A 115,343-nucleotide genomic window follows, 5' to 3' on the forward strand; every position below is an offset into this window, starting at 1 on the left:
GTTTTTGTATTATTTAAAATAATCAAAATTCGATGAGGTGTTTTTCCATTTTAAAATGGCATATAAATAAAAAATAGGGTAAATCCCATTTGGAAATATAAATTATCGTTATTGTGAATAATAAAAATTACGACGTAGATAACAAAAAAAAGCCGAAATTATTTTTATTCTTGCCTCAATATCTCTAAAACAGGCCAAGCGAATAAAAACATATTCATAAAATACTCGGTTGGTCTATCTTTTAAATTGTTTTTATTCTTTTATGGTATAATTGTATGATAAAAACAGTATGAACTATTCGAGGGTATTTTATGAGTCAATTGCTTAATCTATTAGCACAGAAACAAACCATTATTGCTGGCGAGTGGCGCAGTGCTAATGATGGACGTCTGTCAGATATTAACAATCCAGCTACTGGTGAGATTATTGGCTCAGTTCCGTTTTGTGGCAGTGCTGAAACTGAACAAGCTGTAGAAATGGCTCACAGTACTCACTTAAAGTGGAAGAAAACCTTAGCAAAAGAGCGTAGTCAAATTTTACGCCGTTGGTATGAATTAGTTTTAAGCAATATTGATGAACTTGCGCAGATTTTAACGCTAGAGCAAGGAAAACCTTTAGCTGAGGCAAAAGGTGAAATTCAGTATGCAGCCAGTTTTATCGAATGGTACGCAGAAGAGGCAAAGCGCACTTATGGTGAAATAGTACCAAGTCATAAAAGTGATGCGCGTATTTTAGTTTCTCATCAGGCCATTGGCGTTGTTGGTGCGATCACGCCTTGGAACTTTCCAGCCGCAATGATCACTCGAAAGTGTGCGCCTGCCTTTGCTGCTGGATGTGCTGTCGTATTAAAGCCTGCACCTGATACTCCATTTACGGCGCTTGCTTTTGCTAAATTGGCGCAACAAGCGGGGATTCCTGATGGGCTTTTTAGTGTAATTACGGGTGATGCTGTGGCTATTGGTGGGGTATTAACCTCTCATAAATTGGTGAAAAAAATCTCATTCACAGGTTCGACACCAGTTGGTAAGTTATTGATGCAACAAGCGTCTAATACCGTAAAGAAAGTGTCGCTTGAGCTAGGTGGCAATGCGCCATTTATTGTTTTTGATGATGCAGACCTTGATAAAGCCATCGAAGGTTACATGATTGCCAAGTATCGCAATGCGGGGCAAACCTGCGTGTGTGCTAACCGTCTTTATATTCAGCGTGGTATTTACGAGCTGTTTTTATCTAAGCTAGAAGCAAAAGTTGAACAGCTTAAAATGGGAAATGGATTGGATGCCGGGGTTACAATTGGCCCTCTAATTAATCGTGCAGCAGCAGAGAAGGTTGAGCGCCATATTCAAGATGCTATCAGTAAAGGGGCGTCACTAGTAACGGGTTCACTTCAATCTTCGGATAACTGTTTTGTGACTCCGGCGATTATTCGTGATTTACATGATGATATGTTAGTAGCACAGGAGGAAACATTTGGTCCACTGGCTTCTGCGTTTGTCTTTGACTCAGAAGAAGAGGTGATTGCTCGTGCTAATAATACCGATTCTGGACTTGCTGCTTATGTTTATACTCAGTCGTTAAGTCGCGCTTTTACCATGAGTGAAGCGCTAGAGTATGGCATGGTTGGGGTGAATGAAGGCTTAATCTCGACTGAAGTAGCGCCATTTGGTGGGATCAAAGAATCGGGATTAGGTCGAGAAGGTGCACGCCAAGGTATTGATGAATATATGGAAGTTAAATACACCTTAATGGGCGGAATTTAATAATAAAAGCCTGAATTTCTGATATTGATAGCATTATGAGACTTGGATGCTATCTATTGTGATTTTCCTCAGTATCATATGCCCAGGTGATTTTTCAACGAGAGATTACTCTGGGTATATTGACGTTTTTATCATAAAGGCTTTGTTATTGTGCATAACATTATTGGTCAGCGGATACTTCTTCTATTCTTCATTTTAGTTAGTCTTACTTTTGGTTCTATTGGATCGGCTTGGGCCTCATCTACTACATCAGAAGTGCCAGAAGGAATTGTGGGAGCTGTATGTGTTATTCGCCATGATAATAAAGTTGTCATGATTTCTGAGGTCATTACGGAAAAATTAGCTTTACCAGGCGGATACATTGACAGTGGTTATAATGCACCACAAACGGCTATTCGAGAAGCGTTAGAAGAAACTGGGTTACATGTTCATGTTGATAAGTTTCTACAATATCGAGGTCGAGCTGCAATCTATGCATGTGTTGCCAATGATCCGATTCCTGTAACCGAATTTAAAACAAAAAGTGGTTTTACCGCTGTTGCATCTTGGTCATCAGCTCATTTTGGTAAAGAAGTTAAACAAGTCTATTTGATTAACCCATTTAAAGTCGACGGTAAAAATTATCGTTATCCCGATGATATTGTATTGCTTAAAAAATGGTTACAACAAACCCCAAATAGTGCGGTGACTTATTATCACAATTTAAGTCAAGAGGTTAATCCGCTCCATCGATGGGAATTATCCCAAATGCTCACGTTTCAACACTGGGTTGATGGGCTATCATCGTGGCAACAGACACTCTTTAGCTCTTGGATGACAGTAACAAATTTACCCGGAGAGTATGGCTTTATTTTTACGGTCTTGTTCGGATGTTTAATTGCATTTGGACCGGTAAGCTTTTTGCGTTTAAGTACCGTAATGCTCAGTGTCACTATGGTAGCGTCGATTATTAAATTAACGATTGCATCCCCTCGACCTTTTTACATTATCCCTGCCTTACAGAAAGTTGCAGCATCCGGTTATGGCTTTCCTAGTGGCCACACATTAATGGCTCTGGTTCTTTGGGGCTTTATTGGAATTCAAGCCTATCGTTATATTAAGGTTCATAATCCGTCGGCTCAATTAATGCGATGGCGGTTGGGAATTATGAGCATCGTGGTTCTATTTTCATTGAGTCAAGCGGTCGCAAGAGTGTGGTATGGCGTGCATTTTATCAGCGATACTGTGGCAAGTTTGGTTATTGGCTCCGTTATGATTGCCGGTTTTACGCTATGGATTAACTTAGATAAACATAACTTAACTCGATGTATGACCAATAAATGGTTCTGGCTTAATGTCACAGTGGCTTTTGGCTTGATAGCTGGAACAACCCAAGCTCCTGATCATATTTATCTCTTTAGTTGTGTGCTTACGATATTTTTAATCAATGATTATGTACCTCGTCAGTACCAACGTTTAAATCTACGCTATCTACTAGGCTTAATTACTTGTCTTTTAATTGGGTGTAGTGTGATTTTATATTCAGGCTATATGTTGATTAATTTATCCAATGTTTCTCTTATTGTACTTGCCATTAGAAGCATCACTATTGTGGTTCTAATTACGTGGATATTAGGTTGCAGTTCGTGGTTTTATCGTCAAACATGCCCACCATTGGCTCATGCACAGTAAGCAAATTGAGAAGAGGCAGAGTAATCAATAAACTTCAGTTCCTCTGTTTGTTTCTATCTCATTGTGAGGTAAAGTGAAATAACTTAATGACAAAAGAGGGAACCAGTTTCGCAGGATGCGAGTGTAACTGGTACAAGGAGAGCAATGTTACCTGCACTATCACAGCAAGAAGCGCTAGAGCCTACTGTTCTAGCCTATCTAACACAATTAGAAAATATGGGGTTTTCAGGTGATGTGGAAACCTCTTATGCCAGTCGATTAACGGTTTCAACCGATAACAGTATTTATCAGCAATTGCCTCAAGCGGTTGTGTTTCCTAAATCACTTCAAGATCTGTCTTTATTGGGACAAGTGGCTGCCGATCCCCATTTTCAAGCAATTCGATTTTCTCCGCGCGGTGGTGGTACGGGAACCAATGGACAGTCGCTCACCTCAGGGATCGTGGTGGATCTCTCTCGCCATCTAAATCAGATATTAGAGATCAACATTGATCAACAGTATGTCAGAGTGCAAACTGGAGTGATCAAAGATCAGCTCAATGATGCATTGCGTCCTTTGGGCTACTTTTTCTCACCGGATCTATCGACCAGTAATCGAGCAACCATAGGTGGAATGATTAATACCGATGCTTCGGGTCAAGGTTCACTAAAATACGGAAAGACATCTGATCATGTATTAGGGTTAACGGCGGTATTTGCTGATGGTTCAATACTTGAAACTGCGCCGCAATCGCCACCGCACTATCAGTCACCATTGGTTGAAGAACGTGAGGAGCCAGTAGAAACAGAGCTCTCTTTTGCTCAGCAAGGGGTACAGGTTACTGCTGAGATTTGTGCTCAGTACCGCTCTGCCATTGTGGCAAAATTTCCACCACTGAATCGTTTTTTAACTGGTTATGATTTAAAACATGTTTATAACGACGATCTGAGTCAGTTTGATTTAACCCGTTTATTGTGCGGTGCTGAAGGATCTTTGGCTTTTATTGCTGAAGCGAAATTAAATATCACACCAATACCAAAAGCACGGACGTTGGTGAATATTAAATACGACAGTTTTGATGCCGCACTACGCCATGCTCCTATGATGGTAGAAGCCAATGCACTCTCGGTTGAGACTATTGATTCCACAGTGTTAAACCTGGCAAAGCAAGATATTGTTTGGACGACCGTGAGCGATCTTTTAACGGATGTGCCAAATAAAGAGCTGCTTGGTATTAATATGGTGGAGTATGCAAGTGCTAATGAGCAAGACAATCGTCAGCAAGTTCAGTTACTATGCCAAAAGCTCGATCAACTGATGGCCGCTAACCAAGCCGGTATTATTGGTTATCAAATTTGTGATGATCTGGCTAGTATCAACCGTATTTATACGATGCGTAAAAAAGCGGTAGGTTTGCTTGGTGCCACGAAAGGAAGCCGTAAGCCAATTGCTTTTGCCGAAGATACCTGTGTGCCACCGGAGCATCTGGCCGATTTCATTGCAGAGTTTCGTCAGCTGCTCGATAGCCATCAATTGCAATATGGCATGTTTGGTCACGTTGATGCAGGGGTACTGCACGTTCGTCCAGCCTTAGATATGTGCGATCCAGCTCAAGAGCTATTAATGAAGCAGCTATCAGATCACGTTGTAGCGCTGGTGGCAAAATACGGCGGCTTAATGTGGGGAGAACATGGTAAAGGATTTCGCTCTCAATATGGCCCTGAGTTTTTTGGTGCGGAATTGTTTACTCAGTTACGCACGATTAAAGCGGCATTTGATCCTGATAATCGTATGAACCCAGGGAAGATTTGTACTCCTTTGGGGTGTGATGAGCCATTGGTTCAAGTTGATGGCCTAAAAAGGGGAACATTTGATCGCCAAATTCCAATAACCACGCGTGATAGCTTTAAACAAGCGATGGAATGTAACGGTAATGGGCTCTGTTTTAATTATGACACCAGCTCGCCAATGTGCCCTTCGATGAAAGTTAGCTCCGACCGTCGTCATTCACCTAAAGGACGGGCAGGGCTTGTTCGTGAATGGTTGCGACAATTGGCTGCAAACGGTATTTCTGCCGAGCAGTTAGAACAAGAGCTACTAAGCCAAAAGCCATCAGTAAAAGCGATCATTGAACGCTGGAAAAACAGCTTTGGCTCTCAACGTCATCAGTATGATTTCTCTCATGAAGTGATGGAAGCGATGAATGGCTGTTTGGCTTGTAAAGCGTGTGCTAGCCAATGCCCTATCAAAGTGGATGTTCCTAGCTTCCGCTCTCGCTTTATGCATATTTACTACAGTCGTTATCAGCGTCCAGCCAAAGATTATTTGGTGGCCCATATCGAAACGATGTTACCTGTTATGGCAAAAGCACCGAGCTTAGTGAATGGATTTATTAAGCCAAATTGGTCGAAAAAGCTTACTGCCAAAACATTAGGCTATATTGATACACCGCTTTTATCGGTGCCAACATTAGCTGAGCGCTTAGATGGACATCATGCAACCCACTTTGATTTAACTTGGCTCCAAGCTCTCTCTGAGACTGAGCGACAAAATTACGTGCTTATTGTGCAAGACCCGTTTACCAGTTTTTATGAAGCTGGCGTGGTGTATGACTTCGTTGAACTTATTGCGAAATTAGGTAAAAAACCTATGTTAGTGCCCTTTAAACCCAATGGTAAGGCACAACATATCAAAGGCTTTTTACGTCAATTTAGCCAAACTGCGGCTAATACGGCTGAGTTTCTTAATCAACTGGCGCAGCTAAATATTCCTATGGTTGGGGTCGATCCTGCTTTAGTTTTATGTTATCGCGATGAATATAAAGAAATTTTGGCAGAAAAGCGTGGCGATTTTGAAGTTAAATTGGCCCATGAATGGTTACTGACAATTTTAGCTGAGCGTCAAGAAAAGCCAACGCTAATCGATAATCAACCTTGGTATCTATTTGCCCATTGTACGGAAAAAACTAAGCTACCAAATGCTGAAAAAGAGTGGGGGACAATCTTTGCTCATTTTGGTTTACGATTAGAATCGGTAGCGGTTGGATGTTGTGGCATGGCAGGGACGTTTGGTCATGAACAAGATAAATTGGAGATATCAAAGCAGGTTTATCAGCTAAGTTGGCAACCTAATATCGAAAAACTGGATACTGATCGTTGTTTGGCAACAGGATATTCATGTCGAAGCCAAGTAAAACGATTTGAAAAGATTCAGTTTAAGCATCCTGTTCAGGCTATTCTTTCTCAGTTAAAGCACCGCTAAGATAACGGAATTTATAATAGATAAAATAAAACCAGTAAAAACAAAACGAGCGCTTAAGATTAAGCGCTCGTTTTTTAGTTATGGCTAAAACCTAAGAGGTTAGTCTTGGTTTGGACATAACCAGCGGTAAACAATACCCGCAAGAACTGCACCAATAAGAGGAGCAACCCAGAATAGCCATAGCTGAGAAATAGCCCAATCACCAACAACAAGAGCAGGACCTGTACTACGCGCAGGGTTTACAGATGTATTAGTTACTGGGATGCTGATTAGGTGGATAAGTGTTAGCGCTAGACCGATAGCAAGACCGGCCATTTGTGGTGACGCTAGCTTGTGTGTCACACCTAAAATCACAAATAGGAACATGAAGCTCATGATAACTTCGATAACAAAGCCAGAAGCTAAATCATAATGACCTGGTGAATGCGCACCGTAGCCATTAGCTGCAAGACCATTTACAGCAAGATCATAGCCAGGTTGACCGCTTGCGATAAAATACAGTGTATATGCTGCCGCGATAGCACCTAGTACTTGAGACAGGATATAAGGTACAACTTCAGCTGCTGGGAAACGACCGCCAGTCCATAGGCCAACAGTAACGGCTGGGTTTAAGTGACAACCAGAAATATGACCAATGGCATAAGCCATAGTTACAACAGTTAGACCAAATGCTAATGCAACACCTAATAGGCCAATACCTACATCAGGAAATGCCGCTGCAAGAACCGCACTACCACAACCGCCTAGAACTAGCCAAAATGTACCGATAAACTCGGCCGTTAGCTTCTTTAACATGATTAACTTTCCTTATTTTTGTAACCGTGAAATTTCCAAGTTATTTCGTTAAACAGGCGTTTTTTATCGCAAAACAGAACGCCATTATTCACTCTTTAGTGAGTCGGGTACAAAATGTGATGGATTGAATTTGCATACATGTTGAATTAAAAACGCTGTTCAAACTAGATCTACATCACATCTTTTATGATTTTTTACTTAGAAATGAGCCTGATTTATTTTAATAAAACAAAATTCAGAATCATTAAGTAAGCATAATCGTGTTCTTCTAGCTTAGTCTTGGTTTCTAGTTTTAGCCAAAATAATGACGGTTAGTTATTGATTTAACGATATTATTAAATTTCAAATAGGAAGTTATCTTGGAAAGGTTGTCTGGTAGAGGTGATGTTTGTTAGATAGAAATGCAATAAATGGTTAGTGTTTTAGAGAAATTGACTATTCACTTAAAATTTATTGCATTTCTTGCAGTGAAAATACGAAAAGGCTAGTCAGACACATCAAGAAGATAGTTTGCGATTTGATTTGATAACCATTGCACAACGGCTCCTCGGCGAGATTCACTTTCGACTATCTCACCATAAGACTGCCAGTTCATCGCTCGATTGTGTTTAAGCATCTTTAATGTGCCTTGGCGAAGATAATCTTTAATCAAAAGAGCAGGAACATAAGACCAACCAGCTTTATCTAAAACAGCATCTCGTAAGTGCTCATAAAAGGTTAAGCCCAAATAGTTACTAGAATGTGAGGCTGCCGCTCGTAATCCATCATCATCAATATAGGCAATAACCACTTCTTTAAAGCGTTCTAAGTCGCCGCTGGTCACTTTTTGCAATTTACATAACGGGTGATCGGCATGGGCAACCGACATCATTCGAATTTGACCAAGATCGGAATAATACAATCTTGGACTATCTTGATGAGAGGGCAATAAACCATACGCAACATCCACCAGATTTTCTTCGACCATATTTACAATTTCAGGGGTTGGTGAAATGTAAATAGAGATACTGGTTTTAGGAAAAAGCGTATTCATTTGCCGGATCAAGTCACGCCATAACTCTTCGGGTAAAGAGTCATCACGCACGATACGTAACATAGACTCTACGCCATCTCTATGTTGCTCACATTTGGCAATAATATCATTAGCGATGAGAGTAATACGCTCACAGTCATTAACAATGGCTTGCCCCATTTCTGTGGGAGTAATGCGGTTGCCACTACGGGTTAATAATTGCACGCCGAGGTCATCTTCAAGAGCACTTAGAGCTGCACTTACCGTGGTTCGGCTCTTTTCTAATTTTCTTGCCGCTTCTGCGATAGAACCTGTATTTACCGCATAGATAAACATCTCTATTTGGCTCATTTTCATATGCGCTGTATTCCATAAATGATAACGCGATTGAAGGGCTGTTTATAAACCATACAAATGTTAGCGTTATTTTACCGTTAGCGACGAGATTTACGACGCTCAGTGATTATCTTATTGTTAGAATAGGGGATAGTATGACTTGTGTTCAATAAAAACTAATAACAACGACGAAAAAATTGTCATTGAGGTGTTTTATGTCGTGTCATGTTTATCATGAGCGTCGCTTATTACAAATATCCACTGTTTCTTCATTAATTTTCGCCTTAATGGGGATCGGCCTTGGCTTGTGGATGGGATCATTAGTTATCGTATTCGATGGCGCTTATTCTTTAGTTAGCTTAACGCTTACACTTATTTCTCTTGCAGCATCTATGTATATCCGAAGCCCTAAGGTTTCAGGAAATTCATTGAAAGTTGCCATGTTAGAGCCAGCCGTTATTGCACTGAAAGGCAGTGTGATTATGGTAATGTGTTTGCTTTCATTTGTTTCTGCGATTGATGCTATTTTAGCTGGTGGTCGTCATGTAAACGAAGGTATTGCGGTTGTGTTTGGTGTGGTTAACGTGATCGGTTGTTACTTAACATACTGGCATTTAGCAAAAGCACACAAGAAAACAAAATCTGCCTTAGTTGAAGCTGAATCTAAGCAGTGGGTGATGGATACGGTAATCAGTGCGGCTGTATTGATGGGATTCGTTGTTGCACAGATCTTGTCGATGACTCAGTACGGTGATTATGCCGTTTACGCTGACCCGGCAATGGTTATTATTGCTTCTCTATACTTTGCGTTAGTTCCTGTGAAAATGGTTTGGGGCGCAATCACTAAAATGCGTCGAGTTTATCAACACCATCAAGCGGTTGAAGCAAACTAATACTGTATAAGTTTATACTTAGGTAAATGAATATAAAAATGCCGATTCACTCAGTGGATCGGCATTTTTCATGCTGTTTATACCAAATTGGCTGTTGTTTGTGAAAATTAACGGCCAAGTAGTAAGGTCTGTTCTATCTCTCGGAAGAAATCAGCACCATTAATTAAAGAGGCTGCGGTCAATCCCGGAACACCGTATATTTCAACTTTGGTTTGGTACTTGCTTTGTACTTTATCGACCAGCAGATCGAAATCACCATCACCAGACAGTAAAATGATTCTATCAACATCGGGTGCATGTTCAATCACATCAAGAGTAATTCCCACATCCCAGTCGCCTTTTGCGGAGCCATCACTGCGTTGAATAAACGGCTTTAATTTCACATCAAAACCGATGCCACGTAGAATATTCTGGAACTGACGTTGCTTCTCGTCACCTTTATGGATGGCGTATGCATATGCAGCTACAATTTCACGGTCTTGGGAGACTTCAGCCCAAAAAGCGTTATAGTCGAAGTTACAGTGATATTTTTCTCTTACTGTGTAATAAATATTTTGTACATCGACAAAGATTGCGACCTTTTCCACCCAATCACCTAATTTTTAAAACCATTGCGACATGTTGAATAAAAGAAAGCAAGAAATCAACCTGTTAGGCTAAGTTATATTATTTATTCTTTCCTCTAGGCTCTTTCACTGGTTTATGATGATCTTTGTCGTGGCCTTTGCCTGGGTTATCATCACCATGAATACTGCGATTAGAGTGATTTTTATCTTTATTGCCGGGATGATCGTAACAATCATCGGATTTGATCGAAATATTATCGGAACTTAATTTTATACAGTCTTTACTAAACTCAAAACCGTCACCAGAAATTTTAATATCAGCAGATGCCGCAAATGATGTTATCAGTACTAGTGAGCTAAATAATAACGTAGTAAATTTCATTATTACCTCTTCTTTATTGGGTTTGTTTAGTCGGTTCTATGTAAAAGCATACCAGACTCGATGGTATTTTGAGTTGAATTAAACCAGAAAAACACTGTCTAATTGCTGAATATTCATAAAATACAACAATAAGAGATAGTAATGAAAAAAGTGGTATTAGCAGGACTTCTTCTCTCTTCAAGTTCTGTATGGGCGCAAAGTTGTCCTGTTTCTGTTCCTAACGATATTCATGTAAATGACGGGAAAGTCTCAGTTTATGTGGCGGGTAAACCTAAGCTTGTCATTGATGAAAATAACAACGTATTTATTGATGGCAAAAAATTAGACTTAAATGCGATGCAGCAGCAAGCGGTTGCCGCCTACAGTAATGGGGTTCAAGAGTTTCTCCCTCAAATGGCTGGTATGGCCGATACTGGAATGGCGCTCGCATCTGATGTGATGGATCAAGTGTCTAAATCGTTAGGTTCTGAGGAATCATTTGCGAAAGTTCAGACCCTAATTAAGCAGTATGGTGAACAAGCAAAAGCCAAATTCTATAATGAGAAGGGTGAGTTTGTGATGCCTGCGAATACGTTTGAAAACATGGATACTCAGTGGCAAACCGAGTTTGAACAAGCGATGAAGCAATTGAGTGTTGAGTCTATGGCTGGGTTATTTTCAGCGCTCTCTAATGAAATGAAAAATGGTGAAATTAACTTAACTGAAATGCAAAGCAAATTTAGTGAGTTAAAAACCAATATTTCAGAGCAAGTACAAAAGCACAGTAAAGAAATGGCTGCTCAGTCAAACCAGCTTTGTACTTCAGTTGAAGGGCTTGCTAAAGAAGAGAATCAGCTACAACAACTGATCCCTCAGCTAAAAGATATTAAAATGTTTGAGCAATAATCGCTAAGTATTACCAACTTGAATAGAAATAGCGCCACGGTTTGGCGCTATTTTGCGCTATTTCTACGATTTGGCCTTATTACGGCTGTTTTACTGTGTTACTACGATGAAACTATCATCTCGAACCGTGCTCTGAATCCTGCCTCTTAACATCACTTCGGTATATACTTAGGAATATAAACAGAATTTCCAGGAGGGATGTATGTTTAAAGCCGTCGTAATCATAATGCTCATTGGTTTGGCCATTTTTGCAATTAAGTACCTTGATGCTAATGGACAGAAAAAAGTTGTTATTGGCCTTGTGAGTATTTTAACTCTTGGCGTTGTCACTCTTATGACTATGGAACTGTTACAATAAATCGGTTAAAGCCACACCTAAACCAATACGATTTTGGTTAATATTGTAGTCAATCATGCTATCGCCATAACCCGTCGTATATTGAGCGTAGCCACGTAAACGTCCCCATAGTGGGAATGTCACACCAAATTCGCCATAGCCTTTATGGGTACTAAAATTCTGTCGTCCCAAAAAGCTAAACTCATAATCATCCCATTTATAGACTGTTGTCAGTTCAAAATGACCCATGTAATCAGCAATATCTGGGTTATCATCTCCTTCAGGATCGCCTGGGTAACGTTTATCATCTTCTGGTAAGCGATACCAAGGTTGGAATGACAGTGCGAAGTTGTCTTTTTCATAAATGAAGTTGGTATAGATACGGTTCCAACTACGAGACAAAACTTGGCTTCGACCATTAGATTGATGCTCAATACCGAATGTCATCCATGTTTTACCACCTAGTGGCTGCCAAGGTGTTGGAGCAAAATAGAACAACTCAGGACGGTAGTTGGTTTCTCTAAATGGGCGGGAGATATCCCCAGCATATACCTGCCAGTAAGATTTCATTGTGAATGCGAAAAATAAACCGTCACCATCAATAAACATATCATCGTAGTTGAGCGGGACTTTAAAGCTAATCTGGAATTTAGCTTCGGTATTTTTTAGATGCCCAGCCCAATCGGTTTTATCATACGCACCTCTATTAATATGATCGGTATAAGTTACAGGAAGAATATAGTTCATCCGGTGAGGGGTGATCACAAAAGGGTTAAATGCCGTATCTCGCTCATTTTCAATACGGTTACTAACAAGATTTGTTGGTGCAGGTGCTTGCTCAATACTCTCTTGGCAACGCTTTCTTATTGTATCAACAGTCAGTTTGCCACTTTGGTTTTTTACCGCATCTAATAAGCAAGAATCAAAAGCAGATAGCTCGTCAGCGGCATAAGTTGGCATGGCCAAAGGCGCAAAAGAAAGCAGTAATAACGTACGTTTTACCATAGAGTGAGTAATCCTTTTTAATAAACCCATGGATCGATTGGCGTTATCGCTATTCTACTGAAAATTGGGTAAAAAGCTTAAAAGTTATGTAAAAAAATAGCGCTGACAAAAGAAATTGTTCAGCGCTATAAATTTATTTATGTAACGAGTTTTATACTATCGTTTATTTTTTGGCTTACCGCTAAATTTGCTGGTCGGTTTTTGTCCAGCAGGTTTATTGCGGCCTTGGCCTTGAGCTGGTTTATTACCGTTGCGATTACCCGCTGGCTTATTATTACCATTATTTGGGCGGCCATTACGGTTTTGGTTATCCCGTTGACCTGGGCGGTTATTATTGCCGTTGCCGTTGCCGTTGCCGTTGCCGTTGCCGTTGCCGTTGCCGTTGCCGTTGCCGTTGCCGTTGTTAGCACCATTACCGCCATTTCCGCGCTTACCATCTTTGCGAATATCTGGCTGATTAGGGTGTTTGGTGGCAAAACGTTTAGCTGCATGTCGACCAGAACCACGTTTTTGAGCCAAGGTTGTTACGCTATCTTCAGCACCTTCTGGTGGAACTAGACAACCAGGTCGGTTACCAATTAAGTGCTTCTTACCCATGCTCACCAAAGCCTGACGGATCAGGGCCCAGTTGGCTGGATCATGATAACGAAGCAGGGCTTTATGTAGACGACGCTGACGTTCACCTTTGGCAACAAACAGATCATCTCGGCCTTTATATTTCACTTTTTTCAGAGGGTTGGTCTCTGAGTGATACATGGTTGTAGCGTTACACATTGGCGATGGGTAGAAGTTCTGAACCTGATCGCATTCAAAGTTATTTTCTTTTAGCCACAGCGCAAGGTTTAACATATCGTCATCAGTTGAGCCGGGGTGTGCTGATATAAAGTAAGGGATCAGGTACTGCTTTTTCCCTGCTTCTTTACTGTATTTCTCAAACATCTCTTTAAAGCGATAGTAAGTACCCATGCCTGGCTTCATCATCAGATCAAGCGTACCTTTCTCGGTGTGCTCTGGGGCGATCTTTAAGTAACCGCCAACGTGATGAGTGACCAATTCGCGTACATATTCTGGAGATTCCACCGCAAGGTCATAACGAACACCAGAAGCAATTAAGATCTTCTTAATGCCTTTTAGGTTACGAGCCTGACGATAAAGATCGATAGTATGTTTATGGTCGGTATTTAGCTTCTTACAGATCTCAGGGAAGATACACGATGGGCGGCGACAGTTCGCTTCTGCCCTAGGATCAGAACAGCCTAAACGGTACATGTTCGCGGTTGGACCACCTAAGTCTGAAATGGTGCCTGTAAAGCCCGGTACTTTATCTCGGATCTCTTCTAGCTCATTTAAGATTGATTCTTTTGAGCGGTTTTGAATGATACGACCTTCGTGCTCGGTAATCGAACAGAATGAACAACCACCAAAGCAACCACGCATGATATTGACTGATGTTTTAATCATGTCATACGCAGGAATTTTTGCTTTGCCATAACGAGGATGAGGAATACGTGCGTAAGGCAGACCAAACACAAAATCCATCTCTTCAGTCGTTAATGGTGTAGGGGAGCGGTTTACCCATAGCTCACGGTCTGCGTGTTTTTGAATTAATGCACGGCCTGAATATGGGTTCGTCTCTAAATGCATTACACGGCTTGCGTGCGCATATAAAATACGGTCATTTTGTAGCTTTTCGTACGAAGGCAGACGAACCGCAGTATGCTTTGAATCGTGACGAGATGGCTGCACAGTAACAACTTGAGCTGGAGTCTCTTGTTGTTCTGCTTTGTTATTGGCACACGTCTCTTCTGTCGCATATGGGTTTGGCATCACCATAGGGCGGCCTGGTTTTTCAATGCGACTTGAATCAATTTCGCTAAAGCCTTCTGGTAGCTCTTTAAGCATTACCGCAGTGCCCGGAATATTGATCATCTCTTTGACGTTTTCGCCGTTTGCAATGCGGTGCGCTACTTCAACAAGTGCACGTTCAGCATTACCAAACAGCAGAATATCGGCCTTAGCATCCATCAGTACTGAGCGACGAACTTTGTCTGACCAATAATCGTAGTGAGCTAAACGGCGTAAACTTGCTTCGATACCACCTAATACAATAGGTGCTTCTTTGTAAGCTTCACGGCAGCGTTGAGAGTAGACCAATACAGCACGGTCAGGACGCTTACCACCTTCATTGTTAGGGGTATAAGCATCATCGTGACGTAATTTACGGTCGGCAGTATAGCGGTTGATCATGGAGTCCATGTTACCAGCCGTTACACCAAAGAATAGGTTGGGTTTACCCAGCTCCATAAAGGCGTCTTTGTTGTCCCATTTTGGCTGCGGAATAATACCGACACGGAAGCCTTGAGACTCAAGCAGACGACCAATTATAGCCATACCAAAGCTTGGGTGATCGACATAAGCATCACCAGTAACAATGATAATATCGCAGCTATCCCAGCCAAGCTCGTCCATTTCTTTACGAGTTGTTGGTAGGAAAGGTGCCGTACCATAACACTCTGCCCAGTATTTTGGGTATTCGTTAATCTTGGTTAAATTCATTTGCTTACAGTTACTTTCTTGTCGTTAGTGTGGTCGTTGCCACAAGCTCAGGTCACGTTGGCAAGCTCACATTTGCCTTTTAGTGTAGTGCAACCCTAGCTGTTGAATTTGATCTTTATAAAAAGGGGAGGGATTTTACCACGTTTGCGCTGTAAAACATCAATTTCTCTTGGGAAATGGTTTAGAGTGGGTTAGAGGGACTGTACAGGTGTGTAGCCTTTTATTAAAAAAATTCATCCAGGGACTGTAAAGAGTATGTTCGTATTATTTAATGATCTCAAAAGATAAATCATTAGGGCGAAAACGTTTATTTAAATTATCAGTCAAAGATAAAGACGGGCATTATTCAGCATGTGTCACACTAGGTAACTCATAATGAAGTGGATGATTTATATATAGAGGTATAGACATACGCTTCTAACATACTTTGGATCAATTATAAGTCAACTAACCCTCGGTAATCACAAAAATAAGTATCACAAGTTAATAAAGGAATTTAATAGTGAGAGATCTATAAAATTAATCCAACGTTCAAATAGCAGAAAATTAACAATGCGATCGTAAGCTGTAAAATAAAGCCAAATAAATAAGAATCTACATAACAATTAGTTACGGCGATTGACGGTCATTCTTCATGGAGCTATTGTACGTAACTGCATATGATCCAGAGAGAAGGAGATACTTAATGGTCGGCAGTGATGATTATGCATTGTTTTATCGAACCGCGTGTAATATTTTTGAATCTGGCTTCGAGTTTATCAACGAAGCCGATGATAACTATTACTTCATGAATGTTGCTGCTATTAAGCTTTTGAAGCATATCAATACTACTGAAATGCTGATGACTAACGAGCTAAACCTAAACCATGTAGAACAGGGGGGCACTTACTATGACACTTCAAGCGTGATAGCACTTTTACGAGTGTCATATGAAAACTTGGTAACTATTGCTTACCACTATTTTAGTGATGAACTAGATAAAGACCGCCTTGATTGGTATACGTTACTTGGTTATAAGAACAGGGCAAAAAATAAAGTTGTCGCTGGAACACCAGAATTAGAAGCAAAAATTAGGGAAGAACAACAGATTATTGATGAGCTATCCTCGCGCCTTAGACTTAATAGCTTCAAATCATCGAGAAAGAACGAATGGAAACCTTGTGGTTGGTATGAGTTAGGCAAGCAGCTAGGTATCCCAACTTTTGTATGTGACAAATATTCGTTTTGGTCTTCCCATACTCACACTGGTTTCGACTCATTAATGCAGGTAAATACTGCTCATAAAGCTCACCCAACTGAAGAGATCAAACGTAACCAAATAAACTACCTGTTTATGTGTAGCGTTCTAGTCTATTTTATCGATGGTTATGTGCGCGTTTTGTCCAAGTTAGGGTATCCATACATATCAGATTTTGAGCTTGATGACGTCAAAAGTTTTTTGCGATTTATGAATTCGTTAGACAGGACTATCTAAATACGCGGCCTACCTAAAGTGAAGAAAGAAAAGGAGCTGGTTTTTGTCTTTTGCCTAACCATTAGTCTATGTATCGTAAAAATAGGTTGCCAATGTACTTCAGCCATCGGAGCCAACATACAATGGGGCAAAGATAAGTCAACAGAGGACTAGCTGACTTAAAATGGGAAGTGCTTTTCTTCATACGCTTCCACCCAGGTCACTAGTTTTTCAAGTTCGTCGCCTTCGGGTGTACCTGGTTCAGCATCGAATATGGTTTCAATTCTCTTTAGAACCATCTTGTACTCGTTTTCTGATGGTGTTTTTGATTCAGTGAGCAGTTTAATTTTGATGAGAGTTTCCTTATCAATACTTCCATTTTTGTTAAAGCGTTCAGCCATTTTTAGCATTTTTTCCATTCTGGTGTTGTGAAAAATATTGTCTCTTTGAACAAGACAATCACTTTCTGCTTTATCCGTATTTTCAGAATAAGAGCCCCAATCTTTTTCACTTGTAGTTGCGAGTTCATCAGCATGTACTGTTTTTGGTGTAATACCATCCAGTAGTTCTTTTTCTGAAATTGGTTTACGGCTCATAGCTCGTTCCTTGATTAAAAGTAACATTAGATGATTTATAGCATAGTGAGTTACCAGCTGTAAGGCATTAGCTGTATTGAGACAAACTTTAGGGCGAAACTAGCAGTGGGGCACTATTAAAACTGTGTCCCTAACTATTAAATTTAAACTTTATAAAAAATACCAAATTTCACTACTCCTACTGATAAACACCAAATTCCTCACCAGTCCCCAGAATATATAAATTCAATCTAAGAACACGTTTTACCAGCCAAAAGAAAAAGCACTAAGACACACATATCACTCGCTCATCTTAATCCTTTGAATTATTTAAAATAAACGCATCCTGATAAATTCATTACTGTACTTTTCGGTAAAAAATTATCGAAAAACAATAAATAATTATTGCAAAGTGTTGTGCGAATGGCATACATTGAGTCCAAGCGGTACTGCTGACATACCAAGTAAACATGTATTTTTTATAAAAAGGGATTCAAAATGAAACAATATCTAGCTCTATTATTTTTATTCGCTCCAGTGATCAGTCATGCCCATACAACGGGTGTAAAAATGGAATCAATTACCCAATGTGCAAGTAAATTACCAAGTGATAGTTATCGTCTTGAGATCAACTTTGATGTGAATAAAGGACAAGTAAAGGTTGATAACTTTAGTATGACTGATGGAAGTAGTCAGGAAGTAGGGGAGATCCCACAGCATCAATTAAAGGAATTTACTAAATGTATTGCGCCGCTACTCTCGCTTAGTAAAAAAGATATTTCGTTTGAATAATAAATAGCTCGATAAATACCAGCTTAATAATACGTTAGGCTGGTATTTACATAACGTACATTAATCTTCAATAAACTTTCTCCCACATTCACTACAAATGATATGGCGAGAAAATTGATCCATCGAAGACATAAAAGCACCAAACAACATACCTTGCAGCAAGCCTGAAAGAAACTCTTTACGCTTTTGATGCTTATCATTTTTAAAGGGGCTTTCTTTGCGAACTAATACAACGATATGTGGCGTATCGTGCTTGCAGCAAGGACAGTAGTAAATTTCTGTCGATGAGATCATCGTATGCCTTCCATGGTAAAGAAATAATGTAACTAGCATACGATGATTGATAATTAAAAACGATAAATTACTCTTATTTTATCTGTTATAGGTATCATTATGTGCTTTATGATAAGAAAGATAAGAAGTGGCAGCATGAGTTCCCATATATTTAGCCAGTTGACGCTGACTCACATCTCGCAGATCTACCACTAGTAGTCCATCCAGAGCATCTTGAAAATCGTGATCCACATTAAAGGCAATCACCTTGCCGCCAATATTTAAGTATTGCCGTAATAACACTGGAATACCAGAAGCTTCATTTTCTTGTTGCGAAATAAAATGGTCGAGTTGTTTTAAATTATGGATAGAGTCATTAAACCATGTGTAATGTTGAGATTGAAACGGACTTCTTGGCTGAACACATCGACTTAAAGCGGTATCGCCAAACTCTCGACTTAACACTTCCCCCATCATTTGTTGGCTAACCTTAGAGTAACGATTACTGATGGTGACAGGGCCAAACAAATGGGTGTATTTAGGGTTTCGACTAATAAAGGTACAGATTCCCCGCCATAATAAAGCTAAAGCAGTGGGTGAGCGTTGGTATTTTTTCGCAATAATAGAGCGCCCCAACTCAATACTCGGGCCAAATTGTTTTAATAACGTATTGTCGTAGCGAAATAAACTGTATGTATAAAGTGTGGCAAGATTCCCTTGATGCAAGATTTTATCAACTAAGCCTAAACGGTAAGCACCCACTAGCTTATTGTCTTTATGATCCCAGACAAAAAGATGGAGATAGGTTTTATCGAACTGATCCGTATCAATACTTTGTCCTGTACCTTCGCCAACAGCACGGAAGACACTTTCTCGCAATCGTCCAATTTCTAAGATCAGGTTAGGTATCTGTTGTACATTAGCAATATAAGCACTCATTCCGCCCTGACTGATCAGTTTGGCTTCTTCTGGTAAATGTTCAATATCAACAAGCAGTTTACGTGAATCGATAGGCAAAGAGATAGTGTTTGAGTAAGTGTTCGCTAATGTCTCAGGTCTCGGTTTTATTGATTGTTCTAAACTGTATGTGAGCATACGTAAGTAAGCTGTTACTTGCGGTATGGTTTTATAGTGATATAGGGTTGCTGGTTTAACCAAATCACCAACAGCCACGCCTAAACAAGTACCTGACTTATTGAGCAGCTCACGGCCTAACATACAGGTACCTAATAGTGAATGAATCTTTTTTGCACGATAGAAAGCTCGGCTGTTTTGTCCTTGAATATAAACAGGACAGACGATTGCGCCCGTTTCTATTGCCAATTTGGCTGCACTGTGTCGCCATGGTAGGTCATCAATAACATTATCTGCTTGCTGTGTTGAAACAGCTCCTGCAGGAAATACTAATAATACCCCTCCATTTTTGAGATGCTCTCGACCTTCATTTAACGCATTGCTGTTGGTCACTTTTGCTTTGGTTGTTGAAAAGACATCGACAGGGATAAAGATATCGCGCAATTCAGGGATGGAATACAAAAGTTCATTGGCAAAGAGTTTAAGATCCGGTCGATGAGCCAAAATAAGAGAGGCTAGAATGACACCTTCTAATCCCCCTAGAGGATGGTTAGCAACAATAACGACAGGGCCAGTTTTAGGTAGTTGCGCAAAGTCTTTACGTAAATAGCGACTACGAACATTCAGGCTACGTAAGGTATAGCGTAAGAACTCAGCCGAAGATAATGCTTGAGGGCGTTGCTCATAAAGCGCTTGAAGTTGAGATAACCCAGTTAAATGTTCCATGGATCGTTCAAAAAGACCTAGCGGTGTTTTTTTAGGTAAAGAAAAAGGTTGAAGCTCTGTCATCTGATACCTTCCGTTACTTAATCAATGCAGGCCAGTTGTGGTTAGCTTTAGTGATAAATCCGGGTATATCAGTAAGCCAAGTTTCTTGCACGCTTTTGTCGTAGTTAAGATAGAGCTTTCCATCAACGATTTTCCAATACTTAGGATTGCCCGGAGCAAGAGAATTATCCGCGCCAACTGCCCATGCACAATAACCACCATATTGAGGTGCATATTTGGTTGGATCTTGTTTAAATAATGCTAGATTCTCTTTGGAACTAAATAACCATGTTGCTCCTTGATATTCTGTATGAAATTGCTGATCGCCTTTAGTGGGTTTTCCCTCAGTAAAATACGAAACAACATCGTAACCATCGACAGCTTTACTACTGAAAATTTTGGTATAGATTGGATCTGCCGCATAGCTAGAAAAAGAAAACAATAAGCTAAAGATAAGTAATAGTTTTTTCATGGTTATTCCTTTTAATTAATACAGTTGTTGGTAATCCTGAACTAAGGCCCTTTCTTTTTTCCATGCAATTAATAAATGTTTTAACGAGGGAAGTGGATACCCATTTCTTCTGTGTAAGTCACCAATCTGATATAAAATTTTATACTGCTGGCAAAGCATTTTTATGGCAGGGAAGAAGGTTCCATTACTATCCCAAATATGAGCAGCTTCACTACTTGCTCCATTTATTTCTAAGATGGAAAAGTTTTCACCTTTTTGCAGACTGTCTAAATCCTTAAATTTAATATCGAGCCTGCCATAATAGAAACCGTCCATATCCAATAAAATTTCATTCATTGCTAAATTTAATTGATCGGTAATAAATTGATTGCCGTCTTTGAATATGGCTCCTCGACAATGATTACCAGTAAAAACCAGTTCCAGAATCTCGCCTTTAGGTAAAATCTCCGGTAAGCGTTGTGATAAGGCAGGAAAATAAAGGTGGGTTAGATGTTGTGCTCGCGGATCTTGTTCTATCAGTTGTTGAATAGAATTGATCCCATCTCCGATAATTGTGGGTAATATTTTCAAGGTAATCGAAAGAATAAAACCTAACTCCTGGTTTGGAAAACGGACATAGAAAATACCTGCTTCATGAGGCCAATCGGCTTTCTTTTGTAGTAAAAATTGTTGATGGTTCGGATAGTTATTTATATATGCGTGTAATTGTTCCGGTGAATTAATTAACTTAACACCTGCACCTCGACAACCAATATCGGGTTTCGCGACCACAGGAAAAGATAAATTGGCACCTTCTAGTTGGGCTAAATAATGGTCCAACTTCAAATCTATTTGCTTAATGCAGACAATATAAGGTTCTACCTTGGCTTTTCCTTTTGTGCCAAGTTGCTTAAAAACGGCTGATTTTTCTTCACCAACCATACCACTAAGCGCAATACCTGGGTTTGCAATCAAAGGTAGTGCCCAATGTTTATAACGAATGGAGAGATAAAGGCAATAGACTGCAACGGGTAAATACATCACCCATGAAGGTAAAAACTCAAACCAAGAGATTGATTTGTTTTTGAATAATATTTTCATTATAAGGCCGTTTTTTCTCTAATGTTTTTTTTTAATAAATAAATTAAACTCAGGGTGATAAGTAAGAATATGCCAAGTAGAAGTGTGGCAAGGTTAGGGTGGTCAAGTACTAATTGTTTAAATATATAAGCTAATGCGAATATCGCGCTAATCCAAATTGCTCCACTAAAAATTAATCCTTTAATCATAAGATTATGTGGTAATTGAATATAACCTAATACCATATAAGTAATTGTTCGAAATCCTGGTAAACAACGTGCAATGAAAATAGTTTGATAGCTTTTAGTTGAGCATAATGATTGTATTTTCTGCCAATATGGTTTACTTGAAATATAACGATATAAACTACGATGATGCTTTGCAGTTCGTCCCAGTAAATAAACACAGTAATCCCCGCTCATTAAACCAATAAATATCGATAAATAAGCAGTTGAAAAAGATAGTTCATCTTGAAGATATAACCCAGCAGCTAAAAATAGTGCAGCATCTTCCCAAATATATGAAATAAAGATAATTGAGAAAAATAAGATTAAAGGGTTATCTAATTGTAGCCATATCCAGTCCTTTATCATGACGATATTTAATATTAGAAAGTCATAAATTAGTTGACCGTATCTTTCAAAAAAATATTTCAAATCGTGAAAGTTATTTTTTCTCTTTTAGGTCTGATACAACAATACCAAAAAAAGGACGAAAAAATGGTGTTTACTAAATTACAAGAAGATCAATTACGTTGGGTGAAAACTCTTAACTTGCTTGCTCAACAATCTGGGATTCACTCGATTTTAGTGATGCAATCACATCCCGAGACAATGGAAGTGATATTTGCCAATGATCAGCCTGTTTATAGAGTAGGAGACCGAGGTCCCAAAAGTGTACAAGCTGGCTGTCATAAGCTCTATTGCGAACAGGTCGTTAATACGCAACAAGAGTTATTGGTTATGGACGCAAGTATCGATCCCCAGTGGCAAGGTAATGAAGATTGGGTGAAGTTTGGTTTAGGAACATATCTAGGTTTTCCACTTTTTTATGGTGATCAGGTTGTTGGTACTGTTTGTGCGTTACACGATAAACCCTATGATTTTTACCAAGGCGATCCAGCTGCCTATGAGCAGTTAACTAAGCTTAAGCAGCAGCTAGAACAGTCGATGCTTGGCGATTAATTAAATTGCAGCCAATACTTCATCATCAAAGCGTCGGTTTTGATAATAAAATTCACGGTCGCGCTCATTAATTGGGCGCAATACTTTGCAAGGGTTCCCAACCGCAACAACATTAGCTGGAATATCTTTCGTCACAATACTGCCAGCACCGATGACACTGTTTTCACCAATAGTGACCCCAGGTAAGACAACACAATGAGCACCCAACCAAACATTATCTTTAATATGCACTGGAATATTAAACTGAGAAACCTGTTTACGTAGTTCTGGTGTAATAGGGTGGCCTGCAGTGGCAATAGTGACATTTGGGCCGATCATCACATGGTTACCGATATAAATATGAGTATCATCAACCAATGTCAGATTGAAATTAGCATAAACACTGTCGCCCAAATGAGTATGTTTACCCCAGTTAGCGTGTAATGGCGGTTCGATATAACAATCTTTACCGACAGAGGCAAACATCTCTTTCATTAAAGCTTGTCGTTGCTCGATGTGTGATGGACGTGAGTGATTAAAGTCGTACAGTCGTTCTAAACATATGAGTTGCTCTTTAACGAGTTCGCTATCATCACAAAAATACACTTGCTGAGAGTGCATACGCTGCTTGCTGTCCATGGTTAATCCTTTAATGAGTTGAGCTGTCGATTATATACTCAAGTAGCTTCATGGAGCGAGATTCTACTTATCAATAAAGGGAGGATTTAGATACTCAGTTACTCTAAATTAGATATTGGTATAGAAAGATAAAATGTAACGATTTGACCATAACTGTAAATTGTGACATCTCTCTATTGTGCTTTTTTGCTATTCGCTGTATATCGAAGGGGAGTGTATGACTAAGGGTTAAAAGCATGTCCCAGGTTCCAACTAAAATTACGTTCTTTGAATGGTTAGCGCCATTGATTGTTTCTGGCAATAAAACCATTACGATTCGCGATGAGTCTGAAAGTTACTATCTACCTGGTAGTCAAGTTGAGGTCTTTACCTTAGAAACCAATAAAAAGTTTTGTGAAATCGAAATTGAGTCGGTTGAACCTATTTTGTTTGAGGAAATTAATGAATTTCATGCTCAACAAGAGTTTATGGAACTGCAAAATCTAAAGGATCTGATCAAAGAGATTTATCCAGACCAAGAGCAGCTCTATGTAATTGCCTATAAATTGCTAGCGGTTACTGATAAGTAAAAGAAATATCAGCTGTTTTTGCCTTATTTTAGATCAGTTCCTCAAAACTAGAGTATTTGTTGCTCAAACGGTTGTTTTTGGGGTTTACAAGGTAAAAACAGTTCTATATTATTCGCTGCATCTGCGGAGGGATGGCTGAGTGGTTGAAAGCACCGGTCTTGAAAACCGGCATACGTTTGTAGCGTATCTAGGGTTCAAATCCCTATCCCTCCGCCATTTATTCTTTAAGTTTGGATTTTCCGAGCTTAAGTAAAAGATATGTGCCGACTTAGCTCAGTAGGTAGAGCAACTGACTTGTAATCAGTAGGTCACCAGTTCGACTCCGGTAGTCGGCACCATTAATAATTTGGGTGGGGTTCCCGAGTGGCCAAAGGGAGCAGACTGTAAATCTGCCGGCACTGCCTTCGAAGGTTCGAATCCTTCCCCCACCACCATTATTATTCCTCCTTAGTTCAGTCGGTAGAACGGCGGACTGTTAATCCGTATGTCGCTGGTTCAAGTCCAGCAGGAGGAGCCAAATTAAGCCATCCAGTTTGTTCTGGGTGGCTTTTTTTCTATCTGCCTTCATATAAAATCATTAGCATAGTACCATTCCGCTATCAAATGCTCGGTATTCTGTGAATATTCCCACCTTGTATAATGTTTTTTAGTTGTATCTTTCTTGTTGAAAGGGTTCGAAAAACAAACAGAGTTCTGGTGTTTTAGTCACTCTATTTTGCATTGTCTATTTTTGAACTAAAAAGATAATGAAGCTATCTCTGCAATTAATTAGGATAGCGTTATGACAATGGATGTTGATGTTTTAAAACCGAGTAAGCGAAGTTGGCTTGATAATATAGAGGCGATAGGTAATAAAATTCCCGATATAACAATGTTGTTTTTTATGGCAACCCTGTTGTGTATTGGACTTTCTGCTGTTTTGTCTTGGTTTACCTTTGAGTATATTCACCCCTTAACCAAACAACCGATTGAAGTGATTAATCTTTTTACTTCTTCTGAGCTGATGGCTCTTTTTACTTCAATGGTGAAAAACTTTGTTAATTTTCCTCCTCTGGGTATCGTTATTGTTGCTACGTTAGGCATAGGTATTGCTGAAGGCTCTGGCTATATCTCTACTGCACTGAAAAAGCTGCTTTCTTTTGTTCCTTTATCGGTGGTGACTCCTTCGGTTATTTTTATTGGCATTTTAGCTCACGTAGCTTCTGATTCGGCTTATGTCATTCTAATGCCAGTCTCTGCTTATATCTTTTATAAAACAGGTAAACATCCTTTAGCGGGTATTGCGGCTGGGTTTGCTGGCCTTGCTGGTGGTTTTACCGCATCTTACACTCCATCGATTATTGATCCTATCCTTGCAGGCTTTACTGAAACTGGGGCTAGGGTGCTAGATCCAACTTATTCGGTGAACGTGCTGTGTAATTTCTTTTATTCGTTTGCTTCAACTTTTGCCGTGATCGGTTGTTGTTGGTATGTGACCGATAAAATCGTAGAGCCAAGATTAAAAAAATCGATGCCGATTGATGTTGCTCAACAAGATGAAAGTAGCGAAACATTAACGGCTAAAGAGACAAAAGCATTTAAGGTAGCTAACTATTCAATGTTGGCTTTAGTGGCGGTGGTGGTTGCCTTGATGGTGCCTGAAAACTCACTATTTAGAGCACCTGATGGGTCATTAACCAGTCCTCAAGCTCCTGCTATGCAAGTGATTGTTCCTCTGCTATTGGTCTTTTTTGCTTTACCTGGCTTGGTTTATGGTTTTGTGAGTCAGCGTTTTCAAAGTGCTAAAGATGTCACTAAATCAATGGAGAATATTACTGCATCACTGATTTCTTTTATTGTTTTTGCTTTCTTTTGTGCGCAATTCTTATATTGCTTTGGTAAATCAAACATTGGCAGTTTAATTGCTCTATCAGGTGCAGAAGCATTAAAAGCCATCAACTTACCGGGTCAAGTGACGATTCTAGGTGTGATTTTGCTAACCGCTTGTCTAAACCTGATCATTACCTCTGCTTCTTCTAAATGGGCCATTTTAGCGCCAGTATTAGTGCCTATGTTGATGGCTGTGGGCTTATCACCAGAGCTAACACAAGCGGCATTTCGTATTTCAGACAGTGCCGTAAACGTTAGCACGCCAATGTTTGCGTTTTATCCTCTAATTATTTCTTATATGCAGCGTTATTCTAGTCAATCGGGGATCGGAACCTTAGTGTCGATGATGGTGCCGTATTCAATTGGTTTATTGGTTACCTTAACGGCCATGCTGTATCTATTCTGGGGGCTGGACATTCCTCTTGGCTTTAATAGCGGTTATACCTATGGATAAGTGGGTGGGACAAATGAATATTCAACAAACATTAATCAATAATTTCACTCGCTATGTGGCAGTGAGTAGCCAATCTGATGCCAGTAATTTAGCCGTTCCATCATCAGAAGGACAGCGTGAGTTAGCGACATTGCTTAAGTCTGAATTGATGGATATGGGGTATCACGATACAGAACTATTACCTAACAGCATTTTGATTGCTCGAATACCGGGAGAGGCATCGTTACCTAAGATAGGTTTTGTTGCACATTTAGATACGGTTGATGTGGGGCTAAGTGCTGAGATTAAGCCGCAAGTTTTACATTACGCAGGTGAGCCACTTTGTCTCAATGAAGCTCTAGGCATCCATATCAGTGAAGCTTCTCACCCAGAGTTGGCGAAGTACCGTCAGCAAGATATTCTTTTTTCTGATGGTACCAGTGTTTTGGGAGCGGATAATAAGTCTGCAATTGCAATTTTGATGACGCTAGCCCAAGAGCTTTCTCAACAAACAGCAGTGCATGGTGATATCTATTTTGCTTTTGTTCCCGATGAGGAAATTGGTTTACGTGGCGCGAAACAGTTAGATTTAGCCCAGTTCCCGGTTGATTTATGTTACACCATAGATTGTTGTGAACGGGGGGAGGTTATTTATGAGACCTTTAATGCTGGTAGTGCAAAACTTACTGTTGATGGGATCACCGCTCACCCGATGAGTGCGAAGAATGTTTTAGTGAACCCTAACTTAGTTGTGGCTGATTTTATTTCTCTGCTAAATGATATGGGTAAGCCTGAGCAAACCGCAGAGCGAGAAGGGTACTTTTGGGTTACAGATATTATGGGTAATCAAAATAGTGCATCTGCGATGGTTGCTATTCGTGATTTTGATTTAATGAACTATGAGCAGCGTAAATCTTACCTTATGTCGTTGGTCGATTTTTTGCAGATCAAACACCCTAAGGCAGTGATTGAGTTGGATATTCAAGATGTGTATAGCAATATTGCTCAAGCTATGGGGGTGAATACCCAAGCTTTAACGCGTTTGTATCAGGTGCTTGAGCAGTTAGAGATTCCTGCTAAAACAATTGCAATGCGAGGCGGTACCGATGGGTCGGCGTTATCTGTCAAAGGGTTGTTTACGCCAAACTTCTTTACCGGAGCACATAATTTTCACAGCGCTTTTGAGTTTTTGCCAATTTCTTCTTTTGTTGATAGCTACAAGGTGGCACGAGCTTTGGTATTAACTCAATAACCTAAATAGATAAACGCTATTTTTAGTTTCAAGCATAAAACCCTGCCAATAATAAACGCAGGGTTTTGTTTGAATCATCACCAATAGTCAGAACGCAAATTAATCAGTTTCTTATCGTGTGATAAAAATAGCTAAATTATTGGTTTAACTGGTTATATGATGCGCAGTTAAATAAAAAGATACTTTACAACAGCTCAGCTCTTCTATATTATTCATCGCACTTGCGGAGAGATGGCTGAGTGGTTGAAAGCACCGGTCTTGAAAACCGGCATACGTTTGTAGCGTATCTAGGGTTCAAATCCCTATCTCTCCGCCACTTATTTTAAAGTTGGGTTTTACCGAGCTTTAGCAAAAAATTTGGTGGGGTTCCCGAGTGGCCAAAGGGAGCAGACTGTAAATCTGCCGGCACTGCCTTCGAAGGTTCGAATCCTTCCCCCACCACCATTATTATTCCTCCTTAGTTCAGTCGGTAGAACGGCGGACTGTTAATCCGTATGTCGCTGGTTCAAGTCCAGCAGGAGGAGCCAAATTAAGCCATCCAGTTTGTTCTGGGTGGCTTTTTTTCTATCTGTCTATTATCTACTTGCCTATCCGATTACTCGATCTCTGTTTATCTATTATTCGAACGTTTTCCCAGCATTCACCTTTTCAAATTACTGGATGTATCTTTTTGTATTTTCAGATAAACAAAACCCCATGATGCGAAACACCATGGGGTTAATGATTTGCTTTGGTTTTAAACTAAAGCTTAAGCGTACATAGGTACCAGAACCATAGTACCGACGATAACAGTAATTAGACCTGCGATAACCGGAACAACAGTACGCTTAACCACATCAAATGGGCTAATTTGTGCCATACCAGATGTTGCAACGATAACACCAGATACTGGTGAAATAGTACGACCTAAGTTAGACGCTTGTAGCATAGGGATAATTAGGAAGGCAGGGCTTAGACCTAGCTTACCTGCTAGCTGTGGTGCAAGTTCTACAAACGCGTAGAATGGTGCATTACCTGAACCTGTTGCAATTGCTGCTGCAACTGTTAATGCTGTTAGAAGTAGCATTAGAGCAACACCACCAGCGCCCGCTTCGTCTGCAAGATGCAGTAGGTTATCGATAGCACCGACTGACATTAGACCTTGAGCAAACACACCTGCGGCAACTAATAGCATTACCACGCCTTTAAACGCATCGCCCATACCGGCGTAGCACGATTCAAGATTTTCTAAAGTTAGCTTACCATTTAAACGGTTTGTCGCGTAATCGACTAAAGCACCGATAGTGATAGATAAAACAACGATAGTGTAGATATCTAGTTTTAAGCCAGGGATAGTTTCACCGTTGAAAACAAAAACACCGATGATTGGTAGGAAAGGCAAGATAGCGTAGTAGCTTGGTGCCTTCACTTCCATATGAGAAATGTCTACTTTCTCCATTGGAGTGTTGTTTTTCTTATCTAGATACTTGTTCCAGAAAAATGCAGCTACTGCCATAACGATGATGGCGCAGATAGAGACAGGAAGAACGGTTTCTACCGCAAATACATGCAGAGGTAGACCCGATTTTTCTGCTGCAACGACAACGTCACCAGATGTTGGCGATAAAATGATTGCCGCTGGTGAAGCACACACAGCCGCCGCCGCTGGGCGAGAAATACCCATTGCTGTCATCATTGGGAATAGGGTCGCCATTAATAGCACACCAAGACCTGTTGCAGAACTTACCGCAAGAGACATTAGACAGGCAACAATGTATGCCGCAACTAATAAGATGTAAGGTGATTTGATAAACGACAGTGGTTTAGAAAATTGTTTTACAACGACGTTGTTGGCACCAATGTGAGTCATATAGCTTGCAAAACCACATAGCAACATGATCTGTAAGCCCAGGCCGCCCCCACGGTACTGAAGCATGTATTTCACATACTCAAGAGAATCGGTAAATAGATTACCTGTTGATGTTACCTTTGCCGGTAGGATAGTGTGACCTAATATACCTGCAATAATAAGCAGTGAAATACCGGCAGTTAATAGCACACCAGCTGCTTTGTATCCCTTCACAATGAAATAGCCTACGGCAATGGTGATTGCCAGACCAATCAATAATTCCAACATGGGAATGTCCTCATTTAAACCACTGTTACAAACAAAAAAAGCAATATTGTGAACCAATAATGCAAAAATTTTACAAATTATGTATTGGGCAATGTAGCGAAAAAAATTGCTTGTAACGATACCTATCTGCAAAAGTTATGATCTGAGACAGAAATTATTTTGCGATGTTAAATTAGTGCTACAGACATGAAAAGACTTCAAAAATGAGCTGTAAATATAAAATTAAGGTTATTATTCTCGCCAATTGTTATAAAAAACTAACAAGATAATAAAATTGTTGCTTATGGCTGCTAACGTATTGTGATGTAAATGAAATTAATTCTTATTTTTGACAATGTTGTTTAACAAAGTCCATAAAAGTTCTTTCGGCAAGTGAAAGATACCCGGTTTTACGCCAAGCCATTGCGATATCGAGATAAACTGGTGTAGCAAAAGGTACCGCAGTCACTCCAGATTCATGCTCTGTTACAAGCTCTAGTAAGGCTGATACAGCAAAATCATGACGAACGATGTTTAAGATCATCGGTAATAAATTGGTCTCAAATGAGATCTTTGGCTCAAGTTGATAGTCGCTACATACTCGATCAATAAATTCACGGTGGAAATATCCGGTCTTAAACATCACCATCTCTTGTTGAAAAAAATCATCAAAATTAACCTGATTCTGTTGAGCAAAAGGGTGCTCTGGGCTAACAACGGCCACCATTTGTGAAGTGAGTAGATGTTCAACATTCAGAGAGTCGGGCACATTTTCATTGATAATAACCCCAAGATCGAGTTCACCATCTACCAACATTTTTCGAATTGATTGAGTACCTGCCTCGACCATGGTCAACTTTAAGTTTGGATAACGGCTTTTAAACCCCATTAAGATTTGAGGGAAAAAGTAAGATCCCAGCATACTCGGTACACCTAAACGAACTTCTCCTTTTTCTAATCCTCGTAGTTCTGCCATGGCAATATTGGCATCTTTTAACTGTTGAAGAATGATCTTTGCATGTTGCAGTAACACTTCACCTTCATGAGTTAGAGTGATTTTTCGCTCATTACGATGAAATAAGTCGAGTTCAAGCTGTTGTTCTAATTTCTTAATCGCAACGCTGAGCGCGGGTTGAGCAATATGAAGCTTTTCTGCAGCTTTGGTAAAATTGCCCGCTTCGGCAAGAGCATGGAAATAGGTGAGCAGTCGAGTATCCATTTACTATAATCTTTGTTTATAGAAGTTATAGTTATTATATATTTTAACTATCGAGAGTAAATTGCTACTTTTATCGCAGATATCATTTCTTTAATAGGCTATATGCGATGATTGAGAAAAATACTCCCGCATACCGACGAGCGAGCTTTGCCTTGGCATTTGGCTCTTTTCTTGTGTTTTGTAACCTCTACCTTTTTCAGCCCATGCTTCCGGTAATGGCGCAGCATTTTGCAGTGAGCGAAACACAAATAAACTGGTTACTTGCCGGAGGAACGCTCATGTTAGCTATTACGCTTGTTCCTTGGGCGGTGGGTTCTGAAATCATTGGTCGCCGAAAAGTGATGATGATAAGTCTCTTTTTATTACCCGTTATTGGAGTTGCGATGGTGTTTGCCGACAATCTCTTTTGGCTGACAATTGCTCGGGCTTTAATGGGCGCGGCACTTGCGGGATTTGCAGCGGTTGCGGTGGCTTATATGGCAGAAGAGTTTACGCCAACGGCTTTGATGCTTGCTGTCGGAAGTTATATCAGTGCTAACTCACTAGGGGGTATTTCTGGTCGTTTATACGGCGGCTTTATGACGGAGCATTTCGGTTGGCATGCTGCCGTGATTGGTATGGCAATATTTAGCTTATTTGGCGCGTTATTAGTAAATTATTTACTGCCACAGCAACAGCATTTTGTCGCCAAAAAAGGTCAATTAAAACAACATACGCAAGCGGCTATTTTCCATCTACGCCAACCTAAATTGTGGTTCGCTATGATTCTTGGCGGAATTAACTTTGCTCTATTTGTTAACCTCTATTCTGTGATGGGGTTCCGTCTGGTTGCGCCACCTTATAATTTACCTGTAAGTTACGCTTCAATGATTTTTCTCTGTTATTTAACAGGTACGGTAACAGCACGTTTAAGTGGTCGCTGGGCTGAAAAATTTGGTTCTATTTCGGGCATGGTACTCGGTATTACTATCAGTATGCTGGGTATGTGGGTTGCACTGATTGATTCTATCTATGCGATGTTAATTGCCTTGCTATTGATCAGTTCTGGCGCATTTTTAACGCACTCATTGGCTTATGCTTGGGTTAGTCATAAGGCGACCGACGCCAAAGCAACGGCAACGGCACTGTATTTAGTTCACTATTATGTTGGTGGCAGCTTAGGTGGATTTTTCTTAATTTATTGCTGGCAGCACGGTGCATGGCTTGGTGTTGTTACTGGTGGCTCGGTTTTATATTTATTGGCTTATGTTATTTGCTGGTGGTTACATCGCTCTCATACTTCCCAAGTTAATCAATCGGTTGCTACTGCGAAATAAAAAAACGCAGCACTAATCGGGGGGAAGTGCTGCGTTAAGATCAATAATAGAGGAAGTGTTAATTATTGTTATAAGCTTAATAAATTAATCAGCTAAAGCCATCGCTAATAAAGAGATTGGATGGATGGTTTCTAGCTGTGTGTTCTCTTCAATTTGCCACTTACATGTTTCACAGTCGGTAATTGCAAAATCGGCATCCGCAGCTTTGATTTGTTCAAATAAGTCGTGACCTATCTTCATTGAAGTGTCGTAGTTTTCAGTCTTAAAGCCGTAAGTTCCGGCAAGACCACAGCATTGACTATCAAGCACTTGAAGTTCTAGCCCAGGGATCATTTTAAGCAGTTCGATGGTGTATAAGGTTCCACCCATGCGCTCAAGGTGACATGGTGTGTGGTAAACCACTTTTTTATTAATTGGCTTCATTTTTGGCATATTGCCGTTCATGAACTCTTTCAATAAAAACTTCGTCACATACTCAATTTTGTTGGCTACTTTGCTGTTATCAACCTTTAATACATGAGGATATTCTTCGCGTAATGTAAAGGCGCAAGTGGAAGAGGTTGAGACGATAGTTGAATCATACTGCTCAATGGCTTGTTCAAAGTTTTTAACATTAAGACGAGCGTTTTTCTTCGCTTTATCAAAGAATCCATTAGCAATTAGAGGTACGCCGCAGCATTTCTCTTTACCCATCAACTGGACGCCTAATCCCATTGCATTCATCACTTTGACAAAATCTTTACCTTGGTCTGGATTGTTATAATTTACATAGCAACCGTGGAAATAGTGCACATGACGAGTAAAGTTTTGCTGTTCTTGACCGTGTTTTTTATACCAGCCACGGAAAGTACCGTGAGAGTATTTCGGTAAGCTTTTATGGTCATGTACACCAATGGTTTTATGCATGATGGTTTTGACCGGCTTTGATCCTGTTACTGCATTGATAACCGGCGCAAAAGGTGTTGCAACAGTACCCATTAAATCGGTGTGACTTAAGACAAAATCACGAATTGTTTTAATGTTCAGATCCATTTTGGCATGCTGATCACGAGCTGAAGCAATCAGATCACCAATTTTCACACCCGATGGGCAGGCGGTTTCACAGCGCTTGCAGTTGGTACATAACTTTAGGGTTTCATCATAAAAATCAGGGCTTTTAATACGTAAGCGTTCGCCATCTGGTCCACACTGTTTTGGGCCCGGATATTGAGGATTGGCTTTAGCAACAGGGCAGTAGACGGTACATACTGTACATTTAATACATTGGTCGAAACTGGTGTCTTTTAGTAGGCTCATGCTGTTGCCCCTTCTACTTGTTGCTCTGTTTGCTGGTGTTGCTTGATAATTTGTTCTGCGACATAAAAACCGGTACTGATGGCTACGCCACTGCCACAGCCTTGGAATACAGGATCATAATGGGCCATAAGTGCTCCGGCACAATAGAGGTTTTCTATCGTTTGACCTTGAATACTTGGTTGTAACTGGGTATTAGATTCAATACCAATGGCCATAAATGGATGTGCTTGCTTGGCAAAAAACTGTTTTTGATACCAGTGATCGCGGTGCGAGTTTTCTGCCATATCTAAGTTGAAAATAGGCTCTTCGATATGCGTTCTATGAGCGGTCATTCCTTTACTGAAGAAACTGCCCGTTGCAATTAGGTAGTGCTCTGCTTGAAGAGGCATATCCCAATGGTTACGAGTAAAAATATGTTTTAAACGACCGTGTTCGAAGACGCCTTGCTTAACTTCATCACCCACTAAGATTAAACCACCTAATGATTTGAAATAGGCCTTCATCGCTTCTTCTATACGAATACCCAATAATGATGGCGGCATAGTGGGTAGTTCACAAATGTTGTAGCCTGTTAGCTCCTCTAGACGCTTAATTACTTTTGCGCCATCGCCATTACCAAACACAGCGGGAACGACAACAAGATCTGCGCGACCAACCCGAATTTTCATATCATCAGCAAAGACTTTTAATTTGGCTTCATCTTTGAGTACTCGGCCAATATCGATTGAACGAAATTCACAAGGATTACGCTGCATTTTGGCAAAATCGGGTAGTTCAACTGCGGCGGTTATGATCTCAACATGGTTAAATTGAGACAGTTTGCGAAGATTATCTGCCGCCAATTCTGGTTGAAAATCACGGAATCCATCCATGGTCACTAAAGCAAGGCGCTGAATACCTTTACTTAAATTATGCAGAGGGAAGGGGTGTACAGTTTGTTGTGATAACCAAGTTGCACGAAATGTTCCCATTGGCGTTAAACGTAAGTGGTTGGTGAAATCTGCTTGATGGCTAAGTTCAATACCACGTTTTGCCATGGTGTGTTGATACCACTCAAGAGCACGTTTCACAACATCTGAACCCAGTTTACTGTAGGGATGATTTGGGCTTTGTAGTGCCAGCTCAGTAAAGGCATCAAACGGTTTTTCAACTAATTGACCATCGGGTAGACGGCTAAGTAAATCAATTGATCCTGATGAAAAATGAAGGGCACTTTGGCCTGCTGCAACAACGGCGGTTTTTAAGCCAGCTTCAGCACAACGAATCGCACCACTTAAGCCAGCAACGCCACCGCCAATTACTAAAGTATCAAATTTCATAATGCGGCCTCGTCTGTGTATTGCTGTTGTTGTGGGTTTTGTTCATCGGTTTGTGGAATATCGCTAACACCAAATAAGCCTTCATAAATCCAATAGGTAAATTCGCCTTCGCGTAGGGCATCACCCCAGAAAACAGGTTTGATCCCTTTCCAGCGCTCTTCTAAGAAATGTTGTAATAATTGACTTGCTTGGGTACCAGTTGCATCGCCATATTCGGCAAAGAGACCTGCGGCACGGTAAGAGCATAACTCGCCTTGACAAGGACCCATACCAACCCGAGTTCGACGACGTAGATCAACGAGGTTATGAACATCTAGCTCTTTGATTGCGTATTCCACTTCGCCACTGGTCACCATTTCACATTCACAGATAACCGCTTGGCTTTTCTTCTCTTCTTTGAGGAATTTTGCGGCGCGTTCACCATGACGGTAATACGCTGATTGGTAGACGGGTTTAGCAAGGCTTGCGGTATGTTTAATGTTATCTGATGCCTGCTCAGAACCAGGAAGCGGTTTCTCATGGGTAATACAAGGCATCGTATTGCCCAGCTTTTTCGCAACAAGATCGGTCGTCCATTCTGCCATCATGCGATAAGTCATAAGCTTACCGCCGGTAATGGTGATAAATCCGTCCATACCATCGCGTTCATGGTGATCAAGCAGAACAATACCTCGACTGATATTTCGACCGCTGGTATCGCCATCTACGGCAACAAGTGGGCGAACACCAGCATAGGCTCGAAGGACGCGGGTATTGGCCATAATTGGCGCAAGTTTAGTGCCTTCTTCAAGTAAGATATCAATCTCTTTACTGGTGACATGAAGATCATCAATTTTGTCATAATCAATACGTTCAGAAGTGGTACCAATAAGAGAGATGGTATCACCTGGTACCAAAATATCGGCATCGGATGGTTTACGACAGCGGTTGATCACCAAATTGTTAATGCGGTAATCCAGGATCAATAGGGATCCTTTGGCTGGGAACATTTTGATATTAAGATCGGCATACTCACAAATTTGTTGGCCCCAGATCCCCGCGGCATTGACTACCTGTTTTGCACGTATCTCAAAGTGTTCGCCTGTTTTTAAATTTAGGCAATTAACCCCTTTTACCGTATGTCCATCACGAATGAGGCTAGTTACCATAGTGTGGTTAAATAATCGAGCACCATGCTCAACCGCATCAATTACGTTTGACGCTGCTAATCGGAATGGATCTAAGGTGCCATCTGGAACTTTGACTGCACCAATTAGGTTAGGGTTACAGTTTGGCTCAAGACGTAGGGCTTCTTGAGGGGTTAATTGTTCTACGTCAATATCGGCTTGCTGACACGATGTAATAAATTGTTTTTGGAAATCGAGATCATCATCAGGCAAAGAGATAAAGAGACCTTGTGTATCTTCAACACAGTGACGGGCTATTTTTTTCAGGATTCGGTTTTCGACAATACACTCACGAGCAGATTCACTGTCTGTTACCGCATAGCGAGCACCAGAGTGAAGTAGGCCGTGATTTCGACCGGTTGTACCAGAGGCGAGATCATCCTTTTCGATAAGTATGCAGTTGATGCCACGTAGTGCACAGTCACGCATAATGCCTGTACCTGTTGCGCCACCACCAATAATTACGACGTCTGTTTCAAACCAACTAGTCATGTTCGTTTTCGCTTATTGTTGTTTTTTTGCTCACACAGAACCGCATGGATTCCTTTCTTGTGGCTAAATATGCCATTTTTTATGGGGGTATTATTTGATCGGTACCTCAAAATGCGCGAACGAACATTATTTAATGAACGAAAACGCAAAAACTTTGAACTTGAGCGTATTACTTTTATCGTGAATGCTGTTTATTTTAATTTGAAACTGTATATTCTTTATTCATCATAGGCATAGATAGTTCGCTGTAAGGAGTCACTATATGAATAAGAAGTTAATTGGACTGTTTGCTCTGCTTTGTTCTGGCGTTGTATCGGCTGCGACCTACTCAACACCAGTAAAACCTGTGGTTGTGGTTAATGATGGCTTATTAGGACAGCGAGTTTGCTATTACGATGGGAAATCGTTCTCTCTTGGTTCAATTCTGCAGGTGGGTAAGCATTATATGATCTGTAAAGAAGCCTTTGATTATGAATCGAATGGCAATTTGCGTTGGTATCCACTAGATGAAGATAAGGCATCATCGAGTAAGAAATAGCGGATATACCCAAGTAATTCTCGCTAAATGATGTTGTCTGAATAGACTTGGGTATATAAGGCGCTAAGGGGAAAAGGAATTAGTACCGTTATTTTTTGAGCACCAGTTGATTGTTATCTAAAACATAAACTTGAGATTTGGCAACATCAGCAGGTAGGGCATAAGGCGTGTTTTCGCCGTGGGTTTTGTAATCGATCTGGATCGTGACAGGATCGGTTTTAAGTATATTGATCTTTTCAACTGCAATTCGATCGCCAATAAACACATTTGCAACATTATTGAGTTTGTTGGCATTTTCTTTAAATAAAGCTAAATAATAGAAAGATCCGCTACCTGAATTGGTCATGATAAAGGTTGAGGCTAAGTAATTATTGCTTTGTTTAATCTGATTGGTGTCTAGATAAATAGTGCTGTTATCTCCTTCATCTTCTCCTTGGTAATGACCAACAAGATAAGGTTGTTGCTGCAACTTCTCTATTGCATCTAAATGAATGGATGATTGAGTATCTGGCACCATGACTTGCCAATGTTGAGGATGCTTAACTAACTGAGTTAAGGGTTCTGATTCGTTGTTTTGCGCCCCAACATAAAGACTTCCTGCACCTAAAATAATTGCGGTTGTTAATAAAGCCCATTTTTTCATGACTGATCCTCGTTGTTTACGTTTTATACTCAGCTACTTGAGGTTACTTGGGTATATTAAGGATAGGACAAGATTCGGTATTTTTAGTTTCTTCTGTTATTGAGTATACTTTGTGCCATTCTCTGTTTAGATTTTTATTATTATGGCAACGGGTTACCTAACATTTCTTATTCCTGCACTGCTAGGTGCACAACTGGTGTTTTCTCTTGTTTTAACCAAAGGGGAAATTTGTCCTGGACAACGTGGACGAGTACATAAAACCCTTCCGGTATTGCTGCTCGGTTGGATTATTGCAACGATTGCTCAACCTTTTGCTGTTCTTCCTTTTTTAGCGCTAGCTTTTTTTACAGTAAAAGTAAAAACCGGTAAAACACGTGATGCGGGACCAATTAAAGCCCTTTATGGTGCCGATGTTCTTGCCGCTTTTTGTTGGCTTTTACTTCTCCCATCAATGACATTAGCGCAAACTGGGTTAAGTCTTGTTTCTATTGTGCTATTTGGTGCTTTAGTCGGTCACTTATTGTTGACACAAGCGCGTACTCGATTACAAGCTTTTCATAAGATTCTGCCTTTTGCGGGGTTTGCGAGTGGTATCTTGGCTGTTTTGTGCTTATGTGCCCATATGATGACATTGAGTGAGCAACAAGTAAGCCAATTAACGGGATCATTTATTGCTGCATTGGTATTGCTGGTAGCGAGTCTTTTAGTATGGGTTGGTCATATTCTGCTACATAAAACGGTGAATAAGTGGCAGTTGTTGGTAGCTCTTGCTCTTTTGATTCTTTCTGGTGCTATTCAGCTTAATTTATTTTATTGATTTTTAGCGTTAAAACTTAGCGCCCAAATTCTGTAAACATTGAGCCTTGTCGATTTGTGATATCGGTGAGGCTTTTTTTGGTCTCTTTATTGTTATAGCGACTATTCTTAATAAGGTGGTTACCTATTTTAGGGTTGGAGGTTATATGGAGATCAATAACTTACTAGGTATGGATGGTAACATTGTTATCGGTATTGTTAATGAAAGACTGCGTTTAGAATGTTGCAGTATGGATGAGCTTGTTAGCCGTTATGAGCTTGATCAAGATGAATTAACAGAAAAAATGGCACAAATGGGGTATCAATACGACCCTCTTACCAATCAATTTCGCTAAAAGTGTTATTCGCAATATCATCACATTGGTAAACCGCAACCTCAATATACGAGCCTAGGCTATTTGTGTATTGAGGTTGTTTTTATATCGGCTAAATGGTGCTGACACTGCTCTTTAGCGGTAGCAAAGAAGGCTTGTAAATAAGGCTTTTTCTTATCTGCTTCTCTTACTGCGGCAAATAAACGTCGCCATAGTCCTTGCTCTAACGGTTTACTGCTAATCAATCCTTGCTTGGCAAAATCATCTACAGCCCAGTTTGGTAGAGCGGCAACACCTAAGTTTGCTGAAACCATTTGAATCAACATTAAAGTATTATCTGCTTGTTTCCATTGCCGTGGCTCGATGTGGGCAGGCTGTAGAAAATGTTTAACGAGATCAAGGCGCTTTTTCTGCACTGGATAACTGATTATGGTTTGCGATTGCAGATCTTGCGGTGTTATCGACGTTAGTTTGGCAAGAGGTGAGTGATTCGCAACAATTAATCGCATTTCAAAATCAAAGAGTGGCTCGTAGTGAATATCGCTGCGAGTTTGAATATCAGATGTGATCACAAGATCTAACTCGCCTGATGCCAATGCTGGTATGGGTTCAAAACTAAAGCCAGAAGAAAAATCGAGGCCGACATTTGACCAATGGCGCTGATATTCTTTTAAAGCAGGCATGAGCCATTGAAAACATGAATGGCACTCAATAGCCATATGTAAACGACCCGAATTACTTTGCTGTAGATCTGAGATATCTGTTTCTGCTTGAAAGATTTTTGGGATGATCTCATCGGCTAAAGTTAATAAGCAGTGGCCCTCTTGCGTAAATTTCACCGGGCGAGTTTTTCGTAAAAAAAGTTGGCAACCGAGTCTTAATTCAAGATCTTTGATTTGATGAGATAGAGCCGATTGAGTGAGGCACAGTGTATTTGCAGTGGCACTCAATGAGCCAGTTTCTCGTAATGTTGTTAGGGTTTTGAGGTGTTTGAGTTCAATCATACAACAACGATCCTTGTTATTTTATGAGTCATTAGATATTCACTGTAACGTGTAACTATGGAGCTGTAAACATCTAGACGTCTATAATGTCAATGTTAGTAAGTTGAGTAAATTTCATAATCTACTTCAATTCTTTGTGATTGTTATCACTTCTTGCTTCCCGCAAGGTAAAGGCTAATCAGAACGTAATGGAATAACGTAAAGGGATTGCACGATGACAATAAACAAAACAAAAACGCATATTTTAGGATTTCCGCGTATTGGTAAAAAACGTGAGTTGAAGTTTGCGCTAGAGAAATATTGGCGCCAAGAGATATCTCAATCTGAATTGCTGGATGTTGGCAGTAAAATTCGAATTGAGAACTGGCAACTGCAACAGCAAACGGGATTAGACTTTGCGACTGTTGGTGATTTTGCTTGGTATGATCATGTACTTGGAACCAGTCTTTTGCTTGGTCACATACCAAAGCGCCACCAACACGGTTTTCCTACCTTAGATACGTTATTTGGTATTGCTCGTGGTAAAACGGCAACCGGTTGTGGCTGTGCTGCGGGTGATATGACCAAGTGGTTTAATACAAATTATCACTATATTGTGCCCGAATTTAGTGCAGATGATCGTTTTACTGTGAGTTGGCCACAACTGTTTGAAGAAGTGGCTCAAGCTCAAGCTGCGGGGCATCAAGTAAAGCCCGTTTTATTAGGACCGCTGTCTTATCTTTGGCTAGGAACAGAAAAAGATGAGGATCCTAATTTTGACCGTCTTTCATTACTGCCAAGGCTTATTGCTGCGTATCAACATATTCTGAGTAAATTAAAAGCGTTGGGGGTTGAGTGGGTTCAAATTGATGAGCCAATACTGTCGTTAGAGTTACCTACCAATTGGATTCATTCATTTAAGTTAACTTATCAGATGCTTCACGGTTACAGTAAATTGTTGCTGGCCACTTACTTTGATGATGTTACCTCGCAGTTAGATAAAATAGTCGAATTGAATATTGATGGAATTCATATCGATGCGGTCAGTTCGCCGAGTCAATTGAGTCAGGTTGCCAATGCAATTCCAAATCACTGGGTGCTTTCTGCTGGTGTGATTAATGGCAGAAATGTTTGGCGGGCAGATTTAGCATCTTGGTTGGAAGTGTTAACCCCGATTAAAGCCTTGCTAGGAGAACGCTTGTGGTTAGCCAGTTCTTGTTCTCTGCTGCATAGTCCAATTGAGTTATCACAAGAGAGTAAACTTAATCCTGAGGTAAAACAGTGGTTTGCTTTTGCTCATGAAAAATGTCATGAACTATCTTTACTGGCAAGAGCGCTGGATGGAGAAGACGAAGCTAAAGCTCAATGCCGAACATACAGCGAAGTGATTCACTCGCGCCAGAAAAATACTGAAGTCAATAATAGCGAAGTACAACAGCGAGTGAATAACACTGATTTTTCTAATAGTTCGCGAGCTGTGAGTTTTAGCCAACGAAAAGTATTGCAACAGAATAAATTACAACTGCCGCTGTATCCGACAACGACCATAGGTTCTTTTCCTCAAACTGGTGAGATCCGCACTCAACGTCGAGACTTTAAAGCGGGCCGTCTGGATAAAACAAGTTACGATGCGGCAATGAAAGCACAGATAAGAGATGCAATAGCAAGACAAGAGCGTCTCGGTTTAGATGTGCTGGTTCATGGCGAAGCAGAGCGTAATGATATGGTCGAGTATTTTGCTGAACATTTGGCTGGTTTTGTCTCTACTCAGTTTGGATGGGTTCAAAGTTATGGTTCGCGTTGTGTGAAGCCTGCGATTGTGGTGTCTGATATTTATCGTTCTCAGCCGATTACGTTAGAGTGGGCGAGTTATGCTCAGTCTCTAACTGATAAACCCGTGAAAGGCATGCTTACCGGGCCGGTAACGATTTTAGCTTGGACTTTCCCAAGAGAAGATATTTCAAAACAAGAGATTGCAAATCAAATTGCATTGGCTTTACGAGATGAAGTAGATGATTTGCAACAGCAGGGTATTGCGATTATCCAGATTGATGAGCCTGCTCTACGCGAAGGGTTACCTTTAAAAGAATCACAGTGGGAAGCGTATTTAACTTGGGCGGTGAATGCATTTAAGGTCGCTGCAGGTAGTGCTAAGCCAGAGACTCAGATTCATACACATATGTGTTACAGTGAGTTTAATCATATTATTTCTGCTGTGGCGGATCTTGATGCCGATGTGATTACGATTGAAACTTCTCGCTCTGATATGGCATTGCTGGGTGCTTTTGAAGCGTTTAATTACCCAAATGATATTGGACCGGGAGTGTATGATATTCATTCACCCAATATTCCGAGTAAACAAGCAATTATTGATCTGTTAACCAAAGCGGAGCGATGGATTGAACCACAAAAATTATGGGTAAATCCTGACTGTGGTTTAAAAACACGAAACTGGCAGGAGTGTGAGGCCGCCCTTGAAGTGTTAGTTGATGCTGCCAAAGAATTACGACTGCGATATCACCAAACAATGTTGCATACCGCATAACATTGCTTACCGTATAACAAACAAAAACCGAGTAGGTAAACCTAATCATTGATTTGGTGGCTACTCGGTTTGTTATTTTTTACTCTATTTTTCTGCTCTCTCTATGCTTACTCGCTTTTACAGCTTGCAGGTAGACGGCAAAAAATTACTCAGCGTCTTGGTTTTCCGCTTTGCGAGTAAAAGTTAATTTGTGTTTTGGTGACTGAAGAGTCAGAGTATCACCAGCAACTTTAGCTGTGCTCCAGTTGCTTAGTGCTTCTGTAATAGTGCCTTCAACAAGCATCGCTGGCTCTGGACATGCCATCATTGTCATACCCATTTTCTCAATGCGTAGTTGGCCGTCTTTTAGTTCAGCTTGACCAAAGTAACGGTTACAGCCAGAGTGACCGCTTGCACCTAGATCCTTTGATAGCTCAAGAGTTGGTGCTACATCAGGTTCTGCCATATTTAGAACTTGGTTATCAACTTCTGTTAGAACCCAAGTTTGACCCGTTAACTCTGCCGCAGTTGCAGGTTTTGCTGGTGTATTTACGTTGTTGCTCGCACATGCTGCTAACATCATAGGAAGTGCCAATACTGTAAGTAAACGCTTTTTCATTATCTAGTCCTGATATTTTATTATGTTGCGTATCGAGCGAGAATAGCGAATATCCCTATTGTTGCTCGTTGCAATCGAAAGATGAAGTGATGAGTCGATCAACAAGATCACCACATAAATACACTTCAACTTCTTCTAATTCAGTCATGCCAACTATTATACTCAAGTCATTTGAGTACCTAAAAGAATACTCGCAAATTAGGTTACTATTGTTAGCATAGTGTCGATAAATGTAATCTGAATCATCATTAATATAAAGAGCTTCGGAATATTCAGATACAATTTGTGATGTGAAGATCTAAAAAACAGACTTGCTGGTGGTTTTTTATGCGGCTAAATAAACAAAAAGGTAGACGTTTAAGCCTACCTTTTTATTGTTATGCTAATGTAGATTAAGCTTGTTTGCTGACCACATTGGTTTCATCTTTTTTCTCAACCATGTGTAAATGCACATCTTGTTGAGGGAATGGGATAGAGATACCTTCACGGTCAAAGCGCATTTTCACTTCACGGGTAATATCCCAATAAACATCCCAATAATCTTCTGTCTTCACCCAAGGGCGAACAATAAAGTCGACAGAAGAACTATTTAAAGTATGTAATTTAATGGTTGGTTCTGGAGAACGTAATACACTTTCGTGAGACTCAACAATTTCATGTAATACTTTTTCTGTTAATTCAATATCATCGCTGTAGCTAATGCCAAAAATCATATCGACACGGCGAACACGTTCATGGGTAACGTTTTTGATGATATCGCCCCAAATCTTACTGTTTGGCACAATAATGATTTGGTTATCAAAGGTTTTGATGGTGGTATTAACTAAGCTCATATGGCTTACTTTACCTGATACGCTACCAGCTTCTACAAAATCACCCACATCAAACGGACGATAGATAAGCAGCATCATACCTGAAGCAAAGTTAGATAGAGTATCCTGTAAGGCAAAACCGATGATCACACCCGCCACACCGAAACCGGTTAGGATAGGAGTTAAGTCAAGACCGATTTGTGATAATGCAATCAATAAGCCGATACAGAACACACCTTTACCTGACATTGAGATAAAGAATTCTTGCATTAGCTGTGACATCTTTAAGTTTGGTGATGTCACTGCGCGTTTAACCATTTTACGAGTTAAATTTTTCAGTACACGAGCTAAGAAAATGATTAAAACAAAAATCAGAATCTTAAACAGCATTTGAGGGGCATTGGCAAAGACCCAACTGCCAAGCTCATGAGTCCAAGATGAAACAATCGACCAAATAACTTTGGTGTTTAGGAGATCGTTAGTTACGTTACCTGTTGTTTCAAATAGCTGCTGTTTATATTCAGAAGTATCAATACCCATCTTATCGGCAACACCAGCAAGATAAGTGAGACTCTGAGTATCACTTGCCACTTTACGTTGAGCAAGGATATGCATAATTTGTACAGATGCTTTTTCGCTTTCTGCCGCTGATTTTAGCTGTTTACCCAACAGTTCTTCTTGCTGGCTGTTAAAATTAAGCGCGGCAGACATAAACTCAAGTTGATGCTCAACCTCAGACATCAAGCGTTGTTCTGATTTAGGTTGAGGCAAACCCAGAGTCTTCATCCACTGGTAGTTTTGCCATTGTTCTCCCAGTAGGCGAACTGAAAAACGACGAGCTTCATCTAGATTTTTTTGAGCCAGTAATTTTTCTTCATTACTCGCTTTATCTAGTTTCTTCTCATCATCTTTAATTTTTTTATTAAGATAGGTTGTTGCTGTTCCAATAAATTGGATTTGTTGACGAACTTGTCCAACAATCTTGTCTTTATCTTCTTCGGTATGATTTGCAACAAGCCCGCTTAATACATCACGCATTTGCTCATTTTTATTGAGCAGTTGTAAGCGAACCACATCCTGAGATGTTCCTGTCATGGTTACAGACTCTTTTTGGAGTTCTGTAATCTCTGTATTTAATTGATTTAACTTATCTAATTCTGGGTCACTGTTTTGTGCAAAGGTCAACGTTGACACAAACAGCATTAATAAAACCAGTGCGCGCATGCGTAAAATCACTCCTGAAGTCGGGTCTGGTTCGGTTCGTGGATATAGCCTTATCCATCACTGAATAAAGTGGCTGGATTATAGCTAAATTTCTACAAGATGCGGCAGTTTTTATGAATGTTTTTTGTCTTAAATAATGCTATTTGGGTATTGCTTTCAGTGTTATTTACGCTACTAAGTCTTGACGGCATAAAAAGCGATGTTGGTGGAAAATCCAGCACCAATCTGGAAGCCAATTTTCGTGGGTTAATATTATCGTCTTAGACTTATTTTGCTGGGCCAGTATTTCACAGAGGAAGGCATAGTGATTTGGATTACAAATAAGTACATCACAAGCTGAAGCTGCCAGGATGTTCACATCGTGTGGCTGTCCCTCTTTTTGATGAATAGCGATTAATGGCGTTTTATTAAAAATAGGAGACTGGACAATTAAGTTTTCATCAATTGGATGGCTGGTTAGGCAACCAATCAAACGGCTTCTACATGGGAGATAAGCAATAAAATTTAACCAGGCGATAAACTCTTGTTTTAGATCTTTATTGAATGCTTTCATGCTCGTACATTTACATTAGTGATGGCTTATCACAAGCGTATATTGCCTTTAGTTATGTAATGTCATGAGTTGGTCAGAAATTTCTATGGTTTTAGTAAAGTATTTAATATGAAATTGATGACAAACTGAATAAAATTCTCAATTGGCAATTGCTTGCTTGTTTTATACTTACGAGGGATTGGTTTTGGTCGTAATGTAAAGTTTAGTCAATAATAATTGTTTTGCATATGCTTAGAGATAGAATTATCATTCTCATAGATACTAGGGTTAATAATAAATAAAGCAATAATGACATCTAAATTTATAAAAGTGATCATTTGTATAATGATCATAAGTGTGACTACATATGTAATTAAAATTAACATGGATGTAAAAAAATCACCTATTTCTCTTATTGATGTTGTTAATAATAAAGATGAACAATCCGTATTAGACTTTAAGTTAAAGTGCGTCACTGATGAATGTGAAGTAATTAACTCATTTTTATCCTTACCTGTATCAAGTTATCCTTATGAATATCAAGAGATTGCAGAGAGTATTCGTCCTATATTACATACTCCTCAGGGCGCTAAGATTGGAGTTACTATCTTAACTCAGGTTAAAGATGCTTTGAGTGATAATAAACCTGCCCAACTTTATTTATTACGAAAGATCAGTACCCTAAGGTTTTTATCACAAGACCTATACGGAATGATCCAACCTTCTATTGAATATTTAGCTTTAGCTAAAGAAGAAGGAGACCCTTATTTAATTGCAGTAGGAACAGTTAATTTAGCAAGCATTATTAGCTATTTTGAGGGTTACTCAACGTCGAATCGGTTATTACAAAATTTATTATCGTCTCACATGGGACATAGTGATAAATGGCAGAGATTAAAAATAAGAAGTCTTTTAATTCTAGCTGAAAATAAAATAGCGAATGGCGAATATTATAAAGCATCATTAACGTTAAATGACGTAATAAAAAATAAACCTAAAATGCCTTATAATGAATGGGATGATTATTTGATTTATATATTGGCTTTAAAATCAGAAATAGCCATAAATCTTGGTTTAAAGGATGAGTCGTATAAATTAATTAAGCAAGCTAAAGGTTTACTTGAAAATGATAGTCATAATTTCTTAGTAGATAAAGATATCGCGGTAAAAAGTGTTGAGCTTCAATGGTTATTAAAAAATGATAATCATATAGAACAGCATATTGATTTACCAGAGTTATTAAATCGTTATACAGCCGCGACTAATACTCGCTATGTTAAGATGCTCTATAAAGGATTATTAAAATATTATTATAGTAAAGAAAATTATGACGATTATTATAAGTTACGTCAGACGTATGAAGCTGAAATGGAGAAGCGTGCAGGGATAAGCTATAAGTTGTTATTCTCTAATGCAACATCAAATATTAACAACAAATCATTGAAAAATAACAATGATTTGTATATTAAGCGTTTTGAATGGCTAACTTATGTCTTGCTTGGTTTGGTTTTATTATTAACATTTGTTTTGTTTAAAGTAGTACATCTTCAGCGTGAAAACGTACTAGATGGTTTAACATTAATTGGCAATCGGAAAAAGTATAATAATACGCTAAAAGAGATAGGGAATAGACCTTATTATTTAGCACTGTTTGATATTGATGACTTTAAACAGATTAATGACCATTATGGTCACGATTTTGGTGATCTTGTTTTACAGGAAATATCTCAAAAAATAGATTTTATTTTACCAAAAGTAGCTCAAATATTCAGAATCGGTGGTGAAGAATTTGCTATTGTAATTCGTCATCATGATCCTCTATTTGTTAAACGTGAGATGGATAGAGTTCGCCAATTTATACAAAATATCAAATGGCCTGATGAGAGTTTACAAGTGACGGTAAGCATGGGTGTAGAACTGTCTGTAAATGGTAGCGATATCTATAAGTTAGTCGATGAAAAGTTGTATTTGGCTAAGAAACTAGGCAAGAATAGGGTGGAAATGTAGCCTTTATTTATTGTTCAGCGACTTCGAAATGTAGAATTAGAGTGTTGATATGAATTAGATGTCTTATATGTCTAGATAAAAAAAGCCCCTCACTAGGAAGGGGCAACTATACCATCGCTTTTATTATAAGAAATTCATATTAACCAAAATCACCATTCACATAGCCACGAGTACGATCATCTTGTGGTTGATTAAAGATCACTTGCGTCTCATCATGTTCAACCAGTTCACCCATAAGAAAGAAAGCTGTTCTATCTGAGATACGACGAGCTTGTTGCATTGAGTGGGTTACGATAACGATGGTGAACTCTTTCTTTAGAGATTCCATCAAATCTTCAATTTTCTTTGTTGCAATAGGGTCGAGTGCAGATGTGGGTTCATCCATCAAAATCACTTCGGGTTTCATTGCAATGGTACGAGCGATACATAAACGTTGTTGCTGACCGCCTGATAAACCAAAGGCATGAGATTTAAGACGATCTTTAACTTCATCCCAAAGTGCGGCTCCACGTAGAGATTGCTCAACGATTTCATCTAACACTTTCTTATCTTTAATGCCTTGAGCGCGAAGACCGTAAGCTACGTTCTCGTAAATACTCATTGGAAATGGGTTAGGCTTTTGGAATACCATGCCCACTTTGATTCGCAACTGAGCAACATCAATATTGCCGTAGATATCTTGATCTTCCATCGTCAAGCTACCATTGATTTTGACCCCTTCAATTAAATCATTCATCCGGTTTAGACAGCGTAGTAAGGTTGATTTACCACAGCCTGAGGGGCCGATAAGCGCTGTAACCTGACGATTAGGAATAGGCAAATTGATATTTTTTAAGGCGTGGTTTTGACCATAAAAAAGATTCAGATTTTCAATATTAAATTTGTTCATTATTCGGTTTCCTAAAATCAGGTTAATACGTTGCAGTATTGAAGCGACGAGCAATCAGTTTGGTGATCAAATTAATGATTAAGACCACAACAATAAGAATGGTGGCTGTCGCATAAGCCTGATTCCATTCATGAACCGTATACAGTTCTTGAGTTAATTTATATAAGTGAACGGTTAAGGTACGGCCCGAATCGAAAGCACTTTCTGGAATACGAGCAACCATACCAGCGGTTAGAAATACTGGAGCTGATTCGCCAATAACACGTCCAACACTTAAAATAATTGAGGTAACAATACCAGGCATTGCACTAGGCAAAATAAGACGCCAGATAGTGTAGATTTTTGAAGCTCCTAATCCGTATGAGCCTTCTCGATACGTCTGAGGTACTGCCATCAATGCTTCTTCGGTAGTACGAATAATCACAGGTAGAATTAAAATACTCAGTGTTAGTGCGCCTGCTAGAATTGAGTATCCAAAACCCAATACTACAACGAAGAATGTCATACCAAACAGGCCGTAAATGATAGATGGAATACCGGCAAGTGACTCAGTACAAAAACGAATTACTTTGACTAAACGGCTTCCCACTTTTGCATATTCGGTAAGATAAATAGCGGTCATAATGCCAAGTGGAGCTGCAACGGCAATGGACGCAATAACCATATATATTGTGGATACGATCATTGGCCAGATCCCAGACTCTTCACCCAGCGTGGTGTAGTCACTGGTGATAAAAGACCAGTTCACATGGGATAAACCATTACTTAAGATGTACCAAACAACCCAAAGTAAAAAACCAACGGTAATAGAGGCTGATAACCAGATAACACCTTGTGCAATAATATCTTTGATTCGTTGATTTTTTTGATTAGCGAAGACTAAAGACATAATAATTACCTCGCACCTTTAGCGTTTAAATACAGTAAGCTGGCATTTAGAATCATAATGAAGACCAGAAGAACAATACCTGTCGCGTAAAGGGCGCTCGCATGAATACCTGTAGCGTAAGACATTTCAATAGCAATATTGGCGGTTAAAGTTCGTGCTGAATCTAAAACACCACGAGGCATGGCTGGTGAGTTACCCATTACCATGATGATGGCCATGGTTTCACCAAGTGCACGTGCAATACCTAAAATAACTCCCGTCATAATTCCTGAACGAGCGGCAGGGATAAGTAAACGGAAAATGGTAAACATATGAGAAGCCCCAAGAGCTAATGAGCCTTCTTTATAGGTACGAGGAACTGCGCGAATAGATGTTTCTGATACTGCAATTACCGTTGGCAAAATCATAATAGCGAGAACAATGATACCGGCCAAAATACTATTGCCAGCAGGAACATTAAACAGATCCTGAATCATTGGTACGATAATCACTAAACCAAAGAAACCGTAAACAACGGAAGGAATACCCGCTAACAGTTCAATCATTGGGCGGACAATATTAGCAACTGGCTTTGGTGCAACCTCAGCGATAAATACTGCAGTAAGTAGGGCAATAGGCACCCCAATTAAAACAGCACCAAACGTCGATGCTAATGAGGCAACAATCATTGGCGCAATGCCATACAGGGCAGGTGGAAGCCAATCTTGGCCAAATACAATGCCTGTTACACCTGAGTGGGCGAAAGCTGCAAAGCCTTCACGAAAAATAAAATAGCCGATTGTAACTAATGATAAAATGCCGATGGCAGCACTAAGTAAGAATAAATTCTTAAAAAATAATTCACGCCAATCGACACTCTTTTTGGGTTTCAGTACCGTCATAGTGGTGGCCGTGTTTTCAATATTATTTGCGATGGTCATACATAAACTCCATACACTAAACAATAGCTGCTTAGTGAGGGATGTGCTTAACCATTTTTAATTATCGTTAAGCACATAAATTTTTTATTAGTTAACTGAGATAAAGCCTTTGTCTGCAACGATTTTTTGTGCGTCTGCAGATGTCATCCATGATAAAAATTCCAGTGCTTGAGAAGATGGGCGGCCATCTTTGTAAACCACGATAAATGGACGCTGAACACTGTAATCGCCTGATTTAATGGCTGCGACTGATGGCTGGTGTCCGTCAATTGATAGGGGCTTAACCGTGTTATCCACCGAACCCAGAGAGATATAGCCGATAGCAAAAGGGTTGTTGGCAACGGTTGTTTTTAGCTGGCCGTTACCGCTAGCAACTTGAGCTCGTTGAGAGATAGCAGAAACTTTAATACCGTTTATTTTCTTTTTTAGACTCATGATGTCTTCAAATGCACCTCGTGTACCTGATGCGGTATCGCGAGTTGCTACTACGATTGGTTGATCGTTACCACCCACTTGTTTCCAGTTGGTGATATCACCTTTATAGATTTCAGATACTTGTTCTTTCGTTAAATTAGTCACGGGGTTTTCCGGGTTAACCACCACTGCGATACCATCACGAGCAATAACGACTTCTTTAATTGATGGGCCTTCTTCTTCTGTTTTTAAGCTACGAGATGACATACCAAAGTCTGCTGAGCCATCGTGAGCGACTCGAATACCTGCAGAAGAACCAGGACCTTGTACTTCTACGGTTACGTTATTTGCTTTGGAATATGTCTCACCAAAAACTTCCATGAGTGGTGACACAGAGCTTGAACCGACAACAGAGATCGTTTCGTTAGCTGCTGCAGAAGTGGATACCGCCATTGCACCAGCTAGAGCGATTGCACCGATAAGCTTTGTTTTCATCATTTCCTAATCCTTTATGTTTGGCTTTATTGCCGATAGGGGGTATTGAATGAACAAGGCAAAGATTAGGAGAGAAATATGACAATCATGTTTCAGAAGTTTGAAACCTATATGACGATTACACCTCTATTATTATTTGAATAGGAATGAGGGAGTAAAAAACATGCTATTTGATCGGAAGGTCATCGCAAGGCTAATGATATAAGGTACCGCCTATTAAAAGAGATTTATTTTTGACTTTGGTGTGATGTTATTTTGACGATCTTGATTTTATGGTATTGAAATTTAATGGTTTATAGACAATTTTGATGGGTGAAGGTATATTCCGGCATATTATTAGACCTTATATCCAATATTTATTGCACGGATGCGATTAGAGCTTTGCGGGGCGTTAATGCAACTATCACTCAAAAACTTATCAATTCGTTACCAAATTTTGTTGCCGGTTTTATTACTTGCAACGGTACTTTTTGTGTCACTCTTTATTACAAAGACAAATCTACAAGATGAACAACAAGTTATTTCATCTAATACTAATTCATTAGTTAGTTATAAAGACACCATCGCGAAGATTGATGATCAGGTGTACCCATTACGAATTAGTGCGGTATATGCGATTTATGATCCTTCTCGCCGTAATTCATTCCGTGATGAATTAAATGCTGCAGCAAAGGAGATTGCACAAGATCTTCGTGTAATCGAAAATGTGCCAGAGTTCCGCAGTGATGTTCAAAAGGTGAATACAGCGATTCGCGGTTATATTGATTTTTCAAATCGTGCAGTTTCAATTTTAGACCGTCGAGATCGTCATGAAGTGACAGAGCAAGAGTTTGCTCAATTCTTGAGTCAATATCGTGAGATTGGTAACAGCATGGTACATGATATCAATAGCCTTTCTCACCATGTAAACGAATTTGCGACCAAGCAACTGGCAGACAGTAACGCTAAAAATCAGTCGTTAATGAATACAGCAACAATTGCTATTCTTGTGGTATTTATTGCATCAATTGCGGTTGCATGGTGGCTGTCTGGTTTAATTGTGAATCCAATTACCAAGTTGCAAGAGGTGATGCGAGATGTTGCACAAGGTAACTTAGCTGTACGTGCCCATGATGATGGCGATAATGAGATCGCTCAATTGAGTTCTGATGTTAATCGTACCGTGGAACAGCTGTACTCAACTGTCGATTCAATGATTCGTATCAGTGAAGATGTAGCGTCTGCAGCAACGGAGCTGGCAGCAGTGATGAGTCAGTCTGAGGCTAATGCTCAGTTAGAACAAAATGAAATCGATCAAGTAGCTTCTGCTGTCAATGAGCTATCTAGTACAGCTGATAACGTGAGTGATAATGCAACTACAGCAGATTCAACCGCGAAGCAAACTGATGAGCTAGCAAAAGCGGGACTGGATATTTTTGAAGAAAGCAATACTGCTAGTCAGCAAATGTCGAACACATTAAATGAAGCGGCAGGGGTAGTAACACAGCTTAAAGAGCAGTCTGAGCAGATCAGTAAAGTGATTGAAGTGATTCGTGGCATTTCAGAGCAAACGAACTTACTTGCACTTAACGCTGCGATTGAAGCTGCACGCGCTGGTGAATCTGGTCGTGGTTTTGCTGTTGTAGCTGACGAAGTACGTATGCTAGCGGCTCGTACTCAAGATTCAACCCAAGAGATCCAATCTATTATTGAAGAGCTACAAACGCAATCAGGTCATGCAAATGACAGCATGCAAGCTAGCCTTGAAATGTTAGTGCGTAACCAAGTGTTAGCGCAACAGGCTAATGATGCTTTAGTCGGTATTACTGAGTCGGTTATCCATATCAGTGATATTAATACTCAGGTTGCAACCGCTGCTGAACAGCAATCTCAAGTAACACAAGATATTAATCGTAACGTGAATAATATGTCTGAGATTGTTAATCAGAATGTGACTGGAATTAGCCAAAGCGCTAGTGCAAGTCATGAGTTGTCTAAATTGGCTGAGCAACAAAAGCAGCAATTATCCTTCTTTAAGTTATAATGCTGATAATTGATTAGGTTGGTATCACAGTATACCGAAACTAAACGTTAGAATTTGAAAGACCTATCGATGATTTGATAGGTCTTTTTTTGTTTGAGAGGTTTCATGCTTAAAAAAGCTCAGCAAATGGTGGTGTTTAATGCTCTAACTAAGCAGCAGAGCTTTACTAAGGCCGCTCAGTTGCTCGATATATCTCGTACTCAAGTGAGTAAACAGATTCAGTTACTTGAAGAGAGGCTAGGGGTGCAATTGGTGCAGCGTACAACTCGCTCGTTTGCTTTAACCGAAGCTGGGAAAGCATTTGCCGCCCATTGCGCTAATATCGTTGCTGAGATTAATGAAGCTGAAAGTGAATTGTTATCAGATTGCGATACTTTACAAGGAACCCTCAAAGTAGGAGTTGCCCAATCCTTTGCCAGTAATCATTTAGCACCTTATATTGCTGAATTTCATGCTCAATATCCGCAACTTAAATTGGAAATGAGCCTATTTGATCACCGGGTTGATATTATTGCAGAGCAGCTTGATTTGTGGATTGGGATGATGGATTCACCACCAGAAGGCTTTGTTGCAAGGCATTTAGTCGATTGTCACTTTGTTCTTGCCGCGAGTCCTGAATATTTAGCGCTTCATGGTGTGCCGTATCACCCTAGAGATCTGAAAGAGCATAACTGCATTACGTATTTTAGTCGGGAACGAAAAGATAATGTCTGGAGCTTTAAAAAAGATGATGAGGCACTACAGATCAAAGTATCGGGTAACTATCGTGTGGACTCTGCTGATGCTATTCGTGATGCAACGTTAACAGGGAATGGGATAGGTTATCTCGCTACCTATTTACTGAAAGATGAACTTCGGCAAGGTAAGCTGATTCGATTATTACCTGATTGGGACTTGAATCAGTACATGCCCTTATACGCGGTATATCCCCGACATAAGTTTTTACCCATAAAAGTCCAAGCCTTTATCGATTTTGTTCGTCAGCACATCGGTAATCCACCATATTGGGATCAAGGTATTCTTTAGTACGAGGCTGACTTAAGAAGAGTAGAGTTGAGAATGAAAAAGAACCACAGCGGATTGATTGTATCCACTGTGGTTTTTTTGTCTAAATCAGACAAGGTCAGTCTTGATAAAACCTAATCTAATTTATGCTTAAGAAAACAGCATCCGTTTGCGCAAACGGTTGTTTAAACGTTTAACTATCGTTTTAATTGTCATATATAGCAACAATAGTATTCCTTATTAGAAATAATCTGGCTTTTTTCGTTTGCTTTGTACGATATGTGCTCAAAAGCCTCGCTAAATGTTAATTACATGTTGTGTTACATAACAATTTGATGCTTGTCACATTTTTTTTAGGTCGCTACAATCCTGCCGCAATCGTTTACCACACACAACAATGGAGAATGACCATGCATTATTTGGTCAGCATCTTAGGCATTATCACTATTTTTGCGGTAGGTTATTTCTTTTCAGAAAACCGCCGTGCTGTTAATTGGCGTACTGTTTTAGGCGCTTTTACTATTCAAGTTATTTTTGCTGGTTTTATTTTGTACGTCCCAATTGGTCGCGACGTGCTTAATGCAGTATCAGGTGTTGTTTCTGGCATCATTGATTATGGCAAAGTAGGTAGTGAATTCCTTTTTGGCGAATTGGCGAAGTTTAAACTTGGCTTTGTGTTCGCAGTTAACGTTTTGCCTACGATTGTTTTCTTCTCTGCGTTGATTTCAGTTCTTTATTACCTAGGTGTAATGGGTTGGATCATTCGTGGTATTGGTGGTTTACTACAAAAAATTCTAGGTACAACTCGTACAGAATCTATGTCAGCAACTGCAAATATTTTTGTTGGTTCTGTTGAAGCGCCATTAGTTGTTCGTCCATTCTTAGCAAAAATGACGCATTCAGAGCTATTTGCTGTGATGGTAGGTGGTTTAGCATCGGTTGCTGGTGGCACTATGGTGGGCTACGCTGGTCTTGGTGTACAACTTAAATATCTTATTGCTGCAAGCTTTATGTCGGCACCTGCTGGCCTGATGATGGCTAAGTTGATTGTTCCTCAAACTGATACCGTTATGACGATGGATGAGGAAGATGATGGCGAAGAAGATGCACCAGTAAACTTAGTTGATGCTGCTTCACGTGGTGCGCTAAGTGGTCTACAGATTGCGATGGCGGTAGGTGCGAGCTTATTAGCTGTGATCAGTTTGGTTGCTCTTATCAATGGTGGTCTTGGTCATTTAGGTAATCTAATTGGTATTCATGATTTTAGTCTACAGATGATCTTTGGTTACCTATTTGCTCCTGTTGCATGGTTAATTGGTGTGCCATGGTCTGAAGCAACAACAGCTGCGAGTTTAATCGGTACAAAAATTGCCGTGAATGAATTTGTTGCTTTCGCCGAGCTTATGAAGCCTGAAACAATCGCTAAGCTAAGCGAACATTCTCAAGCTATTGTTACCTTCGCTCTATGTGGTTTTGCTAACCTAACATCTATTGCTATGTTAATGGGTGGTTTAGGCGGTATCGTTCCTCAGCGTCGTCCTGATATTGCACGCTTAGGTATGAAAGCTATCTTTGCGGCAACATTGGCAAACCTAATGAGTGCAACACTGGCTGGTATCTTCCTTCCTATGTAATACCTAAGTTTTTAGGTTCTACAATGTGATAGCGATTATAAACAGAGTGCCCTAATAAAGGCGCTCTGTTTTTGTATCTGCTATTCTTGGGTCAACAGACTGAAAGTGCTAGGATTAAGACTATTTCAGCCACAAAATATGACCATGGTGCAGGCCCAACCGTATGAAATCACCAATAGACAAGTTATTAGATAAACATCATGATCTGATTCATAGCGATAATGTCGCGGTGATATCTCATACTCAGCGAGAAGATGGTGATTGGATTTTGCATACTTTGATGATTGAAAACTGCAGTGCGCCATTTCAATTTCGTCGTAAGAAAAAATATCGCAGTTTAACTGGCGGTAGAGTCAATATGACCTACTATGCAGATAGTATTAAAGTGGCGGGCTTTGACATGGAAATCATGAAAGTGGTACGAATTAAACGTTCATAAAGGATAAATAGGAAACGAATATGCAGTGGTATTTAAAGGTTTTACGTAATTATTTTGGTTTCAAAGGACGCGCTCGTCGTAAAGAGTACTGGTACTTTTTTCTGTTTAACACCATTATTGCGATTGTGCTCAGTATTGCTGATTTGGTTTTCAAAACAGAAGTGACAGCTCAAGGTACAGGTATGATCAGTTCTATTTACTCTCTGCTTATTTTGATTCCAAGTATTGCTGTTGGTGTACGCCGTTTACACGATTTAGATAAAAGTGGCTGGTGGATGCTTATTGGTATCATCCCGTTAATTGGTGCAATCGTATTGATTTACTTCTTTGTTCAAGATGGACAAGCTGGCTCAAATCGCTTTGGACCTGATCCAAAAAATAACGATAACAATAAAGACGGTATTTTGTCGGTTTAAATACTATTTGAACCAATAAAAAACGCTGGAGGTTTACTCTCTCCAGCGTTTTTTTAATGATTCTATTTTATGCTTACGAGAAGTGTTACATTTGAGCAAACTTCCAAGTTCGATAACCACCCATTAAGTTACGCGCTTTATATCCATTGTTGACCAATTGTCGATAGGCCACATTTCCACGTAATCCTACAGCACAATAAATAATGATCTCTTTCTCTTTAGGTAACTCATTCATACGATGACGTAATTGATCAAGAGGGATATTTATCGCACCTTTAATAAAGCCCATATTTTTGAGCTCTCCAGGGTTACGAACATCAAGCAGTATCTGATTATCGGTTAGTTGCTCAAGTTCATTATAGTGAATTGGAGTTGCATCGCCCTTTATTATATTACTAGCTACAAAAGCGGCTTGGTTTATAACATCTTTGGCACTGCCATACGGAGGGGCATAGGTCAGTTCTACATGTTGTAACTGTTCTACTGTCATACCAGCACGTTGAGCAACGGCAAGGATATCTATACGCTTATCAATTCCATCTTTACCAACAGCTTGAGCACCTAAAATTTTACCCGACGTGGTTTCAAACAGCAGTTTTAATGATACGGTTTCAGCTCCTGGATAGTAGCTTGCATGGCTAGCGGTATGAACATACACCTTTTGGTAAGCCATACCTTGTTGTTGTAACTGTTTTTCGTTTTTACCTGTTGAAGCAACAGCCAACTCAAATACTTTACAGATCGCTGTACCTTGAGTGCCTTGATAATGTTCCCTACGACCAAGCATATTATCCGCCGCCATTCGACCTTGACGGTTGGCAGGACCAGCTAAAGGTACTAAACATTGTTTTCCTGTGACAAAGTCTTTTTCTTCAACCGCATCGCCCACAGCAAAGATACTCGGATCACTGGTTTGCAAAGTTTCATCGACCCATATTCCGCCCAATTCCCCAATTTTCAGACCCGCTTGTTTAGCTAATTCAATATCAGGACGAACTCCAATTGCCATAATGACAATGCCCGTTTCTAAATCTTCGCCATTACTTAAAGATAAGGTAAGAGATTGGGTTTTCTCATGATATTGAATCGCACTTAATGCCGTATTTAAGCGTAAATCTATCCCTTTATCTCTAATCTCTTGGTGCACAAACCCTGCCATTTCAGGATCGACTGGGGTCATTACTTGGGGTGCCATTTCAAGAAGCGTTGTGGCTATGCCTCGTTGGTGAAATGCTTCTACCATTTCTAGACCAATAAACCCACCACCAACAACAGTGGCATGAGTCGGTTTATGATTATCTAGAGTCGCGAGGATACGATCCATGTCTGGAATATTACGCAAAGAGTGAGTCAGAGGGTTATCAATACCTTCAATAGGAGGAATGATCGGAGATGCGCCTGGGCTTAACAGTAAAAAGTCGTAGCTTTCTTGGTAACTGGTACCATCAATAAGATTTTTTACGGTAACGCATTTGGCTTGGCGATCAATTGTCGTTACTTCGTTCATTACCCGCACATCGACATTAAATCGGGCCAAGAAACTCTCTGGTGTTTGCAAAAGTAAATTTTGACGTTGTGGGATATCACCGCCAATATGATAAGGCAACCCACAGTTAGCAAAAGAGATATACTGGCCTCGTTCAAAAATAATGATTTCAGCATCTTCACTTAAACGTCTTGCTCTTGCCGCGGCTGAAGCGCCTCCTGCAACACCACCAATGATCACAATTTTAGTCATATCCACCTCATATCTGATTTGTTTTATACCCGAGTAACCTTGCACCTTGAGATTATTTGGGCATCAAGAGTCAATTATCATCGATTTACGACGATGTGACTTTGAACTGCTAGAGTGTTTTGTATGCAGTATACTCGTAAAGTGTATTTTAGCAAAAGCTAATTTAGTGTTGCCTTATTTTTTGTTTCTTAGTAATGTCTAATATAAAGTTGGCTGGGAGAGTAAGACAATGTTGATACCTTGGGATGCGTTAATGGGTGGAATTCTGCTTGGCGTTTCAGCGTTATTATTATTACTACTTAACGGCAAAATTGCAGGAATTAGCGGTATTTTGGCTGGTATTTTAAAGCCGCAACAAAAAGACACATTCTGGCGTGGGTTATTTATTGTAGGTATGGCCGTAAGCGGTTATCTCTTTTCCAATCTAGGCTTCTCACTCCCTGAATCTTACCCAATGTCTCAGTGGTGGGTTGTGATTATTGCTGGCTTTCTCGTTGGACTTGGTACTAATACAGGTAATGGTTGCACCAGTGGGCACGGTATTTGTGGAATAGGGCGGTTATCGGTTCGTTCGATAGTGGCGACAATAATTTTTATGGCTACCGCTGTGATTACCGTTTATCTAACACACTAGAAAGTAGGAAAATAAAATGACGAATCAATTAAAGAGTATCTTAGGTTATCTCGTTGCTTTAAGTTCAGGGTTACTTTTTGGTGCAGGTATGATGATTTCCCAGATGGTTGATCCTGCTAAAGTGATAGGTTTTTTAAATATTACAGGTGATTGGGACCCTAGCTTAGCTTTTGTGATGGGAGGGGCTCTGCTGGTTTTTGCTCCCGGTTATTATTTTCTGGTTAAACCCCGTCAGAAACCAGTTTTGGCAGAAAAATTTTCGCTATCACAGTTAAAGTCCATTGATCGACCTCTAGTGATTGGCGCTACGCTTTTTGGTATTGGTTGGGGATTATCTGGTGTGTGTCCAGGCCCGGCATTAACCTCGATCTCTAGCCTAAATCCAACGTTATTGTTGTTTGTGATAGCAATGATTTGTGGGATTGTTGTGAGTCAGAGAATTAAAAAGTGATGATTAACTATTGCATCGTGATGAGTATTTGATAAAAAGGAATACTCATCACCGAACTGCTTTAAGGAATGGATGCATAGATGACTATTGCGGAAAAATTATTAAGCCCAGCTATTGAAAGTCAGGCAAAAACTCATGGAGCCGTGAATGCATTAGAAGAAGTGTATGCCAAAGCGCGATATGCCCGATTTAAAAAAGTAAAGTGGGGCAGCCAGTACTTTGATGGGATTCAGTTTGGTGATGGTAGTTTGATTGCAGTTAAACCGACTGCTTTTAATAGATTAACACTCGTCTCCTTGGAGAAAGAGCCGAGTTAATAATGGAAGGCGCGAGATGTAATGAATAAGTGTTAAATAGGTGTTTAATATTTATTTATCATTACATAGATCAAAGATTCCAAAAATGATAATTGAGTTTTTATCTTAAGCTGTTAATTTTCATAAAGACCAAAATGTTCTGACCGGAACATAACGTTAGCAATATGGGGATGTTGCTAGCAACCCATAGTGGGTATATCGTTTTAGGAGTACGATTTTATGAACTGTCACTGTTCAGCAACCATAATCGATGCCATAGTTGCATCACCGGGTAGGGTTCTATCCGCTATTTCATCTCACTCTCAGCAAGTCAAGTCTCGTCCTGCCTTTTTTACCTCTTCTCGATTTATTCGTTTCTATCCTAACGCATATAAGTTTTTTCTTTATTTTTAATAACTTATTTTCAAAAAAAGAAAAAATTCACTCATATTAATTTAATTTTAGCGTTTTTTTACTCAGTAGAGATCTGTCCTTCTATTGAGCAAATTTAAGGGTAACTCCATGAATCTTAAACTTTTAGGTAGTTCGTTAATTATTGCTGGAACGGCATTAGGTGCTGGAATGCTGGCTATTCCGATGGTTTTAGCACAGTTTGGTTTAGCATGGGGATCAGTATTGATGCTCATTATCTGGTTAGGCACCACGTATGCTGCTTTATTATTATTAGAAGCAAGCATTAAAGCCGGTGGCGGACTTGGTATGAATACCATTGCGCGAAAAACATTAGGCAAAGGTGGTCAAATCATCACAAATGGCCTTTTATACGCGTTATTAGTTTGCTTGTTAATGGCTTATATTATTGGCTCTGGCGACCTTGTTAAAAAGTTAGCTGCGAGTGTAAATATCGAGCTCACTATGGTGCAAAGCCAAGTTGCATTTACAGTCATTGCTGGTTTGATTGTTGCTGCGGGTACAGCTGTTATTGATAAGTTGAATCGAGTACTGTTTGCTATCATGGTGGTCATGTTAGCGCTAACACTCTTCTCTTTGGTACCAAGTATCACCTTTGAACATTTAGTGGATGCAACCAGCAGTGATAAAGTTGCCTTAATTAAAACCAGTTCAGTGCTGTTCACCAGCTTTGGTTTTATGGTGGTGATCCCTTCTTTGGTGACTTATAACAGTGATGCATCTCATAAACAGCTACGTAATATGGTTATTGTTGGCTCTGCTATACCGCTGGTTTGTTACTTACTCTGGTTGTACGCAGTAGTTGGTAATCTCTCGGCAGAACAATTAGTTAAATTTGCTAATGTTTCTGAGTTGATTGCAGCTTTAAGTCCAAAATTCTCAGGTATTAACGCAATTCTATCCACTTTCACAGGTTTGGCTTTGTTAACTTCTTTCTTAGGAGTTGCTATGGCGCTATTTGACCAAAACCGAGATGCTTTGAAACAAAATCGTGCTGTTACGTATGTTGTGACATTTATCTTGCCTTTAATTGGTGCTCTTTTTGCTGCTAACCATTTCCTTGCTGTTCTTGGATATGCAGGACTTATCCTAGTATTTCTTGCGATTTTTGTTCCGATGGCAATGACGATAAAATTACGCAAAGTTGAAGCGTTAGAGCAGGACAATCATAAAGAACTTGCGATGTGTTATACCGCAGGTGGTGGGCAAATTGCGATGATGTTAAGTTTAGTATTTGGCTGCTTTTTGATTGGCGCCCAAATTATCTAACCTAGAATAAAATGATTAGGGGCTATAGAGTGACCGCTCTAATGGCCCCTTTTTTGTAGCATCTCAATGACCAAAAAGGATACTACAAGAGAAAGTTGACCTTTGGAGTACGAACAGGGATCGCAGTTAACTTCCTCTTACTTGAGTTGGATAATACAAATTTTACTAGAAAACAGCCATATAGTGGGTTGATTTCAATCTTGCCAAATCGACATCTATTGTAAACTTAACTTTACAATAGATCGGAGTGATAGGTGACTGCTTGAATGTTTAGATAAATATGCAATCTAAATTTTATGAACTGGCTATAGGTAATTTAGGCCAGCATGGGATGATGAAATCTTTCGTGATTAGTTAAATAAGGTTTGAGATAAATGTTTTGGGAACAGGCTGAGCAAGTGATTGAGCAGGCTAAAGCAAATGGGAGCTTGTATCCTATAGCAACAGAAGCCGTGGCAATTGAACAAAATGGCATTACCTATTTAGGTCATATTGTTGCTAAAAATAGCGCTCAGCGAAAATTCACACCTAAGCCAACAGCCGATTTCAACCCTTTCTTTCCTTATGAACAAGATATGTTTGTTGCTGAGGCTGGTGAAGAGCATGTTTGCTTATTAAATAAATTTCCAGTGATCACACCTCATCTACTGATCTGTTCAAAGCAATTTATTTCGCAAGAATCACCGTTAGAATTAGAAGACTTTGCCGCTTGGTTAAGAGGTTTTGAATCTGACAATGTATTGGGTTTCTATAATGGCGGCCCTGTAGCTGGCGCAAGTCAAGCTCATAGACACATGCAGTTAGTTCAGTCAGAAGTGCCATTAGAGGCGTTGATTTTATCCGAAAGATTACCTTTTGAGCACCGTCTATATCGTTATCATCGCCCAAGTAGCGAAAAGCTTTATATCTCTTATTTAGCTGCAATGCGTGAAATGAAGCTGTTTGGATCGGAAGAAAATAATAATAAATGTAAGCCTTACAATATCTTATTAACTCGTCATTGGATGCTAGTCATTCCGCGAAGTCGTAATTGTATTGAAGATATTTTTGCGAATGGGATGAACTATAGTGGGCGTTTTTTAGTTAAAAATGCTGAGCAACTCGAGTGGTTGAAAACTCATGGTTTATTAAATTTATTGCAAGCGTGTGCGATTGCGAAAGACTTAGGGGACGAGTGTTAGATTCTATTAATGAATGATATAGCCCCAATAGATATCATCATCATATCGATTGGGGCCAAATAGATTACATACGTACCACGGTTAGGTAACGTTTTGGATATCCACTTTTATAGTAATTCGTTTCGGTTACGCCAAAATGCTTACGAGATGATGAGCTATGGACAAATTTTAGTTTTCCTTTCCCAACTTCAGTAATAATTCCCGCATGACCTGGTTTACGAATCTTTGGATTGGTTCCTGTAAATACGATCAGATCACCCACTTGCGCTTTACTTAAGGGAACTTTCTTCGCATACAGTTCCGGGTAAGCGGCTGTAGTTCTTGGAATTTTAATACCAAAATGTTTATAGACATATTGGATATATCCAGAACAATCGAACCCTTTTGGTGTCGTACCTCCCCAAACATACTTAGTACCAATGTAACGACGTGCAAACTTCACCATATCTTGTTCTTTCTTTTGGTGTGCAGAGATCGTTGTATGCCCAGATTGAGCCGTTTTTGCTGTTGTCGCTTGAGTTGATGTGCAAGCTGTTGTTAAAAGCAATGCAATAATTGCTATGGGTAGTTTTGTATAAGAGATTTTTAACATTAGAAACTTTATTTAGTAATAAGTAGATGCGTAAACTGTTGTAATTAAGATGTAAGTAAAGAACAAAAGTTTCACTCATGATTGAACAGCATTCATTTATCTCTGATTTGCTTTACGGTATTATATCTAATTGCAGTTTATTTTAGGAGAGTATCTTTGGTTGTGTTTCGTTGCTTAATTTTGCTATTAATGCTGATTCCATGCATAGCAAATGCAAGAATTACGCTGTGGCACTCTCATCAATCAACTGCTTATATTGATGGTCTAGTTTCTCGTTTTGAAAAAGAAACGGGAATTCAAGTTTCTGTTGTTCAGTTTGATCCGCAAAAAATTAAAGCAGAACTGCTATTAGGTGCTCAATATGGTGGTTTACCCGATCTGATATTAGTTCCATCTGACTTTCTAGGTTTATATAAGCAGATGAAGTTATCTCCGGTGCCAAAAGGCTGGATTCATACTGATTTTGAACCCGCGGTTGGTGAAACGGCGAGAGTCAATGGTAAATATCGAGGCGTACCGATCATTCAAGGTAACCATTTATTACTCTATTATAATAAGAGTATGGTTAAAACACCGATCACATCTTGGTCAGAACTGCTCCAGCAGAAAAAAGATTTTGTATCTAAGCAAATTATGCCAATAGGCTGGAATTACAATGATATGTATTTCTTTATGCCATTTCTTCTCGCATCTGATGGCTGGCCAATAAAGAACGATAAAATCAGTTTGGACTCGTTAGGTATGGTGAATGCTCTTAAGTATTATCATTTATTAGCAGCAGACGGCATTATCGATGGTCATTGTGGTTATCATTGTGCCCAGCTTGGATTTATTCAGGGAAAGTCGGCCTATGCTATTAATGGTGATTGGGCATATGATGATATTAAAAAAGAAATGGGTGATAACGTGGGTTTGGCTATGTTACCAAGCCTTAATGGTCACAAAATGTATGGTTTAAAAAGTACTTTTGTCCTTGCTATGCCTGAATTTGATCAACGCTCAGTGCTTGTACAAAATCAATTGAAGCGCTTTATTGAGTTTGTACAAAGAAAAGCAAACCAGAAGTGGGTCTATGATAAGTACCATTTATTGCCTGTTTCAAATTCGCTATTTTTGCAACTAAAGAAGACCGCAATAGGCGATAATAAAATCATATTAGAGCAACTTTCTTTGGCTAAAGTAATGCCATCGAATGTATTGATGGCTATTGTTTGGCAAGCAATGGGAAAGGGTTTTTATCGATTTGCAGATGGTGAATCAGCAGAAAATACAGCTGACTATATGCAAAGGGTTGCTAGTGGGCAATTACAACGCTTAGAAAAACAACAATGAAGTTAAGATTAAGATATTCGTTAGGTCTGTTAATGCTGGTTATTGCTGTTGTTCCGGCGGCAATGATTGGTGGCTTGTTGTTGAAGCAGCAAATTGATGTAGAAAAAAATTATCAGACCGAGCAGCTAAAACGTCTCTCTAATACGATTGGCCAAGAGATAAATTATCGTTTTTATGTATTGTCAACTAGCCTCGATGTATTGTCTCGAGATCGATTGCTAGTTCAAGGTATTGATAACTTTTTTCTCTCAAGCCATGTATTTGCAACATTAGAATCCTTAGTTGATAACGCACCACTTGTAAAGTCGGCTTATCTTTTGGATAAAGATTGGGATGAAGTCGAAAACTATAATGGTATTAGTGGTATCGAGTCGCTTAAAAATATTCAAACGCACTTACTAAAACAGACGCGACTCTCTAAAAATTTAAAAGGGGATCAATGGATTTTCAATTATTACGATGAAAAGCTGATGCCTAATAAACTTAACCCATCTGAGCGTGGAATTGTCGTCGTTGTTCCTGTCTATCAATCAACCTTAACCGAGGGCCTTAAGAAAGATCCTTTAGGTTATTTGGTTGTTGTGATTCCAATGGAAAGTTTAGGCAAAATGATAAAGCCTTACCTTTCTAATGGGGAGTGGGTTGAGTTAAATCGAAATACCATAGATTCCATTTTATTTACTGCTGGCGAAAGTGAACATAATGCACCATCGATGTCACTACAGCGAAAAATAGAACTTAATAATGAGTATGTTGCAGAAGCTTTAAACTATGAATTGATTGTGTATATGGATCGTGAGTACAAAGGCGATCAATTCACTCAATCATTAAAGATATTCACTATTTTAAGCTTAATCGCAATCGCATTAGGGTTGTTTGGCGCTGGTATGACTTACCGTTGGGTCTCTCAACCATTAGCGGCTTTAATGCGTATTGTTCGAGAGTATTCCCGTGGCAACTACAGTGTTCCTAAACGAAATCTACGCTTTATGGAGTTCTACTCGGTTGATAACTTAATTCAAGAGATGTCTTCAACTATTCAGGCCCAAGTTAAAAATTTAGCAGTAACGAACCAAGCATTAACCAATGCGATGAAAGCGCAAGAAGTGGCGAATGTGCAGCTAAGCAATTTTAACGGTAAGCTAGAGAAAAAAGTTCAAGAAAAAACAGAGGCATTATCGACTTCGCTAAAACGAGAAGAGCGACGTCGTGAAATGATGCAGTCTCTTATTGCCTTTTTTAGTAAGGTGCAGACAGATGACTTTCGTGATGTCGTGATACAGCAATTAAAAGAGTTATATCCAGACGCAGAGTGGGCTTTAAAGTTTCAATATGATCATAAAGATTGGAGCTATGAGGATCTACCGCTTCACAAACTTGAACAATTGGAATTGTTGCAAACGGATCAAGATTATTTTAATTACCGAAGTAATCAGCTCTATCATGGTTTCAATTTACTCGATAGCGATAATAAAAGCTTAGGTCTTTTGATCATGCAGGCATCAGATTTACAAATTGATGACTTTGAAGTGATTTCAATTTTTGCTAATCAATTAGCATCGACTCTTGAAGGTAAAATTCTAAATCAAGAATTAAAGCGAATAGCGATTACGGATTCTTTAACTGAACTGGCTAACCGTAAAGCGTTTGACATTGATTTTGAAGCGTATACAAAACGGTTAAAGCGGTATCCTGAGCGTCATTTTGGTTTGTGCATTATCGATGTTAACGGTCTTAAACAGGCGAATGATCTCCATGGGCATAAGATGGGCGATGCACTGTTGATTTCGGTGGGCAATATATTGGTTTCTGCTTGTAGAAATACTGATAAAGTATACCGACTCGGTGGGGATGAATATGCAATCTTACTTGAAGAAGGTAGTGTTGCTGCTTGTGAGAGGTTAACTGAGCGACTTCGTTGTGAACGTAATAAGCATGTGATCACAACGGAAAATAACCAGATAATTAAAGTGAGTTTTGCTGTTGGCGATAGTTGCTCGGTTTCTACTTGCGTTAGTACGATGTTTCACGTCGCCGATGAAGCAATGTATCAAGATAAAATGGCCTGTTATGCAAAAAATAAAGATTAGAGCTTAATCTGTTAGATTATCTGTGCAATGTTGATATTTTTCGGTGAAATAAGAGAGTGAAATGGTTGGTTATCATTTCACTTTTTTTATATCTTTTTGTCAGAATAAGCCTCGAAGTCTGTGTGGGATTTGTACATTCTCTAGTTAATGTTGAATAAATTGTTGGTTAAATGTTCGATATAACAGGTCGGAGTTCAATTTATTCAATAACAGGTTTCTAATATAGTGAAATAAAATGCTACAAAAACACCACAAATCATGGGTTTTTGTGGTGTGAATAACGGTATAGACTATCAATTCGATAGGTATTATCAAATATAAGTTATAGTGAGAAATGCTATTATTCTCACCATATAAAACACTTAGCATTGTACTAAGTTGATGTTTTAAAGAACCTAAATAGCATTACACTGATTGTGATTATTACAATTGATGGCTATCCCAGATCTTAATGATCTGATGTAAGTGGGAACATTACATGGCTAAACCAGAAAACAACACAATCGTCATTTTTGGCGCATCAGGAGACTTAACTCATCGCAAGTTAATTCCTGCGTTTTATCACTTGTACGCAAATGGTCTTCTTCCTGAAGATTTCGCTATTCTTGGTGTTAGTCGTACAGCCTACAGTGATGACGAATTCCGTACCAAACTCAAGAAATCTCTAATCGAAAATGAAAAAACCGAACAAGCAACATTAGAGAAGTTCTGTCAGCACCTTTATTACCAGGCAGTAAATACGTCCGATAAAGAGAATTATTCACTGCTAAAGGATCGTCTGTCTGTATTAGAAGATGCTCATCATACTGGTGGTAATACGGTCTACTATCTAGCAACACCACCTAGCCTTTATGGTGTTATTCCTGAGTGTTTAGCCGCTCACGGACTAAATGACGAATCTAATGGCTGGAAGAATTTGATTGTAGAAAAACCATTTGGCTACGATCTTGCTTCAGCCAATGCGCTAGATGAACAAATTCACGCCTGTTTTAAAGAGCATCAAATTTACCGTATCGACCATTATCTAGGTAAAGAAACGGTTCAAAATCTACTGGTATTCCGTTTTGCCAATGGCATGTTCGAGCCGCTTTGGAATCGCAACTTTATCGATTTTGTTGAGATTACAGCCGCAGAATCGTTAGGGGTTGAAGATCGTGGCGGATACTACGATGGATCTGGTGCTGTTCGTGATATGTTCCAGAACCATTTGCTTCAAGTGCTAGCAATGGCCACGATGGAATCACCAGCAGCAATTAACGCAGACTCTATTCGTGACGAAGTGGTTAAAGTAATGCAAAGCTTTAAACCATTGAGTGACGCTGATCTGAATAACAATTTGGTGTTAGGACAATATACCGAGTCACAAGTACGTGGTAAGCATCTGCCAGGTTACCGTGATGAACATGGCGTAGCAGACGATTCTCGTACCGAAACCTATGTTGGTTTGAAGATGTTTATCGATAACTGGCGCTGGAATGGCGTTCCATTCTATGTTCGTACCGGTAAACGACTACCAACTCGTGTAACTGAAGTTGTGATTCATTTTAAGAAGACACCACATCCAGTCTTTGGCACAACCGCTCCTGAAAACAAGTTAATCATTCGAATTCAACCTGATGAAGGTATTCTAATGAGTTTTGGTTTGAAAAAGCCAGGTGCAGGTTTTGAAGCTAAAGAAGTATCGATGGATTTCCATTACCAAGATATGCAAGAGAGTAATATGTTAACGGCCTATGAGCGCCTATTACTTGATTGTATGAAAGGGGATGCAACGTTATTTGCCCGCACTGATGCCGTTCGTGCTTGTTGGCAGTTTGTTCAGCCAATTCTTGATTATAAAGAACATCCAGAACACTTATTTGGTTACGCGGCGGGTACATGGGGACCTAAAGAAGCTGATGAGCTACTGAGTAATGATGGTCGAGAGTGGCGCTTCCCATGTAAAAACCTAACTAATACTGATTACTGCGAGCTATGATCATGATGAACTATCGCGTATTTGAAACTCCCGATCAGGTAGTGAACTCACTGGCTGAAACGATGAGAGAAATGAGTCAACAAGGACGTCCTATTCATATTTCTCTATCTGGAGGCTCAACACCTAAGCTACTTTTTAAAACGTTAGCTCAAGCACCATTTGCAACCAGTATTAATTGGCAAAATCTGCATTTTTGGTGGGGTGATGAACGTTGTGTTGAACCGACAGATCCTGAAAGTAATTTCGGTGAAGCAAATGAGCTATTGTTTAAGCATGTTGCGTTACCGAGTGAGAATATTCATCGAATTTTAGGCGAAGCTGACCCAGAACAAGAAGTGGTTCGTTTTGCAAATGAAATGGATAAAGTAATTCCTCATAAGCACGGGTTACCTGCTTTTGATTGGATATTATTGGGAATGGGAGCCGATGGTCATACTGCATCGCTGTTTCCACACCAAACAGATTTTAATGATCAACATTTAGCTGTTATTGCAACGCATCCTGAATCAGGACAAAAGCGTATCTCAAAGACAGCACGTTTGCTGGAAAATGCCGATCGAATTACTTACCTTGTATTAGGTGAAGGTAAGGCTAAGATTCTAAAAGAAATTAGTGAGCATTCTGCGGATGAACTTCCGTATCCAGCAGCAAAAATTCAGACTCAATTTGGTCAAACAGAATGGTTTTTAGATTCAGCAGCCGCACAGCTGTTGGCGTAAGGAGAAAAATATGAAAGGTGATATCGGTGTAATTGGCTTAGCAGTAATGGGCCAAAACCTTATCCTAAACATGAATGATCATGGTTTTAAAGTTGTTGCTTATAACCGTACTGTATCAAAAGTAGAAGAGTTCCTAGAAGGTCCTGCGAAAGGTACAAATATTATCGGTGCGACATCTTTAGAAGATCTTGTATCAAAACTAGAATCTCCGCGCAAAATCATGCTTATGGTTCGTGCAGGTAGTGTTGTCGATGCTTTTATTGAGCAACTTGTACCGCTATTAGATAAGGGCGATATTATCATTGATGGTGGTAACTCTAACTACCCAGATACGAACCGTCGAGTTGCTGAGCTAAAAGAAAAAGGCATTTTGTATGTAGGCTCTGGCGTTTCTGGTGGTGAAGAAGGGGCTCGTTTTGGACCTTCGATTATGCCAGGTGGTTCAGAAGCTGCATGGCCAGCAATCAAACCAATTTTCCAGGCAATTTCTGCGAAAACAGAAGCGGGTGAAGCGTGTTGTGATTGGGTTGGTAAAGACGGCGCTGGCCACTTTGTTAAAATGGTTCACAACGGCATCGAATATGGTGATATGCAGCTTATTAGCGAAGCGTATCACTTTATGAAGTCTGGTCTTGGTTTATCTCATGATGAAATGCAAGCGATTTTCCAAGAGTGGAATAAGACCGAGCTTGATAGTTACCTAGTTGAAATTACAGCTGAAATTCTAGGTTATAAAGATACTGATGGTCAGCCATTAGTTGAGAAAATCTTAGATACAGCTGGACAAAAAGGTACCGGTAAGTGGACGGGTATTAATGCTCTTGATTTGGGTATTCCTCTAACACTGATCACTGAATCTGTTTTTGCTCGTTGTGTGTCATCAATGAAAGACCAACGTGTTGAAGCACAAGCGCTATTTGGTAAAACAATCACACCGATTGAAGGTGATAAGAAAGAGTGGGTTGACGCGTTACGTCAGGCTCTGCTTGCATCTAAGATCATCTCTTATGCGCAAGGCTTTATGCTAATTCGTGAAGCGTCTGAAGAGTTTAACTGGGATCTAAATTACGGTAACGTGGCATTAATGTGGCGTGGTGGCTGTATTATCCGCAGTGCGTTCTTAGGTAATATCCGTGATGCTTATGATGCAAACCCAGAGATCAAATTCCTAGGCTCAGATCCTTACTTTAAAGATATTCTACAAAGCAGCATGGCAGCATGGCGTAAAGTTGCAGCGAAATCGCTAGAAGTTGGTCTACCAATGCCAACGATGACTTCAGGTCTAACTTTCCTTGATAGTTATACAACCGCCGATCTGCCAGCGAACATGATTCAGGCTCAACGCGACTACTTCGGTGCGCACACTTATGAGCGTATTGATCAGCCTCGTGGTCAGTTCTTCCATACCAACTGGACGGGTACTGGCGGTAACACTGCATCAACAACGTATGATGTATAAATGATAAGTTAAAACAAGTGCTATTTAAGCTTATTTGTTTTAATTAAAGAGAGCCCGCACTTCTACTGGAGTGCGGGCTTTTTCTAAGGATTCTATTGACACTGTCCTGATACCTGATACCTGATACCTGATACCTGATACGAGAGAATCTCTAAATCTTATTGTATGGGATATACTAAAACTTCCTAATTATGCTTTTGTAGCATAATTAAAAGGTATTTTTTCTAAAAAGTAAACTCTAGAGTGTCTTTTATGGTAAGGTTTATCCTTTAAATTAATGTGTTTTTAATAGCAGAGAGTTAAGATCACGTTTTATACTATGAAAACACGAACTTACTGTATTTCTAGAAGGTTGCTATGGAAAAGTTAACATTAGCGGTGGCACTGAGCTTACTTCTTAGTGCATGTGGTGATAAAGCGCCCGCGCCAGAACAAACCAAATCTGCTCCTCAGCCCATTACTCATGCATCTGGTGTGTTGACAGCAGCTTCTGCAGGTGAATATACGTTAACTCTAGACGGAAAAACCTATAATACCGAGCAAGCAAATGTTGACTATGAAGGTCAAGATTTCAATCTCGATTCAGTGCATAAAGGCATGAATGTAACACTGACAATCCAAGGCAAGAATGTTACTGACATTGAACTTGATCCGGCATTTTCTGGCCTAGCTGTATTGAATAATGATAATCAATTAGTCATGAATGGCACCAAAGTTACTATTACTGATCCTGAAGTGTTTAGCTTAGATTATAAAAATGGTGGCGGTGATTTAGGGTGGGTTCTTGTCTCAGCACATTTAGATAATAATAAATGGGTTGTGACTAACGTATCTCCTGTAAATAATATGCCTAATTCCGAGGTGGAAGGGAAAGTCTCAGACTTAACTGATAGCAGCTTTATGTTAGGAACAACGAAAGTGATGTATCAAGCTAATACTATAACCGACAGTAAAAAATTAGCGAATGGTATGTATGTTCAGGCGATTGGTGTCTTTAATAATGATACACTGACTGTTAATCGTATTGATGTGAAATAATTCCTTACCATATTCATATTATTTGCAGCTACAACTACTTAGATAGGCAGAAAATGATACTATTCTCTGCCTATGTACAAGTGGTTTTTAAAGTATGAATTTCAGCCTTGGTGCGGTGGTTTGAGATAGAACTGCTGCTGTAAAAAACACTCAATGGACTGTCGACTGGCGTCAAATTGAGGCTCGGGTATTTGCTCTGGTTTAATCCATTGCCACCCTTCACATTTATCAGGCTCTCGTAATGAGAGTTCACCTGAAAAATCGGTTGCTAACATGGCAATGCTAATAAAATGTTTGCCTGATTCATGAAATGTTTCAAGATTATTGGTTACCGCAATTACCGTTGGGTTTTCTATCTTCAGTCCCGTTTCTTCAAGTACCTCACGACAAGCACATGCTTCAAATGTTTCTCCAATCTCTAAATGTCCGCCAGGAATAGAGAAGTAGGGCGCATGACTATTTTTTCGTTTTCCAATAAGAATTTTCCCTTCACTATTTTGGATTATCACCCCTATTCCAACCATGGGTGTGCGTGATGACATGTTATCTTCTCTCTTTGATTTTTAGCGTTATTATACTCATACCCAACTCTATTTGGAGTACGTACTAGATCACAATCACAATATTGGTTACTCTGCTAAAATGCATTAAATAGAGAGAAGACAGGGATTCATGGAAAGCCTTACATTACAACCAATCAACCTTATTAATGGTGAAGTCAATTTACCGGGTTCGAAAAGTGTATCAAATCGAGCTTTATTACTCGCAGCTTTAGCGCAGGGAACGACGCGCTTAACCAATCTATTAGACAGTGATGATATTCGTCATATGTTAAATGCATTACAGCAACTTGGGGTTCAATATCAACTATCGGCTGATAAAACCGAATGTACAGTTGAAGGTCTTGGCCAGCCATTTTCAGTCAAAGATTTTACCTGTTTATATTTGGGCAATGCTGGTACAGCGATGAGACCATTAGCCGCTGCACTCTGCTTAGGGCAGGGGGAGTTTGAGCTTACGGGTGAACCTCGTATGAAAGAGCGCCCAATTGGTCATCTAGTTGATGCTTTGCGCAGTGCTGGGGCTGATATTACTTATCTTGAAAATGAACATTACCCGCCTCTGAAGATTAAAGGAACGGGGTTAGATGGCGGTGAAGTTTCTATTGATGGCTCAATTTCCAGCCAATTTTTGACCGCATTTTTGATGGCTGCTCCGCTGGCAAAAAGTGATACCACAATTTTAATCAAAGGCGATTTAGTCTCTAAGCCTTATATTGATATTACATTGAATATCATGGCTCAGTTTGGGGTTCAGGTTGAAAACCAAAACTATCAAAAATTTATCGTTCCAGCCGGTCAAGTCTATCAATCACCAGGTGAATTTCTAGTAGAAGGTGACGCTTCGTCTGCCTCATATTTTCTGGCCGCAGGTGCAATAAAAGGCGGTGAGGTGAAAGTTACTGGAATCGGCAAAAACAGTATTCAGGGTGATATTCAATTTGCTGATGCGCTTGAAGCTATGGGAGCTGAAATTGAATGGGGAGAGGATTATATTATTGCTCGCCACCGTCAGCTAAATGCAATTGATATGGACTTTAATCATATTCCTGATGCTGCGATGACTATAGCGACTGCCGCTTTATTTGCTCCTGGCACAACATCGATTAGAAATGTCTATAACTGGCGAGTAAAAGAAACCGATCGATTGCATGCCATGGCAACTGAATTGCGTAAGTTGGGGGCAGACGTTGAGGAAGGGGATGATTATATTACTATTACACCACCTACTCAGTTGAAGCATGCGGCGATTGATACTTACGATGATCACCGAATGGCGATGTGTTTTTCGCTAGTAGCATTAAGCGATACTGCAGTCACGATTAACGATCCGAAATGTACATCGAAAACATTTCCTGATTACTTTATAAAATTAGAGCAATTAAGCCAATAGAAGAGATATTGCACCATCCAGTATTGGTCATACTAAACACGGTATAATCTACCGGCACTGCTTCAATTATTCTCTGATAGTAATGAGCAGTGTTGGCTTTTTAGAGTCTAAACATCCCACCTGTAAAACTATCGCTCCATTAATGAACAATCTAAGTGAAATCTTTTTTGCAATCGCATATAAATCTTGAATTTTTTTCCGTATAATACGCCTCCGATTAAAGGTGGTTGTGTTCTATCTCACTTCTGCCCATTTAATTGTAAAGAATTTCGGAGAAAACCTATGTCTACTCACGCTCCAGTCATTACTGTTGATGGTCCTAGCGGTGCTGGTAAAGGTACGCTATGTATGCTTTTGGCAGAAAAACTGGGCTGGAATTTACTTGATTCTGGTGCAATTTATCGTGTGCTTGCGCTTGCTGCAATTCATCATGATGTCGACCTTGAATCTGAAGATGCTTTAGTACCGTTGGCTGCAAACTTGGATGTTCAATTTGTAGCAGAAGGCGAGTTAGTTAAAGTTATTCTTGAAGGTGAAGATGTTTCTAATACCCTTCGTACAGAAAAAGTCGGCAATACCGCATCAAAAGTCGCCGCGCTACCACGTGTTCGAGAGGCTCTATTACGCCGCCAACGCGCATTTAGCGAAGCACCAGGTCTTGTTGCTGATGGTCGTGACATGGGAACTGTGGTTTTCCCTTCTGCTGAAGTTAAAATCTTTTTAGATGCAAGTGCTGAAGAACGTGCAAATCGCCGTATGAATCAGTTGCAAAAGAAAGGATTAGATGTTAACTTTGACAGTCTTTTGAGCGAGATCCAAGAACGTGATTACCGTGACCGCAATCGAGCTGTTGCGCCATTACGTCCTGCTGAAGACGCTTTGACTATCGATTCAACTGAATTGACGATCGAAGAAGTGCTTGCTCAAGTCGTAGCTTTTGCTGAATCTAAGCTACAATAAATGAATTTATGTCCGTTAGCATTTCGCTAGCGTACGGTGCTGGTTTCATGGATGAAAACTGGCTTTATGATCAACCCCATGCGGTAGGATACCCATGGTTGTTTTTAATTGAAGATTAAATTAAATGACTGAATCTTTTGCTTCATTGTTTGAAGAGTCTCTAAAAGAGCTTGAAACTCGCCCAGGTCAAATCGTTAAAGGTACTGTAGTAGCTATCGAAAACGGTTACGTTCTAGTTGACGCAGGTCTTAAGTCTGAGTCTTCTATCCCTGCTGAGCAATTCAAGAACGCTGCTGGCGAACTTGAAATCGAAGTTGGTTCTGAAGTAGACGTAGCTATCGACGCGATCGAAGACGGTTTCGGTGAGACTCAGCTTTCTCGTGAAAAAGCTAAGCGTCACGAAGCATGGATCCAGCTTGAAAAAGCTTACGAAGATGCTGAAACTGTTGTTGGTATCATCAACGGTAAAGTTAAGGGTGGTTTCACTGTAGAACTTAACGGCATCCGCGCATTCCTACCAGGTTCTCTAGTTGACGTTCGTCCAGTACGTGACACTGCTCACCTAGAAAACAAAGAGCTAGAATTCAAAGTAATCAAGCTAGATCAGAAGCGTAACAACGTAGTTGTATCTCGTCGCGCAGTTATCGAATCAGAAAACAGCGTTGAGCGTGATGAGCTTCTTGCTTCTCTACAAGAAGGCATGGAAGTTAAAGGTATCGTTAAGAACCTTACTGACTACGGTGCATTCGTTGACCTTGGTGGTGTTGACGGTCTACTACACATCACTGACATGGCTTGGAAGCGTGTTAAGCATCCTTCTGAAATCGTTAATGTTGGCGACGAAATCAACGTTAAAGTTCTTAAGTTCGATCGTGACCGTACTCGCGTATCACTAGGTCTTAAGCAGCTAGGCGAAGATCCATGGGTTGCTATCGCTAAGCGTTACCCAGAAGGCACTAAGCTAACTGGTCGCGTAACTAACCTAACTGATTACGGCTGCTTCGTAGAAATCGAAGAAGGCGTTGAAGGTCTAGTTCACGTTTCTGAAATGGATTGGACTAACAAGAACATCCACCCATCTAAAGTTGTTAACGTGGGTGACGAAGTTGAAGTTATGGTTCTTGATATCGACGAAGAGCGTCGTCGTATCAGCCTAGGTCTTAAGCAGTGTAAAGCTAACCCATGGCAGTCATTTGCAGAAATGCAAGCTAAGGGCGACAAAGTAACTGGTAAGATCAAGTCTATCACTGACTTCGGTATCTTCATCGGTCTAGAAGGCGGCATCGACGGTCTAGTTCACCTATCTGACATTTCTTGGAATGTTGCAGGTGAAGAAGCGGTTCGTGACTTCAAGAAAGGCGACGAAATCTCTGCAGTAGTTCTAGCAGTAGACGCTGAGCGTGAGCGTATCTCTCTAGGTATCAAACAAATCGAAGAAGACCCATTCAACGGTTTTGTTGCTGCTACTAAGAAAGGTGCTCTAGTTAACGGTACTGTTACAGCTGTTGACGCTAAAGGCGCAACTGTTGAGCTAGCTGAAGGCGTTGAAGGTTACCTACGCGCTTCTGAAGCATCTGTAGATCGCGTTGAAGACGCTACTCTAGTTCTTTCTGTTGGCGATTCAGTTGAAGCTAAATTCACTGGCGTTGACCGTAAGAACCGCGTAATCAACCTATCTGTACGCGCTAAAGACGTTGCTGAAGAGCAAGAAGCAATGGCTGCACTGAACAAGCAAGATGATGCTGCATTCGGTAACGCTATGGCTGACGCTTTCAAAGCTGCTAAAGGCGAATAATTGAGCATTAGAGGGAGAGGTTGATTTAATTAGCTTTTTCCCTCTAAGCGGTTATACTATTGAGAAACATACTAAAAACGGAGTGTTTATGACAAAGTCTGAACTTATTGAAAGACTATGCAGTCAACAAACACATCTTTCTGCTAAACAAGTAGAAGATGCGATCAAGGAAATCCTTGAGCAAATGGCGACTACTCTGGAACAGGGCGAGCGTATTGAGATCCGTGGCTTTGGTAGCTTCTCACTGCATTTCCGTGCTCCTCGTGTGGGTCGTAACCCTAAAACTGGTGATAAAGTTGAGTTAGACGGCAAGTACGTACCTCACTTCAAGCCAGGTAAAGAATTACGCGACCGTGTGAATGCACAAGTAGCGTAATCCACGAGATTCGAACAAAAAAACGGCATACTAACTAGTATGCCGTTTTTTTATATCTGTTGTTTATGGTCTGATGAGTTAAAATCCTGCATAATCGAGGCAGTAGATCCCAAGTCTTTGATAGAAGAGAGCCAAACCACATAAAAACTTGGTTTTTTCCCTACAACGCTTGGTATAATTAACTTTCTTTAAGGAGTGAGAGGTTTTTGATGAAAATTTTTACAGCGATAGTGCTAGTTGCCTGCTTTCTTATCACCCTTGCTCTTGGTGCGCAAAACCAAGTGCTTGTGAACTTTGATTATCTGATTGCTCAAGGTGAGTTTCAGCTATCTACTCTATTGGGTATCGCTTTTGGTGCTGGCTTTGCTATTGGCTGGATTATCTGCGGCATCCTATATCTTAAAGCACGTTTCACTAAAAATCGTCTAACTAAGAGAGTTGCAAAGCAGCAAAAAGAGCTAGACCAGTTACGTGCAGAGCCTGTAAAGGAATAAGTTTTAATGCTTGAACTATTGTTTCTATTACTTCCAATTGCTGCCGCTTATGGCTGGTATATGGGTAATAGAAGCGCTAGTAACGATCGACAGGAGCAGTCAAACCACATGTCACGACAATATGTGGCGGGTTTGAATATGCTGTTATCTGATGAGTCTGATAAAGCGGTTGATATTTTTATCGAGCTGCTCCAAGTTGATAGTGAAACCATTGATACTCACCTTGCTTTAGGAAATCTCTTCCGAAGCCGAGGTGAGGTAGAGCGGGCAATTAAAATTCACCAGAATCTTATTGCCCGCCCTAATTTAACTATAGAGCAGCGTAACCTTTCGTTGCAGCAGTTAGCGAAAGACTATATGGTCGCAGGCCTTTTTGACCGAGCAGAAAAGATTTTTGGTCAATTACTTGATGAGCCTGATTATCGTAAAAGTGCGCTTCAACAATTACTCAATATTTATCAACGCACTAGAGAGTGGGAAAAAGCCATTGATATGGCCTCTCAATTAGTCAAAATGGGTGAAGCAAAGCTCAAGCATGATATCGCTCACTATTGGTGTGAATTAGCCATGATTGAGTTAGGTGCCCAAAATCCAGATAAAGCAATTCAAGATATCAAAAAAGCGTTATCGGTTGATAAACAGTGTGTACGAGCGTCATTAATGATGGCTCGCATTCATATCCAAAATCAAGAATACAAGCAGGCAATCAAGTATTTAGAAAAAGTCATTGATCAAGATATTGATTTTGTCGGTGAAGCACTACCTTTGCTACTTGAGTGTTATCAAGCTACTAACAGTGAGTCTACGTGGCTTAAATATTTACAACTATGTGTTGAACGTAAAGTAGGTGCGACCGCTGAGTTGATGCTTGCTGATGAAATTGCGCACCGCGAAGGTCCTGTTATGGCACAGACCTTTATGACTCGTCAGTTACAGAAAAATCCAACTATGCGTGGTTTCTATCAACTTATGGATTATCATTTAGATGAGGCAGAAGAGGGGCGAGCGAAAGAGAGTTTAACTAGCTTGCGTCATCTAGTTGGTGAACAACTTAAAATGAAGCCTCATTACCGCTGTCGTCAGTGTGGCTTTGCTGCTCATTCTCTTTACTGGCAATGTCCATCTTGTAAGAGTTGGGGTTCTGTTAAACCTATTCGTGGTTTAGATGGCGAATAGACGATTTAACGGTCAAATCCTGACTCACGGATTGTAAAAAAATAACAGTGATGGTTTCGAAAGAGATCATCACTGTTATTTTATCTGTTAGTCCTATATCTTTTCTATTTTCCTCTTTAGTCTTCTGTTTTTCTGCCCTTAAACCAATTTATCTAGCAAAGTTTCAATTTTCCTGTAAAATCGCGCCCGAATTTTGATACATCTCTAGATAAAGCAGGAGCCCAAATGCTAGATACACAATTAATGGATCCAAAAGTTATTGTCGCCTTAGACTATGATAATCAAAATGATGCTCTGGCTTTTGTTGACCGAATTGAACCAGGAAGCTGTCGGTTGAAAGTTGGTAAAGAGATGTTTACTTTTTATGGCCCTGATTTCGTGCGTAAACTGCATGATCGGGGCCATTCTGTATTCTTAGATTTAAAATTCCACGATATTCCAAATACGTGCTCAAAAGCAGTGAAAGCTGCAGCCGAACTTGGCGTATGGATGGTAAACGTTCATGCAAGTGGTGGTGAGAGAATGATGACAGCCTCACGCGAAATCCTTGAACCATATGGAAAAGATCGTCCACTGCTAATTGGTGTTACTGTACTAACCAGTATGGAAAGCAGTGACTTATCAGGTATTGGTATTAGCCGTTCACCACAAGAGCAGGTTATGAATTTGGCTACGCTGACTAAAAATAGCGGTCTAGATGGTGTGGTTTGTTCCGCTCAAGAGGCGTCTTTATTAAAAAGTAACTTAGGCCAAGAGTTTAAGTTAGTTACTCCAGGTATTCGTCCAGCGGGAAGTGCTGCCGGGGATCAGCGTCGAGTTATGACGCCAGTTGAAGCGATTGCCGCAGGTTCAGATTATTTGGTTATTGGTCGTCCTATTACACAAGCGGAAAATCCAGCTCAGGTTCTGGCTGACATTAACGCGACTCTTGCTGGTGTAAAATAAGACCGCTTTTATTTTACTGAACTAAGCAAACGATAACGCCCTGCATTAAACAGGGCGTTTTCTGTATTAGGACAGTGGATTTTTCCTAAATGGGTTAAATGTCGATTAACACTTAATTTTAGGCGTCGCTTTGCTAATACGGGTCGTACGATCTTGTGTTGGAGCACTAAAGTGGCTTTCGATTAACTTCTGAGTTAGAGGGTGCTTAGGGTCCTCAAAGACTTCTTTAGTTCTTCCTTTCTCAACCACTTCACCATCTTGCATTACCATGATTTTATCACTGAAGTGTTTAATGACGCCCATGTGTTGGGATACATAAACATACGATAACCCCATCTCTTCTTGTAGCTCTAGTAGAAGGTTTATCATCTGTGAGCGCATTGACATATCAAGACCATTTAGAGCCTCATCTGCAACAATGATACAAGGTTGAAGGATTAAAGCTCTTGCGAGAGATACACGCTGCTTTTGACCTGTAGCAAGCATTTGAGGATAGAAATAGGCGTGCTCAGGTAATAAGCCAACACGACGTAATGTCTGTAATACTCGGTTTTCGCGCTCTTGAGGTGTCATATTGGTATTACGTTTGAGAGGCCCCTCTAAGATCCTGCCGATCTGAATGCGTGGATTAAGCGCGGTATTTGGATCTTGGAAGATCATACGAATCAGTTTACAACGAGTTTCGTAGTCGCCACTAACAAGAGGCTCTCCATTGACTTTAATAAGACCACTTGTTGGCTCCACAACCCCGGCGAGCATTTTCGCGAGAGTCGATTTACCTGAGCCATTCTCACCCAGTAGAGCGATTGTTTCACCAGCTTCAAGAGAAAAACTAACAGGCTTTACCGCTTCAATGGTACGACGGCGAAACAGTCCTGAGCGATATTGGTAGTCTTTTTTAAGTTTGACCACTTCAAGTAACGCACTCATGATTTATCTTTCTCCATATTGAGTGGGAAGTGACAACTGTATTTGTGCGACTTCACTTTACGGCGCTCGGGTACTTCCACACATTTACGCTGGGCGTGAGGGCAACGGGGGCCCAAACGACAACCAATAGGTAAATGTTGAAGTGGTGGTATAGAGCCTGGTAGTGTTTCTAGCTTACTCTTATGACAAATACCATCACTAAAGTCAGGCATGGCGCGTAATAGCGCTTCTGTGTAGGGATGATGCGGTGTTTCAAGTAAATCTTGGCGACTACCTGACTCAACTGATTGACCACAGTACATTACGGTAATGCGGTCTGCCCATTGAGTCACCGTGGTTAAGTCATGACTGATCAGCAAAATGGTGGTGTTACCAAGCTGATTCATTCGGCTGAGTAAGCGGAATATTTGCGCTTGGGTAATCGAATCTAAGTCATTAGTCGGTTCGTCTGCAATCAATAAACGAGGGCGGTTAGCAATAGCCATCGCAATCATTACTTTTTGACATTCCCCATCTGTTAGCTCATAGGAGTAACTGCGCATTACACGCTTATGATCTTTAATACCCACTTTGTGCAATAGGGCAATGGCCTGTTTTTGACGCCAATGAAATCGTTGCCAAAGATGACCGGAAAATGCAGAAGAGGGAATAGCTTCTTCTAACTGGGCTCCAACTCGTTCAGATGGATCCAGACAAGATGATGCTTCTTGGAAAATCATGGCCATTTCGCGACCAACGATTTTACGACGTTCACGCGATGACAGTGCAAGTAAATCAATATCACCTAAGCGCATGCGATCTGCTGTAATGTGCCAGTTATCTTTAGCTACACCGGCAATGGCTTTGGCAACTAAACTTTTTCCTGAACCCGATTCACCCACTAAACCTCGAATCTCGCTTTCGTTGATCGTCATACTCATACGATCAACCGCTTTTACTCGGCCCTGTGGGGTATCAATTTCAATTGTTAAGTTACGAATATCAAGTAATGGCATTAGTCTATCCCCGCATTCAGAGCTTGGCGAAGACCATCACCGACAAGGTTAATAACCAAAACACTAAACATAATGGATAAGCCTGGAAGTGTTACTGTCCATGGTGCTAGATAGATAAGATCAACCGAATCACCAAGCATGGCTCCCCATTCTGGCATTGGAGGTTGAGCACCTAGACCTAAAAAGCCTAATGCTGCGATATCTAAAATAGCAATAGAGATAGCTCGGGTCATTTCTGTGGTAATGACAGTAAGAATATTTGGTAATACGGAGTTGTAGAGAAGATATACATTATTTGCCCCATCTAAACGAGCAGCAATAATGTAGTCTTTTTCCATTTCAGTATGAACTGCGGTGTAGATCGCCCGGATAAAACGAGGGATCAATGCTAGCCATACCGCTAATAAAACGTGAGCTTCACCAGGCCCCATATAAGCGACCATGATAATCGCCAATAGTAATGAAGGTATCGACAGTACAGTATCTAAAATATGGTTCAAGATGCTGGATTTTAGTCCTTTTGTCATACCTGCCAACACACCAATAGCAAAACCAATCACGCTGGCTGCTAGAGCGATTAATAGCGCATAACCAAAGGTTAACTGCGTACCAATAAGTAGACGAGATAGGATGTCTCGACCTAGATCATCGGTACCGAAGAAGAACTCAACATGTCCTGAGTTATCCCATGATGGTGGCATTAACAGTTCCCCAACTTGCTGAATTGGAGAATAAGGGGCTAACCAGTGAGCAGTACAAGTGACCAGCAAAAGGAAAAGTAAACACCAAAGTCCAAACATTGCTAGTGAGTTTGCTCGAAAATGCTGCCATGTTCGTTCCCATTGGGTTGGGATGACTTCTTCTAAATAGACATTATTTGATGGCATACCACTCTTTCCTTACTAATGGGTTTACAAATGCCCCGATCAAATCAGAGAGGATGTTCGCCAATAAGATAAAGCTTGCCACTGTAATAACACCTGCTTGAATCGCAATATAATTTTGTGCCGCAATAGCATCAAGTAGCCAGCGTCCAATTCCTGGCCAGTTAAAGATGGATTCCGTTAACATGGCAAAGGTCATCATGGTTGAGAACTGCATGCCAAGTTTGGGGATAATAGGAGGAATTGCATTACGCATACCATGGCGACGTACGATTTCAAATGTCGATAAGCCTTTGGTTTGTGCAACTTTAATAAAGTTCTGTTTCATTACTTCCGATACTGACGCTCGGGTAAGACGAATGACTTCTGTCATCGGTGCCATTGCCAGTACCAGTGTTGGCAGAATAAGGTGTTTTATGGCATCTAACATCGCATGAGCTTTATATGGCTCGTTAGAGAGCATGATATCAATAAGTGCAAAGCCTGTTACTGGATGGATCTCATAAAGCAGACTATAACGACCTGAAACAGGCAACCAGCCAAGATGAAGAGCAAACAGCAAGATCAACAGCATGGCGAACCAAAATAGTGGAATGGAGTAGCCCACCAAGGTAATTGAGGAAATGACTGTATCAACAAAATGCCCGCGGCGTACACCAGCAATGGTACCGAGTGGAATACCAATAATAAGAGAGAGTAAAAAGGCAAAAAAGCAGAGCTCTAATGTGGCTGGAAATACCGCCAAGATCTCATCTGCAACCGGGATACCATTAATATCAATACCTAAATTGCCAGCAGCAAGGTTTTTGAGGTACATAAACCAACCGCTAAAAAAGGGCTGTTGGCTCCACATAGTATTGGTATCGAGACGAAGAATACTATAGCCGATGATGGTGAGAATCATCAGGGTAATAATAAACAAGTTAAGTCTACGAATGGTGTAGATAAACATAAGTTACTCGCTACGATGTACGTCGGCGAACGAACGAGTACCAAATGGACTCATTTGCACACCAGATAGGGATTTATTATTTGCCTGGAAATACACGCCATGGGCAAGCGGTAGAATGGGCAGATCTTTATCCAAAATATCTTGCGCTAAATAGTAATAGTTTAAGCGCTGAGACTGTTGGTTGGTTCGTAATGCCAACTCAAGTAGGTTATCAAACTGTAAGTTACACCAGTTAGCAATATTAAGTTGAGCCTCTTTTGCATCACACGATAGTAATGGGCGCAAAAAGTTATCAGGGTCGCCATTATCAGCAATCCAACCCGACAAAATTAAATCGAATTTATTGATATTACTTAAAGAGGTTCGATCAACTTGCTCTTGATAGTCCAACACAAGGTTTACTCCGACCGATTTCAAGTTCGCTTGAATCAACTCAGCGGTTTTGCGAGGGCTTGGGTTGTATGGTCGAGGTTCAAGAGGAACCCACATCGTTAATGTCAGGTTGTGGTTATATCCTGCTTGTTTTAACAGTGCTTTAGCTTCTTTTGGATCATAGTTTGGTACGACACTGTCATGGTTATAAGCCCAAGACATAGGTGGAAGTAAACTTTTTGCGTTAGTCGCAGTACCGTAATAGACCGAGTTTAATAGTGCTTCACGGTTGATAGCCATACTAATCGCTTCACGAACTTTTAAATTATTTAGCGGTTTTTTCTCTGTATTAAAAGCAAGGAACGCGACATTCATACCTGTTTGCGCGGTAAGGTTAAAATTCTTATCGTTAGAAATTACAGGCAATTGACTTGCTACCGGAGAAGATAATACATCGCACTCTTGGCTTAATAACTTAGCCAGTGTTCCTGTACCTCTAGATGAGATATCAAAGACAACTTGTTCCATTGCTGGCTTGCCACGCCAATAAGCATCATTACGTTTAAGACGAATAAAATCATTAGGCTGATACTGTGACAGATAAAACGGGCCAGTACCGATTGGTTTTAGGTCCAATTTATTTAATTGCCCAGACTTTAATAATTGTTCGGCGTACTCTTTTGAATAGATAACCGCATAACTGGTCGCTAGATTTGAGAGAAAAGCGTTGTCAGGACGGTTAAGAGTAAAGCGTACTGTATTTGGATTAACAACCGTGATCGACTTAATTAATTTATTAAACCCATTGCTTTCAAACCAAGGGTAACGACCACCAGAAACGTTATGGAAAGGGTTGTTTGGGTCGATAATACGCTCAAAACTAAACACAACATCTTCAGCATTTAAAGGGCGAGATGGTGTAAACCAAGGCGTTGTCTGAAAGGGGATATTTTTACGTAAAGTAAAGGTATAGACCAACCCGTCATCGCTCACTTTCCAGCTTTTAGCAAGTTCTGATTGAGTATGATGACTCACAGGGTCTAAGGTTAAGAGACGATCGAAGATTTGAGCTCCGAGAGAATCAACCGTGAGGCCACCGTCCGCCAATTGCGGATTGAGAGTGGTTGGTGTGTCCTGTCCACAATAGATAAATCCAGTGTCGCGGATTGTGTTCTCTTTTGTTGGTTCAGAACAGCCAAACAAGCTTAATAACCCCGCACAAGCGAGTAAAAGACGTGTATAAGCGCTCATAAAGAAAAGGCGTAAAATGAAATCAAGTCGTCAAATCTATCATTTTCCATGGTAACCACCAAGTTATCCTCAGTCATTCTGACATTTATCTATAAATTATGCGCAGATTCTAACCACTAAAGACAGGCCAATAGTAAAAAATGCGCTATTCGTCACTATTGCCAACTAGCTGATATTTCCGTAAAAGCCCCCGCAATTGATGATAACTCAGGTTTAGTAGTTCAGCCGCTTTGCGTTGATTATGTTTAGCATGCTCTAATGCTTGTTCAATCAGCTCTTTTTCTTGCTCTTGTTGCCATTGGCGTAAATCTAAAGGCAGTTGGGGTAATGTTGAGCTTTGATTCTCAACCTCTGTGGGTATGCTTGTTGTCGTGTTATGCCATGGGGGGGTGAAAGGGTCTAAGATAATATTATCTACCGCTTCATCTTCTAACCCATTGCGAAATACGGAACGTTCAACGGCATTTTTAAGTTCTCGTACATTACCGGGCCATGAGTGCTGCAACAGTCTCTTTTTTGCTTGAAGGGTAAAGCCCGCAAAGTAACCAAACCTCATTTCTCGGCACATACGAACCGCATAGTGCTCGGCTAATGGGAGAATATCATCTAACCGCTCACGTAATGGTGGCAGGTGAATAACATCAAAAGCGAGGCGATCCAGTAAATCGGCCCGAAATTTTCCATCGTGAGCGAGCTTAGGTAGATTCTCATTGGTGGCACAGATTAATCGTACATTGGATTGATAGGTTTTACTGCCACCAACACGTTCATATTCGCCATATTCAATCACACGTAACAGTTTTTCTTGTACGCTAGGAGGGGCTGTTGCCAGTTCATCTAAAAAGAGTGTGCCTTGTTCTGCTCGTTCAAAGCGCCCTTTATGTAATCCTTTCGCCCCAGTAAAAGATCCCGCTTCATGACCAAACAGCTCAGAGTCTATGACACCATCACTTAATGCGGCACAGTTTAAAGTAACGAGAGGTTGATCCCATCGTTTCGATAAATAGTGTATACGCTTAGCAATCAGTTCCTTACCTGTTCCACGTTCACCTAAAATCAGGACGGGGCGATTTACAGATGCCAAGCGAGATGCTTGATCTAAGGCTGAGAGAAATGACTCAGATTCACCAATAATATTTTCTGGTTTTTGCATAGTTAATTTCACCAATAGTTGGTCTAATTAACTAAACTTTAGCAGTTGTTATTTCACTGAACAATGATAACTTTATGATTTTTAATAAATAAAAAGTTGGCACACTCTTTGTTATATAACCTGTAAGTAAACCATTAACGGTTAATCATAATGACCAATCACTTTGGGTGAATGTAGTCAGTTTCATTAGATAAACACATCGCTATCTAATGATTACTTTAAGGAGTTCAATTATGGGTATTTTTTCTCGTTTCGCAGATATTGTTAACGCAAACGTCAATTCACTATTAGATAAAGCTGAAGATCCACAAAAAATGATCCGTCTTATCATTCAAGAGATGGAAGATACATTGGTTGAAGTTCGTACTTCATCTGCGCGTGCTCTTGCCGATAAAAAAGAGCTTCAACGCCGAATTAATACGATTGAAGCTCAAACAACAGAATGGCAACAAAAAGCCAGTTTAGCGCTGCAAAAAGGCCGAGAAGATTTAGCTCGTGCAGCTCTAATTGAAAAACAGAAATTGGCAGATGTCGCACTAACTCTTAATGAAGAGTATAAATTAGTTGAAGAGAGCATTGAAAAATTAAGTACTGAAGTTGCAGAACTGGAACGCAAGCTACAAGAGACTCGTGCTCGTCAGCAAGCTCTTGTGGTTCGTCATAAAACAGCGGGCACACGCCGCGATGTTCGTCGTCAACTGGATACGGGCAAGGTGGATGAAGCTTTGGCTAAGTTTGAGCAATATGAGCGTCGAGTTGATGAGATGGAAGCGCAGGCCGATAGCTACAGCTTAGGTCGAGGTAAATCATTAGAGTCTGAATTTGCTGAACTTCAGGCACAAGATGAAATCGAAAAAGAATTAGAACGTTTAAAAGCCAGCATCAAAGATAAAGAATAAGTGATTGATTACGATCTCACTGATAACTCTAAATTAATTGATTCTGCGCGAGAAGGAGAGTAACGAATGTCTATGGGTTTTTTAGCTGTACCGCTGGTGGTTTTCTGTATTTTTGTCGCTCCGCTATGGTTGATTCTTCATTATCGTAGTAAGCGTCGTTTAGGTGAGGGCCTATCGGGCGAAGAGCAAGAAAAACTACAGAAATTGGTTGCCCGCGCAGAACAGATGCAAGAGCGAATTGTGACGCTTGAGCGAATCTTAGATGCAGAAGCACCACAATGGAGACAAAAATAATGCATAAAACCTTATATCGAGATCCGGTCAACGGCAAGCTTGGTGGGGTCTGTGCAGGTCTTGCCGAATATTTTGGAATGGAAACATGGCTAGTCCGTATCTTAGCTGTTTCAGCCTTTTTATTGGGTGTCGGCTTTTTTGCCACGGTTGCATACATTGCTGCATGGTTAATGTTAGATAAGATGCCACAAGAGCGAACAGATCAACAAGAAACGTTTAAAGAACATAATATTAAGCAAAAGCCATGGCAGGCGGGTCATCCTCCTGGTCAGATTTTGCAAAATGTAGAGCTGGAATTGAGCACCATGGAACGCAAATTACGTACAATGGAAGCTTATGTTACATCACCAGCCTTTGACGTTGAGCGTGAAATTCGTAAGCTGTAATAAGTCAACGATCTAATGATAATAAAAGCAGGCTATATTAGGCCTGCTTTGCTGTTTTTATTAATAAAAAATTTAAGACATCATTTAGATAAATAAGAAATTCATCTAGGGTTAATTTGTCCTTTGTTACAGTTAGACAAAGTAAAGGTTAGAGAGTATCTGTGGCTGTTCCAAAGGGCGGTAGCACTTTTTATTTCCAGTTTTTCTACTCGCACCTGAGAACGACAATAAAAATAGGACGATACAGGTATGAACCGATTAGGTAATGAATTTAATAAATGGGTTAATCGTGGCTTAGATCGCCATGTACGTTTGGCCGTTACGGGACTGTCTCGTGCTGGTAAAACCGCTTTTATTACATCGCTGGTTAACCAATTACTGCATGTAAGCACTAATCCCCGTTTACCGTTATTTACTCCGGTACGCGAAGGGCACTTACTTGGTGCAAAACGAGTACCTCAATTGGATATGCACATTCCTAAGTTTGGCTACGATGAAGGTATGGCATCTATTTTATCAACGCCTCCTGCTTGGCCTGAGCCGACCCGTGATGTTAGCCAAATTCGTTTAGCTTTGCGTTACCGGCCACAAAAAGGAGCGTTAAAATATCTACAAGATACCGCTACGCTCTATTTAGACATCGTTGATTATCCTGGTGAGTGGTTATTGGATTTGCCGCTGCTTGATATGGATTTTATGACTTGGTCTAAGCAGCAAGCTCTTGTGTTGAAAGGTAAGCGTTTAGAACTTGCTCAAGAGTGGATGGCGTTAGGGGATGAATTTGATCCATTTGCTCCTGTTGATGAAGCGTTATTAGAAAAAATTAGTCAAGCTTTCACCCAGTATCTTTATGCATGTAAAGATGAAGGTGGGCTGCATTGGGTTCAACCTGGGCGTTTTGTTCTTCCTGGTGAATTGGCCGGGGCGCCTGTTTTGCAATTTTTCCCAATGATCTGGACCAATAAATATACCGAGCAACAGTTACAAGAGGCTGATGAGCACAGTAACTTTGCTATGCTAAAACAGCGTTATAAATATTATCAACAACATATCGTAAAAGGTTTTTATAAAGAGCACTTTTCGAAATTTGATCGTCAGATTATTTTGGTTGACTGTTTACAACCGCTCAATGCAGGACCTGAATCGTTCAATGATATGCGTCAAGCGATTGATCAATTGATGCAGAGCTTTAAGTATGGTCGCAGCTCTTTATTGCGCCGTATGTTTGCGCCACGAATTGATAAAGTGCTATTTGCAGCAACCAAGGCGGATCATGTGACACCTGAACAGCATCCTAATTTGGTCAATTTATTACAACAGTTGGTAAATGAGGCTTGGCATACCGCATCGTTTGAAGGCATTGAAATGGATTGCGTTAGTTTGGCATCTATTCAAGCGACAGAGCCCGGTTTTGTGAATCATCATGGCCAGCAAGTTCCTGCGTTACGAGGTGTAAGCATGGATGAACAGCCCCAAACCTTATTTCCAGGAGAGGTGCCTAAACGTTTACCTAATGAGAGCTTTTGGCAAAACAATGGGTTTGAGTTTATGAATTTCAGACCGCTAGAACAGCAGAGTGATGAGCCTTTACCCCATATACGAATGGATAAAGCATTAGAGTTTTTATTGGGAGATAAATTGTAATGAGTGAACAATATAAGAGCAAAATCTTATTTGATGAGTCGTCTCCTGATATTCAAACAGAACAGGAAAAAGAACTGACATCGCAAATCAGTTTTGATGAAGACAAAAAGTTTTTGCCTAAACAAGCTGATAATACGGAAATTGAGCAAGAACTGGATCAGATTTTAGCTTCAAAGCCAAAGCGTCGTGGTGGTTTCTTTAAAGGATTGTTACTGGCTGGTGCCGCTATGGTTGGCTGGCAATCGGTTGATTATGTTGTTACTGCTTATCAGAGTGCTGATTGGTTATCCCTAGGTTGGAGTGTGTTAGTTGCTGGTATTGCAACCATGGGTATTACCGCATTAGGTCGAGAATTACTGAATCTGCGTCGTTTAAAGCATCGTCAGACTGAACGAGATCAAGCACAAGAATTATTAAATGCTGACGGTATTGGTAACGGTAAAGCGTTTTGTACCAAATTGGCTAAGCAGAGTCAGATCTCTACTGAAAATACAGGATATGACCGTTGGATTCATTCATTAGCTGCGACTCATAATGATCGTGAGGTGATGGCGCTATACGATAAAATGGTTGTGAGTCAACAAGATAAAATGGCGCGTCAATTAGTCGCACGTTATTCAAGCGAAGCTGCTGTGATGGTCGCGTTAAGTCCATTGGCTATTGCTGATATGTTGTTAGTGGCGTGGCGTAATTTCCGATTGATTGAACAAGTATCTAATGTTTATGGGGTCGAGCTCGGCTATTGGTCCCGTATCCGATTAGTGAAGTTAGTACTGGCTAATATGGCATTTGCAGGGGCATCAGAAATTGCTACCGATATTGGTACTGAGGTGTTATCAATGGATCTGGCTGGACGGATGTCAACACGAGTGGCACAAGGGGTTGGTATTGGACTATTAACAGGACGATTAGGATTGAAAGCCATGACCTTAATGCGTCCCTTACCTTGGCTGCCGGGTGAACAACCCAAGCTGAGTGAAATTCGTCATGATTTAATTGCTCAACTGACCAAAAAGAAAGATCACTAAACTATCTTCGCCATAAATTTAGTCGTTAAGCCTATCCATTGCGGTAGGCTTTCTTTTTTATAATTTGCTTATGCTCCAAATGATGTTACAAATAAATAGGTTATAGAAATTATGGAGTGATGATGACAAAGGATTTGTTTTTTACTTTAGATCTGAACTTACTGCGTACCTTTCTGGTTTTATCGCAGGAGTTAAACACACGTAAAGCGGCTGAACGTCTTTTTGTTACACAACCTGCTATCAGTCATGCTTTGCAACGGCTGCGTAATCACTTTAATGATGAGTTGTTTGTTAAATCATTAAATGGGTTACAGGCAACGCCTTTTGCTGAAGAATTGATTGCTCAACTCACACCACATCTAGATGGTTTATCCATCACTCTCAATGCATCACAAGAATTTCATCCAGAACTGATAGAGCGTACGATTAAAATTGCGTTAGCGCCGCAAGTATTATGTGCCATAGCAGGACGGTTATTTACCAAAGTAAGAGAACAAGCCCCCAATATTGATTTGCAGATTGTGAATTGGTCAATGAACTCAATTGATGATATTGCTAAAGGAGAACTGCATTTTGGTGTTAACTACAGCTTTTCTAACGTTACTAAAGAGGTGCAAAGTCGAGAATTACGGACGGTTCATGGCGTTATTGCTGTGCGTGATAAGCACCCAATAAAAAAAGATACCGTAAAACCGCAAGATTTGGTGGACTATGAGATTGCGTCATTGATTATTCCAGGGTGGAACACCCATCGAAGTCATGCTGCTGATGTAATGGATAGCTTAGGTTTTCATACCAAAATTGGATTTCGTTCCGAGATACCGTCTGCGCTAGTTGATGTCGTTTTACAAACGGATATGTATTTCCCTACCAGTCATATTTTTCCTATCAGCCGATATAAAGGTCTACGAACTATTGAGGTGGATTTACCTGAAGAGCAAAAATTGCAAATGCTCTACTCGTACTACCATAAAAAAAATAGAAACAGTGCATTAACACAGTGGCTTCATCGTATCATTTTAGAACTGTTACAAGATCTTGAATAAAGAGATATCGCATATATTAACAAGATAGTGCTGTTAACATCATCAGTTAAACAGACAACTAAGATTTCTATCTTGACTCAACATAGCCTTAATAGCACACTGCATACTTGTCACGAAATGTTGACATTAAGATTATCACGGCCTCTAAGTTGCTATAATTTATCAAATTTTATTATAGTGTAGTGGCGCGAATAGGCTTTATCTAAGAAGGCGACAAGTATGAGGCTACAGGTCTTTTGTGAAGATCGTGTCGGCATTACTCGAGAATTGCTTGATATTTTAACCGCACAGCAAATTGATCTTCGCGGTATTGAAATCGACCGTATTGGTATTATTTATCTGAACTGCCCAGAGGTGGCATTTGAGTCGTTTAGTCAGTTGATGTCTCAGATTCGTCAACTGGATGGCGTTACCGATGTTCGTCGTATTCAGTTTATGCCAAGTGAGCGTGAACATAAGGAATTGTCTGCGTTACTTCAAACGCTTCCTGATCCATTCTTTTCTATTAATCTCCAAGGTAAAGTCGATCTTTCTAACCATGCAGCTGAAGTGCTAATGGGGAAAGAACAGCAGGTTATGCTTGGTGAGTCAATTCATCATTTGCTCGGTTTCAATTTTCATCAGTGGCTTGAAAAAGAGCAGGCAAAACGCCGAAGTGAGATGGTTGTCATTTCTGGTATTGATTATGTTATGGATATCATGCCTGTGTATGTGGCAGATGATAATGAAGATGAAGTTCTTGCTAGTGCAGTTATCCTGCTAAAGTCTTTATCAGAAGCTAAGATGCCTATTGCGATGCGTAAAATCAGTGGGAATCAAGGCTTTGAACATCTTATCGGTCACTCTTCTCGCTTTAAACATTTAGTTGCACAGGCGAAAAAATTGGCGCTGTTGGATGCCCCGTTGCTGATTCAGGGGGAAACGGGGACAGGTAAAGAGATGTTGGCGCGTGCTTGTCATCAACGTTCTTTGCGTCGAGATAAACCATTTATGGTCGTTAATTGTGTTTCTATGCCAGATAATGCAGCGGAAACTGAATTATTTGGTGAAGTGGCAACAATTGGTGAGCCAAGCAAAAAAGGCATCTTTGAACAAGCAGAAGGCGGCACTGTTTTCTTATATGAAATTGGTGAAATGTCGCCTCATTTACAAGTGAAACTTTTGCGCTTTCTACAAGATGGAACTTTCCGTCGAGTCGGGGAAGAGAAAGAGATAAAAGTGAATGTGCGGGTGATATGTTCTACCCAAAAACGTCTTCATGAATTAGTAGCGGCTGGGCAATTTAGAGAAGATCTCTATTATCGTCTGAATGTATTAGCGCTGGTGGTGCCACCACTTCGTGAGCGTGTGGCTGATATTCTTCCTCTTTCTGAACTCTTTCTCTCTCAATTTGCTAAAGAACTACAGCAAACTAAGCCGTCTATTTCCGATGAAGTGTCTCACTGTTTAACCCAATATGCATGGCCTGGAAATATTCGCCAACTGCGTAATATCTTATTTAGAGCGATGACTCAAGTTGAATCAGATGTACTGCAGATGGAAGATATTCACTTACCTGAAAATGAAGTGAGTAGCAGTATTATCAGTGATGAGACACTTGAAGGGTCTCTGGATGAAATTATGAAACGTTATGAGTCAGGCATTTTAGCGAACCTCTATAAAACGTATCCATCTACTCGAAAGCTAGCGACTCGCTTAGGGGTGTCACATACTGCGATTGCAAATAAACTGCGAGAGTACGATTTAACGAAAGCGAAGTAATCTACACAATTCAATGATCGTTAAGCGGTTATATCGACGTAAAAAAGAGATAGTTTGAAGCTATCTCTTTTTATATCGGTAGATTTTTGTCGGAGATAGACGCTAGGCTTCCTCGACCAGTTTTAGTTTATGGCTTTCAAGTGCAAGCAATTTATCAACCACATCGCAACCATAGCGATAACCACAGTGGCAGTGTTCAGTATTTATGATGCGATGGCAGGGAATTACAATAGGGATGGGGTTAACATTCTTGGCGATACCAATTGCCTGAGTTGCTGAAGGGATTCCAATTTTTTCTGCAATTTGGTGGTATGTTGTGGTTTGGCCGTATGGGGTATTAACAATAGCAGCCCATATTTTTTGTTGAAATTGAGTGCCTTGAGGTGCAATAGTGAAAGTGAATTTTTCTCGTTTACCAGCCAGATACTCTTTCAGTTGTAATGTATAAGGTCGCATGAAGTTAGGGTTATATTGCCAGCTTTCATTGGGACGATATCCCGGATGACACACCGTTAACTGTCGTAGGCCTTGATAATCAGCCAATAAGAGTATTTTTCCTAACTCTGTTTCAATAAAATCGAAGAACATCGTGACTCACTGTTTGTGGTTAGTTTACGACCTAAGCACCAAGAACTTACTCAGCGTATTGAGGTTTGAATGTTTCATTCAATTATAAACCGTTCTTTCACAATTGTTGTGGATGAACTCAAGATTCGTCTTGTGACCTGCAAAGATGCGGAAAATATTGCAATTTATTATCAAAAAAACCGATCTCATCTCCAACCTTGGGAACCAACTCGTGAAGAAAACTTCTTTACTGTGGCAGGATGGGAGAAGCGACTAGAACAAATTGCAATTTTACATCGTCATGAAATGGCCTATTACTTTATTGTTACCCCGCGTCATAGTAATCAAGTATTGGCAGTGATCAATTTCAGTAACGTTGTTAAATCGCCTTTTTACGCCTGCCATGTTGGATACTCGTTAGATAGCGAATACCAAGGTAAAGGGATTATGCGGCGGGCATTGCAAGCAACAATTAATTGGTTATTTGAAGAGAAGCATTTTCATCGAATTATTGCCGTTTATATGCCCCATAATGAGAAAAGCGCTAATGTCCTCTATTCGGTCGGATTTGAAAAAGAAGGGGAGGCCAAGGATTATTTATTAATTAACGGTCAATGGCGCGACCATATTCTGACTGCAAAAATTAATCCTAATTGGCGAGAGCCCATTAAATGGAATCCATTTTGAGTTTACGGTGTTACTTGATAGCTAGGTTAAACAAAAAAGCTAAATCAAAAAGCCAAATAAAAAAGGTTGAGTATTAAACTCAACCTTTGTCATTAATCGGTAATCAATCGAAATGTAAAAGACGATTATTCTACCGTTAGGATACGCATGTTATTGGTTGAACCAACGATATCCATCACATCGCCTTGAGTGATAATAACAAGATCACCAGAAACAAGGTGACCGGCTTCTTTCAATACATTCATTGCATGTTTAGCCGCATCAAGACCTGCATCACTGTCACGATTAAAGAATACCGGAGTTACACCACGATATAGTGCTGCACGATTTAGTGTATCTTCGTTTCGAGACATCGCAAAGATAGGCAGACCAGAAGAAATACGAGACATCATCAGTGCTGTACGACCTGACTCTGTCATTGCAATCATCGCTTTAACGCCTTCCATGTGGTTCGCTGCATACATGGTAGACATTGCAATGGTCTCTTCAGGAGAGGCGAAAGTACGAGCCATACGGTGGTTAGACACGTTAATGCTTGGCTCTTTTTCTGCACCAATACACACACTTGCCATTGCTGTTACGGTTTCTACAGGGAAGCTACCAGCTGCGGTTTCAGCAGATAACATAACCGCATCTGTACCATCAAGTACCGCATTGGCAACGTCCATCACTTCAGCTCGGGTAGGCATTGGGCTTATGATCATCGATTCCATCATTTGTGTTGCAGTAATCACGATACGGTTAAAGCTACGAGCACGACGGATAAGTTTCTTCTGTACACCAACAAGCTCTGGATCACCGATTTCAACACCTAGGTCACCACGAGCAACCATTACTGCATCTGATGCCATGATGATATCATCCATGGCTTCTGTGGTTGCAACGGCTTCTGCACGCTCTACTTTTGCAACTAATTTAGCTTGTAGACCTGCTTCCTCGGCAAGACGACGAGCATATTTCATATCTTCGCCATTACGAGGGAAAGAGACTGCTAGGTAATCAACGCCCATTTTTGCAGCCGTTAAGATATCTGCTTTATCTTTTTCTGTCAGTGCAGCAGCAGATAAGCCACCGCCTTTTTTGTTGATACCTTTATTATTTGATAAAGGACCTGCAACAGTAACAACTGTGTTTACTTTATTGCCTTCTACTGATTCTACTTGAAGCTGAACGCGACCATCATCAAGAAGTAAGATATCGCCAGTTTCAACGTCTTTAGGTAATTCTTTATAGTCAAGGCCAACCGCGTGCTGGTTACCTTCACCTTTTGGTAAGTCGCTATCTAGAGTGAACTTATCACCGATAGCGAGTTGGATTTTGCCATCTTTAAATGTAGATACACGAATTTTAGGGCCTTGAAGGTCGCCTAAAATAGCAACGTGTTTGCCTAACTTAGCTGCAATTGCGCGTACAGTCTTGGTACGCTCGATATGATCTTCTGGAGTACCGTGAGAGAAATTCATTCGAACAACGTTTGCACCCGCGGCGATAATTTTCTCAAGATTATTATCACGGTCTGTTGCAGGGCCAAGTGTTGTTACGATTTTTGTACGTCTTAGCTTATCAGCCATTTGAAACTCCATTTTTATCTACAGAACGATTTTTAAGCCAAAATATATCGGCTTTAAACGTAGGTAAAAGTTTACTACAAGATAGGAAAAGTAAAAGTTATTCTTGGTCAATCAAAATGGTTAATTAATATTTCAAGAATAAAAAAATCATTGTAAATAAGTAAGTTATCACTAATGGTGATGCTTAGGTATTGGTATATAGAGTGGAATAGTTAGCTTCAATATTATCTTGCTTTAAATGGTATTTATTTTATTGCTTGGTATGTTCTTTTGGTATTTTTTATGAGGTTTAAATTAGACATAAAAAAACAGATGCCTTAATTAAGCATCTGTTTATAAGCGCGGCGATTTTCTCTAAACCCAGCTCTTAAGAAGATTCTTTGGTGGATAAATTGGAGACTTAAAAATGGGGCTCTTTAGAAAACCGGGAATCTTTAAGTGACTCTTTTACGCGCTTGAGGTTATCTCGAAAACCCGCACCACGACGTAAGGTAAAGCCTGTTGCTAACACATCAATAATGGTCATTTGAACAACACGACTGGCCATCGGCATATAGATATCAGTATCTTCCGGTACATCAGGACAAATAGATAGTGAACACTCGCGTTCTAATGGTGAATCTTTCTCTGTAATCCCAATAACAGTGGCTCCATTTTCACGGGCCATACGAGCAATCTCCACCAGATTTTTAGTTCGTCCAGTGTGTGATATTACAACCACAACATCACCATCGCTGCAGTTGATCACGCTCATACGTTGCATAACAATGTCGTCAAAACACACGATAGGGATGTTAAAGCGGAAAAACTTATTTTGTGCATCATGGGCGACCGCTGCAGAAGCTCCAAGTCCAAAGAATGAAATTTTCTTAGCTTGGGTTAATAGATCTACTGCTCGATTCACTTGTTGTGGGTCAAGTGAGTTTTTTGCAACATCAAGGCATGCCATGGTTGATTCAAAGATTTTCGATGTGTAGGCATCTGGTCCATCATTTTCTTCAACATTACGGTTAACATAAGGAGTACCGTTTGCTAGGCTCTGTGCAAGATGTAGCTTAAAATCAGGGAAGCCTTTTGTATCAAGACGACGACAGAAACGGTTGACTGTCGGCTCACTGACATCCGCTAGCTTGGCTAATGTTGCAATGCTTGAGTGAATAGCTGTTTGTGGCGATGCTATGATCACTTCAGCAACTTTTCGTTCTGATTTGCTAAAGTTTTCTAAATTATTTTGTATTTTTTCAAGGGTATTCATAGTGATTACCGCGCTTCGTTGCTGAATTTCATTTCGTAATAATGTAATTACGATATCAATACTGAAACTATACTACTATTATTCGAGCTGCTCCTAGTAAATATCAGACAATTACTTTTCTTTATTATTATAGTTTGACCAAGATCTTATTTTTCCTTTCATTTTGGTAAGTATTTATGAGTAAAACTTACCAAGTATTGGTTATAGAACGCTGAAAGTTGTTGCTTATTTTCAATGTTACGGAATTAATTTACAGGTCGAAATAATAAAGATAAAAATACAGAGTAATATCTTTTGTTGATATTAAGAGAAAAAGGCATAGACATAATCTATCGAGCTGATCGGTATTTAAATTAATAAAATCAATAGGTAATGATATGAAAGTGAGTATTTGTGGCTGTGGCTGGTTAGGTGAACCATTAGCCCTTCATTTATTAGATTTAGGTTATGAAGTGTTTGGTAGTAAAACGTCGCAAGATGGCGTAAATAAAATCCGACAGCGAGGAATTAATTGCTGCGAAATATCCGTGCCACTAGATAATAATAGTGATTACCCTTATTTTTGTGAGGATAAAGATAAAAGGGCATTTTTTGCTACAGATGTTTTGGTCATTAACGTTCCACCAAAATTACGCAGTAGTGATAAGCAATCACATATTCATAATATAAAAACGTTAATGACAGCAGCGGAATATCATGGCTGTAAAAGAATTATCTTTATTAGTACAACCGCAGTTTATGGTGATACAAAAGGTCGTGTTACAGAATCAACGAAACCAAGGCCTCAGACTGAGTCAGGAAAAGCGCATTTAGAGATAGAGCGACAATTATTGGATACTTGGCCCGATCGTTCAACCATTTTGCGCTTATCTGGATTAATTGGCCCTAACCGCCATCCGGTGAAATTTTTATCAGGTCGTAAGGATATTGAAAAGGGGTCTGATCCAGTTAATTTGATTCATTTAACCGATTGTATTGCAGCCATTAGCCGCATTATTGCAAAGCAGCCACCAAGTCCAATCTTACACTTAGCCGCAAATTCTCATCCAAGTCGAGCGAGTTATTACACTCAGATGGCAGAACTAGCCAAGTTGCCATTGCCTAACTTTAGTCTGTCACCAGATAGCCATGAAAATGGAAAATGGATTGATGCCTCAATGACGCTCAAAGCATTAGATCTGACGTTAGTGCATTCTGATTTGATTTCTTTAGCTCCAGAACTCTGATTTAGAAGCAAAAAAAAGCGCTGAGATAATGGTTTCTCAGCGCGTAAACATTCCATAAACACAATTAGGAGTTTGTAGCAGCAGTGGATTTAAACTAATAGCCTAATTTGGCGGCCAGCGAAACGTGACTATTAATCTCAATTCTTACTTATTCAGACTATGGGGTTTGGTAATAGTTCCAAAAAAGTTTAATTTTTTTCATAAACTGGGTTTTTGCAAGATAAGTTATAGTTTTCTCTGTATTTTTTGCAAAAAAAAGCCCACTAAAAAAATTAGTGGGCAAAAAATGTTCCATAAACACAACTTAGGAGTTGTAGCAGCAGTGGTTTCACAATGATAATAAAAAATAAGCTAAGGTTATGATTAACAATCTTTTATTATCATTCCGAACTTATAATATAAGACTCGGTAGTTTTAAGTTAGTTCCCATGAATCTTAAAAAAAATCAAAAAAAAATATGTTGAAATGAAAACGACAAAAGAAACGGTGTTTTTAATTGTTTTCGATAGATAAAAAAATCCCACTGATGTAGCACCAGTGGGTAAGAATATTCCATAAAACACAATTAGGAGTTTTGCAGCAGTAGCATCTAAATTAACGGAAATACAGAGCTTTTCTTCTTTCCATTAATCTGAATTACATAAATTAAGACTCATGGTATTGGTAAAGGTTCACTAAAAATCAAAAAAAAGCGAAATTTTTTTTCAATGGTCAATTTTGTTACTACCTACGTTCGATCTCAAAAGCTTTTAATGCTGAATTAGGGCTGAACATATCGTTTTGACTTGTAGGGTAATTCTACTTTGTTTTTTTCATTTTTTATCAAATCTTGTCATAAACTGACTCAGATCAGAGCATTAATAAGGGTATCTGGGCACAGTGGTTTTGATTTCAGACTCTTGTAAAAAAAGGAATAACAGATGGCAACACTTTTTGACTTATCAACATACATCTCTCAGCTAGAGCGTTTGGTTAATGTTGATTGTGGTAGTCATACACCCGCAGGGATTAGCAAAATTGCAGATATCGTGACTCCAATGTTTGAACAAATTGGTTTTACGGTAATTCGACATCAGTTAGATCCTAATGCTGGACCGTGTTTGGAAATCACGAATAAGCCTGATGCAACGGAGTATGATGTTATGCTCAGCGGTCACATGGATACTGTTTTTCCTGAGGGGACAGTAGCTAAAAGACCGATGAGTTTTGATAATGAAAAAATTTATGGGCCTGGCGCTACGGATATGAAATCTGGCATTTTGAGCGCTTGGTATGCCTTACAAGGGTTAACTCTGGATGAGTTGGATCGATTTGCTGTTGTTATTGCTTTAAATTGTGATGAAGAAATTGGTTCTATTTATTCTCGTCAATGGTTAGAAACATTAGCCCGTAAGAGCCGCCAAGTACTAGTGTGTGAAGCTGCTCGCCCAAGTGGCAATTTGATTCGTTCTCGTAAAGGTAATGCGAAATATGAAATTGAGTTTCATGGCGTAGCATCTCATGCTGGTTCGGCTTTAGCTGAAGGCGTGTCTGCCATTTATGAGCTTAGCCACTGGTCTTTAGCGATAAAAGATATGGTAAACCTTGAGACTGGCACTACGATGAATGTGGGAATCATTGAAGGTGGTATGGCGGTGAATGTGGTTCCAGATTATGCAAAAGCCACAGTTGATCTGCGCTTTTGGGACACAGAAGAAGCTGAAGCAATTGATGCTAAGTTACAACAGATGGCAAAAAATCCATTTGAATCTGGAGCGTCTGTTGTTGTTAATCGCGTCACATTTAAACCATCAATGCAACCTTCGGCAGATACTGAAGCTTTAATCACCATGGTGAGTGAAGAAGCCGATAAATTAGCATTAACTTATGGCTGGGAAGATGCGGGTGGCGGCTCTGATGGTAACTTTACCGCTGCTGTTGGTACACCGACTCTTGATGGCTTTGGTCCAATGGGGGCAGGATTCCACAGTGATAAGGAATATCTACTTATTGACTCTATTGAGCCGAGAATCCAATTATTAACTAATGTATTACGTCGCTTGATTGTTTAATCATAAGCAAAAAATAACCCGATTCAGTATGTCCTGAATCGGGTCTTGAAATTTAATTCCAAAAAATTCTTTAAAAGAATAAGCAGTGGTATTAATTCAGACCGACATAACCTTGCTTAGTTCCCGCATTCTTCAATACTCCTAAGATATTTTTTCCTGCAACAAGATAAAACCTTCATCATTTCTTTTTTATCCATTTTAATAACCCTATAAACAGACTGCCTATCGTATTGTAATTGTTGATCAAATAAAATTAACTTGTTAACAAAATGTTTGTATTGTAAAGTTTAAACAGTTGTTTAATACAGGTGACTAAATATGACTGATAAAGGAAATACTAAGAGCCGTATTTTAGATGCCGCAGAATGGCTATTTGCAGAACACGGATTTAATGAAACTTCGTTGCGAACGATTACCAGTAAAGCGAATGTGAATCTGGCTTCGGTAAATTACCATTTTGGAGATAAGAAAAATCTAATTCGAGCGGTATTAGGTCGTTATCTTGAATGCTTTATGCCGTTAGTAAAAACGGAGTTTGAAGCTCTGCTTAATCGAGATGAGTTTTCGATGGTAGAGGTATTTAGAACCATTCAAACACCATTGCTTCAACTCAACCAATTACGGCCTAATGGCACCACATTATTTATGTCATTAATTGGACGTGGTTATACCGATGTTCAGGGGCATTTACGCTGGTTTATTGTAAATCGTTACCAAAAAGAATTGTCACTATTTACAACGGCTATTTGCCGAGCTAATCCGTCTTTAGATCCTGAAAGTTTATTCTGGCGTTTGCATTTTACCTTAGGCGCATCCGTGTTCACTATGGCCTCAAGCAAGGCGCTGTGTGAGATCGCAGATAATGATTTTGCAAGTAAAGTCGATATTGAACATTTACTCGATCGCCTAATACCTTACCTTGCCGCGGGAGTCTCGGCACCAATAGAACATGAACTGATTCATCTTCATCGACGAGTTGGTGAGTAAGTTCGCAATATATGACACAAGATCATAGTGAAGAGAATGAAATACCCTAAATGTGAAGCGTGATACCAGCTTTTTATCAGTTAACGGAGTTGGTATAAGACAAAAGGACCTGAATTATGAGTACGTTATCAAAATGGCGTCAACGCTATATAAGTGATCCTGCATTTAAAACGTTCAAAAAGGTTTTACCGCCGTTATCTGATACAGAAAAAGAGGCTATGGAAGCGGGAAGTGTATGGTGGGATGGTGAGTTATTCAGTGGTTCTCCAAATTGGGATACGCTACTGGATTATCCTAAACCTGAGCTGTCTTCTGATGAGAAAGCCTTTATTGACAATCAACTTGAAACGTTACTCGATATGCTCGATGACTATCAGATTGTTCAACATGATAAAGACTTACCAGCCGAAGTCTGGAATTTTTTACGTAAAGAGAAATTTTTCTCCCTAATTATCAGTAAAAAATATGGTGGTCTTGATTTTTCTGCCTACGCAAATTCGACCATTGTTACTAAGATTGCCACACGAAGTTTAAGTGCTGCGGTATCGGTGATGGTTCCTAACTCATTAGGACCTGGTGAGCTATTGTCTCATTACGGTACAAAAGAGCAAAAAGACTATTGGTTACCTCGATTAGCTCATGGTGATGAAATACCGTGCTTTGCGTTAACAGGCCCTGAAGCAGGCTCAGATGCTGGAAGCATTCCTGATCGTGGTGAAGTGTGCTACGGCGATTTTAATGGAAAGCAAGTGCTCGGGATTAAGTTAAGCTGGAATAAGCGTTATATTACTTTGGCTCCCGTGGCAACGGTATTAGGACTCGCGTTTAAGTTATTTGACCCTGACAACTTAATTGGTGATCAAGAAGAGCTTGGTATCACTTGTGCTCTGATCCCTGTTGATCATGATGGGGTCGAAATTGGTGAACGTCATAATCCATTAGGTATGGCTTTTATGAATGGTCCGACTCGAGGCAATGATGTTTTTATCCCGATGGATTGGCTCATTGGAGGCCAAGAGTATGCGGGTAAGGGCTGGCGAATGCTGGTGGAATGTCTGTCTGCGGGACGAGGTATTTCTCTTCCAGCTTTAGGCACTGCAATTGGGCATCTTACCGCTCGAACCACGGGAGCATACTCTTATGTGCGTAAGCAGTTTGGGACTTCGATTGGTAATTTTGAAGGTGTTGCTCAAGCAATGGGGCGCATTGGTGGTTTAACCTATCTATTAGAATCTGCCCGTACTCTGACCACAACTGCACTCGATAGTGGACAGAAGCCAGGTATAGTAACAGCCATTGCCAAATATCATATGACCGAACTGGCGCGGGTTATTTTAAATGACTCAATGGATATTCATGCTGGTCGTGCAATTCAATTAGGGCCAATGAACTATATTGGTCATCACTATTTTGGTATCCCTGTTGCAATAACAGTGGAGGGTGCCAATATTCTCACCCGTAATTTGATGATTTTTGGGCAAGGTGCAACTCGCTGTCATCCTTATGTTCTGCAAGAGATGGATGCTGCTGCTAACCCTGACGATAAAGCAGGAGCCAAAGAGTTCGATCATCTGCTATCTAGCCATATTGGGTTTGCGGTTAAAAATGTTGCTAAGTCGCTATTGAATGCCTTTAGCCGCTCTCGTTTTAATTCTGCTCCGGTTAGTGGTGAAACGGCAACTTATTATCGTCAACTTGCTCGTATGAGTAAGGCATTAGCAGTATCAGCTGATTTTGCGATGTTAAGCTTAGGTGGTGAGCTAAAACGTCGAGAGCTCGTCTCTGCTCGCTTAGGGGATGTATTAAGTCATCTTTATTTAGCTTCGGCTGTATTAAAGCGCTATGAAGATGAAGGGCGACAAAAAGAGGATTTACCGTTTGTGCATTATGGGGTGACATATTGTTTACATCAGTGTGGTGTCGCTTTTGATCAAGCTTTTGCTAACTTCCCGGTTAAAGGCGTTGGCGGCTTATTGCGTACATTAACTTTCCCTCTTGGTATTCATTACGCGGCGCCAAAAGATGAATTAAGTATTGAGATAGCGAAACTATTAATGAAACCAGGAGCCCATCGTGAGCGACTTACTCATCTTTGCTATATCGGACAAAAAGAAGATGATGCTGTTGGTTTATTAGAACGTGCTTTTGTGGCCTTGAATGAGGTCAAAGGAATAGAGAAAAAGCTTGCAAAAGCAATACGTTCTGGTGCGATCCCACGCAAAGCTTCGCTATCTGATAAGCTACAAATTGCACTGGATGAGGGGATCATCACAGAACAAGAACGGGATAAAATTGACAATGCAGAGCAACTGAGAAAGAAAGCAATTCAAGTTGATCACTTTCACCCAGCGGAATTTAAATCAGGCGGTCTGCAACCAGGAAGGGCTGCTTAAGAGTTTTACTCTGTCATGATAATAAACCTGGTGTCTCCCATGTGCCACGTAGAAAAACGTGGCACTTTTTTTGACCAAATTTAGCGATAACACCTCCAACCACTGCACTTTTTCCATAAAATCATCATAAAATTAATGCGAATTTGTCATTTACCTTTTATCCTACTCCCAACTAAATAAGGGAAGTTGAACATGATCATCAAACCTAAAATTCGTGGATTTATCTGTACAACAACACATCCAGTGGGTTGTGAAGAGAACGTAAAAGAGCAAATTGCTTACACTAAAGCACAGGGCCCAATTGCAAATGCACCAAAGCGTGTGTTGGTTATCGGCTCTTCTAGTGGTTACGGCCTATCATCACGTATTGCTGCAGCATTTGGTGGTGGTGCGGCAACTATCGGTGTTTTCTTTGAAAAGCCAGGCACTGAGAAAAAGCCAGGCACTGCAGGTTGGTATAACTCTGCTGCTTTCGATAAGTTTGCTAAAGAAGAAGGCCTTTACTCAAAGAGCTTAAATGGCGATGCATTCTCAAACGAAGCAAAACAAAAAACGATTGATCTGATTAAGCAAGATTTGGGTCAGGTTGATATGGTGGTTTATTCTCTGGCATCTCCAGTTCGTAAACTACCAGAAACTGGTGAAGTGATCCGTTCTACACTTAAGCCTATGGGTGAAGAGTATCGCGCAACAGCGGTTGATACCAACAAAGACACATTATTTGAAGCTTGTGTTGAACCTGCTACTGAGCAAGAAGTTCAAGATACAGTAACGGTAATGGGCGGCCAAGATTGGGAACTTTGGATCAATGCTCTTGCAGATGCTGGTGTACTTGCTCAAGGTTGTAAAACGGTTGCTTATAGCTATATTGGTACTGAAATTACTTGGCCTATCTACTGGCATGGTGCGTTAGGTCAAGCGAAGATGGACTTAGACCGCGCAGCATCTGAGCTTAATACTAAGCTAGAGACTATCGGCGGTTCTGCAAATGTAGCAGTACTTAAGAGTGTTGTGACTCAAGCAAGCTCTGCGATTCCAGTAATGCCACTGTATATTGCAATGGTATTTAAGAAGATGCGTGAAGAGGGTGTACATGAAGGCTGTATGGAACAGATCCTTCGTATGTTTACTCAACGCCTATACAAAGCAGATGGTACTGCACCTGAAGTGGATGATAAGAATCGTCTACGTCTTGATGACCTAGAACTTCGTGAAGATATTCAAAAGCATTGTCGTGAACTATGGCCAAATGTGACTAACGAAAATCTACGTGATGTGACAGACTACCAACAGTATAAAGATGAGTTCTTAAAACTGTTTGGTTTTGGTTTAGAAACTGTTGATTACGATGCAGATGTAAATCCATTTGTTGAGTTTGATGTTCAAGACATTTAATCGCTAAACTGATTATCTGCTGATAGAAAAATGCCATACTAGATTGATAGTATGGCATTTTTTATTATCTTAATTAGGCTTGTTTTGGAATTTTGATAATAAAAGCGGCACCTTCTAATTGAGACGATTCAACATGGATCGTGCCTTGGTAACTGCTTACAATTTCATGGCAAACTGATAATCCAATCCCTTGTCCGGGGTTTAGTTGATCTGCCCGCACTCCACGCTGAAAAATAGCTTCTCTCATCTCAGGCTTGACCCCGGGCCCGTCATCTTCAATACGGATAACACATAGGTTTGATTTTTCAATTACCGATATAGCGACTTCGCTAATACAAAAACGATAGGCATTTTCGAGTAAATTGCCAAGCAACTCCATAAGATCATCTTTATTGATTGGCACCAGCTGTTTATCGGGAAAAGTACAGCGAAGCTTAACACTTTTATCGCCATAAATTTTACTTAGCATTCGACCAAAGGTTTCCACTGCTGGCTTGAGCTCTGTTTTACTGCGCTGTAGACCTTGTTGTCCCATCATTGCACGTTTTAGCTGATATTGAACTAAGTCATCCATTTGGCTGATTTGTTCCATAATACGGTGATTCAGTTCAGCTCGTGATAACTCTTTGTCATCCAGTAGGGCATTTGTTGCGGCTAGGCGAGTTTTTAAACTGTGTGCCAAATCATCCATAGCGTGGCGATAGCGGCCTTTTTGGTCATTACTTAATAGAATTAACCGATTTAGTGCTTTTGTGATCTCCTGTAACTCCATTGGATAATCACTGTCGAGCTGATTGCGCTCTGCTTCTGACATCTCATTAAGTTGGTTGGCTAATTTTCGCAGTGGTTGGAAACTCCAATGAAAAGCGGCAATTAAGAATGTAATCGCAATTAGCACAAATAGACCTAAATAGAATGTCGTTCGTTTGTGCAATTGACTAAGCGAGGCTTCGTAATTTTGTCCTGAACGCAAAACAACTAACTGAAATACCTTACCATTTTCTTTGTCACGACTGAGGTTATAGGCAATATAACTGTCATGATTAGGAAATTTGACTAAGGTTGGCGTATTAATTTCATCGGGAATATGAGTACATATATTGGTTAAGTTATGCAGTTTTTCTGGATTTGAGAGCCAAACTGTATCGTCATTTTGATTACAAACAACAGAGATATAATCAGTTTTTGATGGATCAACAGAGCTTATCCATTTATCAACATCTTTGATTAACCCTGCACGGTTAAGCTGAGCAACCACCATAGGTAATTGAGCAACCAGCTCTGATGAGTAGGATGCCATATAACTTTGTGAGTAAAGTTGATTGATGACACCTGCAAGGGCAGAAGTAATCAGAACGATGATAGCCACCGAAGTTACAAGAACTCGGCGGCGTAAACGAGGAGGAATTAAGGGCTTCATTTGAAATGGTTACTGTGCTTGTAATTCAAAGATATACCCTTGACCACGAATAGTGGAGATTGGGTTTTCTTGGCCTGTCTTAGTGAATTTCTTTCGTAAGCGGCTGATCATAACTTCAATTGTATTTGGGTCACCTTCTTGATCTTCATAAAGAACATCAAGCAGGCGCTGTTTAGAAACAACCTGTCGGCTATGGCGCATTAAATATTCGAGTAAATCATACTCAAATGCGGTCAGTTCTAACACTTCTTCGTTGATGAATACTTGTTTTGCGAGTAGATCGACACGAATATCGCCAGCAGTCATTTCTGGTTTTACAAAGCCTGCACTACGACGAACGAGTGCACTTAAACGAGCGACTAATTCTTCTTTTTGGAAAGGTTTAACCAAATAATCATCGGCACCAGCTTCAAGCCCAGTGACTTTATCTTGCCAGTTAGAGCGCGCGGTTAGAATAAGAATGGGTAAGCGTAAGTCTTTGCTTCGCATATCTTTAATAAGGCTTAATCCATCGCGATCGGGTAAACCAAGATCAACAATGGCGATATCATTTGGATAATTTTGTGCAAAGAACAGACCTTCTTCTGCCGTATCTGCACATTGAACTTGGTTTCCTAGCTCGCTAAGTTGTGATTTTAGATGATGGCTTAGGATTGGATCATCTTCGACGATAAGAATACGCATAATTAGGATACCCACTGCAGCGACTGGTCATCGCTTTTTTCATTAATAGAATAAATATTACTATATAGAATCAATACTTATCTGGCGAGTTTGACCTGCGAAAAAGTGATGGCGGATCAAATGACTGAACGGTTTAGTGGCAGATAAGTGTGATGGTTGTAGGTGGGAGCGACTGAATATGGGCTGACTCATGAACAATCAATAAGTCAGCCCATCAACTAAGGGAGGATTACTTTAAGATGATGATTAAAGTACCTGCTATGGTAAGAAGCACGTTAGCAATTGCATAAGTACCCGCGTAACCCAATGCAGGAATAGTACTGCGTGCGTGTTCGTTGATCATATCCATGGCAGGAGCACAAGTACGGGCACCAATGATGGCACCAAATAACAAAGCGCGGTTCATACGAAGTACATAGGCACCAAATAGGTAAGCCAGAACAACAGGAATCACACTCACCATCAAACTGGTGACAAAGACAGTTGGACCAATTTGTGTGATAGATTCAAATAAATTACTACCTGCACTTAAACCAATACCCACCATAAAGACCATTAAGCCGAGATCTTTGGTCATATTTAACGCCCCTTGAGGGACATAACCGAAAGTAGGGTGGTTTGCTCGTAGGAAACCCAAAGTAATACCAGCTACTAATAGACCTGCCGCGCTACCAAGCCCAAAGGCGACATGGCCAAATGTCATGGTGATAAGGCCCAGCAATAGTCCTAGAATAAAGAAGCAGCAAAACGCTAATAGGTCAGCTATTTGACTGTGGACTGAGATAAAACCAATACGCTCAGCAAGACCATGAACTCGGCTCTTTTCGCCACTGACCTGAAGAATATCCCCTTTGTTTAATAAGATATTATGGTCCATTGGCATTTCAATCTGAGCTCGAACTACTCGGTTAAGAAAACAGCCATACTCAGAAAGATTTAATTCAGAAAGGCGTTTGCCCGCGATACTGTCATTTTTAACTACGATTTCTTCTTCGACAATACGAAGGTCGAGTAGGTCGCGGTCAAATACCTCTTTGCCATTACGGAAGCTGGGATCCAGACGTGCATGGCTATCAGGGTAACCAACTAACGCTATTTCATCACCTTCTTGTAAAATCGCATCGCCATCAGGGTTTGCTAAAATACCATTACGTCGTACTCGCTCAATATAACAGCCTGTTTGACGGTAAATACCCAGTTCACGAAGGTTGCGGCCATCAATCCAATTAATGAGTTCAGGTCCTACACGGTATGCTCGAATAATCGGTAGATACACCTTACGTTGTGAAACTTCACCAATACCCCGTTCACGTGCGATCTGCTGCGATGATTCGGCTAGATCTTGCTTTTGTAACTTAGGCATTAATTTAGCAAGTAGAATTAGACTGACTAACCCCACCAAATAAGACATGGCATAACCAACACTTAAGCTTTCGACTAAGTTTTTGATCATATTTGGATCGGTAATATCAGAAAGCCCGCTATTTAACGCATCTTTTGCACCCACTAAGACTGGTGTGGCGGTTAGTGAGCCTGCCATTAGACCTGTGGCCAATCCTAGATTCATATCTAAGTAGTGGGCCATAGTCATAGTTATACCAATTGCAGATAATAGAACGACGAGAGCAAGTAAAAGGTAGTGTTTTCCATCGCGAAAGAAAATACCAAAAAAGTTTGGACCTGCTTCGATACCGACACAATAAATAAACAGCATAAAGCCAATATTGAGGGCATCTGCGTTAAAGGTAAAACCAGCATTACCAAAAACAAGAGCGGTTAATAAAACGCCAATAGAGTTACCAAGTTGCATATTTGCAATACGAACTTTGGCAAACGCTAAACCGACGGCAAGAACGACAAAGAGTAAAAGGATATTGTTTTGGTGGAGGAGTGCTGCCACATCAATGTTCACGACACAGTTTCCGGAGTTAGACGAGCCATACAAAAAATCAGCTGACAAACTAAAGAGTTTATAAGCTGAAGCAATCTGTAAAATTCTAACGGATTTTCATTAGCGGATATAGAGCAAATAAGAACAAATTAATCTAAAAATAGTAACTTTTAGAATTATCTGACACTTAGAGAAGAAATCTAATCAGGGTAATAAGTTATAGCGTTTTGCGTACGTTAAAAATACTGTTCATTTGCTGTTAATATTTATAAAAAAAGGACGAGTCTTAACTCATCCTTTTTATGGTTAGCATAAATTTTTCTAATGCTTATTTGTTATTCGTTAAATAGACCTAGGTTTTCTTTAGCGTAAGCTTCAAATTCAGTGCAGCCACCAATATGTTCTTGGTCGATGAAGATCTGAGGAACAGTTTCTACTGGTTTGCCAACTGTTTTTTCTAGATCTGCTTTGCTAATGCCTTCAGCTTGGATATCAACATAACGGAAGTTGAAGTCATCGCGCTGTTCTTTCAGTTTTTCAGCAAGCTCTTTAGCACGAACACAGTATGGACAACCAGGGCGACCAAAAATAACAACGAACATAATATCTCTCCTGCAATAATGTTATGTTCAAACAGCTTAAATTAGAAAATAGTCAATAACGTATTAAGCAATTTGATTAGCATCACTATAACGCGGGATTTTATAATGAGAAAGAGGGATTTATCGCTTATTTTAATAGAGTTTTTCGATGAGAGATAAAAACGATGAAAATATCACCGCTTTTATTTCATATGGTTAGATGGATTGTTAATAAGGGTAAAACCTAGAATCGTGTTAGTTGCTTAAAATGTGAACTCGCTTGGGTTAATAACGATGTAATAAAAAAGAGCGCTATTATTTTGTGCAAAATCAAAAATAGCATGTGTAAAGTCATGAATTCTAGAGCGTAGTATTAATGGTTATGGAGTGCCTATGTTTCAATTTATGACATCAACAAGGATAGTATTTGGTGAACACGCTCTGGTTGAATCACTGAGCTCTTTAAATCAATTTGGTTACAGTGTGTTATTGGTAACAGGCCAAGACAGTTCCCGAGCGCAACCCTTAATTGAATATTTTCAGCAACAATCGATGCGCTTTCAGCAAGTTTCAGTACTTGGTGAACCATTGATTGCGATGGTTGAAGAGATGGCGGCAATGGCTAGGCAGTTTCGACCTGATATGGTGATTGCAATTGGTGGTGGCAGTGTGCTTGATACCGGAAAAGCTCTTGCTGCATTAATACCCAACCAAGGCAGTGTTTATGATTACGCTGAAGTTGTTGGTAGAAATTTACCTTTGCAGAGTAAACCTATTCCTTTTATTGCGATACCAACAACAGCAGGGACGGGCTCTGAAGTAACACGTAATGCGGTGTTAAAATCGGCTCAAGAGAATATCAAAGTCAGTTTGCGTAGTCCGGAGATGTTGCCTGATTTAGCGATTGTGGATCCGACGTTAACCTATGGTATGTCGCCACAATTAACCGCATGTTGTGGGATGGATGCGTTCACCCATTTAATGGAGGCATATGTTTGCGGTGAGCCCAATGCATTAACTGACATGATTTGTGAGGAAGGGCTAAGACGTATTGCAACCGCTATTATTCCGGCCTGTGAGCAAGATGATCCAGAAGCTCGTTCTGATATGGCTTTTGCCTCTATGCTGGGGGGAATGGCTCTGACTAACGCCAAACTAGGGGCTGCTCATGGCCTTGCTGCAGCTCTGGGTGGTAGATTAAATGCTCCCCATGGTGTCATCACGGCTCGTTTAGCACCTTATGTTATGGAAGAAAATGTTGCCATTGCAAAAGAGCAAAACAGAAAAGATATATTAGGTCGTTATAAGAAGCTTGCCGAGATCTTGACGATCAAGCCATGTGCCGAAATAGAAGAGGGGATTGATTGGGTCAAGAGTATTTTGACTCGGTTAGAGATCCCTTTGGTTGGTCAATATGGGTTATGTGCGACCATGTTTGATGAGGTAGCTAAAGACGCCTTACTGTCAAACTCAATAAAGGGGAATCCAATACCACTAAGTCAAGAGAGATTAGAGAGTATTTTGGAGCATATTTGCCAATCCTGTAGTTGTCATTTAAACACGAATGACGACTCTATTGAACAAGATGAGCCAATGGTTGAAACGCAATAAAGAATAATTATTGTTAAATTGGAATCTTAAATAAAAAGCAGTGTGAAGCTGCTTTTTTTATGAGTTTTGTATGATGATTTCGCGTTATTAAATTAGTTTTATAGGAAAAGCACTTTTTTCAAGTTATGACAAAAAACATACTCGATATGACTAAAGTAACGTTTACTGAACATAGTTAATGTGTCGGTATTTTATCTAATATTTTGAATGTTAACGATTTTTTGTGACGGTTCTTATTTTCTACCTATTACTTAGGATATAAGTTGTAACACTTATTTATAGATGGCTGCATTAAATTGCTTTACAAAAAATCAATAAAATGAAATTTTTTGCAGATATGAACGTTTTTACGTCATTTTTACATTGATCTCAACGATCGCATCCTTTAGAATTCGCCCCGCATTTTTGGATGCACCATTTTTTGATTTTTTATTATTTTTATTGATTTACTCCTGCAGGGGACCTAAATGTCAACAAAACTAGCTAATCCAGCACCACTAGGCCTAATGGGCTTTGGTATGACAACAATTCTTTTGAATATCCATAACGCGGGCTTTTTCCCTCTAGATTCAATGATTCTGGCTATGGGTATTTTTTACGGTGGTCTTGGTCAAGTTCTTGTTGGCATGATGTGCTTCAAGCGCGGTGACACATTTGGTACAACAGCATTTACATCTTACGGCCTATTCTGGTTAACTCTTGTTGGCCTGATTGTAATGCCTAAGATGGGCTTTGCAGCAAGTCCTGCTCATTTCATGGGTTGGTACCTAGGCCTTTGGGGGGTATTTACTGCCTTTATGTTTATTGGTTCTCTTCGTTACCCACGAGCAAAGCAAGTAGTATTTGGTTCTCTTACTATTCTGTTTTTCCTACTTGCAGCGCGTGATTTCACTGGTAGCGCATTGATTGGTACTATTGCAGGTCTTGAAGGTATCTTCTGTGGCGCAAGTGCTATCTACTTCGCAATGGCACAGGTACTTAACGCTGAATACGGCCGTACTATCCTTCCTGTTGGCGAGCTTAAAAAAGAAGAAACACTAAAAGCTGCTGCTTAATAGATAGTTAGAACAAAAAACCTCGCACTAACGCGAGGTTTTTTTGTATTTGAAACTTTTTTGTATTGAGACATAGTCATTTACAAGGCGGATTTATTTGCCTTAATCGTGCTTTTTATTTTTTGCATAAAGGTCTTAAAGTGAGGAAAGAGATCAACAAATAAAGAATCCTTACGATTTTTCATGAGTACTGGACCTAGTAGTCGTATTGCCACCCCAGCTCTTACCGCATCATCATCTTCTAATCCACTGTGATTTTTAACATCCTCCACAATATGAAGCATGTCTTCTCGATCATTTAATTCAAAAGTTAGCTGATTTAATAATTCTTGATTGGTTGGATTTACTTCTTCTACGGTAATTCGGTATTGATGGCCTTTAATTTTTGATGTTTCCATCTTTATCTCCTCGAGCTTGAGTTATTATTGTTGTTAGTTGATAATATCAACTTAATTTTATTTGTTGATATTGTCAACTAAATTTAATAAAGAGGAGTGATGCTTTATGGAACAGACTGATTTTACTGATAGCTTGTTTACCCTAGTTCACACAATAAAACGTCATGTGTATGAACAGGTTGAAGCCTTGGAGCTAGAGGTTGCTCCTATGCATGTGCGAGTTCTTAAAATCATTAATAAAAAATCGCCTCATTGTACTGCAAATGATATAGCTCTTATGTTGACAAGGGATAAAGCTCAAATCACACGATTGGTGAATACCTTGATTGCGCAGAGCTTAGTTGAAAAACGATCAAACAGTCAGGACCGTCGCAGTCAATTTCTAGTTTTAACGCAGGAAGGTGAGGATCTTATTAAGAAAATTAGAGTTGTTGATGAGTCGATAAAAAAGAAAATGATGGATGGACTGACAGACAAAGAGCTACAAGAGATAACGGCGATTAGTCAAAAAATGGTAAATAACTTAAAAACCAAATAGAAAAAACCTACCAACAACGTTATATGTTGGTAGGTTTATCTCAAAGACCATTCTGGATAAAAGACATGGTCTTAAACGACATCAATCGTCATTTCAGCTTTTGGAGTTAGCTGATGAAGCGCAGACATGTCGTTATGTTCACGAGAAGTCGCTCTAAACTGTGATGGTGTAATACCGTATTTACGTTTAAACGCATCACAGAAGTAAGCCGCACTTCCAAAGCCAGAACGATGGCCAATTTGTGAGATTGAATAGTTTGAGAAAGTCAGATAATTCAATGCTAGTCCCATACGCACATCAAGCAGTAATTGACTAAATGAAACACCTTCTTTTGCTAAATGACGACGTAGTGTTGATTGAGTTGTAAATAGGGCCTTTGCCATGTCATCAACACTCCACTTACGCTGTGGATCTTGAGTAATTAAGCGAGCAATGGTTCGTTCTTTTGGTTCATCATAGTTGAATCGATAAACATTAAATACATCAATACCAGCTTCGTTAAGTGCTAACAAAATGAAGAAAAGCGATTGGGTCAAAAACGTTTTTTCAAGTCTAGTATCAGCAACAGCAGGTAAGGATTGTTGAAATAGTTGGAAATTTTGCTCAACAACATCTGGTGTTTCATTGAGATGGTAAACCGGCATGCAGTTTGCTGTTGGTGTATTAGGTTGCTTTAGTGATGCCATATATTTAAATGATTGAGCAATGGTTTCTTCACCTACCATTAATAGTTGTAACTCAATATTTTTATGACAGTCTTTTTGATTAATTGTGCATGAGATGTGGCTAAACTTAGGAATTACTAACGTTGCGTTGCTGCTAATTGTAACTGATTGTCCGTTGATACAAACATCGCCATCACCATTTTTTAAGTTTACGATCAAATGATGATCAACATAGAATTCTTTTAGGACGATATGGCTTTGTGACAATATACGTTTATATTTCATACCGAAACTCGATCTTGTTGTTATAAATATTAGTCCTCCATGAGGTTGCTGTTGATATTCATGAACACAGCACCAATCAAATATCATCCTTGAGAAGCTTCTTTCTGATATACCTAAATTAATTGTTTATTCCAAGCTACAAAAAAACTTGGGTATATAAGATAAGTCTTAAGCCGTGAGTGCGAGTATAGGACTAAACGATTTGTTTGAATAGTATAATTCGAGTGAATGTTTAAAAATCTATACCTATATCAATTCATTTATAATAATTTGCTTGTTTTTCTGAATTACATAAGAGTTGTTTATTGCTTTTGTGCTTTTTTCTGGAATAAAAAGAGATCAAATACGATAAAAAAGTTCAAATTAACAACTAAAAATGCATGGTATATGCTAAATTCTTAGAATATTTTTGATAATTTAGGTATTAGCTTACATTTAAGTGGAAGAGATGTGGAAATGCAGTCGTGTCTAAATTGAAGATATAAAAAAGCCACACTCAAAGTGTGGCTTAGATATAACTAGAAATGTGCCTTTGCTGTTAGCAGATCACTTTGATTGCTAGACCGCCTTGAGACGTTTCACGGTATTTTGCATTCATGTCTTTACCCGTCTCTAGCATAGTTTCAATAACTTTATCTAGAGATACACGAGGGTCTGATGAACGACGTAGAGCCATTCGACATGCGTTGATAGCTTTAACCGCTGCAATACC

The 115,343-nt window shown here is 40.0% G+C and carries 102 protein-coding genes, 7 tRNA genes and 1 pseudogene (1 of these 110 running past the window's edge); 64 read left to right on the top strand and 46 right to left on the bottom strand.

The genetic code is table 11. The annotated features are described in order from the left end of the window. Positions 1–311 precede the first annotated feature (311 nt). The 3 genes from CTN07_RS02900 (at position 312) to ydiJ (ending at position 6,671) form a co-directional block, all read left to right on the top strand. Positions 312–1,760 carry an NAD-dependent succinate-semialdehyde dehydrogenase gene (locus CTN07_RS02900; RefSeq protein ID WP_005298625.1) on the top strand — a complete coding sequence of 483 codons (1,449 nt, stop codon included), beginning with the start codon at positions 312–314 and terminating at the stop codon, positions 1,758–1,760. 150 nt (positions 1,761–1,910) lie between these two features. Then, positions 1,911–3,431, top strand: a complete 1,521-nt coding sequence (locus CTN07_RS02905) for a bifunctional NUDIX hydrolase/phosphatase PAP2 family protein (RefSeq protein WP_005298626.1) — start codon at positions 1,911–1,913, stop codon at positions 3,429–3,431. A gap of 144 nt (positions 3,432–3,575) precedes the next feature. Beyond that, positions 3,576–6,671: a D-2-hydroxyglutarate dehydrogenase YdiJ gene (gene ydiJ, locus CTN07_RS02910; RefSeq protein ID WP_005298630.1), complete on the top strand. Its 3,096-nt coding sequence runs from the start codon at positions 3,576–3,578 to the stop codon at positions 6,669–6,671. Between the two features lie 99 nt (positions 6,672–6,770). On the opposite strand, the gene aqpZ is transcribed toward ydiJ, so the two are convergent. Both aqpZ and CTN07_RS02920 read right to left on the bottom strand, forming a co-directional pair. After that, on the bottom strand, positions 6,771–7,466 hold the full coding sequence (gene aqpZ, locus CTN07_RS02915; RefSeq protein WP_005298632.1) for an aquaporin Z: 696 nt from the start codon (positions 7,464–7,466) through the stop codon (positions 6,771–6,773). Positions 7,467–7,950: 484 nt separating this feature from the next. Beyond that, positions 7,951–8,835 (bottom strand): LysR family transcriptional regulator, encoded by an 885-nt coding sequence (locus CTN07_RS02920; protein WP_005298634.1) that lies wholly within the window; start codon positions 8,833–8,835, stop codon positions 7,951–7,953. Positions 8,836–9,029: 194 nt separating this feature from the next. Between CTN07_RS02920 and CTN07_RS02925 the strand changes: the two genes are divergently transcribed. Beyond that, positions 9,030–9,707 carry a cation efflux transmembrane domain-containing protein gene (locus CTN07_RS02925; RefSeq protein ID WP_036763538.1) on the top strand — a complete coding sequence of 226 codons (678 nt, stop codon included), beginning with the start codon at positions 9,030–9,032 and terminating at the stop codon, positions 9,705–9,707. Positions 9,708–9,814: 107 nt separating this feature from the next. On the opposite strand, the gene CTN07_RS02930 is transcribed toward CTN07_RS02925, so the two are convergent. Then, on the bottom strand, positions 9,815–10,294 hold the full coding sequence (locus CTN07_RS02930; RefSeq protein ID WP_036763541.1) for a LabA-like NYN domain-containing protein: 480 nt from the start codon (positions 10,292–10,294) through the stop codon (positions 9,815–9,817). A gap of 79 nt (positions 10,295–10,373) precedes the next feature. Continuing rightward, the gene (locus CTN07_RS02935; RefSeq protein WP_036763542.1) at positions 10,374–10,655 is read right to left on the bottom strand and encodes a hypothetical protein; all 282 of its coding nucleotides are present in this window, start codon (positions 10,653–10,655) and stop codon (positions 10,374–10,376) included. Between the two features lie 141 nt (positions 10,656–10,796). Here CTN07_RS02935 and CTN07_RS02940 point away from each other — a divergent pair, with 141 nt between their 5' ends. Beyond that, positions 10,797–11,540, top strand: coding sequence for a YggN family protein (locus CTN07_RS02940; protein ID WP_005298637.1), 744 nt, complete (start codon positions 10,797–10,799; stop codon positions 11,538–11,540). A gap of 202 nt (positions 11,541–11,742) precedes the next feature. After that, a complete protein-coding gene (locus CTN07_RS22735; RefSeq protein ID WP_153274601.1) occupies positions 11,743–11,898 on the top strand; it encodes a hypothetical protein in 156 nt (51 codons plus the stop codon). Here CTN07_RS22735 and CTN07_RS02945 read toward each other — a convergent pair. Together CTN07_RS02945 and CTN07_RS02950 are read right to left on the bottom strand one after the other, a co-directional pair. Next, on the bottom strand, positions 11,890–12,882 hold the full coding sequence (locus CTN07_RS02945) for a phospholipase A (RefSeq protein WP_005298640.1): 993 nt from the start codon (positions 12,880–12,882) through the stop codon (positions 11,890–11,892). The two genes, CTN07_RS22735 and CTN07_RS02945, sit on opposite strands and share 9 nt — an antisense overlap. Before the next feature lie 156 nt (positions 12,883–13,038). Next, the gene (locus CTN07_RS02950) at positions 13,039–15,438 is read right to left on the bottom strand and encodes a YgiQ family radical SAM protein (RefSeq protein ID WP_005298642.1); all 2,400 of its coding nucleotides are present in this window, start codon (positions 15,436–15,438) and stop codon (positions 13,039–13,041) included. 685 nt (positions 15,439–16,123) lie between these two features. Between CTN07_RS02950 and CTN07_RS02955 the strand changes: the two genes are divergently transcribed. Beyond that, the gene (locus CTN07_RS02955; RefSeq protein ID WP_005298644.1) at positions 16,124–16,912 is read left to right on the top strand and encodes a DUF5677 domain-containing protein; all 789 of its coding nucleotides are present in this window, start codon (positions 16,124–16,126) and stop codon (positions 16,910–16,912) included. A gap of 158 nt (positions 16,913–17,070) precedes the next feature. Here CTN07_RS02955 and CTN07_RS23370 read toward each other — a convergent pair whose 3' ends face one another. Then, positions 17,071–17,487: a hypothetical protein gene (locus CTN07_RS23370; protein ID WP_232282458.1), complete on the bottom strand. Its 417-nt coding sequence runs from the start codon at positions 17,485–17,487 to the stop codon at positions 17,071–17,073. Between the two features lie 477 nt (positions 17,488–17,964). Here CTN07_RS23370 and CTN07_RS02965 point away from each other — a divergent pair, with 477 nt between their 5' ends. Next, positions 17,965–18,258 carry a hypothetical protein gene (locus CTN07_RS02965; protein WP_036763544.1) on the top strand — a complete coding sequence of 98 codons (294 nt, stop codon included), beginning with the start codon at positions 17,965–17,967 and terminating at the stop codon, positions 18,256–18,258. Between the two features lie 60 nt (positions 18,259–18,318). On the opposite strand, the gene CTN07_RS02970 is transcribed toward CTN07_RS02965, so the two are convergent. From CTN07_RS02970 to CTN07_RS02990, 5 genes are all read right to left on the bottom strand, one after another. Continuing rightward, on the bottom strand, positions 18,319–18,552 hold the full coding sequence (locus tag CTN07_RS02970) for a hypothetical protein (protein ID WP_036763545.1): 234 nt from the start codon (positions 18,550–18,552) through the stop codon (positions 18,319–18,321). 78 nt (positions 18,553–18,630) lie between these two features. Further along, entirely contained in the window at positions 18,631–20,394 is a 1,764-nt protein-coding gene (locus CTN07_RS02975; RefSeq protein WP_005298648.1) for a bifunctional lysophospholipid acyltransferase family protein/GNAT family N-acetyltransferase, read from the bottom strand. A 13-nt stretch (positions 20,395–20,407) separates the two neighbouring features. Further along, the gene (locus tag CTN07_RS02980) at positions 20,408–20,845 is read right to left on the bottom strand and encodes a YHS domain-containing (seleno)protein (protein WP_036763548.1); all 438 of its coding nucleotides are present in this window, start codon (positions 20,843–20,845) and stop codon (positions 20,408–20,410) included. Between the two features lie 15 nt (positions 20,846–20,860). Then, the gene (locus CTN07_RS02985) at positions 20,861–21,925 is read right to left on the bottom strand and encodes a hypothetical protein (RefSeq protein WP_005298651.1); all 1,065 of its coding nucleotides are present in this window, start codon (positions 21,923–21,925) and stop codon (positions 20,861–20,863) included. After that, positions 21,925–22,497, bottom strand: a complete 573-nt coding sequence (locus tag CTN07_RS02990) for a DedA family protein (protein WP_005298653.1) — start codon at positions 22,495–22,497, stop codon at positions 21,925–21,927. Before CTN07_RS02990 ends, CTN07_RS02985 begins: the two co-directional genes overlap by 1 nt. A 126-nt stretch (positions 22,498–22,623) precedes the next feature. Between CTN07_RS02990 and CTN07_RS02995 the strand changes: the two genes are divergently transcribed. Then, positions 22,624–23,088 (top strand): GAF domain-containing protein, encoded by a 465-nt coding sequence (locus tag CTN07_RS02995; protein WP_036763558.1) that lies wholly within the window; start codon positions 22,624–22,626, stop codon positions 23,086–23,088. Here the strand turns inward: CTN07_RS02995 and CTN07_RS03000 are convergent, their stop codons facing one another. Next, positions 23,089–23,706, bottom strand: a complete 618-nt coding sequence (locus CTN07_RS03000; RefSeq protein ID WP_005298661.1) for a sugar O-acetyltransferase — start codon at positions 23,704–23,706, stop codon at positions 23,089–23,091. It lies immediately after the preceding gene. A 236-nt stretch (positions 23,707–23,942) separates the two neighbouring features. Between CTN07_RS03000 and yqfB the strand changes: the two genes are divergently transcribed. From yqfB to CTN07_RS03050, 10 genes are all read left to right on the top strand, one after another. Beyond that, positions 23,943–24,275: a N(4)-acetylcytidine aminohydrolase gene (yqfB, locus tag CTN07_RS03005; RefSeq protein ID WP_036763561.1), complete on the top strand. Its 333-nt coding sequence runs from the start codon at positions 23,943–23,945 to the stop codon at positions 24,273–24,275. Positions 24,276–24,400: 125 nt separating this feature from the next. Then, a tRNA-Ser gene (locus tag CTN07_RS03010) sits at positions 24,401–24,491 on the top strand. Positions 24,492–24,537: 46 nt separating this feature from the next. Beyond that, positions 24,538–24,613: transfer RNA gene (locus CTN07_RS03015), tRNA-Thr, on the top strand. 11 nt (positions 24,614–24,624) lie between these two features. Beyond that, positions 24,625–24,709 (top strand) — tRNA-Tyr (locus tag CTN07_RS03020). A gap of 7 nt (positions 24,710–24,716) precedes the next feature. Continuing rightward, positions 24,717–24,792: transfer RNA gene (locus CTN07_RS03025), tRNA-Asn, on the top strand. Between the two features lie 264 nt (positions 24,793–25,056). Beyond that, complete coding sequence (locus tag CTN07_RS03030; protein ID WP_005298663.1) at positions 25,057–26,598, top strand: AbgT family transporter; 1,542 nt, start codon at positions 25,057–25,059, stop codon at positions 26,596–26,598. A gap of 13 nt (positions 26,599–26,611) precedes the next feature. After that, positions 26,612–27,829: a peptidase T gene (gene pepT, locus CTN07_RS03035; protein ID WP_036764923.1), complete on the top strand. Its 1,218-nt coding sequence runs from the start codon at positions 26,612–26,614 to the stop codon at positions 27,827–27,829. 225 nt (positions 27,830–28,054) lie between these two features. Then, positions 28,055–28,145, top strand: a tRNA-Ser gene (locus CTN07_RS03040). A 43-nt stretch (positions 28,146–28,188) separates the two neighbouring features. Beyond that, positions 28,189–28,273, top strand: a tRNA-Tyr gene (locus CTN07_RS03045). A 7-nt stretch (positions 28,274–28,280) separates the two neighbouring features. Beyond that, a tRNA-Asn gene (locus tag CTN07_RS03050) sits at positions 28,281–28,356 on the top strand. Between the two features lie 221 nt (positions 28,357–28,577). Here CTN07_RS03050 and dcuC read toward each other — a convergent pair. Continuing rightward, positions 28,578–29,945 (bottom strand): anaerobic C4-dicarboxylate transporter DcuC, encoded by a 1,368-nt coding sequence (dcuC, locus tag CTN07_RS03055; protein ID WP_036763566.1) that lies wholly within the window; start codon positions 29,943–29,945, stop codon positions 28,578–28,580. A gap of 322 nt (positions 29,946–30,267) precedes the next feature. After that, positions 30,268–31,143: a LysR family transcriptional regulator gene (locus tag CTN07_RS03060; RefSeq protein WP_005298667.1), complete on the bottom strand. Its 876-nt coding sequence runs from the start codon at positions 31,141–31,143 to the stop codon at positions 30,268–30,270. 107 nt (positions 31,144–31,250) lie between these two features. On the opposite strand from CTN07_RS03060, the gene CTN07_RS03065 reads away from it, so the two are divergent. Next, positions 31,251–32,459 (top strand): MFS transporter, encoded by a 1,209-nt coding sequence (locus tag CTN07_RS03065; RefSeq protein ID WP_005298669.1) that lies wholly within the window; start codon positions 31,251–31,253, stop codon positions 32,457–32,459. A gap of 84 nt (positions 32,460–32,543) precedes the next feature. On the opposite strand, the gene glpC is transcribed toward CTN07_RS03065, so the two are convergent. The 3 genes from glpC to glpA are packed head-to-tail and all read right to left on the bottom strand — an operon-like array spanning position 32,544 to position 36,732. Further along, complete coding sequence (gene glpC / locus CTN07_RS03070; RefSeq protein ID WP_005298671.1) at positions 32,544–33,755, bottom strand: anaerobic glycerol-3-phosphate dehydrogenase subunit GlpC; 1,212 nt, start codon at positions 33,753–33,755, stop codon at positions 32,544–32,546. Next, on the bottom strand, positions 33,752–35,074 hold the full coding sequence (gene glpB, locus CTN07_RS03075; protein ID WP_005298672.1) for a glycerol-3-phosphate dehydrogenase subunit GlpB: 1,323 nt from the start codon (positions 35,072–35,074) through the stop codon (positions 33,752–33,754). The genes glpC and glpB overlap by 4 nt, the downstream gene beginning before the upstream one ends. Beyond that, complete coding sequence (gene glpA / locus CTN07_RS03080; RefSeq protein WP_036763568.1) at positions 35,071–36,732, bottom strand: anaerobic glycerol-3-phosphate dehydrogenase subunit A; 1,662 nt, start codon at positions 36,730–36,732, stop codon at positions 35,071–35,073. Before glpA ends, glpB begins: the two co-directional genes overlap by 4 nt. 262 nt (positions 36,733–36,994) lie before the next feature. Between glpA and CTN07_RS03085 the strand changes: the two genes are divergently transcribed. Next, positions 36,995–37,270: a DUF1496 domain-containing protein gene (locus tag CTN07_RS03085; protein WP_036763571.1), complete on the top strand. Its 276-nt coding sequence runs from the start codon at positions 36,995–36,997 to the stop codon at positions 37,268–37,270. A gap of 88 nt (positions 37,271–37,358) precedes the next feature. On the opposite strand, the gene CTN07_RS03090 is transcribed toward CTN07_RS03085, so the two are convergent. Next, positions 37,359–37,913, bottom strand: a complete 555-nt coding sequence (locus CTN07_RS03090; RefSeq protein ID WP_005298676.1) for a hypothetical protein — start codon at positions 37,911–37,913, stop codon at positions 37,359–37,361. A 142-nt stretch (positions 37,914–38,055) separates the two neighbouring features. Between CTN07_RS03090 and CTN07_RS03095 the strand changes: the two genes are divergently transcribed. Both CTN07_RS03095 and CTN07_RS03100 read left to right on the top strand, forming a co-directional pair. Continuing rightward, the gene (locus tag CTN07_RS03095) at positions 38,056–38,730 is read left to right on the top strand and encodes an HI_1241 family integral membrane domain (RefSeq protein WP_005298678.1); all 675 of its coding nucleotides are present in this window, start codon (positions 38,056–38,058) and stop codon (positions 38,728–38,730) included. 145 nt (positions 38,731–38,875) lie between these two features. Beyond that, a complete protein-coding gene (locus tag CTN07_RS03100) occupies positions 38,876–39,064 on the top strand; it encodes a DUF4250 domain-containing protein (RefSeq protein ID WP_005298680.1) in 189 nt (62 codons plus the stop codon). 59 nt (positions 39,065–39,123) lie between these two features. Here the strand turns inward: CTN07_RS03100 and CTN07_RS03105 are convergent, their stop codons facing one another. Next, on the bottom strand, positions 39,124–40,047 hold the full coding sequence (locus tag CTN07_RS03105; protein WP_005298682.1) for a LysR substrate-binding domain-containing protein: 924 nt from the start codon (positions 40,045–40,047) through the stop codon (positions 39,124–39,126). 214 nt (positions 40,048–40,261) lie between these two features. Here CTN07_RS03105 and metE point away from each other — a divergent pair, with 214 nt between their 5' ends. Continuing rightward, positions 40,262–42,571, top strand: a complete 2,310-nt coding sequence (gene metE / locus CTN07_RS03110) for a 5-methyltetrahydropteroyltriglutamate--homocysteine S-methyltransferase (protein WP_005298683.1) — start codon at positions 40,262–40,264, stop codon at positions 42,569–42,571. Between the two features lie 145 nt (positions 42,572–42,716). On the opposite strand, the gene CTN07_RS03115 is transcribed toward metE, so the two are convergent. The 3 genes from CTN07_RS03115 to CTN07_RS03125 all read right to left on the bottom strand — a co-directional run bounded on the left by CTN07_RS03115 (position 42,717) and on the right by CTN07_RS03125 (position 45,758). Further along, a complete protein-coding gene (locus tag CTN07_RS03115) occupies positions 42,717–43,169 on the bottom strand; it encodes an META domain-containing protein (RefSeq protein ID WP_005298686.1) in 453 nt (150 codons plus the stop codon). A gap of 392 nt (positions 43,170–43,561) precedes the next feature. Continuing rightward, a complete protein-coding gene (locus tag CTN07_RS03120) occupies positions 43,562–45,205 on the bottom strand; it encodes a mechanosensitive ion channel family protein (RefSeq protein WP_005298688.1) in 1,644 nt (547 codons plus the stop codon). 166 nt (positions 45,206–45,371) lie between these two features. Next, positions 45,372–45,758, bottom strand: a complete 387-nt coding sequence (locus tag CTN07_RS03125) for a hypothetical protein (protein WP_036763574.1) — start codon at positions 45,756–45,758, stop codon at positions 45,372–45,374. A gap of 336 nt (positions 45,759–46,094) precedes the next feature. Here CTN07_RS03125 and CTN07_RS03130 point away from each other — a divergent pair, with 336 nt between their 5' ends. Then, a complete protein-coding gene (locus CTN07_RS03130) occupies positions 46,095–47,744 on the top strand; it encodes a GGDEF domain-containing protein (RefSeq protein ID WP_157132358.1) in 1,650 nt (549 codons plus the stop codon). A gap of 139 nt (positions 47,745–47,883) precedes the next feature. Here the strand turns inward: CTN07_RS03130 and pstB are convergent, their stop codons facing one another. The 4 genes from pstB to CTN07_RS03150 all read right to left on the bottom strand — a co-directional run bounded on the left by pstB (position 47,884) and on the right by CTN07_RS03150 (position 51,351). Further along, a complete protein-coding gene (pstB, locus tag CTN07_RS03135; protein ID WP_036763579.1) occupies positions 47,884–48,633 on the bottom strand; it encodes a phosphate ABC transporter ATP-binding protein PstB in 750 nt (249 codons plus the stop codon). 22 nt (positions 48,634–48,655) lie between these two features. Next, a complete protein-coding gene (pstA, locus tag CTN07_RS03140; RefSeq protein ID WP_005298694.1) occupies positions 48,656–49,522 on the bottom strand; it encodes a phosphate ABC transporter permease PstA in 867 nt (288 codons plus the stop codon). 5 nt (positions 49,523–49,527) lie between these two features. Then, a complete protein-coding gene (gene pstC, locus CTN07_RS03145; protein ID WP_005298696.1) occupies positions 49,528–50,442 on the bottom strand; it encodes a phosphate ABC transporter permease subunit PstC in 915 nt (304 codons plus the stop codon). A gap of 87 nt (positions 50,443–50,529) precedes the next feature. Then, positions 50,530–51,351, bottom strand: a complete 822-nt coding sequence (locus tag CTN07_RS03150; RefSeq protein ID WP_036764926.1) for a phosphate ABC transporter substrate-binding protein — start codon at positions 51,349–51,351, stop codon at positions 50,530–50,532. A 394-nt stretch (positions 51,352–51,745) separates the two neighbouring features. On the opposite strand from CTN07_RS03150, the gene CTN07_RS03155 reads away from it, so the two are divergent. The 5 genes from CTN07_RS03155 (at position 51,746) to CTN07_RS03175 (ending at position 56,868) form a co-directional block, all read left to right on the top strand. After that, positions 51,746–53,374, top strand: a complete 1,629-nt coding sequence (locus CTN07_RS03155; RefSeq protein WP_036763582.1) for a methyl-accepting chemotaxis protein — start codon at positions 51,746–51,748, stop codon at positions 53,372–53,374. A gap of 105 nt (positions 53,375–53,479) precedes the next feature. Continuing rightward, positions 53,480–54,400 carry a LysR family transcriptional regulator gene (locus CTN07_RS03160; RefSeq protein ID WP_005298702.1) on the top strand — a complete coding sequence of 307 codons (921 nt, stop codon included), beginning with the start codon at positions 53,480–53,482 and terminating at the stop codon, positions 54,398–54,400. 389 nt (positions 54,401–54,789) lie between these two features. Then, entirely contained in the window at positions 54,790–56,013 is a 1,224-nt protein-coding gene (locus tag CTN07_RS03165; RefSeq protein ID WP_005298704.1) for a NupC/NupG family nucleoside CNT transporter, read from the top strand. A gap of 163 nt (positions 56,014–56,176) precedes the next feature. Beyond that, entirely contained in the window at positions 56,177–56,452 is a 276-nt protein-coding gene (locus CTN07_RS03170; RefSeq protein ID WP_036763585.1) for a hypothetical protein, read from the top strand. Between the two features lie 20 nt (positions 56,453–56,472). Next, positions 56,473–56,868 carry a DUF805 domain-containing protein gene (locus CTN07_RS03175; protein ID WP_036763586.1) on the top strand — a complete coding sequence of 132 codons (396 nt, stop codon included), beginning with the start codon at positions 56,473–56,475 and terminating at the stop codon, positions 56,866–56,868. A gap of 85 nt (positions 56,869–56,953) precedes the next feature. Here CTN07_RS03175 and CTN07_RS03180 read toward each other — a convergent pair whose 3' ends face one another. Beyond that, positions 56,954–58,606 carry an FAD-dependent oxidoreductase gene (locus tag CTN07_RS03180; protein ID WP_005298708.1) on the bottom strand — a complete coding sequence of 551 codons (1,653 nt, stop codon included), beginning with the start codon at positions 58,604–58,606 and terminating at the stop codon, positions 56,954–56,956. Positions 58,607–58,826: 220 nt separating this feature from the next. On the opposite strand from CTN07_RS03180, the pseudogene CTN07_RS03185 reads away from it, so the two are divergent. From CTN07_RS03185 to CTN07_RS03205, 5 genes and pseudogenes are all read left to right on the top strand, one after another. Next, positions 58,827–59,240, top strand: a pseudogene (locus CTN07_RS03185) (YeeE/YedE family protein); the annotation flags it as partial. Between the two features lie 16 nt (positions 59,241–59,256). Then, positions 59,257–59,691, top strand: coding sequence for a YeeE/YedE family protein (locus CTN07_RS03190; protein ID WP_050787749.1), 435 nt, complete (start codon positions 59,257–59,259; stop codon positions 59,689–59,691). 80 nt (positions 59,692–59,771) lie between these two features. Beyond that, complete coding sequence (locus tag CTN07_RS03195; protein ID WP_036763591.1) at positions 59,772–60,008, top strand: hypothetical protein; 237 nt, start codon at positions 59,772–59,774, stop codon at positions 60,006–60,008. A 501-nt stretch (positions 60,009–60,509) separates the two neighbouring features. Beyond that, positions 60,510–61,688 carry an amino acid permease gene (locus tag CTN07_RS03200; protein WP_005298709.1) on the top strand — a complete coding sequence of 393 codons (1,179 nt, stop codon included), beginning with the start codon at positions 60,510–60,512 and terminating at the stop codon, positions 61,686–61,688. Between the two features lie 374 nt (positions 61,689–62,062). Further along, a complete protein-coding gene (locus tag CTN07_RS03205) occupies positions 62,063–62,869 on the top strand; it encodes a DUF4922 domain-containing protein (protein ID WP_005298711.1) in 807 nt (268 codons plus the stop codon). A 64-nt stretch (positions 62,870–62,933) separates the two neighbouring features. Here the strand turns inward: CTN07_RS03205 and CTN07_RS03210 are convergent, their stop codons facing one another. Beyond that, on the bottom strand, positions 62,934–63,461 hold the full coding sequence (locus tag CTN07_RS03210) for a C40 family peptidase (RefSeq protein WP_225314546.1): 528 nt from the start codon (positions 63,459–63,461) through the stop codon (positions 62,934–62,936). 162 nt (positions 63,462–63,623) lie between these two features. Between CTN07_RS03210 and CTN07_RS03215 the strand changes: the two genes are divergently transcribed. The 6 genes from CTN07_RS03215 (at position 63,624) to CTN07_RS03240 (ending at position 72,077) form a co-directional block, all read left to right on the top strand. Continuing rightward, positions 63,624–64,793, top strand: coding sequence for a sugar ABC transporter substrate-binding protein (locus tag CTN07_RS03215; RefSeq protein WP_225314545.1), 1,170 nt, complete (start codon positions 63,624–63,626; stop codon positions 64,791–64,793). Next, on the top strand, positions 64,790–66,883 hold the full coding sequence (locus tag CTN07_RS03220) for a sensor domain-containing diguanylate cyclase (RefSeq protein ID WP_106142961.1): 2,094 nt from the start codon (positions 64,790–64,792) through the stop codon (positions 66,881–66,883). Before CTN07_RS03215 ends, CTN07_RS03220 begins: the two co-directional genes overlap by 4 nt. Positions 66,884–67,361: 478 nt before the next feature. Next, the gene (gene zwf, locus CTN07_RS03225) at positions 67,362–68,861 is read left to right on the top strand and encodes a glucose-6-phosphate dehydrogenase (RefSeq protein WP_005298716.1); all 1,500 of its coding nucleotides are present in this window, start codon (positions 67,362–67,364) and stop codon (positions 68,859–68,861) included. 2 nt (positions 68,862–68,863) lie between these two features. Further along, positions 68,864–69,580 carry a 6-phosphogluconolactonase gene (pgl, locus tag CTN07_RS03230; protein WP_036763594.1) on the top strand — a complete coding sequence of 239 codons (717 nt, stop codon included), beginning with the start codon at positions 68,864–68,866 and terminating at the stop codon, positions 69,578–69,580. Positions 69,581–69,590: 10 nt separating this feature from the next. After that, positions 69,591–71,039, top strand: coding sequence for a decarboxylating NADP(+)-dependent phosphogluconate dehydrogenase (gnd, locus tag CTN07_RS03235; protein WP_005298721.1), 1,449 nt, complete (start codon positions 69,591–69,593; stop codon positions 71,037–71,039). A gap of 357 nt (positions 71,040–71,396) precedes the next feature. After that, complete coding sequence (locus CTN07_RS03240) at positions 71,397–72,077, top strand: DUF5666 domain-containing protein (protein ID WP_005298723.1); 681 nt, start codon at positions 71,397–71,399, stop codon at positions 72,075–72,077. A gap of 101 nt (positions 72,078–72,178) precedes the next feature. Here the strand turns inward: CTN07_RS03240 and CTN07_RS03245 are convergent, their stop codons facing one another. Next, positions 72,179–72,619: a nucleotide triphosphate diphosphatase NUDT15 gene (locus CTN07_RS03245; RefSeq protein ID WP_036763597.1), complete on the bottom strand. Its 441-nt coding sequence runs from the start codon at positions 72,617–72,619 to the stop codon at positions 72,179–72,181. A gap of 130 nt (positions 72,620–72,749) precedes the next feature. Between CTN07_RS03245 and aroA the strand changes: the two genes are divergently transcribed. From aroA to pyrF, 7 genes are all read left to right on the top strand, one after another. Beyond that, positions 72,750–74,030 (top strand): 3-phosphoshikimate 1-carboxyvinyltransferase, encoded by a 1,281-nt coding sequence (gene aroA / locus CTN07_RS03250; RefSeq protein WP_005298725.1) that lies wholly within the window; start codon positions 72,750–72,752, stop codon positions 74,028–74,030. A 282-nt stretch (positions 74,031–74,312) separates the two neighbouring features. Next, positions 74,313–74,990, top strand: coding sequence for a (d)CMP kinase (cmk, locus tag CTN07_RS03255; RefSeq protein ID WP_005298727.1), 678 nt, complete (start codon positions 74,313–74,315; stop codon positions 74,988–74,990). Between the two features lie 124 nt (positions 74,991–75,114). Further along, positions 75,115–76,785 carry a 30S ribosomal protein S1 gene (rpsA, locus tag CTN07_RS03260; RefSeq protein WP_005298730.1) on the top strand — a complete coding sequence of 557 codons (1,671 nt, stop codon included), beginning with the start codon at positions 75,115–75,117 and terminating at the stop codon, positions 76,783–76,785. A gap of 88 nt (positions 76,786–76,873) precedes the next feature. After that, complete coding sequence (gene ihfB, locus CTN07_RS03265) at positions 76,874–77,161, top strand: integration host factor subunit beta (RefSeq protein ID WP_005298731.1); 288 nt, start codon at positions 76,874–76,876, stop codon at positions 77,159–77,161. A 209-nt stretch (positions 77,162–77,370) separates the two neighbouring features. Then, complete coding sequence (locus CTN07_RS03270) at positions 77,371–77,655, top strand: LapA family protein (protein ID WP_036763600.1); 285 nt, start codon at positions 77,371–77,373, stop codon at positions 77,653–77,655. Between the two features lie 6 nt (positions 77,656–77,661). Next, on the top strand, positions 77,662–78,831 hold the full coding sequence (gene lapB / locus CTN07_RS03275; RefSeq protein WP_005298735.1) for a lipopolysaccharide assembly protein LapB: 1,170 nt from the start codon (positions 77,662–77,664) through the stop codon (positions 78,829–78,831). Positions 78,832–79,056: 225 nt separating this feature from the next. Continuing rightward, on the top strand, positions 79,057–79,776 hold the full coding sequence (gene pyrF, locus CTN07_RS03280; RefSeq protein ID WP_005298737.1) for an orotidine-5'-phosphate decarboxylase: 720 nt from the start codon (positions 79,057–79,059) through the stop codon (positions 79,774–79,776). Positions 79,777–79,881: 105 nt separating this feature from the next. Here the strand turns inward: pyrF and CTN07_RS03285 are convergent, their stop codons facing one another. The 6 genes from CTN07_RS03285 to pspF all read right to left on the bottom strand — a co-directional run bounded on the left by CTN07_RS03285 (position 79,882) and on the right by pspF (position 86,313). Continuing rightward, entirely contained in the window at positions 79,882–80,706 is an 825-nt protein-coding gene (locus CTN07_RS03285; protein WP_005298740.1) for a peptide ABC transporter ATP-binding protein, read from the bottom strand. Further along, the gene (locus CTN07_RS03290; RefSeq protein ID WP_005298742.1) at positions 80,703–81,701 is read right to left on the bottom strand and encodes a peptide ABC transporter ATP-binding protein; all 999 of its coding nucleotides are present in this window, start codon (positions 81,699–81,701) and stop codon (positions 80,703–80,705) included. Before CTN07_RS03290 ends, CTN07_RS03285 begins: the two co-directional genes overlap by 4 nt. Continuing rightward, complete coding sequence (gene sapC / locus CTN07_RS03295; RefSeq protein ID WP_005298744.1) at positions 81,701–82,588, bottom strand: putrescine export ABC transporter permease SapC; 888 nt, start codon at positions 82,586–82,588, stop codon at positions 81,701–81,703. The genes CTN07_RS03290 and sapC overlap by 1 nt, the downstream gene beginning before the upstream one ends. Continuing rightward, positions 82,575–83,537, bottom strand: a complete 963-nt coding sequence (locus CTN07_RS03300; RefSeq protein WP_005298746.1) for an ABC transporter permease — start codon at positions 83,535–83,537, stop codon at positions 82,575–82,577. The genes sapC and CTN07_RS03300 overlap by 14 nt, the downstream gene beginning before the upstream one ends. 3 nt (positions 83,538–83,540) lie before the next feature. Next, the gene (gene sapA, locus CTN07_RS03305; protein WP_005298748.1) at positions 83,541–85,160 is read right to left on the bottom strand and encodes an ABC transporter substrate-binding protein SapA; all 1,620 of its coding nucleotides are present in this window, start codon (positions 85,158–85,160) and stop codon (positions 83,541–83,543) included. A gap of 145 nt (positions 85,161–85,305) precedes the next feature. Beyond that, positions 85,306–86,313 (bottom strand): phage shock protein operon transcriptional activator, encoded by a 1,008-nt coding sequence (pspF, locus tag CTN07_RS03310; protein WP_005298751.1) that lies wholly within the window; start codon positions 86,311–86,313, stop codon positions 85,306–85,308. Between the two features lie 233 nt (positions 86,314–86,546). On the opposite strand from pspF, the gene pspA reads away from it, so the two are divergent. The 7 genes from pspA (at position 86,547) to tyrR (ending at position 93,371) form a co-directional block, all read left to right on the top strand. After that, positions 86,547–87,212 (top strand): phage shock protein PspA, encoded by a 666-nt coding sequence (gene pspA, locus CTN07_RS03315; protein WP_005298753.1) that lies wholly within the window; start codon positions 86,547–86,549, stop codon positions 87,210–87,212. Positions 87,213–87,278: 66 nt separating this feature from the next. Further along, complete coding sequence (gene pspB, locus CTN07_RS03320; RefSeq protein WP_005298755.1) at positions 87,279–87,506, top strand: envelope stress response membrane protein PspB; 228 nt, start codon at positions 87,279–87,281, stop codon at positions 87,504–87,506. Then, positions 87,506–87,892: an envelope stress response membrane protein PspC gene (gene pspC, locus CTN07_RS03325; protein WP_036763602.1), complete on the top strand. Its 387-nt coding sequence runs from the start codon at positions 87,506–87,508 to the stop codon at positions 87,890–87,892. Before pspB ends, pspC begins: the two co-directional genes overlap by 1 nt. A gap of 249 nt (positions 87,893–88,141) precedes the next feature. Beyond that, positions 88,142–89,536: a YcjX family GTP-binding protein gene (locus tag CTN07_RS03330; RefSeq protein WP_005298760.1), complete on the top strand. Its 1,395-nt coding sequence runs from the start codon at positions 88,142–88,144 to the stop codon at positions 89,534–89,536. Then, the gene (locus CTN07_RS03335) at positions 89,536–90,564 is read left to right on the top strand and encodes a YcjF family protein (protein WP_005298763.1); all 1,029 of its coding nucleotides are present in this window, start codon (positions 89,536–89,538) and stop codon (positions 90,562–90,564) included. The genes CTN07_RS03330 and CTN07_RS03335 overlap by 1 nt, the downstream gene beginning before the upstream one ends. Before the next feature lie 122 nt (positions 90,565–90,686). Further along, on the top strand, positions 90,687–91,610 hold the full coding sequence (locus CTN07_RS03340) for a LysR family transcriptional regulator (protein WP_005298765.1): 924 nt from the start codon (positions 90,687–90,689) through the stop codon (positions 91,608–91,610). Between the two features lie 219 nt (positions 91,611–91,829). Then, on the top strand, positions 91,830–93,371 hold the full coding sequence (tyrR, locus tag CTN07_RS03345) for a transcriptional regulator TyrR (RefSeq protein WP_005298766.1): 1,542 nt from the start codon (positions 91,830–91,832) through the stop codon (positions 93,369–93,371). A gap of 102 nt (positions 93,372–93,473) precedes the next feature. Here tyrR and CTN07_RS03350 read toward each other — a convergent pair whose 3' ends face one another. Continuing rightward, on the bottom strand, positions 93,474–93,959 hold the full coding sequence (locus CTN07_RS03350; protein WP_036763604.1) for a methylated-DNA--[protein]-cysteine S-methyltransferase: 486 nt from the start codon (positions 93,957–93,959) through the stop codon (positions 93,474–93,476). A 69-nt stretch (positions 93,960–94,028) separates the two neighbouring features. Here CTN07_RS03350 and rimJ point away from each other — a divergent pair, with 69 nt between their 5' ends. Continuing rightward, positions 94,029–94,625 (top strand): ribosomal protein S5-alanine N-acetyltransferase, encoded by a 597-nt coding sequence (rimJ, locus tag CTN07_RS03355; protein ID WP_005298768.1) that lies wholly within the window; start codon positions 94,029–94,031, stop codon positions 94,623–94,625. Positions 94,626–94,750: 125 nt separating this feature from the next. Here the strand turns inward: rimJ and pyk are convergent, their stop codons facing one another. Together pyk and CTN07_RS03365 are read right to left on the bottom strand one after the other, a co-directional pair. Beyond that, positions 94,751–96,196, bottom strand: coding sequence for a pyruvate kinase (gene pyk, locus CTN07_RS03360; protein WP_005298770.1), 1,446 nt, complete (start codon positions 96,194–96,196; stop codon positions 94,751–94,753). A 400-nt stretch (positions 96,197–96,596) separates the two neighbouring features. Beyond that, a complete protein-coding gene (locus CTN07_RS03365) occupies positions 96,597–97,451 on the bottom strand; it encodes a MurR/RpiR family transcriptional regulator (protein ID WP_005298771.1) in 855 nt (284 codons plus the stop codon). A 377-nt stretch (positions 97,452–97,828) separates the two neighbouring features. Between CTN07_RS03365 and CTN07_RS03370 the strand changes: the two genes are divergently transcribed. The 5 genes from CTN07_RS03370 (at position 97,829) to fabV (ending at position 105,503) form a co-directional block, all read left to right on the top strand. After that, on the top strand, positions 97,829–98,677 hold the full coding sequence (locus tag CTN07_RS03370) for an SDR family oxidoreductase (RefSeq protein WP_005298774.1): 849 nt from the start codon (positions 97,829–97,831) through the stop codon (positions 98,675–98,677). Between the two features lie 920 nt (positions 98,678–99,597). Then, positions 99,598–100,728, top strand: coding sequence for a M20 family metallopeptidase (locus CTN07_RS03375; RefSeq protein WP_005298776.1), 1,131 nt, complete (start codon positions 99,598–99,600; stop codon positions 100,726–100,728). A gap of 318 nt (positions 100,729–101,046) precedes the next feature. Beyond that, the gene (psrA, locus tag CTN07_RS03380) at positions 101,047–101,715 is read left to right on the top strand and encodes a TetR family transcriptional repressor PsrA (RefSeq protein WP_005298777.1); all 669 of its coding nucleotides are present in this window, start codon (positions 101,047–101,049) and stop codon (positions 101,713–101,715) included. A gap of 116 nt (positions 101,716–101,831) precedes the next feature. Beyond that, positions 101,832–104,108, top strand: coding sequence for an acyl-CoA dehydrogenase (locus CTN07_RS03385; RefSeq protein ID WP_005298778.1), 2,277 nt, complete (start codon positions 101,832–101,834; stop codon positions 104,106–104,108). A gap of 192 nt (positions 104,109–104,300) precedes the next feature. Beyond that, complete coding sequence (fabV, locus tag CTN07_RS03390; protein ID WP_005298779.1) at positions 104,301–105,503, top strand: enoyl-ACP reductase FabV; 1,203 nt, start codon at positions 104,301–104,303, stop codon at positions 105,501–105,503. Between the two features lie 73 nt (positions 105,504–105,576). Here the strand turns inward: fabV and CTN07_RS03395 are convergent, their stop codons facing one another. From CTN07_RS03395 to CTN07_RS03410, 4 genes are all read right to left on the bottom strand, one after another. After that, positions 105,577–106,923 carry an ATP-binding protein gene (locus tag CTN07_RS03395; RefSeq protein ID WP_005298780.1) on the bottom strand — a complete coding sequence of 449 codons (1,347 nt, stop codon included), beginning with the start codon at positions 106,921–106,923 and terminating at the stop codon, positions 105,577–105,579. Between the two features lie 9 nt (positions 106,924–106,932). Beyond that, positions 106,933–107,607 carry a response regulator gene (locus CTN07_RS03400; RefSeq protein ID WP_005298781.1) on the bottom strand — a complete coding sequence of 225 codons (675 nt, stop codon included), beginning with the start codon at positions 107,605–107,607 and terminating at the stop codon, positions 106,933–106,935. Positions 107,608–107,836: 229 nt separating this feature from the next. Then, positions 107,837–109,519, bottom strand: coding sequence for an aspartate:alanine antiporter (locus CTN07_RS03405; RefSeq protein WP_005298782.1), 1,683 nt, complete (start codon positions 109,517–109,519; stop codon positions 107,837–107,839). Between the two features lie 314 nt (positions 109,520–109,833). After that, the gene (locus tag CTN07_RS03410) at positions 109,834–110,100 is read right to left on the bottom strand and encodes a GrxA family glutaredoxin (protein ID WP_005298783.1); all 267 of its coding nucleotides are present in this window, start codon (positions 110,098–110,100) and stop codon (positions 109,834–109,836) included. 372 nt (positions 110,101–110,472) lie between these two features. Here CTN07_RS03410 and CTN07_RS03415 point away from each other — a divergent pair, with 372 nt between their 5' ends. After that, positions 110,473–111,690: an iron-containing alcohol dehydrogenase gene (locus CTN07_RS03415; protein ID WP_005298784.1), complete on the top strand. Its 1,218-nt coding sequence runs from the start codon at positions 110,473–110,475 to the stop codon at positions 111,688–111,690. A gap of 467 nt (positions 111,691–112,157) precedes the next feature. Further along, a complete protein-coding gene (locus CTN07_RS03420) occupies positions 112,158–112,745 on the top strand; it encodes an acetate uptake transporter (RefSeq protein ID WP_005298785.1) in 588 nt (195 codons plus the stop codon). A gap of 80 nt (positions 112,746–112,825) precedes the next feature. On the opposite strand, the gene CTN07_RS03425 is transcribed toward CTN07_RS03420, so the two are convergent. Further along, a complete protein-coding gene (locus CTN07_RS03425; RefSeq protein WP_036763608.1) occupies positions 112,826–113,143 on the bottom strand; it encodes a DUF3861 domain-containing protein in 318 nt (105 codons plus the stop codon). A 106-nt stretch (positions 113,144–113,249) separates the two neighbouring features. Between CTN07_RS03425 and CTN07_RS03430 the strand changes: the two genes are divergently transcribed. Further along, on the top strand, positions 113,250–113,681 hold the full coding sequence (locus CTN07_RS03430) for a MarR family winged helix-turn-helix transcriptional regulator (RefSeq protein ID WP_036763611.1): 432 nt from the start codon (positions 113,250–113,252) through the stop codon (positions 113,679–113,681). 71 nt (positions 113,682–113,752) lie between these two features. Here CTN07_RS03430 and CTN07_RS03435 read toward each other — a convergent pair whose 3' ends face one another. Further along, positions 113,753–114,631 (bottom strand): AraC family transcriptional regulator, encoded by an 879-nt coding sequence (locus CTN07_RS03435; RefSeq protein ID WP_036763614.1) that lies wholly within the window; start codon positions 114,629–114,631, stop codon positions 113,753–113,755. Positions 114,632–115,169: 538 nt separating this feature from the next. Continuing rightward, positions 115,170–115,343 carry the final stretch of an L-serine ammonia-lyase gene (locus CTN07_RS03440; protein ID WP_036763616.1) on the bottom strand. It continues 1,188 nt past the right edge of the window, so 174 of the gene's 1,362 nt are visible here — the last part of the coding sequence; its start codon lies off the right edge, out of view — the gene reads right to left on this strand; its stop codon occupies positions 115,170–115,172.

The organism is Photobacterium damselae, from assembly GCF_003026815.1.
Classification (GTDB): Bacteria; Pseudomonadota; Gammaproteobacteria; order Enterobacterales; family Vibrionaceae; genus Photobacterium; species Photobacterium damselae.

Coding starts and splice junctions, on each gene's coding strand:
- CTN07_RS02900 (WP_005298625.1), top strand. CDS start 312: ATGAGTCAATTGCTTAATCTATTAGCACAGAAACAAACCATTATTGCT.
- ydiJ (WP_005298630.1), top strand. CDS start 3,576: ATGTTACCTGCACTATCACAGCAAGAAGCGCTAGAGCCTACTGTTCTA.
- aqpZ (WP_005298632.1), bottom strand. CDS start 7,466: ATGTTAAAGAAGCTAACGGCCGAGTTTATCGGTACATTTTGGCTAGTT.
- CTN07_RS02920 (WP_005298634.1), bottom strand. CDS start 8,835: ATGAAAATGAGCCAAATAGAGATGTTTATCTATGCGGTAAATACAGGT.
- CTN07_RS02925 (WP_036763538.1), top strand. CDS start 9,030: ATGTCGTGTCATGTTTATCATGAGCGTCGCTTATTACAAATATCCACT.
- CTN07_RS02935 (WP_036763542.1), bottom strand. CDS start 10,655: ATGAAATTTACTACGTTATTATTTAGCTCACTAGTACTGATAACATCA.
- CTN07_RS02940 (WP_005298637.1), top strand. CDS start 10,797: ATGAAAAAAGTGGTATTAGCAGGACTTCTTCTCTCTTCAAGTTCTGTA.
- CTN07_RS22735 (WP_153274601.1), top strand. CDS start 11,743: ATGTTTAAAGCCGTCGTAATCATAATGCTCATTGGTTTGGCCATTTTT.
- CTN07_RS02945 (WP_005298640.1), bottom strand. CDS start 12,882: ATGGTAAAACGTACGTTATTACTGCTTTCTTTTGCGCCTTTGGCCATG.
- CTN07_RS02950 (WP_005298642.1), bottom strand. CDS start 15,438: ATGAATTTAACCAAGATTAACGAATACCCAAAATACTGGGCAGAGTGT.
- CTN07_RS02955 (WP_005298644.1), top strand. CDS start 16,124: ATGGTCGGCAGTGATGATTATGCATTGTTTTATCGAACCGCGTGTAAT.
- CTN07_RS23370 (WP_232282458.1), bottom strand. CDS start 17,487: ATGAGCCGTAAACCAATTTCAGAAAAAGAACTACTGGATGGTATTACA.
- CTN07_RS02965 (WP_036763544.1), top strand. CDS start 17,965: ATGAAACAATATCTAGCTCTATTATTTTTATTCGCTCCAGTGATCAGT.
- CTN07_RS02970 (WP_036763545.1), bottom strand. CDS start 18,552: ATGATCTCATCGACAGAAATTTACTACTGTCCTTGCTGCAAGCACGAT.
- CTN07_RS02975 (WP_005298648.1), bottom strand. CDS start 20,394: ATGACAGAGCTTCAACCTTTTTCTTTACCTAAAAAAACACCGCTAGGT.
- CTN07_RS02980 (WP_036763548.1), bottom strand. CDS start 20,845: ATGAAAAAACTATTACTTATCTTTAGCTTATTGTTTTCTTTTTCTAGC.
- CTN07_RS02985 (WP_005298651.1), bottom strand. CDS start 21,925: ATGAAAATATTATTCAAAAACAAATCAATCTCTTGGTTTGAGTTTTTA.
- CTN07_RS02990 (WP_005298653.1), bottom strand. CDS start 22,497: ATGATAAAGGACTGGATATGGCTACAATTAGATAACCCTTTAATCTTA.
- CTN07_RS02995 (WP_036763558.1), top strand. CDS start 22,624: ATGGTGTTTACTAAATTACAAGAAGATCAATTACGTTGGGTGAAAACT.
- CTN07_RS03000 (WP_005298661.1), bottom strand. CDS start 23,706: ATGGACAGCAAGCAGCGTATGCACTCTCAGCAAGTGTATTTTTGTGAT.
- yqfB (WP_036763561.1), top strand. CDS start 23,943: ATGTCCCAGGTTCCAACTAAAATTACGTTCTTTGAATGGTTAGCGCCA.
- CTN07_RS03030 (WP_005298663.1), top strand. CDS start 25,057: ATGACAATGGATGTTGATGTTTTAAAACCGAGTAAGCGAAGTTGGCTT.
- pepT (WP_036764923.1), top strand. CDS start 26,612: ATGAATATTCAACAAACATTAATCAATAATTTCACTCGCTATGTGGCA.
- dcuC (WP_036763566.1), bottom strand. CDS start 29,945: ATGTTGGAATTATTGATTGGTCTGGCAATCACCATTGCCGTAGGCTAT.
- CTN07_RS03060 (WP_005298667.1), bottom strand. CDS start 31,143: ATGGATACTCGACTGCTCACCTATTTCCATGCTCTTGCCGAAGCGGGC.
- CTN07_RS03065 (WP_005298669.1), top strand. CDS start 31,251: ATGATTGAGAAAAATACTCCCGCATACCGACGAGCGAGCTTTGCCTTG.
- glpC (WP_005298671.1), bottom strand. CDS start 33,755: ATGAGCCTACTAAAAGACACCAGTTTCGACCAATGTATTAAATGTACA.
- glpB (WP_005298672.1), bottom strand. CDS start 35,074: ATGAAATTTGATACTTTAGTAATTGGCGGTGGCGTTGCTGGCTTAAGT.
- glpA (WP_036763568.1), bottom strand. CDS start 36,732: ATGACTAGTTGGTTTGAAACAGACGTCGTAATTATTGGTGGTGGCGCA.
- CTN07_RS03085 (WP_036763571.1), top strand. CDS start 36,995: ATGAATAAGAAGTTAATTGGACTGTTTGCTCTGCTTTGTTCTGGCGTT.
- CTN07_RS03090 (WP_005298676.1), bottom strand. CDS start 37,913: ATGAAAAAATGGGCTTTATTAACAACCGCAATTATTTTAGGTGCAGGA.
- CTN07_RS03095 (WP_005298678.1), top strand. CDS start 38,056: ATGGCAACGGGTTACCTAACATTTCTTATTCCTGCACTGCTAGGTGCA.
- CTN07_RS03100 (WP_005298680.1), top strand. CDS start 38,876: ATGGAGATCAATAACTTACTAGGTATGGATGGTAACATTGTTATCGGT.
- CTN07_RS03105 (WP_005298682.1), bottom strand. CDS start 40,047: ATGATTGAACTCAAACACCTCAAAACCCTAACAACATTACGAGAAACT.
- metE (WP_005298683.1), top strand. CDS start 40,262: ATGACAATAAACAAAACAAAAACGCATATTTTAGGATTTCCGCGTATT.
- CTN07_RS03115 (WP_005298686.1), bottom strand. CDS start 43,169: ATGAAAAAGCGTTTACTTACAGTATTGGCACTTCCTATGATGTTAGCA.
- CTN07_RS03120 (WP_005298688.1), bottom strand. CDS start 45,205: ATGCGCGCACTGGTTTTATTAATGCTGTTTGTGTCAACGTTGACCTTT.
- CTN07_RS03125 (WP_036763574.1), bottom strand. CDS start 45,758: ATGAAAGCATTCAATAAAGATCTAAAACAAGAGTTTATCGCCTGGTTA.
- pstB (WP_036763579.1), bottom strand. CDS start 48,633: ATGAACAAATTTAATATTGAAAATCTGAATCTTTTTTATGGTCAAAAC.
- pstA (WP_005298694.1), bottom strand. CDS start 49,522: ATGTCTTTAGTCTTCGCTAATCAAAAAAATCAACGAATCAAAGATATT.
- pstC (WP_005298696.1), bottom strand. CDS start 50,442: ATGACCATCGCAAATAATATTGAAAACACGGCCACCACTATGACGGTA.
- CTN07_RS03150 (WP_036764926.1), bottom strand. CDS start 51,351: ATGAAAACAAAGCTTATCGGTGCAATCGCTCTAGCTGGTGCAATGGCG.
- CTN07_RS03155 (WP_036763582.1), top strand. CDS start 51,746: ATGCAACTATCACTCAAAAACTTATCAATTCGTTACCAAATTTTGTTG.
- CTN07_RS03160 (WP_005298702.1), top strand. CDS start 53,480: ATGCTTAAAAAAGCTCAGCAAATGGTGGTGTTTAATGCTCTAACTAAG.
- CTN07_RS03165 (WP_005298704.1), top strand. CDS start 54,790: ATGCATTATTTGGTCAGCATCTTAGGCATTATCACTATTTTTGCGGTA.
- CTN07_RS03170 (WP_036763585.1), top strand. CDS start 56,177: ATGAAATCACCAATAGACAAGTTATTAGATAAACATCATGATCTGATT.
- CTN07_RS03175 (WP_036763586.1), top strand. CDS start 56,473: ATGCAGTGGTATTTAAAGGTTTTACGTAATTATTTTGGTTTCAAAGGA.
- CTN07_RS03180 (WP_005298708.1), bottom strand. CDS start 58,606: ATGACTAAAATTGTGATCATTGGTGGTGTTGCAGGAGGCGCTTCAGCC.
- CTN07_RS03190 (WP_050787749.1), top strand. CDS start 59,257: ATGACGAATCAATTAAAGAGTATCTTAGGTTATCTCGTTGCTTTAAGT.
- CTN07_RS03195 (WP_036763591.1), top strand. CDS start 59,772: ATGACTATTGCGGAAAAATTATTAAGCCCAGCTATTGAAAGTCAGGCA.
- CTN07_RS03200 (WP_005298709.1), top strand. CDS start 60,510: ATGAATCTTAAACTTTTAGGTAGTTCGTTAATTATTGCTGGAACGGCA.
- CTN07_RS03205 (WP_005298711.1), top strand. CDS start 62,063: ATGTTTTGGGAACAGGCTGAGCAAGTGATTGAGCAGGCTAAAGCAAAT.
- CTN07_RS03210 (WP_225314546.1), bottom strand. CDS start 63,461: ATGTTAAAAATCTCTTATACAAAACTACCCATAGCAATTATTGCATTG.
- CTN07_RS03220 (WP_106142961.1), top strand. CDS start 64,790: ATGAAGTTAAGATTAAGATATTCGTTAGGTCTGTTAATGCTGGTTATT.
- zwf (WP_005298716.1), top strand. CDS start 67,362: ATGGCTAAACCAGAAAACAACACAATCGTCATTTTTGGCGCATCAGGA.
- pgl (WP_036763594.1), top strand. CDS start 68,864: ATGATGAACTATCGCGTATTTGAAACTCCCGATCAGGTAGTGAACTCA.
- gnd (WP_005298721.1), top strand. CDS start 69,591: ATGAAAGGTGATATCGGTGTAATTGGCTTAGCAGTAATGGGCCAAAAC.
- CTN07_RS03240 (WP_005298723.1), top strand. CDS start 71,397: ATGGAAAAGTTAACATTAGCGGTGGCACTGAGCTTACTTCTTAGTGCA.
- CTN07_RS03245 (WP_036763597.1), bottom strand. CDS start 72,619: ATGTCATCACGCACACCCATGGTTGGAATAGGGGTGATAATCCAAAAT.
- aroA (WP_005298725.1), top strand. CDS start 72,750: ATGGAAAGCCTTACATTACAACCAATCAACCTTATTAATGGTGAAGTC.
- cmk (WP_005298727.1), top strand. CDS start 74,313: ATGTCTACTCACGCTCCAGTCATTACTGTTGATGGTCCTAGCGGTGCT.
- rpsA (WP_005298730.1), top strand. CDS start 75,115: ATGACTGAATCTTTTGCTTCATTGTTTGAAGAGTCTCTAAAAGAGCTT.
- ihfB (WP_005298731.1), top strand. CDS start 76,874: ATGACAAAGTCTGAACTTATTGAAAGACTATGCAGTCAACAAACACAT.
- CTN07_RS03270 (WP_036763600.1), top strand. CDS start 77,371: ATGAAAATTTTTACAGCGATAGTGCTAGTTGCCTGCTTTCTTATCACC.
- lapB (WP_005298735.1), top strand. CDS start 77,662: ATGCTTGAACTATTGTTTCTATTACTTCCAATTGCTGCCGCTTATGGC.
- pyrF (WP_005298737.1), top strand. CDS start 79,057: ATGCTAGATACACAATTAATGGATCCAAAAGTTATTGTCGCCTTAGAC.
- CTN07_RS03285 (WP_005298740.1), bottom strand. CDS start 80,706: ATGAGTGCGTTACTTGAAGTGGTCAAACTTAAAAAAGACTACCAATAT.
- CTN07_RS03290 (WP_005298742.1), bottom strand. CDS start 81,701: ATGCCATTACTTGATATTCGTAACTTAACAATTGAAATTGATACCCCA.
- sapC (WP_005298744.1), bottom strand. CDS start 82,588: ATGCCATCAAATAATGTCTATTTAGAAGAAGTCATCCCAACCCAATGG.
- CTN07_RS03300 (WP_005298746.1), bottom strand. CDS start 83,537: ATGTTTATCTACACCATTCGTAGACTTAACTTGTTTATTATTACCCTG.
- sapA (WP_005298748.1), bottom strand. CDS start 85,160: ATGAGCGCTTATACACGTCTTTTACTCGCTTGTGCGGGGTTATTAAGC.
- pspF (WP_005298751.1), bottom strand. CDS start 86,313: ATGCAAAAACCAGAAAATATTATTGGTGAATCTGAGTCATTTCTCTCA.
- pspA (WP_005298753.1), top strand. CDS start 86,547: ATGGGTATTTTTTCTCGTTTCGCAGATATTGTTAACGCAAACGTCAAT.
- pspB (WP_005298755.1), top strand. CDS start 87,279: ATGTCTATGGGTTTTTTAGCTGTACCGCTGGTGGTTTTCTGTATTTTT.
- pspC (WP_036763602.1), top strand. CDS start 87,506: ATGCATAAAACCTTATATCGAGATCCGGTCAACGGCAAGCTTGGTGGG.
- CTN07_RS03330 (WP_005298760.1), top strand. CDS start 88,142: ATGAACCGATTAGGTAATGAATTTAATAAATGGGTTAATCGTGGCTTA.
- CTN07_RS03335 (WP_005298763.1), top strand. CDS start 89,536: ATGAGTGAACAATATAAGAGCAAAATCTTATTTGATGAGTCGTCTCCT.
- CTN07_RS03340 (WP_005298765.1), top strand. CDS start 90,687: ATGACAAAGGATTTGTTTTTTACTTTAGATCTGAACTTACTGCGTACC.
- tyrR (WP_005298766.1), top strand. CDS start 91,830: ATGAGGCTACAGGTCTTTTGTGAAGATCGTGTCGGCATTACTCGAGAA.
- CTN07_RS03350 (WP_036763604.1), bottom strand. CDS start 93,959: ATGTTCTTCGATTTTATTGAAACAGAGTTAGGAAAAATACTCTTATTG.
- rimJ (WP_005298768.1), top strand. CDS start 94,029: ATGTTTCATTCAATTATAAACCGTTCTTTCACAATTGTTGTGGATGAA.
- pyk (WP_005298770.1), bottom strand. CDS start 96,196: ATGGCTGATAAGCTAAGACGTACAAAAATCGTAACAACACTTGGCCCT.
- CTN07_RS03365 (WP_005298771.1), bottom strand. CDS start 97,451: ATGAATACCCTTGAAAAAATACAAAATAATTTAGAAAACTTTAGCAAA.
- CTN07_RS03370 (WP_005298774.1), top strand. CDS start 97,829: ATGAAAGTGAGTATTTGTGGCTGTGGCTGGTTAGGTGAACCATTAGCC.
- CTN07_RS03375 (WP_005298776.1), top strand. CDS start 99,598: ATGGCAACACTTTTTGACTTATCAACATACATCTCTCAGCTAGAGCGT.
- psrA (WP_005298777.1), top strand. CDS start 101,047: ATGACTGATAAAGGAAATACTAAGAGCCGTATTTTAGATGCCGCAGAA.
- CTN07_RS03385 (WP_005298778.1), top strand. CDS start 101,832: ATGAGTACGTTATCAAAATGGCGTCAACGCTATATAAGTGATCCTGCA.
- fabV (WP_005298779.1), top strand. CDS start 104,301: ATGATCATCAAACCTAAAATTCGTGGATTTATCTGTACAACAACACAT.
- CTN07_RS03395 (WP_005298780.1), bottom strand. CDS start 106,923: ATGAAGCCCTTAATTCCTCCTCGTTTACGCCGCCGAGTTCTTGTAACT.
- CTN07_RS03400 (WP_005298781.1), bottom strand. CDS start 107,607: ATGCGTATTCTTATCGTCGAAGATGATCCAATCCTAAGCCATCATCTA.
- CTN07_RS03410 (WP_005298783.1), bottom strand. CDS start 110,100: ATGTTCGTTGTTATTTTTGGTCGCCCTGGTTGTCCATACTGTGTTCGT.
- CTN07_RS03415 (WP_005298784.1), top strand. CDS start 110,473: ATGTTTCAATTTATGACATCAACAAGGATAGTATTTGGTGAACACGCT.
- CTN07_RS03420 (WP_005298785.1), top strand. CDS start 112,158: ATGTCAACAAAACTAGCTAATCCAGCACCACTAGGCCTAATGGGCTTT.
- CTN07_RS03425 (WP_036763608.1), bottom strand. CDS start 113,143: ATGGAAACATCAAAAATTAAAGGCCATCAATACCGAATTACCGTAGAA.
- CTN07_RS03430 (WP_036763611.1), top strand. CDS start 113,250: ATGGAACAGACTGATTTTACTGATAGCTTGTTTACCCTAGTTCACACA.
- CTN07_RS03435 (WP_036763614.1), bottom strand. CDS start 114,631: ATGAAATATAAACGTATATTGTCACAAAGCCATATCGTCCTAAAAGAA.